Here is a 115,343-nt window from a genome sequence, read left to right on the forward strand (position 1 = left end):
GGAGCTGTCCTGTAAGTCATCGGAGCCAGAGCACGATGGCGGCGATGGTCAGTTCGGCCTGGTAGTAGGCGGCGCGTTTGGCATAGCGGGTGGCTAGGTCACGGAACTGCTTGAGCCGGTTGAAGCACCGTTCGACCACGTTGCGCTGCTTGTAGACCTCAGCATCGAACGTGGGTGGTCGCCCGCCGCGGGAGCCCTTGGCCGCGCGGCGGGTGATCTGATCGTCCCGCTCGGGACTGACGAAGGCGATCCTGCGGTCTCGCATCGCCTGGCGGGTCGAAGGATGCGAATAGGCTTTGTCCGCGATCACCGTCTCCGGCCGGCAGCGTGGCCGGCCCGGTCCGATCCGGGCGACGCTGATGCCATCCAGCAACGGCAGCAACTGCGGGTTGTCACCGGCCTGGCCTGGGGTGAGCAGGAACCGCATCGGCAGGCCACGCCCCTCGACGGCGAGGTGGATCTTCGTGCTCAGCCCGCCTCGGGACCGGCCGAGCCCTTCCCCGTCGAGTGCGAGGGCTTCGATTCCGTCGCTGCATCCCCCTTTTTCCGGGCACCAGCGGCATGCTGGTGGGCCCGGACCACGCTCGAGTCCACCGAGATGATCCATTCGAGGTCGCCGACGGCGTCGTCTTTGACGATCACGCGGTCAAGGATCTTGTTCCAGGTGCCGTCCTTGGTCCACAACCGCAGCCGCTCATGCGCGGTCTTCCACGGGCCATAGCGTTCGGGCAGGTCACGCCACGGAGCACCGGTGCGCAGCTTCCACAGGATCGCATTGATCACCTGACGGTGATCCCGCCATCGCCGCCCGCCGCCCTGCTGCGGCGGCAGCAACGGCTCGATCACTGCCCATGCCTTGTCCGTCAACTCACCGCGACCAACCACCGAACACGACTACCAGAAGACCAGCTCAACCACTTACAGGACACGCCCGCAGCGGCATCTCGTGGACGATCTCCTTCACCGAGATCCCGCTCGTCATCGGTTTCTTCATCGCGCCGTTCGAAGTCGTGCTGGCGGCGCACCTGATCGCCGGCATCGGCACGCTGCTCGCGCGCAAGGTCGCCGGCCGCGTGCTCTACAACGCGGGCGCGTTCCTGCTCGAAATCACCGGCGCCTTCGCGGTCGCCGGGCTGGTCAAGCACGCCGTCGGGACCGGGGACGGGATCCCGTGGGTCGCGGCGCTGGCCGGCACGCTGACCGCGCCGCTGGTGAGCACCCTGCTCGCGCTGGCCGCGGTCCGGGTGCTGCGGCGCCGCATGCGGGTGAGCACCGCCGTCCGGCTCACCGGGCGGATCCTCGTCGTCGGCTTCGTCAACGCCTCCGTCGGCCTCTCCGGCTACCTCGTCATCTCCACCACGCCGCAGGCGTGGCCGCTGGTGCTCGCCGTCTTCCTCGGCCTCACCGCGCTGTACTGGGCGTACTCCGACCTGCTGCGCGAACAGCGGGACATGGAGGCGCTCTCGGACGTCAGCCTGATGGTGGCCCGCTCGGGCCAGCAGGCCGCGGCGCGCCCGGCCAGCCGCGCCGACGAGCTCGTCGGCGGCGTCGACGTCCGCGAGTGGGCGACGATCGCCGAGCGCATCAAGGACCAGCTCGCCGCCGGCCGCGTCGTGCTGAGACTGCGGTTGGAGCCCAAGGACACCATGCGGGTCGTCGTCGCGGGCGACGAGCTGCCGGTGGCCGACCCGGCCGGCGACGACCCGTTGCTGCGGCTGCCCGGCGCGCACGTCCGGCACTTCCGGATCACCGAGGCCAACCCCGACGTCCGCGCGGCGCTGCTGGACCGCGGCGCGCAGGAGGCGCTCGTCGTCCCGCTGCGCAGCGCGAACCGGCTGCTCGGCGTCGTCGAGGCGCACGACCGGCTGTCCCGCTGGCGCGGCTTCGGCAAGTACGACGTCCAGCTGCTCGGCACGATGGCCAGCCACCTCGCGACGTCGCTGGACAACCGGCGCCTGCTGGCGACGCTGCGCCACGACGCCTACCACGACCCGCTCACCGGGCACCTCAACCGGCCGGGCTTCCGGCAGGTGGCGAAGGAACCGCTGCGGGACTTCGCCAACGCCGTGGTCCTGCGGATCGACCTCGACGTGTTCTCGACCGTCAGCGACGCGCTCGGCTACGCCTGGGCCGACCGGATGGTCGTCGCGGCCGGCCGTCGCATCCGCGACGCGCTCGGCCCCGACGTCCCGCTCGCCCGGCTCGAAGGCGCGTCCTTCGCGGCGCTGCTCGTCGGCTGCCCGCCGGAGGACGCCCACCACGCGGCGGAACGGCTGCGCGAAGAGCTGTCGGCGCCGTACCCGGTCGACCGGCTCTCGGTCGAGGCGAACGCGATGATCGGCTACGCGACGACGTCCGCGGAGGAACCCGGCGACGTCGTCGACATCGAAGGATTGCTGCAGCGCGCCGACGTCGCCGTCCGCGCGACGAAGGGTGGCGAAGAGGTCCGCGGCTACGTGCCGAGCATGGGCCAGATCTTCCTGCGGCGCTTCCAGATGGTCACGCAGTTCCGGCAGTCCCTCGAGGACGGCCAGGTCAGCGTGCACTACCAGCCGAAGATCACCCTGCCGAACCGGCAGGTGCAGGGCGTCGAGGCGCTGGTCCGCTGGGTGCACCCGGAGTTCGGCAGGCTCGGCCCGGACGAGTTCGTCCCGGCCATCGAGGCGGCCGGCCTGATCGGCGTCCTGACGGGCTTCGTGCTCGGCGAGGCGCTCAAGCGCTGCCGCAAGTGGCTCGACGAGGGCCTGCGGATCTCGGTCGCGGTCAACCTGTCGGTGCGCAACCTGGCCGACGAGGACTTCCCGAACAAGGTGGCTCGCGAGCTGGAGCACTACGGCATCCCGCCCGAGCTGCTGACGTTCGAGCTGACCGAGTCCGGCGTGATGTCCGACCCGCAGAAGGCGCTGCCGATCCTGCGCGAGCTGCACTCGCTGGGCATCACCCTCGCCGTGGACGACTTCGGGACCGGGTACTCGTCGCTGGCGTACCTGCGGCAGCTGCCGGTCGACCAGGTCAAGATCGACAAGAGCTTCGTCCTCGGCATGGGCACCGACCTCGGCGACCTCGCCGTCGTCCGGTCGATCGTCGAGCTGGGGCACTCGCTCGGGCTGACGGTGGTGGCCGAGGGCGTCGAGGAGGACGTGGCGCGCGATCAGCTCGAGGCGATGGGCTGTGACGTCGCCCAGGGCTACCTGATCTCGCGGCCGCTGCCGGAGGACCGCCTGGAGGCGTGGCTGCAGGCTCGGACGGCTCGCTCGCCCGGACGCCACTCCGAGACCGTGTTGACCCTTCTGACCTGAGGTTTTGTGCTAAGGGGACCCCGGTTGCACGGGCGGGTGAAGCCCCTTGCTAATCTTTCCAAGTCCTCGCGAGAGGCCAGGCCCCTTTAGCTCAGTCGGCAGAGCGTCTCCATGGTAAGGAGAAGGTCTACGGTTCGATTCCGTAAAGGGGCTCCGCGAGTGGGCGAGCTATGCTTGCAGGAAGCGCAAGCCTAGCTCGCTTCGCGGTGTCCTTTGGGGGCCGAGCCCCCAAACCCCCGCCGGGGGCGTGCCCCCGGACCCCCGGGGTTGGGCATGCTTGGCATGTTAGGGCGGTGTAGCTCAGTTGGCAGAGCAAGCGGCTCATAATCGCTGTGTCGCCGGTTCAAGTCCGGCCACCGCTACGCGGTAACGACGGGGCTGGCCCCCGGGACCTGAGAGAGAAGGAAACGCTGTGGCTGCCACCGACGTGCGACCCAAGATCACGCTGGCGTGCGAAGAGTGCAAGCACCGCAACTACATCACCAAGAAGAACCGGCGCAACAACCCGGATCGCCTGGAGATGAAGAAGTTCTGCCCGAACTGCGGCACGCACCGGACGCACAAGGAAACCCGCTGACGACGTAGCGCGTTCACCAGCTTCGAGAAGCCGCCCTGGATCACCAGGGCGGCTTCTTGCTGTTGGTAGCCTCGTCGCCGTGCCCTTGGACCAGTCGTTCACCGGGCGGAGCTATCCGCCGCAGACCAGCTACGAAGTGAGCCGGGAGAAGATCCGGGAGTTCGCCGACGCGATCGGTGACGCGAACCCGGTCTACCGCGACCCGGAGGCGGCCCGCGAAGCCGGTCACCCCGACGTGATCGCCCCGCCGACCTTCCTCACGATCATCAACCTCGCCTCGATCAACGCGATCGTCACCGACCCCGAGCTCGGCCTCGACTACTCGCGGATGGTGCACGGCGACCAGGGCTTCACCTACACGCGCCCGGTGTTCGCCGGCGACGTGCTCGAGGTGACCACCCACATCGACGCCATCATGGCCCGCGCCGGCAACGACTTCATCAGCCTCCGCGCGGACATCACCGACGCCGCCGGCCAGAAGGTCTGCACCACCCGCGCGCAGCTGGTGGTCCGAGGGGAGAACGCGTGACTACCGCTTTCGGGGGCCCGGGTGGCGGAGCCCCGCACGTCACAGCCGGCGACGAGCTGCCCGCCCTCGAGGTCCGGATCACCCGCGAGCAGCTGGTGCGCTACGCCGGGGCGGCGCTGGACTTCAACCCGATCCACTGGAACGAGCAGTTCGCGAAGGACGTCGGCCTGCCGGACGTGATCGCGCACGGGATGCTGACGATGGCGGTGGCGGGCCGCGTGGTCACCGACTGGCTCGGCGACCCGGCCCGGCTGGTCGACTTCAGCGCCCGGTTCACCCGCCCGGTCGTCGTGCCGAACACGGCCGAGGGCGCGCTGGTGGAGATCACCGGGAAGGTCGCCGACGTCAAGGACGACGGCATCGCGCGGATCGACCTCGTGGTGAAGTTCGACGGCAAGACCGTGCTCGGGAAGCCGCAGGCCCTGGTCCGCCTCTGAGACCCCAGCCGCGGCAAACCGGCTACGGCAGCTTCAGGACCGCCAGCACCGCGTCGGCCATGCCCCGCTCTCCCCGGGCGTTCGGGTGGAGCGGGGCGGCCGGCGAGGACGGCAGCAGACCCTCGATCCAGCGCTTGTCCGACGCCGAGCACACGTCGTGGCCCTTGCCCGGCGTGGCCGTGTCCGCGTAGCCCGCGCGGTGCGCGTCCGCCTGGTCCTCCAGCATCTTGTTCAGCTTGCCCAGCGCGCCGCGGAAGTACTCGATGTCCCCGGCGCCGAACGGCAGTGACGGCCAGCAGCCGGCGCCCTCGGGCAGCACCGTGGGGTAGCCGACCACCACCACCTTCGCCTTCGGGGCCTGCTGGTGGATGCGGTCGAGGATCGCGGCGATCTTCGGGGCCGTCGCGTCGACGCGCTCGGCCAGCTGGTCGCGGCCGCCCGCCGTCAGGCGGTCCCGGCACGGCGAGGCGTTCTGGTCGGTCGTCGTGCAGCCCGAGGCGTACGAGAAGAAGCCGACGTCGTTGCCGCCGATGCCCACCGTCACCAGCGTCGTCTCCGCCGTCACCGCGTCCAGCTGCGGCGGGTTCGTGCCGTTGCCGGTCTTCTGCGACCCGGTCAGGTGCGCGGTCGTCGCGCCGCTGCAGCTGACGTCGGCGAACTGGGCCGGCTTGAGCTTCGCCGAGACCAGGTGCGGGTAGTTGTCGTCCGAGCGGTCGCAGCCGGCCGGGGTGCCCGCCTGGCGCCCGGTCCGCGGCGACGACGTGTACGAGTCGCCGAGTGCGACGTAGCGGCCGCTGCCGCCGCCGGTGTCCACGCCCTCCGGCGGCGCCGACGACGAGCCGTGCTGCCACTTGTAGTACCCGAAGGCCAGCAGCCCGACCACGAGCACGAGCACCAGGCAGCCGCCGCCACCGCTCTTCTTCGCCACTTCTTCGTTTCTACCGAACCCGCCGCGCCGCCGGCCTAGTCAATCCGGGTGATCCGCTGCGCGAGCAGGTCGTTGACCAGTCCCGCGCCCGTCTCCGGGTCGTCCACGCTGACCAGCACGGTCCGGCCGCTCTCCAGCTCGAGGGCCAGTGCCGGGCCGCCGCGGACCTTGTACGCCGTCGTGCCGGTGACGGGGTTGAAGCGCAGGCCGAGCCCACCGTCGCCGAACGTCGACAGCTCGCGTGTGGTCGCTTCGCGGATGTCCGTCAGCGCCAGGTGCCGCCAGGGGACGCCCAGGAGGCCGAAGCGGATCGTCACGCCCCGGGCGTCCGCGGTCGCCGACAGCCGGTACGTCAGCGTCGCGACCGCCACGCCGACCAGCGCGAGCCAGACGGCCGTCGCCCACGGGAGCCCGGCGGGCACGAGCGCGATCACCACGGGGACGACGGCCAGCGCCCAGAGCATCGCCGGGTTCGCCGCCCGGCCGGCCCAGAAGGCGCGCTCCCCGGCCCGGAGGCCGACGCTCGGCCGGTGCGCGGCCCCTTCGCGAGCGGGGGGCGCCGGCAGGCCACCGACGAGCGCCGCCGCGACGCCGATGGCGGCCGCGCCCAGCATGAAGAGCACGACGACGAGGCCGCTGCGGGCCGCGTGCCAGTCCGGGACGTCGAGGTTCGCCACCAGCACCGACAGCAGGACGGCGGCCGGCAGGGCGGCGAACCCGGCGCCGACGCCGACGGTCGCGCGCGGCAGCGGCCGCCCGCGGCGCAGCACCGCGACCGCCGTGGTGGCCAGGAGCAGCACGGCGGCCACGCCGAGCCCGAGGCACACGCCGGTGAACACCCCGAGCGGGGTGGCGCTGTCCGGCGTGCTGTTCCAGTGCGTCGCGACGGGGTCGGGCAGCCGGTGCGCCCACGCGTTTTCGAGGACGCCCGCGACGGCGAGCGCGGCACCCGGCAGCACGGCCGTGGCGAACAGGGCGCGGATCAGCTTGGTCATGAGTACTTCTCCTTCAACACCCCGGTGAGCTCGTCGAGGCCGACGCCCGCGCGCTTCGCCTCGCGAACGAGGTCCTCGGCCAGCTCGGCCAGCCGCGCGCGGGTCGGCGCGCCGCCGATGACGACGGCACCCCGGCGTCGCCGCAGGTCGATGAGGCCTTCGTCGCGAAGCAGCGCATACGCCCGCAGCACGGTGTGGACGTTGATCTCGAGGGCCGCGGCCAGTTCCCGGGCCGGTGGCAGCTGCTGCCCGGGCGCCGGGTGACCGTCGGCCAGTGACCGGCGGAGCGAGGCGGCCACCTGCTCGAAGAGCGGGACGGTGGAGCTCGGATCGATGTGGACGAGCATAGTTCTAACTATAATAGAACAATGAACGCCTGCGCGAGACGTGCGTCACATCCGGCGCGGGTCAGTCCGCGTTCGTGATCAGTTCGCCGGCGAGGTCCAGGGCGTGGTCGACGTTCTTCGCGACGTAGTGCAGGTCGACGAGCACTTCGGAAATGCCCAGCTCGCGAGCCACGTCGAGGCAGGGCAGGACGTCGGCGGCCGTCTCGACGGCGGTGCCGGGCCGCGGGTTGATCCGCAGGACGCGGCGCAGGGCGGCCGGATCCCGGCCCGCCTTCGCGGCGGCTTCGAGCGCGACCGACCAGAGGCCGGTGAGGTACTGCTCCGGCATCCAGCCGGCGAGCCAGCCGTCCGCGCGGCGCCCCACCCTGGCCAGCGCCGGCGGCGAGAACCCGCCGAGCAGCACCGGCGGGCGCGGGGTCTGCGTCGGGCGCAGGCCGACCGTCGACGGCGCGATCCGCCACTGCGGGCCTTCGTGCTCCGCCGGATCGCCGGTCCAGAGCGCTTCGAGGGCGTCGAGCAGGTCTTCGAGCTGCCGGCCGCGGCCTTCCCACGGCACCCCGGCGGCGAAGTACTCCTCGCGCAGCCAGCCGAGCCCGAAACCGGCGTCCAGCCGTCCCGAGCTGGCCAGGTCGAGCGAGGTCAGCGCCCGGGCGAGCAGCACCGGCGGGTAGACCGGGCCGGTCAGCGCGCTCATCCCCAGCCGGGCCGTGCGGGTCACCGCGGCCGCGGCCGCCAGCGTCGTGAACGGGTCGGCGAAGGTCTCGAACTCCGTGGGGTACGGGTGTTCCGGCGTCCCGCCGCCCGGGTACAGGTCCGACGGCGCCAGCGGCGTCAGGATCCGGTCGCCCACCCAGAGTGAGCTGAAGCCGAGGTCCTCCGCGGCCGTCGCGAACCGCGGCACGGCCGCGGGGTCGGCGAGGGCGCCGTACTGGGGGAGCGCGAGCCCGAGCCGCATCGGAGCCCCCGCCGGACGGGGGGTGGTCGTCATGGCGGACATCCTGGCATGATCAGGAGGCCGGCGGGGAGTTTTCCGCAGGCCGGCCGGGGTGCGGTGGTCGATCGGGGGGCGCGGTTGCGGGCTCTCGCGAGGCTTGCCGTAGACTTCGGGACTTGGAACGCACTACGGTCATCCCCGCCTGGATGGTGGGGACGATGGAATGCGTCCTCCGGGGCTCCGAGCGATCGGGGCTCCACAGGGGTGTAGCTCAATTGGCAGAGCAGCGGTCTCCAAAACCGCAGGTTGCAGGTTCAAGTCCTGTCACCCCTGCGTAACGGAACTGGTGGAGCGGAGGAGTGGTCGTGAGCGACAGCGACGCCAGCGGCGGCGAGCAGGAGCAGGACGGCGCCGGGCAGAAGCCCGAGAGCCCGTCCCGTCCCGTCACAGCCGCTGCCCGGCGTGAGCGCCGTGCGACCGCTCGTCCGGCGGGGAAGTCCGCGGCACGTGCGGACGACAAGACCCGCCCGGCCGGGAAGTCGGGGGAGAAGACCGCCCCCGACGCGAAGGGCGCTCCGACTCCGAAGCGCGACCAGAAGCCGAAGAAGGCTTCCGTGTTCGCGCGGCTGGTGCGCTTCATCCGCGAGGTCTGGGCGGAACTGCGCAAGGTCATCTGGCCCAACCGCAAGCAGATGGTCACCTACACCATCGTCGTGCTGGTCTTCGTGGTGTTCATGGTGGGCCTGGTGAGCGTGCTCGACCTGGCATTCAAGTGGGGCATCGGCAAGATCTTCGGCTGACGCGCCCCCGGCGCGCGCCGATGGGGCCCAGGTCCCGGCCTTGGCCCGCAATGATCAACTGAGAGGACGGAACGTGACCTCCGACAACGGCACAGCAGCCGGTCACGACCTGACCGAGCTTTCCGACGAGCAGGTGCACGCGGCACTCGGTGACGAGGAGTCCGCGCACCTCGAGCCCGTCGACGTGTCGGACTCCGAGGTCGACGACGCTTCCGACGACGCCTCCGGTGACGAGGACGCGGTTTCCGACGGCGAGGGTGACGGCGACGTCGCCGCGGCCGACGAAGCCGAGCCCGCCGCGGACGACGAGGACCCGGTCGCCAAGCTGCGTTCCGAGCTTCTCGCCGCGCCCGGCGAGTGGTACGTCGTGCACTCGTACGCCGGGTACGAGAACAAGGTGAAGACCAACCTCGAGACCCGGACCCAGACCCTGGACGTCGAGGACTACATCTTCCAGATCGAGGTTCCGACCGAAGAGGTCACCGAGATCAAGAACGGCCAGCGCAAGCAGGTGCAGCGCAAGGTGCTGCCCGGCTACATCCTGGTCCGGATGGACCTGAACGACGCCTCGTGGAGCGCGGTGCGCAACACGCCGGGTGTCACCGGGTTCGTCGGCGCCACCTCGCGGCCGTCGCCGCTGACCGTGGACGAGGTGCTGAAGTTCCTCGCCCCGCAGGTCGAGAAGGAAGCCCCGGCCAAGGCCAGCAAGGGCGAGACCACCTCGGCCTCGTCGCAGCTCGGCGGCCCGACGGTCGAGGTCGACTTCGAGGTCGGCGAGTCGGTCACGGTCATGGACGGCCCGTTCGCGACGCTGCCGGCGACGATCTCCGAGGTCAACGTCGACGGGCAGAAGCTGAAGGTCCTGGTGTCGATCTTCGGCCGGGAGACCCCGGTCGAGCTGTCGTTCAACCAGGTCTCCAAGATCTGACGGCCGGCCTCCTCGGCCGCAGTCCCCGCGTCCACGGCAGGTACGCGGGGAACGTAGTACAGGACAGGAAAAGAAATGCCACCCAAGAAGAAGAAGCTTGCGGCGATCATCAAGCTGCAGATCAAGGCGGGTGCGGCCAACCCCGCGCCGCCGGTCGGCCCCGCGCTGGGTCAGCACGGCGTCAACATCATGGAGTTCTGCAAGGCCTACAACGCCGCGACCGAGTCGCAGCGCGGGGACGTCGTCCCGGTCGAGATCTCCGTGTACGAGGACCGGTCGTTCGACTTCAAGCTGAAGACGCCGCCGGCCGCGAAGCTGCTGCTGAAGGCCGCGGGCGTGGAGAAGGGCTCCGGCGAGCCGCACAAGACCAAGGTCGCCAAGGTCACCTGGGACCAGGTCCGCGAGATCGCCAAGACCAAGGAGACCGACCTCAACGCGCACGACATCGACCAGGCCGCGAAGATCATCGCCGGCACTGCTCGTTCGATGGGCATCACGGTCGTCGACGCCTGATTTCCTGAAGTACCCGTGGGAGAGCCAGGGCTGGCTCGTCACCACACTGATCCGTTGAATTGAGGAACAGCAGACATGCCCAAGCACAGCAAGGCTTACCGCCAGGCTGCGGAGCTCATCGACAAGGCGCGCCTGTACGCGCCGCTCGAGGCCGCGAAGCTGGCGAAGGAGACCTCCAAGACCAAGATGGACGCGACCGTCGAGGTCGCGATGCGTCTCGGTGTGGACCCCCGCAAGGCCGACCAGATGGTCCGCGGCACCGTGAACCTGCCGCACGGCACCGGTAAGACCGCCCGCGTCATCGTCTTCGCCGTCGGCGACAAGGCCGCCGAGGCCGAAGCCGCCGGCGCGGACGCGGTCGGTACCGACGAACTGATCGAGCGCATCCAGGGTGGCTGGCTCGACTTCGACGCCGCGATCGCGACGCCGGACCAGATGGCCAAGGTGGGCCGCATCGCCCGCATCCTCGGCCCGCGTGGCCTGATGCCGAACCCGAAGACCGGCACGGTGACCCCCGCGGTCGCGAAGGCCGTGCAGGACATCAAGGGCGGTAAGATCAACTTCCGCGTCGACAAGCAGGCCAACCTGCACCTGGTGATCGGCAAAGCTTCCTTCGACACGGAGAAGCTGGTCGAGAACTACGCCGCCGCGCTGGACGAGATCCTCCGCGCCAAGCCGTCGTCGGCGAAGGGCCGCTACCTCAAGAAGGTCACCTTCACCACCACGATGGGCCCGGGCATCCCGGTCGACCCGCTGCGGACCCGCAACCTCCTCTCCGAGGAAGCTGCGGTCTGAGTCTGAGATCACCAGAAAGGGCGTCCCCGCTTACTGCGGGGGCGCCCTTTCTTCGTGTCTCATGGATGTCATGCCGACTTTCGCGTCGTTCGACGGGCTCCGGTTGCACTACACGGTGTGGGAGGGCGACGGCGCCCACCGCCCGGTGCTGCTGCAGCACGGTTTCGCCGCGGACACGAACGCGAACTGGATTTCCACCGGCGTGGTGGCGGCCCTGCGGTCGGCGGGCTTCACGGTGATCTCGCTGGACGCGCGTGGCCACGGCCGCTCGGAGAAGCCGCACGACGAATCCCGCTACGCCGCGGACAGCATGGCGCAGGACGTCTCGGCACTGCTCGACGAGCTGGCCCTCGACGAGGTCTCGATGGTCGGCTACTCGATGGGCGCGATCATCGCCCTGACGGTGACGGCGGCGGACAAGCGCATCCGCTGCCTCGCCACCGGAGGCGTGGGCTCGGGCATCGTCGACTTCGGCGGCGTGGACCTGCGCGTGGTGAAGCCGGCCGACATCGCCTCGGCACTGCTGGCGGAGGATCCGGCGTTGGTCCCGCGCTCGGGAGTGCCGTTCCGGTTGCTGGCCGACGCGGTGGGCGGCGATCGCCAGGCACTGGCGGCGGTGGCGCTGGCTTCGCGGGAGGGTCACTTGGACCTGTCGGCGATCGGCGTCCCGACGCTGGTGCTGGCGGGCGAACAGGACCAGCTGGCGGCCGAGCCGGAGCGCCTCGCGGCGGCCATCGCGGGGGCGCGGTTGGTGCGCATCCCGGGCGACCACATGACGGCGGTGATGTCACCGGCGTTCGCGGAGGCCCTGGTGTCGTTCCTGTCGGCGCCGCACCCGCGCTAACGGCTGGTCGGCGTCACCGTCGGGGCGCCGCTGCACTTCGCCGGCCCGATCGCGTGGCCGGTGATCAGCCACTGCCCCTTCTCGACCTTCGACACCGTGAACACCCCGAGCGCCGGGCCGCCCGTGACGGGGAACGTGCACGAATCGATCGTCACCGTGTCTCCGGGCAGGGGCGCCGAGACGCTGGACGGCAGGGATTCGGCGTAGTCGTTCTTGTTCGTCACCTTCGTGGCGAGGAACTCGACGGCCTTCTTGCAGTCGGTCTGGGCGGCGTTCTGGCGGAACGTCTGGGCGACGTCCTGCGCGAACTGGGTCTGGACGTCGCGCTGGCCCTCGTTCTGGAACCGGCCGCAGGCGTCGTCGACCCGGCCCTGGGCGACGTTGTGGTAGACCATCCGCACCGCCTCGTACGGGTTCGTCGAGAACACGTGGTTCGTGTGGTACTTCCCGCCGCCCTCCTGGGCGAGCTGGGCGGAGGTCTTGCCGGCGTCGTTGGGGAAGAAGTGGTTGTAGAGCCACGTGCCCGCGATGGCGAGGAGGATGAAGGCCAGCACCCAGGCGAGGACTTTCTTGCCGAGCCAGGTCACCCACTTCGGCGCTCGGCGGCGCTCGACCGGAACCAGCTGGTAGCCCGGCGGGATCATCGGCGGGTGGCCGCCCGGCTGGGAGGCGGGCTGGGACGGCGGCGCCTGGACGACACCCGCGTCCGGCACGGGGGCCGGCTGGTGGCCCTGCTGGGCCTGGGTGAAGCGCAGGTAGTCCTGGAACTGCTGGAACTGGCGGAACTGCTCGACCTCCGCGGGATCCACCGGCGGCTGCCCGGACGGCTGGGGGAGCGGCGGAGTGCCCTGGACGGGGACGGGAGCGTTGCCGGGCTGCGGGAGCGCGGGGGAACCGTGAGTGGGTGCGGCAGCGTTGCCCGGCTGGGGAAGCCCTGAAGAGCCATGGCCAGAGCCGGGCCGGCCGTTGCCCGCCGCGGGCGGGCGGGGGCCCGCCGGTTCGATCTCCGAGCCCGGCTTTCCGTCATCGCGCTGCTCCGCCACGTCACCATGATGCCCTCCGGGACGCCGTGAGGAACCCCCAGGCGCCCTAAACGCAGGTCAGGAAGGGCCCCCGAGAAATCCTCGACAGCGGGCGGGGTATAGTTGACGACGGTTCTACCGAAGACCGCTGGTTTTCCCCGTTCCCACGGGGAACGAAGGTCCCGCATCACGCCGGGCGGCCCGCGCAGGAGGAACGAGGCCGGGCACTCCTTGTGCCCTACAACGCCCCGCGCCTGTCTGCGCGAGGGCGTTTTGTCGTTTCGCGGAGCCCCTCGAAAAGCCAGTGGAAACACTAGCCAAGAGAGGAGGCGACCATGGCGAAGCCCGACAAGGTGGCGGCCGTCGCCGAGATCGCGGAGAGCTTCCGCACCAGCTCGGCCACCGTCGTTACCCAGTACACCGGCCTCTCCGTGTCCCAGCTGTCCCAGCTGCGCCGCGCTCTCGGCACCAGTGCCAAGTACCGGGTCGCGAAGAACACCCTGGTCAAGCGGGCGGCCGAGGACGCCGGCATCCAGGGTCTCGAGGACCTGTTCGTCGGCGCGACCGCCATCGCCTTCGTCGAGGGTGAAGCTGTCGACGCCGCCAAGGCGCTTCGCGACTTCGCGAAGGACAACAACGCGCTTGTGATCAAGGGCGGCTACATGGACGGCCGCGCGCTGTCCGTGGACGAGATCAACCGGATCGCCGATCTCGACAGCCGTGAGGTCCTGCTCGCCAAGGCGGCGGGCGCGTTCAAGGCGAAGCTGTCCCAGGCCGCCGCGCTGTTCCAGGCGCCGGCGTCCCAGGTCGCCCGCCTGGCTGCGGCGCTGGAGGAAAAGCAGCGCGAAGCCGCCGGTACCGAAGCAGCCGAAGCACCCGCCGAGAGCTGAACCACCCCCCACCCCGAACGTCTCGTTCGTTTTTCTGAGAGGAAGCCATCATGGCGAAGCTGAGCACCGCCGAGCTGATCGACGCCTTCAAGGAGCTGACCCTCCTCGAGCTGTCCGAGTTCGTGAAGGAGTTCGAAGAGGTCTTCGACGTGACCGCCGCCGCGCCGGTCGCCGTCGCCGCTGCCGCCCCGGGTGCCGCCCCGGCCGCCGCCGCCGAGGAGCAGGACGAGTTCGACGTCGTCCTCGAGGGCGCCGGCGACAAGAAGATCCAGGTCATCAAGGTCGTCCGCGAGGTCGTCTCGGGCCTGGGCCTGAAGGAGGCCAAGGAGCTGGTCGAGGCCGCTCCCAAGGCCCTCCTGGAGAAGGTCGACAAGGAGGCCGCCGAGGCCGCCAAGGAGAAGCTCGAGGCCGCGGGCGCCAAGATCACCATCAAGTGATCCCGGGCGCGCAAGCGCCTACGCACCACCTCGCGAACGGGCGGGCATCCACTTCGGATGCCCGCCCGTTCCGTTTCCACGACTTCCTGAGCTGCGGGCCTGCCGCAGCCCCTAGGAGCGGTGTCCGGATCTCCCCGGGGTCCCTAAATCGTGGCTTCGGGGCCGCGCGGACCTGCGCCGTTGCCCCGTTTGGGCTACCGTGCTGCCAGTTGGCGATCACGGCGGGATGACGATGGACCCAGGTCTGGCCAGAAAAGAAAACTGGTGAGTAACCTGTTCGCACTCAGCTCGTTGCACCTGGTTGACGCGGGTTCGTGGGCGCCACAGGCCCGCACCCGCCGCCGGCGTGGGTGGCAGGGTGTGGCAGCGGGCGCAATGACGCGGAACAGCTCCTGGAGGTGCGATGGGTGCCGAGGTGGTCATCGAAGGTCTGACGAAGTCCTTCGGTAAGCAGGCCATCTGGCGGGACGTCACGTTGACGCTCCCCCCGGGCGAAGTGTCGGCCATGCTCGGCCCGTCGGGGACCGGCAAGTCGGTCTTCCTGAAGTCGATGATCGGGCTGCTGAAGCCCGACCGCGGCCGCTGCGTGATCAACGGTGTCGACATCGTCACCTGCTCCGAGCACAAGCTCTACGAGATCCGGAAGCTCTTCGGCGTCCTCTTCCAGGACGGCGCGCTGTTCGGCTCGATGAACCTCTACGACAACGTCGCCTTCCCGCTGCGCGAGCACACGAAGAAGTCCGAGACGGAAATCCGCCGGATCGTGCTCGAAAAGCTCGACATGACCGGCCTGAACGGCGCCGACAAGAAGCTGCCGGGCGAGATCTCCGGCGGGATGCGCAAGCGCGCCGGCCTGGCCCGCGCCCTGGTGCTGGACCCCGAGATCATCCTGGTCGACGAGCCGGACTCCGGCCTCGACCCGGTCCGCACCACCTACATCTCGCAGCTGTTCCTCGACGTCAACGCGCAGATCGACGCGACGTTCCTGATCGTCACCCACAACATCAACCTGGCCCGCACGGTCCCGGACAACCTCGGCATGCTCTTCCGCAAGGAACTGGTCATGTTCGGCCCGCGCGAGGTGCTGCTGACCAGCGAAGAGCCGGTCGTCAAGCAGTTCCTCAACGGCAAGATGCAGGGCCCGATCGGGATGTCCGAGGAGAAGGACAGCGCCCAGATGGCCGCCGAGCAGGCGATGTTCGAGGCCGGTCACCACGCGGGCGGCGTCGAGGACATCTCCGGGGTGCCGCCGCAGATGCAGCCGACGCCGGGCGTGCCCACCCGGATGGGGGCCGTCCGCCGCAAGGACCGCGTCATGGAGATCATGCACCGGCTGCCGCCGGCCGCGCAGGAGAGCATCATCGAGTCGCTGAGCCCGGAGGAGCAGCGCCACTACGGTGTGCGCCCGCACCGCGGACAGCCGCAGCAGGTCGGGGCGCGCCCGCAGGGTGACGGCGTCCCGAGCCAGCACCACGGGCAGCTGCCCGCCGACCAGGTGGCCCGCATCCCGGGCGGCGGCCAGCCGCCGAGAACCGGCACGCACCGCATGCCACCGAACAACGGGCCAGGTGGCTGGTGAGCTCTCCCGCAACACAGGCGAAGATCCCCGGGATCGGCATGCTCCGCGAGACCGGGAACCTGTTCGCTCTCGGCCTGGACATCGTCCGCGGCCTGTTCCAGAGGCCCTTCCAGCTGCGGGAGTTCATCCAGCAGTCCTGGTTCATCGCGAGCGTGACCATCCTGCCGACGGCCCTGGTGGCCATCCCCTTCGGCGCGGTCATCTCGCTGCAGTTCGGCTCGCTCGCCCGCCAGCTGGGCGCGCAGTCCTACACCGGCGCGGGCTCCGTGCTCGCCACCGTGCAGCAGGCCAGTCCGCTGGTCACCGCGCTGCTGGTGGCGGGCGCGGGCGGCTCCGCCGTCTGCGCCGACATCGGCGCCCGGACCATCCGCGAAGAGATCGCCGCGATGGAGGTGCTCGGCGTCTCCGCGGTCCAGCGGCTGATCGTGCCGCGCACCCTGGCCATGATGCTCGTCGCGCTGCTGCTCAACGGCATGGTCAGCGTCATCGGCGTGCTGGGCGGCTACTTCTTCAACGTCGTGCTGCAGGGCGGGACGCCGGGTGCGTACCTGGCGAGCTTCTCCGCCCTCGCGCAGCTTCCCGACCTCTGGGTCGGCGAGCTCAAGGCGCTGATCTTCGGGTTCATCGCCGCCGTCGTCGCGTCCTACCGGGGTCTCAACCCCTCCGGCGGCCCGAAGGGCGTCGGGGACGCGGTGAACCAGTCGGTGGTCATCACGTTCCTGCTGCTGTTCGTCGTGAACTTCGTGATCACCCTGATCTACCTGCAGATCGTGCCCGGAAAGCTGGACTAGCGCCATGACGTTCCTTACACGTGCCAAGGGCGTCGCGAACCGTCCTCTCCAGACGCTGGACACCCTCGGTGACCAGATGTCGTTCTACGGCCGGGCGCTGCTGTGGACGCCGCGGACCATTCGCCGCTACACCAAAGAGGTCCTCCGGCTGCTGGCCGAGGTGAGCTTCGGCTCCGGCTCGCTGGCCGTCATCGGCGGCACGGTCGGCGTGATGGTCGGCCTGACCCTGTTCACCGGTGTCCTCGTCGGTCTCCAGGGCTACTCGGCGCTGAACTCGATCGGGACGTCGGCCTTCACCGGCTTCCTGACGGCGTTCTTCAACACCCGCGAGATCGCGCCGCTGGTTGCCGGGCTCGCCCTCAGTGCCACGGTCGGCGCCGGGTTCACCGCCCAGCTGGGTGCGATGCGGATCTCCGAGGAGATCGACGCCCTGGAAGTCATGGGTGTCCCGAGCCTGCCGTACCTGGTCACGACCCGGATCATCGCCGGGTTCGTCGCGGTCATCCCGCTCTACATCATCGGCCTGCTGAGCTCGTACCTCGCGTCGAGACTGGTCGTCATCTACATCTACGGCCAGTCGGCGGGTACCTACGACCACTACTTCGACCTCTTCCTGCCACCGCAGGACGTGCTCTATTCGTTCATCAAGGTGCTGCTGTTCAGCGTCCTGATCATCCTGTCGCACTGCTACTTCGGGTACCGGGCCACCGGCGGCCCGGCCGGTGTCGGCGTCGCGGTCGGCAAGGCCGTGCGGCTGTCCATCGTCACGGTGTCGATCATGAACTTCTTCATCGGGTTCGCCATCTGGGGAACCGACGTCACGGTAAGGATCGCGGGATGAGGACGCTCCGACGCAGGCTGCTCGGCCTGCTGCTCATCGCCGTGATGGTCGGCGGGGTGGCGCTGTCCATCGCGCTCTACGACAAGGCGTTCACGCCGGTCGTCACGGTCAAGCTCCAGGCCGACAAGATCGGCAACCAGCTGATCAAGCAGTCCGACGTCAAGGTGCGCGGGCTGATCGTCGGGTCCGTCCAGGACATCGTCGCCACCGACAAGGGCGCCGAGCTGACCCTGGCGCTCCAGCCGGAGTCCGCGAAGCTCATCCCGGAGAACGTCTCGGCGCGGTTCCTGCCCAAGACGCTCTTCGGCGAGCGGTTCGTCTCGCTGGAGATCCCGAAGGACCCGTCGGCGAAGACGCTTTCCAACGGGGACGTCATCCCGCAGGACCGCACGTCGAACGCGGTCGAGCTGGAGCAGGCGTTCTCCCACCTGATGCCGGTGCTGCAGGCGGTCCAGCCGCAGAAGCTTTCGGCGACGCTCACCGCGATCTCGACGGCGCTGCAGGGCCGCGGCGACCAGCTCGGCGACACGCTCTCGCAGCTGGGCACCTACATCGGCGAGCTGAACCCGCACGAGCCGGAACTGCAGCACAACCTGAAGGCGCTCGCGGAGTTCTCCGACCACCTGAAGGACGCGGCCCCGGACCTGGTGCAGAGCCTCGACAACCTGAGCACGACGACCCGGACCGTGGTCGACGAGCGGCAGAACCTGTCGAACCTCTACGGCAGCCTGACCCAGGCTTCGGTGGACCTGCAGACGTTCCTGCAGAACAACAAGGACAACATCATCTCCCTCGTCGACACCGCCCGGCCGACGGCCGAGCTGCTGGCGAAGTACGCGCCGGAGTACCCCTGCGTGATCTCCCAGATGGCGAAGAACGTGCCGCTGATCGACCAGGCGCTGGGCAAGGGCACCAACCAGCCCGGCCTGCACGCCACCATCGAGATCATCGTGCCGCGCGCGCCCTACCAGGCGGGCAAGGAAGAGCCGCGGTTCGACGACAAGCGCGGCCCGCGCTGCTACGACATCAAGGACATCCCGAAGCCGTTCCCGTCCGAGCCGCCGGACGGCGCGTTCAAGGACGGCACGCTGCACCAGGCCGCGCCGAAGAGCGCCGGTGAAGGCCTCAACCCGGCCAAGTTCAAGGCCGACGCGGCCGGCAACGGCGGCAGCGGCGGCGATCTGGCGTACTCGACGGCGGAACAGGGCTTCCTCGCCGACCTGCTCGGCCCGCAGCTGGGCATGACCGCCGCCGACGTCCCGGGCTGGAGCTCGCTGCTCGTCGGCCCGCTGTACCGGGGCGCGGAGGTGACGGTCAAGTGAGGGGCCTGCTCGCGCCGCTGATCAAGCTCGGCATCTTCGTGGTCGTCACCGTGCTGTTCACGACGATCCTCGGGATCAGCATCGCCAACATCAACACCACCAGCACCAACGGCTACAAGGCGCGCTTCACCGACGCGACGCTGCTGCTGCCCAACGACGACGTCCGCATCGCCGGCGTCCGGGTCGGGCAGGTCAAGGACGTGCACATCGTCGACAAGCGCCAAGCCGAGGTCGAGTTCGAAGTGGACGCCGGGCGGACGTTGCCGGCCGGGGTGACCGCGCAGATCAAGTTCCGCAACCTGGTCGGCCAGCGGTACGTCTCCCTCGGCGAGGGCGACGACAGCTCCGGCAAGACCCTGCCGCCCGGCGGCACCATCCCGCTGGAGCGGACCACGCCGGCGCTGGACCTGACCGAGCTGTTCAACGGCTTCAAGCCGCTGTTCACCGCGCTCAACCCCGAGGACGTCAACAAGCTGTCCTACGAGGTCATCCAGGTCCTGCAGGGCGAGGGCGGCACCGTGGAGAGCCTGCTGTCGCACACGGCGTCGCTGGCCACCACGATCGCCGACAAGGACCAGGTGATCGGCGAGGTCATCGACAACCTCAACTCGGTGCTCGACACGGTCAACGCGCACACCCCGCAGCTCAACGACCTGATCGTCAAGCTGCAGCAGTTGGTGTCCGGCCTGGCCGCCGACCGCAAGCCGATCGGCGACGCGATCGAGAGCCTGGGCAACCTGGCCCAGACGACGTCCGGGCTGCTGGGCGAGGTCCGCGAGCCGCTGAAGAACGACATCGACGCGCTCGGCGACCTCACCAGCGCGCTGAACAAGAACGAGCCGGAGCTGGAGCACTTCATCCAGTTCCTGCCGACCAAGGTGAGCACGCTGACCCGCACCGCGGACTACGGCTCCTGGTTCAACTTCTACGCCTGTGAGTTCTCCGGGAGCGTGAGCTTGCCGCCGCTGATCAACGACGTCGCCCTGCCCCTGATTCCGGCGAACCGGGCGAGGTGCCAGGGATGAAGTCCTTCCAGAGCCGCAACCCCGTGCCGATCGCGCTGGTCGGGATCGTCGTGCTGGCGCTCGGTTTCACCGCCGCGCTCAACTCCGACGACCTGCCGGTGATCGGGGGCGGCACCACCTACAGCGCCGAGTTCAGCGAGGCCTCCGGGCTGCAGAAGGACAACGACGTCCGGATCGCCGGCGTCAAGGTCGGCAAGGTCAGCGACATCGAGCTCGACGGCGCCTCGGTGAAGGTGTCGTTCAAGGTCAAGGACGCGTGGCTGGGCGACCGGACCAGCGCCGCGATCAAGATCAAGACGCTGCTCGGGCAGAAGTACCTGTCGCTGGACCCGCAGGGCGAGAACGCGCTGAACCCGGGCACCGGCATCCCGCGGGACCGCACGATGGCGCCGTACGACGTGCTCGACGCCTTCCGCGGGCTGTCCCAGACGGTCGACAACATCGACACGAAGCAGCTGGCGCAGAGCTTCGACACGATCTCGCAGACCTTCGCCAACACCCCGGAGGACGTGCGGGGCGCGCTGTCCGGGCTGTCGAAGCTGTCGGACACGATCGCCTCGCGCGACCAGCAGCTGTCGAACCTGCTCGCCAACACCCGCGAGGTGTCGCAGACGCTGGTCGACCGCGACGCCGAGGTGCAGAAGCTGCTCGACGACGGCAACGACCTGCTCGCCGAGCTGGCCAAGCGCGAGGACGCGATCACCGCGCTGCTCAACGGCTCCCGCGAGCTCGCCACCCAGCTGCAGGGCCTGATCGACGACAACGACAAGCAGCTCGACCCGGTGCTGACCCAGCTCGACCAGCTGACGTCGATGCTGCAGCGCAACCAGGACTCCCTGGCCGAGGGGCTCCAGAAGTTCGCGCCCTTCATCCGCGTCTTCACCAACACCATCGGCAACGGGCGCTGGTTCGACAACTACATCTGCGGCCTGGTGCTGCCGTCGTTCGGCCCGATCAACGAAGAGGGGTGCTACACGAAATGAGTGACACCCGCTTCGGGATGGCCCTGACCAGGGGCTTCACCATCGCGATCGTGCTCGCGCTCGTCGTCGCCGGCGGGATCTGGTGGACCCTCAAGGACGCCGGCCGCAACCACCTGACCGCGTACTTCGCCGGCGCTGTCGGCCTGTACGAGGGCAACAGCGTGCGGATGCTCGGCGTCGACATGGGCACGGTCACCAAGATCCAGCCCATGGGCAACCAGGTGAAGGTCGAGTTCGAGTACGACCGCTCGGTCGCCGTCCCGGCCGACGCGAAGGCGCTCATCGTGGCGCCGTCGCTGGTGTCGGACCGGTACGTCCAGCTCGCCCCGGCCTACACCGGCGGCCCGCGGATCTCCGACGGCGCGGTCATCGGCCTCGACCGCACCGAAGTGCCGCTGGAGGTCGACCAGCTGGCGGCCAGCCTGGCCCGGGTCAGCGAGACCCTCGGCCCGAACGGCGCCAACAAGTCCGGCTCGCTGTCGAACCTGCTGAACACCGCGGCGGCCAACGTCGACGGCAACGGCCAGGCCCTGCACGACACGATCACCAAGCTCGGCCAGGCGGCCGGAACGCTGTCCGGCAACAAGGACGACCTGTTCTCCACCATCGAGAACCTCGGCAAGTTCTCGCAGACGCTGGCCGACTCCGACCAGCAGGTCCGCACGTTCGAAAGCCGGCTCGCCGACGTCAGCGGCTACCTGGCGTCCGAAAAGGACAACCTGGCCGCGACCGTGCGGCAGCTGGGCACGACGCTCACCGCGGTGCAGGCGTTCATCGACGCCAACCACGACCGGCTCAAGTCCAATGTGGACAAGCTGGCCGGCATCACGAAGGTGCTCGTCGACCAGCGCAGCTCGCTGGCCGAGATCCTCGACGTCGCCCCGGTCGGCCTGAGCAACCTGGTCAACACCTACAACGGCGCGGCGGGCACGCTCGACGCCCGGCCGAACCTCAACGAGCTGACCCAGCCGCCGCTGGTGATGATCTGCCGGCTGCTCAAGCAGGTCGGCACCAAGGGCATCCCGGACGTGCTCGGCGACGCCTGCGAGCGCATCGCCGGCGTGGTCGACAAGGTGATCCCGCTGCCGTCCGTGGCGCAGACCGTGCAGGCCCTGCAGTCCGGCCAGCTGCCGCCGCTGCCCCTGCCCATCGCCGGGCAGCTCTACGGAGGTGGCCAGTGAAGAAGCTCGTGACCGCGGGCGTGCTCGCGACAGCGTCCGCGCTGACGCTGTCCGGCTGTGCCTTCAAGGGCATCTACGACCTGCCGCTGCCCGGGGGCGCCGACCTCGGCGACCACCCGTACACGGTGAACGTCGAGTTCCGGGACGTGCTCGACCTGACCCCGCAGGCCGGGGTGAAGGTCGACGAGGTGCCGATCGGCCGGGTCGAGAACGTCGGGCTGACCAAGGACGGCTGGCACGCGCTGGTGACGCTGAAGGTCAACGGCGACGTCAAGCTGCCGGCCAACGCGATCGCCAACGTCAAGCAGTCCAGCCTGCTCGGGGAGAAGTACGTCGAGCTGGCCTCGCCCGGCGACGACCAGGCCCACGGGAAGCTCGCCGACAACGCGACCATCCCGCTGGCCCGCACGAACCGCAGCGTCGAGGTCGAAGAGCTGCTCGGCGCGCTGTCCCTGCTGCTCAACGGCGGCGGTGTCGACCAGCTCAACACCATCACCAAGGAGCTCAACAACGCCACGTCCGGCCGCGAGCCCGACATCAAGGCCCTGCTGGACAACGCGAACCAGCTGGTCACGAACCTCGACAAGCAGTCGAAGAACATCACCCGGGCCATCGACGGGCTGAACCGGCTCTCCTCGACCCTCAACGACCAGAAGGACAAGCTGGTCGGCGCGGTCGACAACCTCGGGCCCGGGCTCGGCGTGCTGGAGCAGCAGCGCGGCCAGCTGGTCACCATGCTGCAGGCCCTGGACAACCTCTCCGGCGTCGCCACCGACACGGTGAACAAGTCGCAGAAGGACCTCGTCGCCGACCTCAAGGCGCTGACGCCGACGCTGCGGAAGCTCGGCGAGGCCGGCAACGACCTGCCGAAGGCCCTGGAGCTCCTGCTGACGTTCCCGTTCAGCGACCAGGCGATCAACGGCGTCAAGGGCGACTACTTCAACCTGTACGCGAAGGTGGACCTGAACCTGAAGACGATCGTCGACAACCTGGGCAACAGCCGGCAGAACGCCCTCGCCGGGCAGCTGCCGCTGGCCGGCCTGACCGGCGGGGTCCAGGGCACGCCGGCCAACCAGCCGCCGCCGCTGCCGATCCCCGGGGCCGCCACCCAGGGGCCGTCGAAGCCGGGCCTGGGCAACCTCTTCGGGCTCCTGTCGGGAGGTGCGGGCTGATGCTGCTCCGCCGGACGAAAATCCAGCTGGTCGCCTTCGTGGTGATCTCCGTCGTCGCGATCGTCTACGCGCTGGTCCGGTTCGCCGGGCTCGGCACCGTGTTCGGCAACGACGGCTACACGGTGAAGCTGCAGCTCAACGAGTCGGGCGGCATCTTCACGAACGCCGAAGTCACCTACCGCGGCTACAACATCGGCCGGGTCGGCGAGATGCGGCTGACCCCGACCGGGCTCGAAGCCGACCTGAACATCGACCCGTCGGCCCCGAAGGTGCCCGCGGACCTCGACGCCGTCGTCGCCAACCGGTCGGCGGTCGGCGAGCAGTACGTCGACCTGCGGCCCAAGGCCGACCAGGGCCCGTACCTGGCGGCCGGCTCGGTCATCCCGGCGACCAAGACGACCACCCCGGTCAGCACCGACCGGCTGATCGGCGACCTCGACTCGCTCGCCGCGTCGGTCCCGGTCGACTCGCTGCGCACCGTCGTCGACGAGTCCTACGACGCCTTCCGCGGCACCGGCGGCGACCTGCAGAAGCTGCTGGACACCGCGCGCAGCTTCACCACGACCGCGCAGCAGTACCTGCCCCAGACGATCCAGCTGCTGGACGCCGGCGGCCAGGTGCTGGACACGCAGAACGCCGAAGCGGCGAACTTCGCCTCGTTCAGCAAGAGCCTCAACGAGCTCACCGGCACGCTGAAGAACTCCGACGGTGATCTGCGCAAGCTCATCGGCATCACCCCGCAGGTGGCGACGCAGATCAGCCAGGTGCTGGCCGAGTCCGGCCCCGGCCTCGGCGCGTTGACCGCGAACCTGCTCACCACGGCCAACCTGACCGTGACCCGCCTCGACGGGATCGAGCAGGGCCTGGTCACCTACCCGGCGCTGGCCGGCGCGGTCAGCAGCGTGGCGCCGGGTGACGGCACCGCGCACCTCGGCCTGGTGCTCAACCTGTTCAACCCGCCGGCCTGCACGAAGGGGTACATCCCGTACTCGCAGTTCCGCACCGGGAACGACCTTTCCGCGCGGCCGGCGAAGGAAGACGCGTACTGTGCCGAACCGAAGGGCAGCCCGATCAACGTCCGCGGGGCGCAGAACGCGCCGTACGGCGGGGTGCCGGTCGCGCCGTCGGACAGCGACGTCGCGGCCAACGCGAACCGGCCGGCCGAAGAGCTGGCCGAGGAGCGGAACACCCGGGGCGTCCCGGGCATCGTCGGCAGCCCCGGCGTCAGCCTGAACAGCCTGGGCTCGCTGCTCGGCCTGTCCTGACGTGGATTTGATGACCGTTACCTACTCTGGAGTGTCATGAGCACGGACCAGCCGGCCGCCACGGCAGTGGAGGAGGAATCCTCCCCGACGCCGTCGAAGGACCCCTCGCGGATCCTGGTGCTCGGCGCCGGGGCGCTGGCGCTGGCCGCCCTGATCGCCGCGGCGATCTTCGGCATCCAGTGGTGGGTGGCCGCGAACGACGACAACGCCGGTCTGGCGGCGTCGCGCGAGGCCGTGGTCAAGGCGGGCACCAACGCGCTGAAGGCCTACACCGAGGTCGACTACACCGACCTCGACGGCTTCTTCGCCCGGCAGAAGGCCGTGTCGGACGAAAAGATGGCGCAGCAGATCGACCAGTCGGCACCGACGTTCCGCAAGGCGCTCTCCGACGCCAAGACGAAGGTCACCACCGACGTCCAGGACATCGCCGTCGAGGAGCTGGACGACCACGAAGGCAAGGCCAGCTTCCTCGCCGCCATCGCCACCACCGTCACCCAGGGGGACAAGAGCAGCGCGAAACCGCTGCGCCTCGAAGTCTCGATGACCCGGGTGGGCGATGAATGGAAGCTGTCCGGCATCGACAGCGTCCCGCTCGTCGCGGCCGGCCAGTAGCGTCACCCAGAAGGAGCCCCGTAGTGCCCCCCTCCCGCCGCCAGCCGCCTCGCAGCACTCCGACGCCGTCGCGGCGTCCCCGCGTGGCCGGGCTGCGCAAGCCTTCGACGGACGAGTCCGCCGCCGAGCGGACCGGTGAGCTGCCCGCGAAGCCGCGCCCGCGTCCTCGTCCGGCGCCGCGCCCGGAGCCCCGGCCGGCCGCCGAGCCGGTCGAGTCCACCAGCGGGCAGCTCGACACCTCCCCGGCCGAGGACACGCAGGTCTTCGCGGCGGTCGAAACCGAGGAGCCCCAGGTCGACGCGCTCACCGGCGAGCCGTCGGCGGAGGAGGAAGCTGCCCCGCGGCCGGCGCCCCGGCGGAAGCAGCGGGACGCCGGCATCGCGAAGCCGACGGAGGAATCCGAGGTTCCGGTCACCGCGGACGAGCCGGCGAAGCCCGCGGGCTCGAAGGTGCCGAGGCCGTACCTGGTGGCGGGGGCGCTGGTGCTGGTCGCGCTGATCCTGGGCGGCCTGGCGTTCTGGTTCAAGGCCGAGGAGGTCAAGGTCTCCTCGGCGACGAGCAACACGGCCCTGCTGGACGTCGCGAAGACCGCGCAGGTCAAGGACGCGGTGTCGAAGGCGGCGGAGGCGCTGTTCTCCTACGACTTCAACAACATCAAGAAGACCGAGGACGCGGCGAACGACCTGCTCGCCAACGACGACGTCAAGAACAAGTACAACTCGCTGATGGGCGAGGTGAAACGGCTGGCGCCGCAGCAGAAGATGATCGTCACGTGCAAGGTGACGCGCGCGGCGGTGATCATGCTCAACGACGACCTGGCCAAGGTGATGGTCTTCGTCGACCAGACCTCGACCCGCACGGACACGAAGAAGACGACGGCGGGCACGGCCCAGCTCCACCTGAACGCCCAGCTGCAGGGCGACAAGTGGAAGATCACCGACATGGACACCTACAACGCGCCGAAGGTCCCGGCCGCGGCGCCGGCCCCCTCGTCGGCACCGGCTTCCCCGTCGCCGACGAAGTAGCGCTCTTCGAACTACCCACGTTGGTTATGGCTCCCACCGGGGAGTGTGGGCGAGTCTCGGTACGTGAAGACGTTGCGGCAGCTCGAGGTGGCCCTGATCGGTGCGGGGCTCATCGCCCGGCTGCACCTGGAAGCGTGGCTCGGCGCCGGTGCCGCCGTGCGGGTGTACTCCGACGACGGCCGGAGCGCCGAGCTGGCCCGCGAGTTCGGCGCGAAGTCCGCCGGATCGCTGGAAGAGGCGCTCGACGGCGCTGACGCCGTCGACATCTGCACACCGACCGCGAGCCACCACCGGATCGCGATGACCGCCATCGCCGCCGGCGCGGGCGTCGTGTGCGAGAAGCCCCTGGCCGCCAGTGCCGAAGAGGCCGAAGAGATCGTCGCGGCCGCCGAAACGGCGGGCGTGCGGCTCTACGCCGCCCACGACGTGCGGTTCGCCGCGCCGTACGCCCGGCTCCACGAGCTGGTCGACGGCGGGAAGCTGGGCGAGGGCGCGATCGGCCGGTTCTCCTTCTCCGCCTACCACCCGCGGCCGTGGACCGGGACCGCCTCGGCGCGCTCGGGCGGCATCCTCACCGACCAGCTGCTGCACGGGGCCGACCTCGCCCACTGGGTCTTCGGGGACGTCGTCCGCGTGCACGCCGTCTACCAGGGCGACATCGCCACCCCGGCGCCCGAGGGGGCCGTCGCCACCGGGACCGCCGTGCTCACCCACGCCAGTGGCGCGATCAGCCAGGTCGTGAGCCGGTGGACGGCGACGCCGCGGCCGCCCGTGCGAGTGGCCTTCCACGTGTCGGGGACCGGGGGGACGGTGAGCTACGACTCCGAGTGGCCCCAAGAGGTCCGGGTCGTCGACGGCGTGGCCGAGAACTTCGCCTACGGCGGGCCTTCGGTGTTCGCCACCGAAATGCGGGAGTTCGCCACGGCGTTCGCGGGCGGGCCGGAGCCGCGCATCGGGGCGAAGGACGCGCTGGCCGCCGTCCGGATCATCCACGCCGCCGCCGAGTCCGCGTGGACCGGGCGGGCCGTCGAACTCCCGGTGAGGGGTGCCGCGTGAAGGTCGCCGTTCTGTCGTCCACGCCCGAGGTCCACGCCGGAGCGCTGCGGGGCCTGCCGGGCGTCGAAGTCGTCGCCGCGGAACGCTGGGACGCGGTCGAGCCGGTCCGGCGGGCGGCCGAGGCGGGGGCGCGCGTGCTGTGCGAATACCCGTCCGCGGCCAAGGAGACCGACCTGAAAGCCATGGTCGACGCCGGCGGGGACCGGCTCACCTTCGCTTCGCCGGCCTGCCACGGCAAGGCGTTCGCCGTGATACGCCAGGGAATCGCCGACGGCGGCATCGGCGAGCTGACGACCGTCCTCGGCTCGCTGACCACGAGCGCGGACGGGGTGCTGGGCGCCGCCGCGCCGTACCTGCTCGACCTGGCGGACGCGGTCCTCGGCGGCGAGCCCGCGCAGCAGGTGTACGCACAGGCCAACACCGTCCTCAGTGGACGGATCGGGGAAAGCGGGGCGGTGCTCACCGTCCGGTACCGCGGCGGGAAAGTGGCCTCGTTCGACTGTCGCCGCCGTCCGTCGGGGACGGGCCTGCCGGTCGTCACCTTCATCGGGGACCAGGCGAGCGTGCAGTACGACGCGGGTCCGCGGCTGCTCGACGGTGATCGGCCGGAGCTCGGTGGCGAAGACCTGAATGCGTTGATGCTCAAGGACTTCCTGGCTGACGGCGCCGGGCCCGGGCCGGACGGCCGGGCCGCCCTGCGGACGTTCCGGATCGTCCAGGCGGCCTACGAATCCGCGCACACCGGGCAGCCCGTCGACCTGCCGATCGACTGAGCTCCGCAGCGATGGGGCTTCCTCCTGCACTGCAGGAGGAAGCCCCTTTTCGCTGCGCGGAGTGGCCGCGCGAAAGGCTCTACCAGAGTGAGGGATGTCGCCTTCCGGTGGCTCGCCTAGCCTGAATCGAGAATGAAAAGACTGTTCTGTGCTGGGAAATCCCCGAAATAGGTGGAGGCCGCGATGAGTGTCACGCAGGTGAAAATCGCGTTGAGCGGTGGACCGGCCGAACTGGCGCTGACGAACCGCAGCATCGACGCTGCCGCACTGGAGAACACGCTCAAGATCCGCCACGGGGCCGGTTACGAGCATTTCGTGCACGGCGGCGAGTTCCAGGCCGCCGACGGCGGCGAAATCGCGGTCTTCCGGTGGTCGCACCGCACGAAGATCGCGGAATAGCCCACCGGATCTCGAAAGGAAAGGTTTCCATGACCGACGCGATATCCTTCGAGGTTCCGTGGGCGCGGACCGACAAGTTCGATCCGCCCGCGATATTCGACTCTCTGCGCGAAGAACGTCCGCTCGCGAAGATGGTTTACCCGGATGGGCACGTCGGCTGGATCGTTTCCAGCTACGACCTGGTCCGCGAAGTCCTCAGTGACCCGCGGTTCAGCCACAGCTGCGAAATCGGCCACTTCCCGGTCACCCACCAGGGCCAGGTCATCCCGACCCACCCGCTCATCCCCGGCATGTTCATCCACATGGACCCGCCCGAGCACACGCGGTACCGCAAGCTGCTGACGGGCGAGTTCACCGTCCGCCGCACCAGCAGGCTGATCCCGCGCGTCGAGGCCGTGGCCGCCGAGCAGATCGAGGTCATGCGGGCCAAGGGGGCCCCCGCGGACATCGTCGCGGACTTCGCCAAGCCGCTCGTGCTGCGGATGCTGGGGGAGCTCGTCGGCCTGCCCTACGAGGAACGCGACCGGTACGTGCCCGCGGTGACCCTCCTGCACGACGCCGAAGCCGACCCGGCCGAGGCCGCGGCCGCCTACGAGGTGGCCGGGAAGTTCTTCGACGAGGTCATCGAGCGGCGGCGGCAGCAGCCCCGGGACGACCTCATCAGCTCGCTGGTCACCGAGGACCTGACCCAGGAGGAGCTGCGCAACATCGTCACCCTCCTGCTGTTCGCCGGGTACGAGACCACCGAGGGCGCGCTCGCCACCGGCGTCTTCGCGCTGCTGCACCACACCGGCCAGCTGGCGAAGCTGCGGGCCGAGCCGGAAAAGCTCGACGCCGCGATCGAGGAGCTGCTGCGCTACCTGACCGTCAACCAGTACCACACCTACCGCACCGCGCTGGAGGACGTGAAGCTGGACGGCGAGCTGATCAAGAAGGGCGACACCGTCACGGTGTCGCTGCCCGCGGCCAACCGCGACCCGGCCAAGTTCGGCTGTCCCGCGGAACTGGACATCGAGCGGGACACCGCCGGCCACGTCGCCTTCGGCTTCGGCATCCACCAGTGCCTGGGCCAGAACCTGGCGCGCATCGAGCTCCGCGCCGGCTTCACCGCACTCCTGCGGGCGTTCCCCGAGCTGCGGCCGGCCGTCCCGGCCGACGAGGTGCCGCTGCGGCTGAAGGGTTCCGTCTTCTCGGTGAAGGAGCTCCCCGTCTCCTGGTGAGCGGTCTTCCCCACGAAACAGCCGAAAGGATCTGCGGCACAGTGCGCACCGATCTCGTCAAGCCACTTCCCGTCGCACTCCTGGAGAACGCGACCCGATTCGCCGGCAAGCCGGCGTTCGCCGACGACCACCGGTCGGTCACCTACGGCGAGCTCGAGGCGCGGACGCGCCGGCTGGCCGGGCACCTGGCCGCCCTCGGCGTCCGGCACGGCGACCGGGTGGCGATCTGCCTCGGCAACCGGGTGTCCACAGTGGAGAGTTACTTCGCGGTCCTGCGGGCCGGCGCGGTCGCCGTGCCGCTCAACCCCGGGGCGGCGACGGCCGAGCTGGAGTTCCCGCTGACCGACAGCGGCGCCACGGTCGTCGTCACCGACCCGGTGCAGGCGGCCCGGCTGCCGCTCGCGCCGCCCGTCGAGCTGCTGGTGACCGGCGGCGACGTCCCGGCGGGCGCCCACCCGTACGACGAACTCGCCGGCACGGAACCGGCCGGGCCCGCCGCGGACGACCTCGAGCTGGACGAACCGGCCTGGATGTTCTACACGTCGGGGACGACGGGCCTGCCCAAGGGCGTGGTGTCGACCCAGCGCAACTGCCTCTGGTCCGTCGCCTCCTGCTACGTGCCGATCCCGGGACTGAGCCACGAAGACCGGGTGCTCTGGCCGCTCCCGCTGTTCCACAGCCTTTCGCACATCGCCTGCGTGCTGTCGGCGACCGTGGTCGGCGCGAGCGTCCGGCTCGTGGACGGCGGGTCCGCCGACGACGTCATGCGGCTGCTGGTGGCCGAGGACTCGACGTTCCTGGCCGGCGTCCCGACCACCTACCACCACCTGGTGCGGGCCGCCCGGCAGCGCGGGTTCTCCGCCCCGGCCCTGCGCATCGGCCTGGCCGGGGGCGCGGTCCTCGGCGCCGGGCTGCGCAGTGAGTTCGAGGAGACCTTCGGCGTCCCGTTGATCGACGCCTACGGCAGCACCGAGACCTGCGGGGCCATCGCCATGAACCCGCCGGACGGCGCGCGGGTCGACGGGTCGTGCGGCCGGCCCGTGCCCGGCGTCGGCGTGCGGGTCGTCGACCCCGAGACCGGGCTGGAGCGGCCCGCGGGCCAGGAGGGTGAGGTCTGGGTCAGCGGGCCGAACGTCATGCTCGGCTACCACAACAGCCCGGAGGCGACCGCCGAAGCGATGCGCGACGGCTGGTTCCGCACCGGTGACCTGGCCCGCCGCGACGACGACGGCTACCTCACCATCTGCGGCCGGATCAAGGAACTCATCATCCGGGGCGGCGCGAACATCCACCCCGGCGAGGTCGAAGCGGTGCTGCGCACGGCCGGCGGCGTCGCCGACGCGGCGGTCGGCGGCGTCCCGCACGACACGCTCGGCGAGGTCCCGGTCGCCTACGTCATCCCCGGGCCGTCCGGGTTCGACGCGGGCGCGCTGATCGAGAAGTGCCGCGAGCAGCTGTCGGCTTACAAGGTGCCGGAGCGGATCCTCGAGGTCGCCCACATCCCGCGGACCGCGTCCGGCAAGATCCGGCGCGGCCTGCTGGCCGACGAGCCCGCGCGGCTGCGGTACGCCGCGACCGAGCACGAGGAGCAGTCCCGGCAGGCCGACGAGACCGTCGCCGCCGGGCTGCGGGCCCGGCTGTCCGGGTTGGCCGAAGGCGCCCAGTGCGATCTGCTGGAAGACCTCGTCCGGACGTTGGCCGCCGACGTGCTGGGGCAACCGGTCCCGGCCGGGCGCGCGTTCCGCGATCTCGGGTTCACCTCGCTGGCCGTCGTCGAACTGCGCAACCGGCTGACCGAGCACACCGGCCGGTGGCTGCCCGCCAGCGTCGTCTTCGACCACCCCACGCCGGTGGCGCTGGCCGGCCACGTCCGGGCGGAGCTGCTCGGGATCGCCCAGGACCTCGCCGAGCCGGTCGCGGCCGACCCGGACGAGCCGATCGCGATCGTCGGGATGGCGTGCCGGCTGCCCGGGGGCGTGGCTTCCCCCGAAGACCTGTGGCGGCTGGTGTCCACGGGCGCCGACGCCGTCTCGGCGTTCCCCGAAGACCGCGGGTGGGACCTCGACGGCCTGATCGACCCGGACCGGGAACGCGCCGGGACGTCGTACGTCGGCCAGGGCGGTTTCCTGCACGACGCCGGACAGTTCGACGCGGGGTTCTTCGGGATCTCGCCGCGCGAGGCCGTCGCCATGGACCCGCAGCAGCGGCTGCTGCTGGAGACGTCGTGGGAGGCCCTCGAGCACGCCGGGATCGACCCGATCGGCCTGAAGGGCACCGACACCGGGGTGTTCTCCGGCCTGATGGGCCAGGGCTACGGGACCGGTGCGGTGGCACCGGAACTCGAAGGCTTCGTCACCACCGGGGTCGCCGCGAGCGTGGCCTCGGGCCGGGTGTCGTACGTGCTCGGCCTGGAAGGCCCGGCCGTCACCGTGGACACGGCCTGTTCGTCGTCGCTGGTCGCGATGCACCAGGCCGCGCAGGCCCTGCGGCAGGGCGAGTGCTCGATGGCGCTGGCCGGCGGTGTCACGGTGATGGCGACGCCGGGCTCGTTCGTCGAGTTTTCCCGCCAGCGCGCGTTGGCGCCCGACGGGCGGTGTAAGGCCTTCGCGGCCGCGGCCGACGGGACCGGGTGGTCCGAGGGCGTGGGTGTCGTCGTGCTGGAGCGGTTGTCGGTGGCCCGGGAGCGCGGGCACCGGGTCCTGGCGGTGCTGCGGGGCAGCGCGGTCAACTCCGACGGCGCCTCCAACGGGCTCACCGCCCCGAACGGCCTGTCGCAGCAACGGGTCATCCGCCGCGCGCTGGCCGCGGCCGGGCTGGCACCGTCCGATGTGGACGTCGTCGAGGCGCACGGGACCGGGACGACCCTGGGTGACCCCATCGAGGCGCAGGCGCTCCTGGCGACCTACGGCCAGGAGCGGGAGACGCCGTTGTGGCTCGGCTCGCTGAAGTCGAACATCGGCCACGCGCAGGCGGCCGCGGGCGTCGCGGGCGTGATCAAGATGGTGCAGGCCCTGCGGCACGAGGTTTTGCCTCCGACACTGCATGTCGACAAGCCGACTGCCGAGGTGGACTGGTCCGCCGGGGCGGTCGAACTGCTGACGGAAGCCCGGGAGTGGCCGCGCCACGGCCGTCCGCGCCGGGCCGGGGTGTCGTCGTTCGGCGTCAGCGGGACCAACGCGCACCTGATCCTGGAGGAAGCCCCCGCCGAAGAGCCGGTGTCCGCGCCGGAAGCCGCCGTGGTGCCGCTGGTGCTGTCGGCACGCAGCGGGGAATCGCTGTCCGGGCAGGCCGAGCGGCTGGCGTCCTTCCTGGACGGGGACGTCTCGCTGACCGAGGTGGCCGCGGCGCTGGTGTCGCGTCGGGCGGTGCTGGACGAACGCGCGGTCGTCGTGGCCGGTTCGCGGGCGGAAGCCGTGGCCGGGCTGCGGGCGCTCGACGCGGCCGGTTCCGGGACGCCGGGCAAGGTCGTGTGGGTGTTCCCGGGGCAGGGGACGCAGTGGCCGGGCATGGGCCGGGAGCTGCTGGACGAGTCCCCCGTGTTCGCCGCGCGGATCGCCGAGTGCGCGACGGCGCTGGAGCCGTGGATCGACTGGTCGCTCGTCGAGGTCCTGCGGGGCGAGGGCGACCTGGACCGCGTCGACGTGCTGCAGCCCGCCTGCTTCGCCGTGATGGTGGGGCTGGCTGCCGTCTGGGCGTCCGTCGGGGTCCGGCCGGACGCCGTCGTCGGGCACTCGCAGGGTGAGATCGCGGCCGCGTGCGTGTCGGGGGCGTTGACCCTCGAGGACGCGGCGAAGGTGGTGGCCCTGCGCAGCCAGGCCATCGCGGCGGAGCTCGCCGGCCACGGCGGGATGGCGTCGGTCGCCATGGGCGAGGACGACGTCGTCTCGCGACTGGCGGACGGCGTCGAGGTGGCGGCCGTCAACGGGCCGTCGTCGGTGGTGATCGCCGGAGACGCCCAGGCTCTCGACGAGACCCTCGAAACCCTGTCCGCGGCGGAAATCCGCGTGCGGCGCGTGGCCGTGGACTACGCCTCGCACACCCGGCACGTCGAAGACATCCGCGACACCCTCGCCGAGACCCTGGCCGGAATCACCGCGCAGGCGCCGGCCGTGCCGTTCTACTCCACCGTCACGAACGAGTGGGTGCGTGACGCCGGTGTCCTGGACGGCGGGTACTGGTACCGCAACCTGCGCAACCAGGTCCGGTTCGGGGCAGCCGCGACGACCCTCCTCGAGCAAGGGCACACCGTGTTCGTCGAGGTCAGCGCGCACCCGGTGCTGGTCCAGCCGCTGAGCGAGCTCACCGGGAACGCGGTCGGGACCCTGCGGCGTGACGACGGTGGCCCGCGGCGGCTCCTGACCTCGATGGGCGAGCTGTTCGTCCGCGGCGTCGACGTGGACTGGACGGCGACGGTGCCCGCCGCCGGCTGGGTCGACCTGCCGACCTACGCCTTCGACCACCGGCACTACTGGCTCGAACCGGCCGAACCGGCGGCGGACGGCGACCCGCTCCTGGGCACGATCGTCAGCACCCCCGGCTCGGACCGGCTCACCGCCGTGGCCCGCTGGACACGCCGGACGCACCCCTGGGCGGCGGACGGCCTGGTGCCGAACGCGGCCTTGGTCGAGGCGGCCATCCGGCTCGGCGACCTGACCGGCACCCCTTTCCTCGCCGAACTGACCGTCGACACCCCCGTGCCGTTGCCGCGGCGGGGTGGCCGGGACGTCCAGCTGATCGCCGGCGAACCCGGCGAGCGGGGGCGGCGTCCGATCGAGGTCTTTTCCCGCGAGGCGGACGGACCGTGGACGCGGCACGCCCACGGCACACTCGCTCCCGCCGCCGCCGCGGTGCCTGAACCGGCGGCGGCGGGAGACGCCACCGACGTCACGGTCGACGGCCTGCGGGACGCGGATCGGTACGGCATCCACCCCGCGCTGCTGGATGCCGCCGTCCGCACGGTCGTCGGCGACGGCCTGCTCCCGTCGGTCTGGACCGGCGTGTCCCTCCTGGCCTCCGGGGCCACGGCCGTGACCGTGACGCCGACGGCGACCGGCCTGCGGCTCACCGACCCGGCCGGGCAGCCCGTCCTGACCGTCGAAGCGGTGCGCGGCACGCCGTTCGCCCCGGAAACGGGGACGACCGACGCGCTCTACCGCGTCGACTGGACCGAGATCCCGCTGTCCGCCGAAGCCGTGGACTTCTCGACGTACGAAGCCACGTCGGTCGAGGAGACGCTGGCCGCGCTCCAGGCGTGGCTGGCGGATCCCGCGGACACCCGGCTGGCCGTGCTCACCGGGGACTGCGCCGAACCCGGCGCGGCGGCGATCTGGGGCCTGGTGCGCTCGGCGCAGTCGGAGCACCCGGACCGGATCGTGCTGGCCGACCTCGACGACCCCGCCGTGCTGCCCGCCGTGGTGGCCACCGGCGAACCGCAGGTCAGGGTGCGCGACGGCGTCGCGTCGGTGCCGAGGCTGGCCCGGATTCCCGCCACGCCGGACGCGCGGCCGCTGCACCCCGGCGGAACCGTGCTGATCACCGGCGGCACCGGCACGCTCGGCGCGCTGACCGCGCGGCACCTCGTCACCGCCCACGGCGTCCGGCACCTGGTGCTGGTCAGCCGCCGCGGTGCGGCTCCCGGACTCCACGACGAGCTGACCGCGCTCGGCGCGTCCGTCACCATCGCCGCCTGCGACGTGGCGGACCGGGCGCAGCTCGAAGCCGTCGTGGCGGCGATCCCGGCCGAGCACCCGCTCACCGCCGTGGTGCACACCGCCGGCGTCCTGGACGACGGCGTCGTCACCGAGCTGACCCCGGACCGGCTCGACACCGTCCGGCGGCCGAAGGCCGACGCCGCCCGGCACCTGGACGAGCTCACCCGGGACGCCGACCTGGCCGCGTTCGTGCTGTTCTCCTCGGCGGCCGGCGTGCTGGGCAACCCCGGCCAGGCCGGGTATGCGGCCGCCAACGCCGAGCTGGACGCGCTGGCGCACGAGCGGAACCGCGAAGGCCTGCCCGCGGTGTCCATCGCCTGGGGCTACTGGGCGGCCGTCAGCGGCATGACCGAGCACCTGGGTGCCGCCGACCTGCGGCGCAACCAGCGGATCGGCATGGCCGGCATCGAGGCGGACGAGGGCATGGCGCTGCTGGACGCCGCCATCGGCACCGGCGGCCCGCTGGTCGCGGCCAAGTTCGACGTCGCCGCCCTGCGGGCCACGGCGAAGGCCGGCGGCCCGGTGCCGCCGCCGCTGCGCGGCCTGGCCCCGCTGCCCCGCCGGACGGCGGCCAAGACCGCGTCGCTGACCGAGCGCCTCGCCGGGCTGGCCGAAGCCGAGCAGACCGAAGCCCTGCTGGACCTGGTCCGGCGGCACGCCGCCGAGGTGCTCGGCCACTCCGGTGCCGGATCCGTCCACTCGGGACGGACGTTCAAGGACGCCGGCTTCGACTCGCTGACCGCGGTGGAACTGCGGAACCGCCTCGCCGCCGCGACCGGGCTCACCCTGTCCCCGGCGATGATCTTCGACTACCCGAAGCCCCCGGCGCTCGCGGATCACCTGCGCGGCAGGCTCTTCGGCGAGAACGCGTCGCGGCCAGCGGAGATCGGGACGGCCGCCGCCGTCGACGAGCCGATCGCCATCGTCGCGATGGCGTGCCGGTTCCCCGGCGGCGTGCACAGCCCGGAGGACCTGTGGCGGCTGGTCGCCGACGGCGTCGACGCGGTCACCGAGTTCCCCGCCGACCGCGGCTGGGACACCGACCGGCTCTACCACGAAGACCCCGACCACGAGGGCACCACGTACGTGCGGCACGGCGCCTTCCTCGACGACGCCGCCGGGTTCGACGCCGCCTTCTTCGGCATCTCGCCCAACGAGGCGCTCGCCATGGACCCGCAGCAGCGGCTGCTGCTGGAGACGTCCTGGGAGCTGTTCGAGCGGGCCGCGATCGACCCGACCACCCTGGCCGGGCAGGACATCGGCGTCTTCGCCGGCGTCAACAGCCACGACTACAGCATGCGGACGCACGGGGCCGCCGGCGTCGAGGGCTTCCGGCTCACCGGCGCCTCGGCGAGCGTGCTCTCCGGGCGCGTCGCCTACCACTTCGGCGTCGAAGGCCCGGCCGTCACGGTCGACACGGCCTGCTCCTCGTCGCTGGTGGCGCTGCACATGGCGGTGCAGGCCCTGCAACGCGGCGAGTGCGCCATGGCCCTGGCCGGCGGTGTGATGGTGATGGGCACGGTCGAGACCTTCGTCGAGTTCTCCCGGCAGCGCGGGCTGGCCCCCGACGGCCGGTGCAAGGCGTTCGCCGACGGCGCGGACGGCACCGGCTGGTCCGAGGGGGTCGGGCTGCTCCTGGTGGAGCGGCTGTCCGAGGCCCGGCGCCGGGGGCACCAGGTGCTGGCCGTGGTCCGCGGATCGGCGGTCAACTCCGACGGCGCGTCGAACGGCCTGACCGCCCCGAACGGCCCGGCCCAGCAGCGCGTGATCCGCAAGGCGCTCGCCGCCGCCGGGCTGTCCCCCTCGGACGTCGACGCGGTCGAGGCGCACGGCACCGGCACGACCCTGGGCGACCCGATCGAGGCCGAGGCCCTGATCGCCACCTACGGTCAGGATCGCGAGCAGCCGCTGTGGCTCGGCTCGGTGAAGTCGAACCTCGGGCACACCCAGGCCGCGGCGGGGGTCGCGGGCGTGATCAAGATGGTCATGGCCATGCGCCACGGCGTGCTGCCCCGGACGCTGCACGTCGACCGGCCGTCGTCCCACGTGGACTGGTCGGCGGGTGCGGTGGAACTGCTCACCGAGGCCCGCGACTGGACGAGCGACGGCCACCCGCGCCGGGCCGGCGTCTCTTCGTTCGGCATCGGCGGTACCAACGCGCACGTCGTCCTCGAAGAAGTCCCCGCGCCGGTCGCCACGCCGCGGCCGGAACCGGCCGGATTCCTGGTGCCCGTGCTCCTTTCCGCGCGTTCGGCCGCCGGGCTGCGCGGGCAGGCCGCGCGGCTCGCCGGCTTCCTCGGCGCCGAGGTGCGCGTCCCCGACGTCGCGCACGCGCTGGCCACCACCCGCGCCCAGCTCGACCACCGGGCCGTCGTCCTGGCTTCCGACCGGGACCGGCTCCGCGCGGACCTCGCCGCCTTCGGTCCCGGTGTCGTGACCGGGACGCCGGTCGACGGCAAGCTGGCCGTCCTCTTCACCGGACAGGGCAGCCAGTGGGCCGGCATGGGCCGCGAACTCGCCGGGACGTTCCCGGTGTTCCGGAACGCTTTCGAGGCCGCGTGCCACGCCGTGGACGCGCACCTGGGCGGGCGCCCGGTGCGCGAGGTCGTGTTCGACGACCGCACCCGGCTCGACCAGACGATGTACACCCAGGGCGCGCTGTTCGCCGTGGAGACCGCGTTGTTCCGGCTCTTCGCGTCCTGGGGCGTCCGGCCGGACCTCCTCGCCGGCCACTCCATCGGCGAGCTCGCCGCCGCGCACGTCTCCGGCGTGCTGGACCTGGCCGAGGCGGGCGAACTGGTCGCCGCGCGCGGCCGGCTCATGCAGGCCCTGCCCGCGGGCGGCGCGATGGTCGCCGTCCAGGCGGCCGAGGACGAGGTCGCGCCGCTGCTCGACGGCACGGTGTGCGTCGCCGCGGTCAACGGCCCGGACTCGGTGGTGCTCTCGGGCGCCGAAGACGCCGTGCTCGCCGTCGCGGCCGGACTGGCGGCCCGCGGCCGCAAGACGAAGCGGCTGCCGGTCAGCCACGCCTTCCACTCGCCGCTCATGGAACCGATGCTCGGCGACTTCCGCGCGGTCGCGGAACGGCTGACGTACCGGGCCGGAACGCTGCCGGTCGTCTCGACCCTGACCGGGAAACTCGCGGCGCTCGACACCCCGGGCTACTGGGTCCGTCAGGTGCGCGACGCCGTGCGCTTCGGCGACGCCGTCACCGAGCTGAACGCCCAGGGCGCGACGACGTACCTGGAGCTCGGCCCGGGCGGGGCGCTCGCCGCCATGGCCCTCGGCACGCTCGGCGGGCCGGAGCAGAGCTGCGTCGCCACCCTGCGCAAGAACGGCGCCGAGGTCCCCGGCGTCCTGACCGCGCTCGCGGAACTGCACGTCCGCGGGGTGACCGTGGACTGGACGGCTCTCCTCGACCGGCCGGGCACGGCGGTCGGGACCGTCCTGCCCACCTACGCCTTCCAGCACGAGCGGTACTGGGTCGGCACCGACGAGACGCCGTCACCCGCGAGCCCGGTCGCGGCGCGCCCGGCCGAGCCGGTGCACGACGTGCCGGCCCTGGTCCGGGAGAGCGTCGCGGTGGTGCTCGGGCACCGGGACACGGCCGCGCCGGATCTCGACCGGTCCTTCAAGGACCTCGGCTTCGACTCCCTCGGCGCGATCAAGCTGCGCAACCGCCTGCGCGACTTCACCGGCGTGGACCTGCCCAGCACGCTGATCTTCGACTACCCGAACGCGGCCGTCCTCGCGGATCACCTGCGGGCCGAACTCCGGGGGGAGCGCCCGGCGGTCGCCGCCCCGGTGGTGCGGGACGTCTCCGACGAGCCCATCGCCATCGTCGGCATGAGCACCCGGCTGCCCGGCGGCGCGGACAGCCCCGAAGAGCTGTGGAACCTGGTGGCCGAGGGGCGGGACGCGATTTCCGGCTTCCCCGTCGACCGCGGCTGGGACCTCGACGGCCTCTACCACCCGGACCCCGCCCACCCGGGCACGAGCTACACGCGCACCGGCGGCTTCCTGCACGACGCGGCCCAGTTCGACGCCGGGCTCTTCGGCATCTCGCCGCGCGAGGCCCTCGCGATGGACCCGCAGCAGCGGCTGCTGCTGGAGACGTCGTGGGAAGCCCTCGAACGCGCGGGCGTCGACCCGCTGTCGGCGCGCGGCAGCGACGTCGGCGTCTTCACCGGGATCGTCCACCACGACTACGTGACGCGGCTGCGCGAAGTGCCCGAGGACGTCCAGGGCTACACGATGACCGGGACCGCTTCGAGCGTGGCGTCGGGCCGGGTGGCCTACGTGTTCGGGTTCGAGGGTCCGGCGGTCACGGTGGACACGGCGTGCTCGTCGTCGCTGGTGGCCATCCACCTGGCGGCGCAGGCCCTGCGGCAGGGCGAGTGCTCGATGGCACTGGCCGGCGGCGCGACCGTGATGGCCAGCCCGGACGCCTTCCTGGAGTTCTCCCGCCAGCGCGGCCTGTCCGCCGACGGCCGGTGCAAGGCCTACGCGGAAGGCGCGGACGGCACCGGGTGGGCCGAGGGCGTCGGCGTGGTCGTGCTGGAACGGCTTTCGGTGGCGCGGGAACGCGGGCACCGGATCCTGGCGGTGCTGCGGGGCAGCGCGGTGAACCAGGACGGCGCGTCGAACGGCCTGACCGCCCCGAACGGCCCTTCGCAGCAGCGGGTGATCCGCGGCGCGCTCGCCACGGCCGGGCTGGCACCGTCCGATGTGGACGTCGTCGAGGGGCACGGCACCGGCACGGCGCTGGGTGACCCGATCGAGGTGCAGGCGCTGCTGGCCACCTACGGGCAGGAGCGGGAACAGCCGCTGTGGCTCGGCTCCCTGAAGTCGAACATCGGGCACACGCAGGCGGCGGCCGGTGTGGTGGGCGTGATCAAGATGGTCATGGCCATGCGCCACGGCGTCATGCCGGCCACGCTGCACGCCGGCGAGCGGACGAGCCAGGTGGACTGGTCCGCCGGGGCGATCGAGGTGCTGACCGAGGCCCGGGAGTGGCCGCGGAACGGCCGTCCGCGCCGGGCGGGCGTGTCCTCCTTCGGGGCCAGCGGCACCAACGCGCACCTGATCATCGAAGAAGGCCCCGCCGAAGAACCCGCGCGCGAAGAGGCGGCCTCCGTGGTGCCGCTGGTGGTGTCCGCGCGCAGCACCGGTTCCCTGGCGGGACAGGCCGGCCGGCTGGCCGCGGTCCTCGAGAACGAGTCGTTGGCGGGGGTGGCCGGGGCACTGGTGTCGAGCCGCGCGACGCTGAACGAGCGTGCGGTCGTCGTCGCGGGCTCGGCCGAGGAGGCCCAGGCCGGGTTGCGGGCGCTGGCCCGCGGCGAGAACGCGCCCGGTGTCGTGACCGGGACCGCGGGCAAGCCGGGCAAGGTCGTCTGGGTCTTCCCCGGCCAGGGCTCGCAGTGGCTCGGCATGGGCCGGGAACTCCTGGACTCCTCGCCGGTGTTCACCCAGCGGATCGAGGACTGCGCGGCCGCGCTGGAGCCGTGGACGGACTGGTCGCTGCTCGACGTCCTGCGCGGCGACGCCGACCTCCTGGACCGCGTCGACGTGGTGCAGCCGGCGAGCTTCGCGATGCTGGTCGGTCTCGCCGCGGTGTGGACCTCCCTGGGGGTCGTCCCGGACGCCGTGTTGGGGCACTCCCAGGGCGAGATCGCCGCCGCCTGCGTGTCCGGGGCGTTGTCGCTGGACGACGCGGCGAAGGTGGTCGCGCTGCGCAGCCAGGCCATCGCCGCGGAACTGGCCGGCCGCGGCGGGATGGCGTCGGTCGCCCTGAGCGAGGAAGACGCGGTCGCGCGGCTGACGCCGTGGGCGGACCGCGTGGAAGTCGCGGCCGTCAACAGCCCGTCCTCGGTCGTCATCGCGGGAGACGCACAGGCCCTCGACGAAGCTCTGGGCGCCCTCGACGGCGTCCGGGTGCGGCGGGTCGCGGTGGACTACGCCTCGCACACCCGGCACGTCGAGGCCATCGAGGAAGTCCTGGACAAGTCCCTGGCCGGGATCACCGCCCGGGCGCCGGAAATCCCGTTCTACTCCACCGTCCTCGGCGCGTGGATCGAGCGGGACGTCGTCGACGGCGGCTACTGGTACCGGAACCTGCGGCAGCAGGTGCGGTTCGGCCCGGCGGTGGCGGACCTGGCCGGGCTGGGGCACACGGTGTTCGTCGAGATCAGCGCCCACCCGGTGCTGGTCCAGCCCCTCAGCGAGATCAGCGGCGACGCCGTGGTGACCGGGTCGCTGCGCCGGGACGACGGCGGGCTCCGCCGCCTGCTTGCTTCGGCGGCCGAGCTGTACGTCCGCGGCGTGGCCGTGGACTGGGCCGCGACGCTGCCCGCGGCCGGCTGGGTCGACCTGCCGACGTACGCCTTCGACCGACGGCACTTCTGGCTGCACGAGGCCGAGCCGGCCGAGGCCGCCGAAGGCGCGGACGGCGAGTTCTGGACCGCGGTCGAACAGTCCGATGTGGACAGCCTGGCCGAGCTGCTCGACCTGGTGCCGGAGCAGCGCGGGGCGCTCAGCACCGTCGTGCCCGTGCTGGCCGGGTGGCGGGACAAGCGCCGGGAGCGCTCGACGGCGGAGAAACTGCGCTACCAGGTCACCTGGCAGCCCCTCGAACGCGAAGCCACCGGCGTCCCGGGCGGGCGCTGGCTGGCCGTCGTCCCGGCAGGCACCGGCGACGCGCTCCTGAAGGAGCTCACCGGTCAGGGTCTCGACCTCGTCCGGCTGGAGATCGAGGAACCCGCCCGGGACCGGCTCGCCGAGCGGCTGCGGGGTGTCCTGGCGGGCAGCGACCTCACCGGCGTGCTGTCCCTGCTCGCCCTCGACGGCGGGCCCGCGGACGCGACCGAGGTCACCGCTTCGACGCTCGCGCTGGTCCAGGCCCTGGGCGACACCAACACGGCCGCGCCGCTGTGGTGCCTCACCTCCGGCGCGGTGAACATCGGCATCCAGGACGCCGTCACCGCACCGGCCCAGGCGGCCGTGTGGGGACTCGGCCGCGCCGTCGCGCTGGAGCGCCTCGACCGGTGGGGCGGCCTGGTCGACCTGCCCGCCGCGACCGACGCGCGCACGGCCCAGGCCCTGCTCGGCGTCCTGACCGGCGCCGCCGGGGAAGACCAGCTCGCGGTCCGGCGGTCGGGCGTCTACCGCAGGCGGCTGGTGCGCAAGCCGGTGCCGGAGGCCGCGACGGGCAAGTGGGAACCCCGCGGCACGGTCCTGGTGACCGGCGGAGCCGAAGGGCTCGGCCGCCACGCCTCGGTCTGGCTCGCGCGGTCCGGTGCCGAACGGCTCATCGTCACCGGCACCGACGGCGTCGCCGAACTGCGGGCCGAGCTCGCCGAGCTGGGCACGGCGGTGGAGTCCTGCGCCGGCACCGACCGGGACGCGATCACGCGGCTGGTGGCGGACGCTGAAGTCACCGCCGTCGTGCACGCCGCCGACATCGCGCAGACCAGCTCCGTCGACGACACCGGCGTCGCCGACCTCGACGAGGTGTTCACCGCCAAGGTGACCACCGCGGTGTGGCTGGACCAGCTGTTCGAGGACACCCCGCTCGACGCCTTCGTCGTGTTCTCCTCGATCGCGGGCGTCTGGGGCGGCGGCGGGCAGGGCCCGGCCGGTGCGGCGAACGCCGTCCTCGACGCCCTGGTCGAGTGGCGCCGGGCCCGCGGCCTGAAGGCGACGTCGATCGCCTGGGGCGCGCTGGACCAGATCGGCATCGGCATGGACGAGGCCGCCCTCGCCCAGCTGCGCCGCCGCGGTGTGATCCCGATGGCGCCGCAGCTGGCCGTCACCGCGATGGTGCAGGCCGTCGCCGGCAACGAGAAGGCCGTGGCGGTGGCCGACATGGACTGGGGCGCCTTCGTCCCCGCGTTCACCTCGGTCCGCCCCAGCCCGCTGTTCGCCGACCTGCCCGAGGCGAAGGCGATCCTCGAGGCGGCCCGAGACGACGGCGAAGACGGCGACACGGCGTCGTCGCTCGCGGACTCCCTGCGCGCGGTCCCGGACGCCGAGCAGAACCGCGTCCTGCTGAAGCTGGTCCGCGGCCACGCCTCGACGGTCCTCGGCCACAGCGGCGCCGAGGGCATCGGCCCGCGGCAGGCGTTCCAGGAGGTCGGCTTCGACTCCCTGGCCGCGGTCAACCTCCGCAACAGCCTGCACGCGGCCACCGGGCTGCGCCTGCCCGCGACGCTGATCTTCGACTACCCGACCCCGGAGGCGCTGGTCGGCTACCTGCGCGTCGAACTGCTCCGGGAGGCCGACGACGGCCTGGACGGGCGGGAGGACGACCTCCGGCAGGTCCTCGCGTCCGTGCCGTTCGCCCGGTTCAAGGAAGCCGGTGTGCTGGACGCCCTGCTCGGCCTGGCCGACGCGGAAGCCGGCCCGGAGCCGGAGGTCCCCGCACCGGCGACGGACGACGCGGAACTGATCGACGCACTGGACATCTCCGGTCTCGTGCAACGAGCCCTCGGACAGACGAGCTGACCGCCGATGGCGAACCAATCGTGGAGGAAGAACATGTCCGCGCCGAACGAGCAGATCGTTGACGCACTGCGCGCCTCGCTGAAGGAGAACGTCCGCCTCCAGCAGGAGAACGCCGCGCTCACCGCGGCCGCCGCGGAGCCCATCGCGATCGTCTCCATGGCCTGCCGCTACGCCGGCGGGATCCGCGGCCCGGAGGACTTCTGGCGAGTCGTGTCCGAAGGCGCCGACGTCTACACCGGGTTCCCCACCGACCGCGGCTGGGACCTCGAGGGCCTCTACCACCCGGACCCCGACAACCCGGGGACGACGTACGTGCGGGAAGGCGCCTTCCTCCACGACGCGGCCCAGTTCGATGCGGGCTTCTTCGGCATCTCGCCGCGTGAGGCGCTGGCCATGGACCCGCAGCAGCGGCAGCTGCTGGAGGTGTCCTGGGAGACCCTCGAGCGGGCCGGCATCGACCCGCATTCGGTGCGCGGCAGCGACATCGGCGTCTACGCCGGGATCGTGCACCAGGACTACGCCCCCGACCTCAGCGGGTTCGAGGACTTCATGAGCCTGGAGCGGGCGCTGGGCACCGCGGGCGGTGTCGCCTCGGGCCGGGTCGCCTACACGCTCGGCCTCGAAGGTCCCGCCGTCACCGTCGACACGATGTGCTCGTCGTCGCTCGTGGCCATTCACCTCGCGTCGCAGGCGCTTCGCCGCGGTGAGTGCTCGATGGCGCTGGCCGGCGGCTCGACCGTGATGGCGACGCCGGGCGGGTTCGTCGGCTTCGCCCGGCAGCGGGCGCTGGCCTTCGACGGGCGCTGCAAGTCCTACGCGGCGGCGGCCGACGGCTCCGGCTGGGCCGAGGGCGTCGGCGTGGTGCTGCTGGAGCGGCTGTCGGTGGCGCGTGAGCGCGGGCACCAGGTGCTCGCCGTCATCCGCGGCAGCGCGGTCAACTCCGACGGCGCGTCCAACGGCCTGACCGCTCCCAACGGCCCCGCCCAGCAGCGGGTCATCCGCAAGGCCCTCGCCGGCGCCGGGCTGTCACCGTCCGATGTGGACACCGTGGAAGGGCACGGTACCGGCACCGTCCTCGGCGACCCGATCGAGGTGCAGGCGCTGCTGGCCACCTACGGCCAGGGCCGCGACCCGCGGCAGCCGCTGCTGCTCGGCTCGGTGAAGTCGATCGTCGGGCACACGCAGGGCGCGTCCGGCGTGGCCGGCGTGATCAAGATGGTGCAGTCGCTGCGGCACGGGAAGCTCCCGGCCACGCTGCACGTGGACGCGCCGACCCCGCAGGTGGACTGGACGGCGGGCGCGGTCGAGCTGCTGACCGAGCCGCGGGAGTGGCCGCGCGGCGACCGGCCGCGCCGGGGCGGCATCTCGTCGTTCGGCGCCAGCGGCACCAACGCGCACATGATCCTGGAAGAGGCGCCCGAGGAAGAGCCGGTCGCCCAGGCGGCGCCCGCGGGCGTGGTGCCGCTCGTCGTGTCGGCGGCGACTGCCGCGTCGCTGGCCGCGCAGGCCGGGCGGCTGGCGGAGGTCGGTGACGTCTCGCTGGCGGACCTCGCCGGGACGCTGGTGTCCGGGCGCGCGACGCTCAGCGAGCGCGCTGTCGTCGTGGCCGGTTCCCCCGAAGAGGCCGTGACCGGGCTGCGGGCCTTGGCGCACGGGGAGAGTGCTCCCGGCGTGCTGTCCGGACGCGGCTCGGGTGCGCCGGGCAAGGTCGTCTGGGTGTTCCCCGGCCAGGGGACGCAGTGGGCGGGCATGGGCCGGGAGCTCCTGGACTCCTCCGCGGTCTTCGCCGCGCGGATCGCCGAGTGCGAGACCGCGCTCGGACGGTGGGTCGACTGGTCGCTGACCGACGTCCTGCGCGGCGACGCCGACCTGCTGGACCGGGTCGACGTCGTGCAGCCGGCGAGCTTCGCCGTGATGGTCGGGCTCGCGGCGGTGTGGGCTTCGCTCGGCGTCGAGCCCGAGGCCGTGGTGGGCCACTCGCAGGGCGAGATCGCGGCCGCGTGCGTGTCCGGCGCGCTGTCGCTGGACGACGCCGCGAAGGTGGTGGCCCTGCGCAGCCAGGCCATCGCGGCCTCGCTGGCCGGCCGGGGCGGCATGGCCTCGGTCGCGTTGAGCGAAGAAGACGCGGCCGCGCGCATCGAGGCGTGGGCGGGCCGCGTGGAAGTGGCGGCCGTCAACGGGCCGGCGTCCGTGGTCATCGCCGGAGACGCCGAGGCCCTGGACGAAGCCCTCGACGCGCTCGACGACCAGGGCGTCCGGATCCGGCGGGTGGCGGTGGACTACGCGTCCCACACCCGGCACGTCGAAGCCGCCCGCGACGCCTTGGCCGAGATGCTCGGCGGCATTCGTGCGCAGGCCCCGGAAGTGCCGTTCTACTCGACCGTCACCGGCGGCTGGGTTGACGACGCCGGCGTCCTCGACGGCGGGTACTGGTACCGCAACCTGCGTCGTCAGGTCCGGTTCGGCCCGGCCGTGGCCGAGCTGATCGAGCAGGGGCACCGGGTGTTCGTCGAGGTCAGCGCGCACCCCGTGCTGGTCCAGCCGATCAACGAGCTCGTCGACGGCACCGAAGCCGTCGTCACCGGGACGCTGCGGCGCGAGGACGGCGGGCTCCGGCGCCTGCTGGCCTCGGCGGCCGAGCTCTTCGTGCGCGGCGTGACCGTGGACTGGTCCGGCGTCCTGCCGCCGCACCGGCGCGTCGAGCTGCCGACGTACGCCTTCGACCACCAGCACTACTGGCTGCGGATGGGCGGGACGGCGACCGACGCCGTGTCGCTGGGCCTGGCCGGCGCCGACCACCCGCTGCTGGGCGCGGTCGTGCCGCTGCCGCAGTCCGACGGCCTGGTCTTCACCTCGCGGCTGTCCCTGAAGACGCACCCGTGGCTGGCCGGGCACGCGATCGGCGGAGTCGTCCTGATCCCCGGCACCGTCTACGTCGACCTCGCGCTGCGCGCCGGCGACGAGCTCGGCTTCGGCGTGCTGGAAGAGCTCGTCATCGAGGCACCGCTGGTGCTCGGCGAGCGCGGCGGGGTCCGCGTGCAGGTCGCGGTGAGCGGGCCGACCGAAACCGGCTCGCGCGCGGTCGACGTCTTCTCCACGCGGGAAGACGACGACGAATGGACCCGGCACGCCACCGGGCTGCTCGGGGCGTCGGCGTCCCGGGAAGCCCACCGGAACTTCGACTTCGCCGCCTGGCCGCCGGCCGGGGCGCAGCCGATCGACGTCGAAAACTTCTACGCCGACCTCACCGAGCGCGGGTACGCCTACAGCGGCGCGTTCCAGGGCATGCGGGCGGTGTGGCGGCGGGGGAACGAGGTCTTCGCCGAGGTCGCGCTGCCCGACGACCACCGCGAGGACGCCGGCAAGTTCGGCCTCCACCCCGCGCTGCTCGACGCCGCCCTGCACACGAACGCCTTCGCCAACCCCGACGACGAGCGCAGCGTGCTGCCGTTCGCGTGGAACGGCCTGGTCCTGCACGCCGTCGGGGCGTCGGCGCTGCGGGTGCGGGTCGCGCCGGGCGGGCCGGACGCGCTGACGTTCCAGGCCGCCGACGAGGCCGGTGGCCTGGTCGTCACCATGGATTCGCTGGTGTCCCGCGAAGTCTCGGCCGCGCGGCTGGAGACGGCGGCGGGCGAAGAGCGCGACTCGCTGTTCCAGGTCGACTGGGTCGAGGTCCCCGCGACCGACAGCGCGGCCGCGGACCACGTCGAGGTGCTCGAAGCCTTCGGCGAGGAAGCGCCCCTGGAGCTGACCAGCCGGGTGCTGGAAGCCGTGCAGAGGTTCCTCGCCGACGCGGCGGAGGAGGCCCGGCTGGTCGTGGTGACCCGCGGTGCCGTGCGTGCGGTGACCGACCCGGCGGGGGCCGCCGTGTGGGGCCTGGTGCGGGCCACGCAGGCGGAGAACCCGGGCCGGATCATCCTGGTCGACACCGACGGTGACCTGCCGCTGGGTGCTCTGCTCGGCAGTGGTGAGCCGCAGATCGCCGTGCGCGGTGGGGCTTTCTCCGTCCCGCGGCTGTCCCGTGCCACCGGCGAAGCGCCCGACGCGGTGTTCAGTCCGGAAGGGACGGTCCTGCTGACCGGCGGCACCGGCTCGCTGGGTGGCCTGGTCGCCAAGCACCTGGTCTCCCGGCACGGCGTCCGGCGGCTGGTGCTCGCCGGCCGGCGGGGCGTGGCCGCGGAAGAGCTGCTCGCGGAGCTGACCGAGCAGGGCGCGAGCGTGGCCGTGGTGGCCTGCGACGTCTCCGACCGCGACCAGGTCGCCGCGCTGCTGGCCGAGCACCGCCCGACCGGGATCGTGCACCTGGCCGGCCTGCTCGACGACGGCGTCATCGGGGCACTGACCCGGGAGCGGCTGGCCGGGGTGTTCGCACCCAAGGTCGACGCGGTCCGCCACCTCGACGAGCTGACCCGGGACCTCGACCTCGACGCCTTCGTCGTGTTCTCGTCCGCGGCCGCGCTCATGGGCTCAGCCGGTCAGGGCAACTACGCCGCGGCCAACGCGTTCCTCGACGGCCTGATGGCCGTGCGCCGCGCGGCGGGCCTTCCCGGCGTGTCCCTGGCGTGGGGGCTGTGGGAGCAGGCCGACGGCCTGACCGCCCACCTCAGCGCGACCGACCAGGCCCGGATGAGCCGCGGCGGCGTGCTGGCCATGACGCCCGCCGAGGCCCTCGACATCTTCGACATCGGCCTGCACGCCGAGCAGGCGCTGCTCGTGCCGATCAAGCTCGACCTGAAGACCCTGCGCAGCGGCGGGGAGGTTCCGCACCTGCTGCGCGGCCTGGTGCGTGCGAGCCGCCGGGTGGCCCGCACGGCCGCCGCGAGCGGCGGCGGGGGCCTGGTCCACAAGCTCGCCGGCCGGCCCGCCGAGGAGCAGGAAGCGGTCCTGCTCGGCATCGTCCAGGCCGAGGCGGCCGCGGTGCTCGGCTTCAACGCCCCCGAGCTGGCGCAGGGCACCCGCGGGTTCAGCGACCTCGGCTTCGACTCGCTGACCGCGGTCGAGCTGCGGAACCGGCTGAGCGCGGCCACCGGGGTCAAGCTGCCCGCCACGCTCGTCTTCGACTACCCGACGCCGGTGGCGCTCGCCCGGCACCTGCGCGAGGAGCTGGGCGAGACGGTGGCGGGCGCGCCCGCCACCCCGGTGCCGACCGCCGCCGCGGACGCGGGCGAGCCGATCGCCATCGTCGGCATGGCCTGCCGCCTGCCGGGCGGGGTGATGAGCCCCGACGACCTGTGGCGGATGGTCGCCGAAGGCCGCGACGGCATGTCGGCTTTCCCCGAGGACCGCGGCTGGGACCTGGACGGCCTGTTCGACTCCGACCCGGAGCGCCCGGGCACCGCCTACATCCGCCAGGGCGGCTTCCTGCACGAGGCCGCGCTGTTCGACCCGGGCTTCTTCGGCATCTCGCCGCGCGAAGCCCTGGCCATGGACCCGCAGCAGCGGTTGCTGCTCGAAGCGTCCTGGGAGGCCCTCGAACGCGCGGGCATCGACCCGGCGAAGGCGCGGGGTGACGCCGTCGGTGTCTTCTCCGGCGTTTCCATCCACGACTACCTCGAGTCACTGAGCAACATGCCCGCGGAACTCGAAGGCTTCGTCACCACGGCCACGGCGGGCAGCGTGGCCTCGGGCCGCGTGTCCTACACCTTCGGGTTCGAGGGGCCGGCCGTCACGGTCGACACGGCCTGCTCGTCGTCCCTGGTGGCGATCCACCTCGCCGCGCAGGCGCTGCGGCAGGGCGAGTGCACGATGGCGCTGGCCGGCGGCGTCGCCGTGATGGGCTCGCCGATCGGGGTGATCGGCATGTCGCGGCAGCGCGGCATGGCCGAGGACGGCCGGGTCAAGGCGTTCGCGGACGGCGCGGACGGCACGGTCCTGTCCGAGGGCGTCGGCATCGTCGTCCTCGAACGGCTTTCGGTGGCCCGCGAACGCGGGCACCGGGTCCTCGCCGTGCTCCGCGGCAGCGCGGTCAACCAGGACGGCGCGTCCAACGGCCTGACCGCCCCGAACGGCCCCTCGCAGCAGCGGGTGATCCGCGCGGCGCTCGCCGGCGCCGGCCTGCGACCGTCCGAAGTGGACGTCGTCGAGGCCCACGGCACCGGCACCGCGCTGGGTGACCCCATCGAGGCGCAGGCCCTGCTGGCCACGTACGGCAAGAACCGTGAGACGCCGCTGTGGCTCGGCTCTCTGAAGTCGAACATCGGCCACACGCAGGCCGCCGCCGGGGTCGCGGCCGTCATCAAGATGGTCCAGGCCCTGCGGCACGACGCCCTGCCGCCGACCCTCCACGTGCGGGAACCCACCAAGCAGGTGGACTGGTCCGCGGGCGCGGTCGAGCTGCTGACCGAGGGCCGCGAGTGGGCCCGCAACGGCCACCCGCGCCGCGCCGGCGTGTCGTCGTTCGGCATCAGCGGCACCAACGCGCACCTCATCCTCGAGGAGGCGCCCGCCGAGGAGACCTCCGAGGCCGACGTTCCCGACGGCGTGGTGCCCGTGGTGGTCTCCGCGCGCAGCACCGGATCACTGGCCGGTCAGGCCGGGCGGCTGGCGGCGTTCCTCGACGGGGACGTCTCGCTGACCCGCGTGGCGGGTGCCCTGCTGTCGACCCGCGCGACGCTGGCCGACCGGGCCGTCGTCGTGGCCGGCTCGGCCGAGGAGGCCCGGGCGGGGCTGACCGCACTGGCCCGCGGCGAGAGCGCGGCCGGGCTGGTGACCGGGACCGCGGGCATGCCCGGCAAGACCGTCTGGGTGTTCCCCGGCCAGGGAACGCAGTGGGCGGGCATGGGCCGGGAACTCCTCGAAGCGTCCCCGGTGTTCGCCGAGCGGATCGCCGAATGCGCGACGGCGCTGGAGCCGTGGGTCGACTGGTCCCTGCCGGACGTCCTGCGCGGTGAGACCGGCCTGCTGGACCGGGTCGACGTGCTGCAGCCCGCGAGTTTCGCCGTGATGGTCGGGCTCGCGGCCGTGTGGGCGTCGGTGGGCGTCGTGCCCGACGCCGTCCTGGGCCACTCCCAGGGCGAGATCGCCGCGGCCTGCGTCGCCGGTGCACTGTCCCTCGAGGACGCGGCCAAGGTCGTCGCGCTGCGCAGCCAGGCCATCGCGGCCCGGCTGTCCGGCCGCGGGGGGATGGCGTCGGTCCAGCTGAGCCACGACGAGGTGGCCGCTCGGCTCGCGCCGTGGGACGGCCGGGTCGAGGTCGCCGCCGTCAACGGTCCTGCGTCGGTGGTGATCGCCGGTGACGCCGAAGCGCTCACCGAGGCCGTCGAAGCCCTCGGCGGACGGCGGGTGGCGGTGGACTACGCGTCCCACACCCGGCACGTCGAAGACATCGAGGACACCCTCGCCGAAACCCTGGCCGGGATCCCCGCGCAGGCACCGGTGGTGCCGTTCTACTCCACTGTGGACGGTGCATGGATCACCGAAGCCGGGGTCGTCGACGGCGGGTACTGGTACCGGAACCTCCGCAACCAGGTCGGCTTCGGCCCGGCCGTTGCCGCGCTGCTCGACCAGGGCCACGGGGTGTTCGTCGAGGTCAGCGCGCACCCGGTGCTGGTCCAGCCGCTCAGTGAACTCGGCGAAGACGCCGTGGTCACCGGGACCCTGCGGCGCGACGACGGCGGCCTGCGGCGGCTGCTGACCTCCATGGCCGAGCTGTTCGTCCGGGGTGTCCCGGTCGACTGGGCCACAATGGTGCCGCCCGCCCGCGTCGACCTGCCGACGTACGCCTTCGACCACCAGCACTTCTGGCTCAGCCCGTCCGCCGCGGCCGACGCGCCCGCGCTCGGCCTGGCCGGGGCCGATCACCCGTTGCTGGGGGCGGTCCTGCCGCTGCCGCGGTCCGGCGGCCTGGTCTTCACCTCGCGCCTGTCGGTGCGGACGCACCCGTGGCTGGCCGACGGCGTCCCGACCGCGGCGCTGGTCGAGCTGGCCGTGCGGGCCGGTGACGAGGCCGGGTGTCCCGTCCTCACCGACCTGACGGTCGAGAAGCCGCTGGTCCTGCCCGAGAGCGGGGGCCTGCGGGTGCAGGTCGTCGTGAGCGGTGAGCGCGCGGTCGACGTGTACTCGCAGCGCGAAGGCGACGAAGACTGGACCCGGAACGCCACCGGGCACCTGTCGGCCACCGCGCCGGCGCACGAGCCGTTCGACTTCACCGCCTGGCCTCCGCCCGGTGCCGAGCAGGCCGACGGCGGCTGGCGGCGTGGCGAAGAGATCTTCGCCGAGGTCGCGCTGCCCGAGGACCAGGACGCCGGGAAGTTCGGCATCCACCCGGTGCTGCTGGACGCGGCCCTGCGTCCGGTGCTGGCGGACGACGAGCAGCCGGCGGAGTGGCACGGCCTGGTCCTGCACGCCGCGGGGGCCTCGGCGCTGCGGGTGCGGCTGGCGCCCGGTGGCGGCCTCCAGGCGGCGGACGAGACCGGCGGCCTGGTCCTCACCGCGGACTCGGTGGCAGGCCGGGAACTCTCGGCCGGGAAGACCCGCGCCGGATCGCTGTACCGGGTCGACTGGACCGAAGTGTCCATTGCGGACAGCGTGGCACCGTCGGAGCGGGTCGAGGTGCTCGAAGCCTCCGGCGAGGAGCCGCTGGACCTGACCGCGCGGGTGCTGGAAGCCGTCCAGGCGTTCCTCGCCGACGCGGCGGACGACGCCCGGCTGGTCGTGGTGACCCGCGGCGCCGTCCGCGAGGTGACCGACCCGGCCGGGGCCGCGGTGTGGGGCCTGGTCCGGGCCGCGCAGGCGGAGAACCCCGACCGGATCGTGCTCCTCGACACCGACGGTGAGATCCCGCTCGGCGCGATCCTGGCCGCCGACGAGCCGCAGGTCGCGGTGCGCGGCGGGAAGTACTTCGTGCCCCGCATCGCCCGCGCCGACCAGCGCGGGGAGGCCGTCTTCCGCCCGGACGGGACGGTGCTCATCTCCGGTGCCGGCGCGCTCGGTGGCCTGGTGGCCCGGCGCCTGGTCGAACGCCACGGCGTCCGGAAGCTGGTGCTGGCTTCCCGGCGCGGCCCGGACGCCGAGGGCGTGGCGGACCTGGTCGCCGAGCTGGCCGCGGACGTGTCCGTCGTCGCCTGCGACGTCTCCGACCGCGCTCAGGTGGCCGCGCTGCTCGACGAGCACCGGCCGACCGCCGTCGTGCACACCGCCGGTGTCCTCGATGCGGGTGTCATCGAGACGCTGGACCGGGACCGGCTGGCCACGGTGTTCGCACCCAAGGTCGACGCGGTCCGCCACCTCGACGAACTCACCCGCGACCGGGACCTGGACGCGTTCGTCGTCTACTCCTCGGTTTCGGCCGTGTTCATGGGCGCGGGCAGCGGCAGCTACGCCGCGGCCAACGCCTTCCTGGACGGCCTGATGGCCAATCGCCGGGCGGCCGGCCTGCCGGGCCTGTCACTCGCGTGGGGTCTCTGGGACCAGAGCACCGGCATGGCGGCCGGCACCGACGAGGCCACCCGCGCCCGGATGAGCCGCCGCGGCGGCCTGCAGATCATGACGCAGGCCGAAGGCATGGACCTGTTCGACGCCGCTCTCGGCTCGGCAGAGCCACTGCTCGTGCCCGCCAAGCTGGACCTGCGCGGGGTGCGCGCCGACGCCGCCGCGGACGGGGCCGTGCCGCACCTGCTGCGCGGCCTGGTCCGCGCGGGCCGTCAGCAGGCCCGTACCGCATCCACTGTGGACGGCGGGCTGGCCGGGCTCGCCCCGGCCGACCAGCTCACCCTGCTCCTGGACCTGGTCCGGGCGCAGGTGGCGGCCGTGCTCGGGCACGCCGACGCGAGTGCGGTCCGGGTGGACACCGCGTTCAAGGACGCCGGCTTCGACTCGCTGACCGCGGTCGAGCTGCGCAACCGGATGCGGACCGCCACCGGGCTGAAGCTGCCCGCCACGCTGGTCTTCGACTACCCGAACCCCCAGGCGTTGGCGAAGTTCCTGCGCGAGGAGCTCGGCGGTGCGGCGGAGACGCCGGTGGCCGCGGTGGCCGCGAAGGCCGACCTCGGCGAGCCGATCGCCATCGTCGGCATGGCCTGCCGCCTGCCGGGCGGCGTCGCCGGGCCCGAGGACCTCTGGCGGCTGGTCGCCGAGGGCCGGGACGCCGTCTCGAGCTTCCCGGCCGACCGCGGCTGGGACACCGACGGCCTGTACGACCCGGACCCGGCGACCCCGGGCAAGACCTACACGCGGCACGGCGGGTTCCTCCACGAGGCCGGCCTCTTCGACGCGGGCTTCTTCGGGATCTCGCCGCGCGAGGCCGTCGCCATGGACCCGCAGCAGCGGCTCCTGCTGGAGACCTCGTGGGAGGCCATGGAAGACGCCGGAGTCGACCCGCTCTCGCTCAAGGGCGACGACGTCGGCGTGTTCACCGGCATGTTCGGCCAGGGTTACGTCGCGCCGGGGGACAGCGTCGTCACCCCGGAGCTGGAGGGCTTCGCGGGCACGGGCGGCTCGTCGAGCGTGGCGTCCGGCCGCGTGTCGTACGTGTTCGGCTTCGAAGGCCCGGCGGTGACGATCGACTCGGCGTGCTCGTCTTCGCTGGTCGCGATGCACCTCGCCGCGCAGTCGCTGCGGCAGGGCGAGTGCTCGATGGCACTGGCCGGAGGTGCGACCGTGATGGCGAACCCCGGCGCGTTCGTGGAGTTCTCCCGGCAGCGCGGCCTCGCCGTCGACGGGCGCTGCAAGGCGTTCGCCGCCGCGGCCGACGGCACCGGCTGGGCCGAGGGCGTCGGCGTGGTCGTGCTCGAACGGCTTTCGGTGGCCCGCGAACGCGGGCACCGGATCCTGGCCGTGCTGCGCGGCAGCGCGGTGAACCAGGACGGCGCTTCGAACGGCCTGACCGCGCCGAACGGGCCTTCGCAGCAGCGGGTGATCCGCCGGGCCCTGGTGAGCGCCGGACTGGCACCGTCCGATGTGGACGTCGTCGAGGCGCACGGCACCGGGACCACGCTGGGTGACCCGATCGAGGCGCAGGCCCTGCTGGCCACGTACGGCAAGAACCGTGAGACGCCGCTGTGGCTCGGGTCGCTGAAGTCGAACATCGGCCACGCGCAGGCCGCCGCGGGCGTCGCGGGCGTGATCAAGATGGTGCAGGCCCTCCGCCACGAAGTCCTGCCTCCGACGCTGCACGTCGACGAGCCGACGCCCGAGGTGGACTGGTCCGCCGGCGCCGTCGAACTGCTGACCGAAGCTCGCGAGTGGCCGCGCAACGGCCGTCCGCGCCGGGCCGGGGTGTCCGCGTTCGGCGTCAGCGGCACGAACGCGCACCTGATCCTGGAAGAGGCGCCCGCCGAAGAGCCGGTGCCCACGCCCGAGGTGCCCGTGGTGCCGGTCGTGGTTTCCGCCCGCAGCAAGGCCTCCCTGGCCGGTCAGGCGGGCCGGCTCGCCGAGTTCGTCCGGGGTGACGCGCCGCTGGCCGGCGTGGCCCGGGCGCTGGTGACCGACCGGGCCGCGCTGAGCGAGCGCGCGGTCGTCGTCGCGGGCTCCCGCGAAGAAGCCGTGACGGGCCTGGAAGTGCTGGCCCGCAGAGAAGACACGGCCACGGTGGTCACCGGCCGGGCCGGGGCGCCGGGCAAGGTCGTCTGGGTCTTCCCCGGTCAGGGCTCGCAGTGGGTGGGCATGGGCCGGGAGCTGCTCGAAGAGTCTCCGGTGTTCGCCGAGCGGGTCGCCGAGTGCGCGGCCGCGCTGGCACCGTGGATCGACTGGTCGCTGCTCGACGTCCTGCGCGGCGAGTCCGATCTGCTGGACCGCGTCGACGTCGTGCAGCCCGCGAGCTTCGCGGTGATGGTCGGCCTCGCCGCGGTGTGGCAGTCCGCGGGCTTGCGGCCGGACGCCGTGGTCGGGCATTCGCAGGGCGAGATCGCGGCGGCGTGTGTGTCGGGTGCGTTGTCGCTGCCGGACGCGGCGAAGGTGGTCGCGTTGCGCAGCCAGGCGATCGCCACCCGGCTGGCCGGCCGCGGCGGCATGGCCTCGGTCGCGCTGAGCGAAGAAGACGCGACCGCGTGGCTGGCGCCGTGGGCCGACCGGGTCCAGGTGGCCGCGGTCAACAGCCCTACCTCCGTGGTGATCGCCGGAGAAGCCCGGGCCCTCGACGAGGTCGTCGAAGCGTTGTCCGGGCAGGAAGTCCGCGTCCGACGGGTGGCCGTGGACTACGGGTCCCACACGAACCAGGTCGAAGCCATCCAGGACCTCCTCGCCGGGACACTGGCCGGCATCGAGGCGCAGGCCCCGGCGGTGCCGTTCTACTCCACTGTGGACGGCGGCTGGATCACCGGCGCCGGCGTCGTCGACGGCGGCTACTGGTACCGGAACCTGCGCAACCAGGTCGGCTTCGGCCCGGCGGCCGCGGAGCTCGTCCGCCAGGGCCACGGCGTGTTCGTCGAGGTCAGCGCGCACCCGGTGCTGGTCCAGCCGCTCGGTGAAATCAGCGACGACGCGGTGGTGACCGGTTCCCTGCGCCGCGAGGACGGCGGGCTCCGCCGCCTGCTGACGTCGATGGCCGAGCTGTTCGTGCGGGGTGTCGAGCTCGACTGGACCGCGGTCCTGCCCCGCGCGGGCCGGGTCGACCTGCCGAAGTACGCCTTCGACCACCGGCACTACTGGCTCCGGCCCGCCGAGTCCGCGACCGACGCGGCCTCCCTGGGTCAGGCCGCGGCCGACCACCCGCTGCTGGGCGCGGTCGTCGAGCTCCCGCAGTCCGACGGCCTGGTCTTCACCTCGCGGCTGTCGGTGCGGACGCACCCGTGGCTCGCCGACCACGCGGTCGGCGGCGTGGTGCTCCTCCCCGGTTCCGGGCTGGCCGAGCTGGCCGTGCGGGCCGGCGACGAAGCCGGCTGCACCGCCCTCGACGAGCTCGTCATCGAGGCGCCGCTCGTCGTGCCCGCCCAGGGTGCGGTCCGGGTCCAGGTCGCGCTGAGCGGCCCGGACGAGACCGGCTCGCGCACGGTGGACATCTACTCCCGGCGCGACGGCGGCGCGAGGACGTGGACGCGGCACGCGACCGGCGTGCTGTCGTCGGCGGCCGGCCAGGACCCGGAATTCGACTTCCACGCCTGGCCGCCCGCCGACGCCGAGCGCATCGACGTCGAGACCTTCTACACCGACCTCGCCGAGCGCGGTTACGGCTACGGGCCGGCGTTCCAGGGGCTGCGGGCGGTCTGGCGGCGTGACGGCGACGTCTTCGCCGAGGTCGCCCTGCCCGAGGACCTGCGCAAGGACGCGGGCCGGTTCGGCGTCCACCCGGCGCTGCTCGACGCGGCCCTGCAGGCCGCCACGGCCGTCGGCGGGGACGAGCCCGGCCGTCCGGTGCTGGCCTTCGCCTGGAACGGCCTGGTCCTGCACGCCGCGGGGGCCTCGGCCCTGCGGGTCCGGCTCGCGCCGAGCGGCCCGGACACGCTGTCGGTCGCCGCCGCCGACGAAACCGGCGGCCTGGTCCTGACGATGGAGTCGCTGGTGTCCCGGCCGGTTTCGGCCGAGCAGCTCGGGGCCGCGGCCGACGCGGGCCACGACGCGATGTTCCGCGTCGACTGGACCGAACTGCCCGCCGTACCGCGTGCGGAGACGCCGTCGTGGACGCCGGTGGACACCGCCGACGACGTCGTGGCCCTGGCGGAGAAGACGGACGCGCCGCCGGTGGTGGTCTGGGAGGCCGCCGGTGCGGACACCTTGGCCGGTACCTCCCGCGCCCTGGAAGTTGTGCAGGCGTGGCTGGCCGCGCCCGCGTTCGAGGAGTCCCGGCTGGTGGTGACGACCCGGGGGGCGGTGCCCGCCGGCGGCGACCACACGCTGACCGACCCGGCCGCGGCCGCGGTGTGGGGCCTGGTCCGGTCCGCCCAAGCCGAGCACCCGGACCGGATCGTCCTGCTGGACACCGACGGCGAAGTCCCGCTGGGCGCGGTGCTGGCCTCGGGTGAGCCGCAGCTCGCTCTGCGCGGGACGACCTTCCTCGTGCCCCGGCTCGCCCGCGCCACCCGGCTCACGGACACCCCCGCCGCGTTCGATCCGGACGGGACGGTCCTGGTCTCCGGCGCCGGATCGCTGGGCGCGCTGGTGGCCCGGCACCTGGTGACCCGGCACGGCGTGCGCCGGGTCGTCCTGGCGAGCCGGCGGGGCCGGGACGCCGAGGGCGCCGAGGACCTGATCACCGAGCTCACCGGCGAGGGCGCGGACGTGTCCTTCGTGGCCTGTGACGTCTCCGACCGCGCTCAGGTGGCCGCCTTGCTCGCGGACCTGCCCGAGCTGACCGGGGTGGTGCACACCGCCGGCGTCTTCGAGGACGGCGTCATCGAAGCACTCACGCCCGATCAGCTGGCCAACGTGTACGCGGCCAAGGTCACGGCCGCCACGCACCTCGACGAGCTGACCCGCGACCGGGACCTCGGCGCGTTCGTCGTGTTCTCCTCCGTCGCGGGCGTACTGGGCGGTGGTGGCCAGGGCCCGTACGCGGCGGCGAACGCCTTCCTGGACGCGGCGATGGCCCACCGGCGGGCGGCGGGCCTGCCGGGCCTGTCCCTGGCCTGGGGCCTCTGGGAACGCAGCAGCGGCATGGCCGCCCACCTCAGCGAGGTCGACCACGCGCGGGCGAGCCGCAACGGCGTCCTGGAACTGACCGGGGCCGAAGGCCTGGCGCTGTTCGACCTCGCACTGCGGATGGACGAGTCCCTGCTCGTGCCGATCAAGCTCGACCTCGCGGCGATGTGGGCCGGCGCGGTTCCGGTGCTGTTCCGCGGCCTCGTCCGGCCGAGCCGGACGCAGGCGCGCTCGGCGTCCACTGTGGACCTCGGACTGGCCGGGCTCGCCCCGGCCGAGCGGGAGGCGCAGCTCGTCGACCTGGTGCGCGGGCAGGTCGCGGTCGTGCTCGGCTACGACGGACCGGAGGCGGTCCGCCCGGACACCGCGTTCAAGGACACCGGGTTCGATTCGCTGACCTCGGTGGAATTGCGCAACCGGCTGCGCGAGGCGACCGGGCTGAAGCTGCCCGCCACGCTGGTCTTCGACTACCCGAACCCGCTGGCCGTCGCCCGTTACCTCAGCGCACGGATGGCGCCGGGGAGCAACGGCAACGGGAACGGGCACGGCGACCGGCTGCGGCACGCGCTCGCGTCCGCCGCGACCGAGGAACCGTCGATCGCCGAACTGGGTGTCGACGACCTCGTGCAACTGGCTTTCGGCGACGAGTGATGGGGAGCAAGTGGTGAGTGCGTCGTATGAAAAGGTCGTCGAGGCGCTGCGGAAGTCCCTCGAAGAGGTCGGCACGCTGAAGAAGCGGGTCAACGCCGCCGGCGAGCCGATCGCGATCGTCGGCATGGCGTGCCGGCTGCCCGGCGGCGTGACCGGGCCCGACGAACTGTGGCGGCTGGTGGCCGAGGGCCGCGACGCCGTGTCGGGGTTCCCCGAGGACCGCGGCTGGGACCTGGAGAACCTGTTCGACCCGGACCCGGACCACCTGGGGACGTCGTACACCGACCGGGGCGGCTTCCTGGCCGACGCGGCCCTGTTCGACCCGGGCTTCTTCGGGATCTCGCCGCGCGAGGCACTGGCCATGGACCCGCAGCAGCGGTTGCTGCTGGAGGCGTCCTGGGAAGCCCTCGAAGGCGTCGGTCTCGACCCGACCTCGTTGCAGGGCACCGACGTCGGCGTCTTCACCGGCGCGGGCGGGTCGGGCTACGGCGGTGGCCTGGCCGGGCCGGAGATGCAGAGCTTCGCGGGCACCGGGCTGGCGTCGAGCGTGGCGTCGGGCCGGGTGTCCTACGTCTTCGGGTTCGAGGGCCCGGCGGTCACGATCGACACGGCGTGCTCGTCGTCGCTGGTCGCGATGCACCTCGCCGCGCAGGCCCTGCGCCAGGGCGACTGCTCGATGGCACTGGCCGGCGGCGCGATGGTGATGTCGGGCCCCGACTCCTTCGTCGTCTTCTCCCGGCAGCGGGGGCTGGCCACCGACGGGCGGTGCAAGGCGTTCGCCTCGGGCGCCGACGGCATGGTGCTGGCCGAGGGCATCAGCGTGATCGTGCTGGAACGGCTTTCGGTGGCGCGGGAACGCGGGCACCGGGTGCTGGCCGTGCTGCGGGGCAGCGCGGTGAACCAGGATGGTGCGTCGAACGGCCTCACCGCCCCGAACGGCCCTTCGCAGCAGCGAGTGATCCGCGCCGCGCTGGCCAACGCCGGGCTGGCACCGTCCGATGTGGACCTCGTCGAGGCCCACGGGACCGGGACGAGCCTGGGCGACCCCATCGAGGCGCAGGCGCTGCTGGCCACCTACGGGCAGGAGCGGGAACAGCCGCTGTGGCTGGGCTCGCTGAAGTCGAACATCGGCCACACGCAGGCGGCCGCGGGTGTCGCGAGCGTGATCAAGGTCGTCCAGGCGCTGCGGCACGGCGTCATGCCGCCGACCCTGCACGTCGACGAGCCCACCGCGCAGGTCGACTGGTCCGAAGGCGCGGTCGAACTGCTGACGGAGGGCCGGGACTGGCCGCGCGGGGAGCGGCCGCGCCGGGCCGGGGTGTCGTCGTTCGGCGTGAGCGGCACGAACGCGCACCTGATCATCGAGGAAGCCCCCGAGGAGCCCGCCGCCGGGGCGCCGGCTTCGGCGGACGTCGTCCCGCTGGTGGTTTCCGCGCGCAGCACCGGTTCGCTGGCCGGTCAAGCCGGACGGCTGAGCGGGGTGAGCGTGCCGCCGGCCCAGCTCGCCGGTGCGCTGGTGTCCGGACGCGCGGTGCTCGAGGAGCGTGCCGTCGTCGTGGCCGGTTCGGCCGAGGAAGCCCGGGCCGGGCTGCGGGCGCTCGCCCGTGGCGCGGCCGCGCCCGGCGTGGTGGCCGGGACCGCGGGTAAGCCGGGCAAGGTCGTCTGGGTGTTCCCGGGGCAGGGCACGCAGTGGGCCGGCATGGGCCGGGAACTCCTCGACACGTCCCCGGTGTTCGCCGAGCGGACCAAGGAGTGCGCGGCCGCGCTGGACCAGTGGACCGGCTGGTCGCTGCTCGACGTCCTCCGCGGCGAGGGCGACCTGGGCCGGGTCGACGTCCTGCAGCCCGCGTGCTTCGCGGTGATGGTCGGGCTGGCCGCGGTGTGGGAGTCCGTGGGCGTGCGCCCGGACGCCGTCGTCGGCCACTCGCAGGGCGAGATCGCCGCGGCCTGCGTCTCCGGGGCGCTCACCCTCGACGACGCCGCGAAGGTGGTCGCCCTGCGCAGCCAGGCGATCGCGGCGCGGCTGTCGGGGCGTGGCGGGATGGCCTCGGTCGCGCTGCGCGAGAACGAGGCGAACGCGCGGCTCGCGCTGTGGGACGGCCGGATCGAGGTGGCCGCGGTCAACGGCCCCGCCTCGGTCGTCGTCGCGGGCGATGCCCAGGCCCTCGACGAGGCGCTGGAGGTGCTGGCCGGGGACGGCGTCCGCGTCCGCCAGGTCGCGGTGGACTACGCCTCGCACACCCGGCACGTCGAAGACCTCCGTGACACCCTCGCCGAGACCCTCGCCGGGGTCACCGCGCAGGCACCGGCGATCCCGTTCTTCTCGACCGTCACCGGTACCTGGATCACCGAAGCCGGCGTCCTGGACGGCGGCTACTGGTACCGGAACCTGCGCAACCAGGTCCGGTTCGGCCCGGCCGTGGAGACGCTGCTCGGGTCGGGCCACGGCGTGTTCGTCGAGGTCAGCGCCCACCCGGTGCTGGTCCAGCCGATCAGCGAGCTCGCCGACGCGGTCGTCACCGGGACCCTCCGGCGGGACGACGGCGGCCGGCGGCGGCTGCTGACGTCGATGGCGGAACTGTTCGTCCGCGGTGTCGACGTCGACTGGGCCGCGCTGGTGCCGCCGGCCCGCGCCGAGCTGCCGACGTACGCCTTCGACCACCAGCACTTCTGGCTCCGGCCGGCCGAGCGGCTGAACGCCGTCTCGCTGGGCCTGGCCGAGGCCGGGCACCCGCTGCTCGGCGCGGTCGTGCCGCTGCCGCAGTCGGACGGCCTGGTGTTCACCTCGCGGCTGTCGCTGCGGACCCACCCGTGGCTGGCCGACCACACCATCGGCGGAGTGGTGCTGTTCCCCGGCACCGGCCTGGTCGAGCTGGCCGTGCGGGCCGGCGACGAAGCCGGGTGCCCGGTGCTGGACGAACTCGTGACGGAGGCGCCGCTCGTCGTGCCCGCCCAGGGCGGGGTGAGCGTCCAGGTCACGGTGAGCGGACCCGACCAGAGCGGCTCCCGCACGGTGGACGTCCACTCCCGGCGCGACGACGGGTGGACGCGCCACGCGACCGGCACGGTCTCGGCGACGCCGGGCCGGGGACCGGGCTTCGACTTCACCGCGTGGCCGCCGCCCGGCGGGCAGCGCGTCGAGCTCGGCGGCTTCTACGCCGACCTCGCCGATCGCGGGTACGCGTACGGACCCCTGTTCCAGGGCGTGCGGGCGGTGTGGCAGCGCGGCGACGAGGTGTTCGCCGAGGTCGCCCTGCCCGGCGACCGGCGGGAGGACGCCGCCCGGTTCGGCCTGCACCCCGCGTTGCTCGACGCGGCCCTGCAGACCGCGACGATCGCCGCGGCGGCCAGCGGACAGCCCGGGAAGTCCGTGATGCCGTTCTCGTGGAACCGGCTGGCCCTGCACGCCGCGGGCGCCGCGGGGCTGCGGGTCCGGGTCGCGCCCGGCGGACCGGACGCCCTGACCGTCGAGGCCGCCGACGAGACCGGGTCCCCGGTCCTGACCATGGACTCGCTGATCCTGCGCGAGGTCGCCCTCGACCAGCTCGGCACTCCGCGCACCAGCTCGCTGTACCGGGTGGACTGGACCGAACTGCCCACTGTGGACAGTGCGGTGCCGCCGGGCCCGGCCGAGGTGCTGGAAGCCTCCGGCGAGGCTCCGCTGGACCTGACCAGCCGGGTCCTGGCCGCCGTGCAGACGTTCCTCGCCGAGGCGGAGGAGGACGCCCGGCTGGTCGTGGTGACCCGCGGCGCCGTCCGCGAGGTGACCGACCCGGCCGGGGCCGCGGTGTGGGGCCTGGTCCGGGCCGCCCAGTCGGAGAACCCCGACCGGATCGTGCTGCTCGACACCGACGGCGACGTGCCACTGGACGCCGTGCTGGCGACCGGCGAGCCCCAGCTCGCCCTGCGCGGCTCGACGTTCTCGGTGCCCCGGCTCGCCCGGGTCACCGAAGCGGCCGAAGTGCCCCTGACGTTCCGTCCGGACGGGACGGTCCTCGTCTCCGGCGGCGGGACGCTGGGCGCGCTGGCCGCCCGCGCCCTGGTCACCCGGCACGGCGTCCGGCGACTGGTCCTGGCCGGCCGGCGCGGGCGGGCCGCCGACGGCGTCGAAGACCTCGTCACCGAGCTGACCGAGCAGGGCGCGTCGGTGTCCGTGGTGGCCTGTGACTTCGCCGACCGGGACCAGGTGGCGGCGCTGCTCGAGGAACACCCGGTGACCGCGGTCGTGCACACGGCGGGCGTGTTCGACGCCGGTGTCACCGGGGCACTGACCCGGGAGCGGCTGGCCAAGGTCTTCGCCCCCAAGGTCGATGCGGTGCAGCACCTCGACGAGCTGACCGGCGACCTCGACGCGTTCATCGCCTACTCGTCGGCCTCCGCCATCTTCATGGGCGCGGGCAGCGGCGGGTACGCGGCGGCGAACGCCTTCCTCGACGGCATGATGGCCGCCCGCCGCGCGGCCGGCCGTCCCGGGCTTTCGCTGGCCTGGGGCCCGTGGGAGCAGCTCACCGGCATGGCGGGCACCATCGACGACCTCACCCTGTCCCGGATGAGCCGTCGTGAGGGTCGCGGCGGCGTCCGGGCGCTCGGGTCCGCCGCAGGCATCGAACTCTTCGACGCCGCACTCGCGGCCGGCGAGGCGCTGCTGGTGCCGATCGAGCTCGACCTGCGCGAGGTGCGGGCCGACGCGGCCGCCGGCGGCACGGTCCCGCACCTGCTGCGCGGCCTGGTCCGCGCGGGACGGCAGGCCGCGCGCACGGCGTCCGGCGAGAACGGCGGCCTGGCCGCCAAGCTGACCGGGCTCACCGTGGCCGAACAGGAAGCGCTGCTGCTCGACCTCGTTCGCGGCCAGGTCGCGGTCGTGCTCGGGCACGCCGACAGCTCCGGCGTCCGCGCCGACGCGGCGTTCAAGGACGCCGGGTTCGACTCGCTGACGTCGGTGGAGCTGCGCAACCGGCTGCGCGAGGCGACCGGCCTCAAACTGCCCGCGACGCTCGTCTTCGACCACCCGAACCCCCTGGCACTGGCCCGGCACCTGCGGACGGAACTCGCCGTCGAGGAAGCGTCCCCGGCGGACGCGGTGCTGGCCGGCCTCGCCGGGCTGGAGACGGCCATCGCGGCCGCCGCCGACGAACCCGGCGGTGACCGGATCACCGCGCGGCTGCGGGAACTGCTCAAGGCCGCCGAGGCGGCCGAAGCCCGGCCGGGCAGCTCCGGCGATCTCGACACGGCCAGCGACGAGGAACTGTTCGCCCTCGTCGACGGGCTCGACTGAAACCGCCGTGAAATCCGGGCCCCCGAAAAGCGAGCACACGTGAGACACCTGGGAGTTGAGTTCAGTGGCTGACGAGGGACAACTCCGCGACTACCTCAAGCGGGCCATCGCCGACGCCCGCGACGCCCGCACGCGGCTGCGCGAGACCGAGGAACAGGCGCGGGAGCCGATCGCCATCGTCGCCATGGCGTGCCGGTACCCGGGCGGGGTCGCCTCGCCCGAGGACCTGTGGCGGCTGGTGGCCGACGGCACCGACGCCGTCTCCGCGTTCCCCGGCGACCGCGGCTGGGACGTCGACGGGCTCGTCGACCCGGACCCCGACCGCCCGGGAACGACGTACACCGACCAGGGCGGCTTCCTCCACGACGCCGGCCTCTTCGACGCCGGGTTCTTCGGGATCTCGCCGCGCGAGGCCGTCGCCATGGACCCGCAGCAGCGGCTGCTGCTGGAGACGTCCTGGGAGGCCGTCGAGCGGACCGGCACCGACCCGCGGTCGCTGAAGGGCAGCGACGTCGGCGTGTTCACCGGCGTCGCGAGCATGGGCTACGGCGCCGGCGGCGGCGTGGTCGCCCCGGAGCTGGAGGGTTTCGTCGGCACCGGGGCGGCGCCCTGCATCGCGTCCGGCCGGGTGTCCTACGTCCTCGGCCTCGAGGGCCCGGCGGTCACCGTCGACACCGGGTGTTCGTCCTCGCTGGTGGCGATGCACCTGGCCGCGCAGTCGCTGCGGCGGGGCGAGTGCTCGATGGCCCTGGCCGGCGGCGCGATGGTGATGGCCCAGCCCGGTTCCTTCGTGTCCTTCTCCCGGCAGCGCGGGCTCGCACTGGACGGGCGCTGCAAGGCGTTCGCCGACAGCGCCGACGGAATGGGGCTGGCCGAGGGCGTCGGTGTCATCGCGCTGGAGCGGCTGTCGGTCGCCCGCGAGCGCGGGCACCGGGTGCTGGCCGTGCTGCGCGGCATCGCGGTGAACTCCGACGGCGCTTCGAACGGCCTGACCGCGCCCAACGGCCCGTCCCAGCAGCGGGTGATCCGGGCCGCGCTGGCGGAGGCCGGACTGGCACCGTCCGATGTGGACGCCGTCGAAGGCCACGGCACCGGCACGACGCTCGGCGACCCGATCGAGGCGCAGGCGTTGCTGGCCACCTACGGCAAGGACCGCGACCCGGAGAAGCCGCTGTGGCTGGGCTCGATCAAGTCCAACATCGGGCACACGCAGGCGGCCGCGGGCGTGGCCGGCGTGATCAAGATGGTGCAGGCACTGCGCCACGGCGTGCTGCCCCCGACCCTGCACATCGACCGGCCGTCCACGGAGATCGACTGGTCCGCCGGCGCGGTCTCGCTGCTGACGGAAGCGCGGGAGTGGCCGGGCGAAGGCCGGCCGCGCCGGGCCGGGGTGTCCTCGTTCGGCATCAGCGGCACCAACGCGCACCTCATCCTGGAGCAAGCCCCCGAGGAGGAGCCGCCGCCCGCCGGAACGTCCTCCGCCGGTGCCGTGCCCTTGGTGGTGTCCGCGCGGGGTGCCCTGGCGGGCCAGGCCGAGCGGCTGGCCGCGTTCCTCGGCGAGTCGGACGTGCCCCTCGCCGACGTCGCCGGGGCCCTGGTGTCCGGCCGTTCGCTGTTCGGGGACCGGGCCGTCGTGGTCGCGGGCAGCCGCGAGGAAGCCACGGCCGGGCTGGCCGCGGTGGCCCGCGGGGAAAGCACGCCCGACGTCGTGACCGGAACGGTGGCGGCCACCGGTGCGCCCGGCAAGGTCGTGTGGGTGTTCCCCGGCCAGGGTTCGCAGTGGGCCGGCATGGGCCGGCAGCTCCTCGACGAGTCCCCGGTGTTCGCCGAGCGGATCGGCGAGTGCGCGGCCGCGCTGGAGCCGTGGATCGACTGGTCGCTGCTCGACGTCCTTCGTGGCGAGGGCGACCTGGATCGGGTCGACGTGGTGCAGCCCGCGAGCTTCGCGGTGATGGTCGGTCTCGCCGCGGTGTGGCAATCGGTGGGGGTCCGGCCGGACGCCGTCGTGGGGCACTCGCAGGGCGAGATCGCGGCCGCTTGCGTGTCGGGTGCGCTGTCGTTGCCGGACGCGGCGAAGGTCGTGGCCCTGCGCAGCCAGGCGATCGCCGCGAAGCTGGCCGGCCGCGGCGGGATGGCGTCGGTCGCGTTGAGCGAGGAAGCCGCGCTCGCCCAGCTGACGCCGTGGGCGGACCGGGCCGAGGTGGCCGCGGTCAACAGCCCGTCGTCGGTGGTCATCGCCGGTGACGCCGAAGCCCTCGACCAAGCTCTCGAAGCGCTGACCGGACAGGAAATCCGGGTCCGGCGGGTCGCGGTGGACTACGCCTCGCACACCCGGCACGTCGAAGACATCCAGGAACCCCTGGCCGAGGCACTGGCCGGGATCGAGGCCCAGGCGCCGTCGCTGCCGTTCTTCTCCACCCTGACCGGGGACTGGATCCGCGACGCCGGGGTCTTCGACGGCGGCTACTGGTACCGCAACCTCCGCAACCAGGTCGGCTTCGGCCCGGCGGTGGCGAAGCTGATCGATCAGGGCCACCGGGGCTTCGTCGAGGTCAGCGCCCACCCGGTGCTCGTACAGGCGATCAGCGAACTGGCCGGCGACCCGGTCGTCACCGGTTCGCTGCGACGCGACGACGGCGGCTTGCGACGGCTGCTGACGTCGATGGCCGAGCTGTTCGTCCACGGCGTCGACGTGGACTGGGCGACGCTGGTGCCGCCCGCCCGGGTGGACCTGCCGACCTACGCCTTCGACCACCGGCACTACTGGCTGCGGTACGTCGAGACCGCGACCGATGCCGCGGGCCCGGTGGTGCGGCTGCCGCGGACCGGCGGCCTGGTCTTCACCTCGCGGTGGTCGCTGAAGTCGCAGCCGTGGCTGGCCGAGCACCTCCTGGACGACGTCGTGGTCGTCCCCGGCGCGGCACTGGCCGAGCTGGCGATCCGGGCCGGCGACGAGGCCGGGACCCCGGTGGTGGACGAACTCGTCATCGAAACCCCGGTGGTGGTGCCGGACCGCGGCGCGATCCGGGTGCAGGTCATGGTGGGCGGGCCGGACGAAACCGGCGTCCGTCCGCTGGAGGTGTACTCCCAGCCCGACGACGCCGACGACGAGTGGACCCGGCACGCCACCGGCACGTTGTCGGCGACGTCGCCGCCGGGCGCGCGACCGCTCGGCGACGAGCCCTTCACCGAGGTCTCCCTGCCCGAGGACGTGGACGCCGGCGCGTTCGCCATCCACCCGGCGCTCCTGGACGCGGCTCTGTCCGGCGAAGACGGCCTGACGCAGCCCATGGAGTGGCGCGGCCTGACGCTGCACGCCACGGGGGCGTCGACGCTGCGGGTCCGGCTGGTGTCCGGCGGCCCCCTGGAGGCGGTGGACGGCGCCGGCAACCTGGTCGTCACGGCCAAGGAAGTGGTGCTGCGGCCGGTGTCGATCGGACAGCGGGGCACCACCACCAAGGACTCGCTGTTCCAGGTGAACTGGATCGAAGTCCCCGCGGGTCAGCAGGCCGACGGCACCGCCGACGTGCTGGAGGTCCCCGGCGGCGACTCGCCGCTCACGGCGACCTCCCGGGTGCTGAAGAAGCTCCAGACCCGGCTGACCGAGCCCGAGGCCGAACGCCTGGTCGTCGTCACGCGCGGCGCGGTGCCCGCCGGGGACACCCCGGTGACCGACCCGGCCGCGGCCGCGGTCTGGGGCCTCGTCCGCTCGGCCCAAGCGGAAAACCCGGACCGGATCGTCCTGGTCGACACCGACGGTGAAGTGCCGCTCGGTGCGGTGCTGGCGAGTGGCGAGCCGCAGGTCGCCGTGCGCGGCGCAGCCCTGTACGTCCCGCGCCTGGCCCGCGCCGAGGCGGCCCCGCTGTCCGGTCTGCGAGGGACGGTCCTCGTCTCCGGCGCCGGGGTGCTCGGGGAGATCGTCGCGCGGCACCTGGTCACCCACCACGGCGTGCGGAACCTGGTGCTGGCCAGCCGGCGCGGCTTGGACGCCGAGGGCGCGAAGGACCTCGTCACCGACCTCACCGGCGAGGGTGCCGACGTGTCCGTCGTCGCCTGCGACCTGGCCGACCGCGACCAGGTCGCCGCCCTGCTCGACGAACACCGCCCGGCGAACGTGATCCACACGGCGGGCGTGCTGGACGACGGCGTCATCGGGACGCTCACCCCGGAGCGGCTGGCCAAGGTGTTCGCCCCCAAGGTCGACGCCGTCCGCCACCTCGACGAGCTGACCCGCGGCCGGGACCTCGGCGCGTTCGTCGTGTTCTCGTCCGGCTCCGGCGTCTTCGGCTCACCCGGGCAGGGCAACTACGCCGCGGCGAACGCGTTCCTGGACGCGGCGATGGCGAGCCGCCGGGCGGCCGGCCTGCCCGGCCTGTCACTGGCGTGGGGCCTGTGGGAGCGGGCCACCGGCCTGACCGCGCACCTCGGCGGCACCGACCAGGCCCGGATGAGCCGGGGCGGGGTGCGGCCGATCACGGCCGAGGAGGGCATGGCCCTGTTCGACGCCGCGCTGGGCGCCCGGCCCGCGCTGCTCGTGCCGGTCAAGCTCGACCTGCGGGAGGTCCGGGCCGGCGGGGCCGTGCCGCCCCTGCTGCGCGGGCTGGTCCGCCCCGGACGGCGGCAGGCGCACGGCGCGTCCAAAGTGGACGACACGCTCAAGCACCGGCTGGCCGGGCTGGCCGCCCCCGAGCAGGAGGCGCTGCTGACCGACCTGGTCCGCACCGAGGTCGCGGCGGTGCTCGGCCACGCCGGGCCGGACGCGGTCCGCGCCGACACCGCGTTCAAGGACGCCGGGTTCGACTCGCTCACCTCGGTGGACCTGCGCAACCGGCTGCGGGGGAGCACCGGGCTGAAGCTGCCCGCCACGCTCGCCTTCGACTACCCGACCCCGCTCGTCCTCGCCCGGTACCTGCGCGCCGAGCTCGGGACCGGCGACGACGCGCTCTCGGTGGTGCACGCCCGGCTCGAAGACGTCGAGGCGCTGCTCGGCGGGCTGCGCCTCGACGAATCCACGAAGACCGGTCTCACCCTCCGGCTGCAGGGCCTGGTGGCCCGGTGCAACGGGGTGCCCGGCCGGCCGGACGACGCCGCGCTGGCGGACCGGCTCGAATCCGCGTCCGCCGACGAAGTCCTCGACTTCATCGACGAGGAGCTGGGTCTCACCTGACACGTGTCCGAGACCGACGCTCCAGCAACCCTTGTGAGGACCCAGGAATGGCCACGGACGAGAAACTCCTCAAGTACCTCAAGCGCGTCACGGCGGAGCTGCACAGCCTGCGCAAGCAGGGCGCCCGGCACGCCGACGAGCCGCTCGCCGTCGTCGGCATGGCCTGCCGGTTCCCCGGCGGCGTGTCCTCGCCGGAAGACCTGTGGCGGCTCGTGGCGGACGGCGTCGACGCCCTTTCCGGTTTCCCCGACGACCGGGGCTGGGAGCTGGACGGCCTGTTCGACCCGGACCCCGACCACCCGGGCACTTCGTACACCAGCCAGGGCGGCTTCCTGCGCGGGGCCGGGCTGTTCGACGCGGGCCTGTTCGGCATCTCGCCGCGGGAGGCCCTCGTCATGGACCCGCAGCAGCGGGTGCTGCTGGAGACGTCGTGGGAGGCCCTCGAAGATGCCGCCATCGACCCGCTTTCGCTGAAGGGCAGCGACGTCGGCGTGTTCTCCGGCGTGTTCACCCAGGGCTACGGCGCCGGGGCGATCACCCCGGACCTGGAAGCCTTCGCGGGCATCGGCGCGGCCTCGAGCGTGGCGTCGGGCCGGGTGTCCTACACCTTCGGGCTCGAAGGCCCGGCGGTCACCATCGACACGGCGTGCTCGTCGTCGCTGGTGGCCATCCACCTCGCCGCACAGGCGCTGCGCGCGGGCGAGTGCTCGATGGCGCTCGCCGGCGGCGCCACGGTGATGCCGACGCCCGGCACCTTCGTCGCCTTCTCCCGGCAGCGGGTGCTGGCCGCCGACGGCCGGTCCAAGGCCTTTTCCTCGACCGCCGACGGCACCGGCTGGGCCGAGGGCGCCGGCGTGCTCGTCCTCGAACGGCTTTCGATGGCGCGGGAACGCGGGCACCGGATCCTGGCGGTCATCCGCGGCAGCGCGGTCAACCAGGACGGCGCGTCCAACGGCCTGACGGCACCGAACGGCCCTTCGCAGCAACGTGTGATCCGCAAAGCGCTGGCCGGGGCCGGGCTGCTCGCGTCCGATGTGGACCTGGTCGAGGCGCACGGGACGGGCACCGCGCTGGGCGACCCGATCGAAGCGCAGGCGTTGCTCGCGACCTACGGCCAGGGCCGCGAGCGGCCGTTGTGGCTGGGCTCGATCAAGTCCAACTTCGGGCACACGCAGGCGGCCGCCGGGGTCGCGGGCGTGATCAAGGTGGTCCAGGCCCTGCGGCACGAGGCCATGCCGCCGACCCTGCACGTGGCCGAGCCGACACCGGAGGTCGACTGGTCGGCCGGCGCGGTCGAGCTGCTCACCGAGCCGCGCCCGTGGCCGCGCGAAGACCGTCCCCGCCGGGCCGGGGTGTCCGCGTTCGGCATCAGCGGCACCAACGCGCACCTGATCCTGGAGGAAGCCCCGGACCCGGGTCTGCAGCCCGTCGTGGGTGGAGAAGCGGGTTCCCCCGCACCACCGTCCGTGGTGCCGCTGGTCGTCTCGGCGGGCAGCCCCGCATCCCTGGCGGCGCAGGCCGGGCGGCTCGCGGAGGTCCTGGAGTCCGGCACGTCCCGGGCCGGGCTGGCGAGTGCGCTGCTGTCGAGCCGAGCGCTGCTGGGGGACCGCGCGGTCGTCGTCGCGGGCTCGGACGAGGAAGCCGTGGCCGGGCTGCGGGCGCTGGCCCGCGGGGAACGCGCGCCCGGCGTGGTGACCGGTTCGGCCAAGCCGGGCAAGGTCGGCTACGTCTTCCCGGGCCAGGGTTCGCAGCGGCTCGGGATGGGCCGCGAGCTGTACGAGCGCTACCCCGTGTTCGCGACCGCGTTCGACGAAGCCTGCGAGCAGCTGGACACGTGCCTGGCCGGCCGCGCCGGCCACCGCGTGCGGGACGTCGTGCTCGGCGAGGTGCCCGCCGAGACCGGGCTGCTGGACCAGACGGTCTTCACCCAGGCCGGGCTGTTCGCGGTGGAGAGCGCGCTGTTCCGGCTCGCGGAGTCCTGGGGTGTCCGGCCGGACGTCGTCATCGGTCACTCCATCGGCGAGATCACCGCCGCGTACGCGGCCGGGGTGTTCTCGCTGCCGGACGCGGCGCGGATCGTCGCGGCGCGCGGCCGGCTGATGCAGGCCCTGGAACCGGGCGGCGCGATGGTCGCCGTGGGCGCCTCCGAAGCCGAGGTCGCCGAGCTGCTCGGCGAGGGCGTCGAGCTCGCCGCCGTCAACGGCCCCGCCGCCGTGGTCCTCTCCGGTGACGAAGACGCCGTCCTCGCGGCCGCCGCCCGGATGCGCGAGCGCGGGCACAAGACCAAGCAGCTCAAGGTGTCGCACGCGTTCCACTCCGCGCGGATGGAACCGATGCTGGCGGAGTTCGCCGCCGAGCTGGCCGGGGTGACCTGGCGGGAACCGGAGATCCCGGTGGTCTCCAACGTGACCGGACGGTTCGCCGGGCCGGGCGAGCTCACCGAGCCGCGGTACTGGGCCGAGCACGTGCGACGGCCGGTGCGGTTCGCCGCGGGTGTCACGGCCGCGGCGGAGTCCGGCGGCACCCTGTTCGTCGAGCTGGGACCGGGCGCGGCGCTCACCGCCCTCGTCGAGGAGACGGCCGGCGTCTCGTGCGTCGCCGCGCTGCGGGACGACCGGCCGGAGGCGGCGGCGCTGCACACCGCGTTCGCCGAGCTGTTCGTCCGCGGGGTGGCCGTCGACTGGGCCGCCACCGTGGCGCCCGTGACCGGCTGGGTCGACCTGCCGAAGTACGCCTTCGACCAGCAGCACTACTGGCTCCAGCCGGCCGCGCAGGCCACCGACGCGGCTTCGCTCGGGCAGGTCGCGGCCGACCACCCGCTGCTGGGCGCGGTCGTGCGGCTGCCCCAGTCGGACGGCCTGGTCTTCACCTCGCGGCTGTCGCTGAAGTCGCACCCCTGGCTGGCCGACCACGTCATCGGCGGAGTGGTGCTCGTCGCGGGCACCGGGCTCGTCGAGCTGGCCGTCCGGGCCGGGGACGAGGCCGGCTGCCCGGTCCTCGAAGAACTCGTCATCGAAGCCCCGCTGCCCGTGCCCGGCCACGGCGGGGTCCGGATCCAGGTCGTCGTGGGCGCGCCGGGGGAGACCGGATCGCGCTCGGTCGAGGTGTACTCCCTGCGCGAGGACGCCGGCGCGGAGGTCTGGACCCGGCACGCGACCGGGTTCCTGGCCGCGTCCGCGGCGGGCCCCCAGCCGTTCGACTTCACCGCCTGGCCGCCGCCCGGCGTGCAGCGCGTGGAGGTCGGTGACTTCTACGACGAACTCGTCGAGCGCGGGTACGCCTACGGGCCGTCCTTCCGGGGTCTGCGGGCGGTGTGGCGGCGCGGTGACGAGATCTTCGCCGAAGTCGCGCTGGCCGAAGACGACCGCGCGGACGCGGCCCGGTTCGGCATCCACCCCGGGCTCTTGGACGCCGCCCTGCACGCCGGGATGCTCGGTGCGGCCACGACGGAGGAACCCGGACGTCCGGTGCTGCCGTTCGCCTGGAACGGCCTGGTGCTGCACGCGGCGGGCGCGTCCGCGCTGCGGGTCCGGCTCGCCCCGAGTGGCCCGGACGCCCTGTCGGTCGAGGCCGCGGACGAGGCCGGCGGTCTCGTCGTGACGGCGGATTCGCTGGTCTCCCGGCCGGTGTCCACCGGGCAGCTGGACGCGGCGGCCCACCATGACGCGCTGTTCCGCCTGGAATGGACCGAAATCCCACCGGCCGGGGACGCGTCCACGGACGACGTCGAGCTGCTCGAAGCGTCTGGCGACGAGCCCCTGGAACTGACCGGCCGGGTGCTGGAGGCCGTGCAGACGTGGCTTTCCGACGCGGCCGACGACGCCCGGCTGGTCGTGGTGACCCGCGGTGCGGTGCCCGCCGGTGACGGCGTCGTGCGCGACCCCGCCGGGGCCGCGGTGTGGGGACTGCTCCGGGCCGCGCAGGCGGAGCACCCGGACCGGATCGTCCTGCTGGACACCGACGGCGACGTTCCGCTGGGTCCGGTGCTGGCGTCCGGCGAGCCGCAGGTCGCCGTCCGCGGCACCACGCTGACGGCGCCCCGGCTCGCCCGCGCGGAAGCCGCGGCGGCCCCGGCCGTGTCCGGCCCGGGCCCGGTCCTGATCTCCGGCGCCGGCTCGCTCGGCGTGCTCACCGCCCGGCACCTGGTCGCCCGGCACGGCGTCCGGCGGCTGGTGCTCGCGAGCCGGCGCGGCCCGGCCGCCGACGGCATGGCCGAGCTGACCGCCGACCTCACCGCCCAGGGCGCCGAGGTCTCCGTGGTCGCGTGCGACCTCGCCGACCGGAACCAGGTCGAGGCCCTCCTGGCCGAACACCGGCCGGCCGCCGTCGTGCACACCGCCGGCGTCCTCGACGACGGTGTCTTCGCATCGCTGACGCGGGAGCGGCTGGCCAAGGTGTTCGCGCCGAAGGTCGACGCCGTCCGCCACCTCGACGAGCTGACCCGCGACCGGGACCTCGGTGCCTTCGTCGTGTTCTCGTCCGCGTCCGGGGTCTTCGGCTCCGCCGGGCAGGGCAACTACGCCGCCGCCAACGCCTACCTGGACGCCGTGGTCGCGAACCGCCGGGCCGCGGGCCTGCCGGGCACGGCGCTGGCCTGGGGCCTGTGGGAGCAGACCGACGGCATGACCGCGCACCTCGGCGGCGCCGACCAGGCGCGGGCCAGCCGCGGCGGTGTCCTGGCCATCTCGCCCGCGGAGGGCATGGACCTGTTCGACGCCGCGGTCGGCACGCCGGACGCCCTGGTCGTGCCGGTCAAGCTCGACCTGCGCAAAACCCGGGCCGGCGGGCCGGTGCCGCACCTGCTGCGCGGCCTGGTCCGCCCGGGCAGGCAGCAGGCGCGTCCGGCGTCCACCGTGGACGCCGGGCTGGCCGGACGGCTCGCCGGGCTCGCGCCGGCCGAGCAGGAGGCGCTGCTGCTCGACGTCGTCCGCACGCAGGTCGCGCTGGTGCTCGGGCACGCCGGGCCGGAGGCCGTCCGCGCGGACACCGCGTTCAAGGACACCGGGTTCGATTCGCTGACCTCGGTGGAACTGCGCAACCGGCTGCGCGAGGCGAGCGGGCTGAAGCTGCCCGCCACGCTGGTCTTCGACTACCCGACGCCGGTCGCACTGGCCCGCTACCTGCGTGACGAACTCGGAGACACGGCCGCTACGGCTCCGGTGCCGGCCGCGGCCGCCGCGGACCTCGGCGAGCCGATCGCCATCGTCGGCATGGCGTGCCGGCTGCCGGGCGGCGTCACCGATCCCGACGGCCTGTGGCGCCTGGTGCGCGAGGGCCTCGAAGGGCTGTCCCCCTTCCCCGAAGACCGGGGGTGGGACCTGGAAAACCTGTTCGACGACGACCCCGGCTCGTCCGGCACGACCTACACCAGCCAGGGCGGTTTCCTCGACGGTGCGGGCCTGTTCGACGCGGGCTTCTTCGGGATCTCGCCGCGGGAGGCGCTGGCCATGGACCCGCAGCAGCGGTTGCTGCTGGAAGCGTCCTGGGAAGCCCTCGAAGGGGCCGGTGTCGACCCGGGCGCGCTGAAGGGCGCCGACGTGGGCGTGTTCGCCGGCGTGTCCAACCAGGGCTACGGGATGGGCGCGGATCCGTCCGCACTGGAGGGCTACGCGAGCACGGCGGGCGCTTCGAGCGTCGTGTCGGGGCGCGTGTCCTACGTGTTCGGGTTCGAGGGTCCGGCGGTCACGATCGACACGGCGTGCTCGTCGTCGCTGGTCGCGATGCACCTGGCGGCGCAGGCCCTGCGGCAGGGCGAGTGTTCGATGGCCCTGGCCGGCGGCGTCACGGTGATGGGGACGCCCGGCACCTTCGTGGAGTTCGCCAAGCAGCGCGGCCTGGCCGGTGACGGCCGGTGCAAGGCCTACGCGGAAGGCGCGGACGGCACCGGCTGGGCCGAGGGCGTCGGGGTCGTCGTGCTGGAACGGCTGTCCGTGGCCCGCGAGCGCGGCCACCGGATCCTGGCCGTGCTGCGTGGCAGCGCGGTCAACTCCGACGGCGCGTCCAACGGCCTGACCGCCCCGAACGGCCCTTCCCAGCAGCGGGTGATCCGCCGAGCTCTGTCCGGCGCCGGGCTCCGGCCGTCCGATGTGGACGTCGTGGAGGGGCACGGCACCGGGACGGCGCTGGGCGACCCGATCGAGGCGCAGGCCCTGCTGGCCACCTACGGCACGGACCGGGACCCGGAGACGCCGTTGTGGCTGGGTTCGGTGAAGTCGAACTTCGGGCACACGCAGTCGGCCGCCGGCGTGGCCGGGGTGATCAAGATGGTGCAGGCGCTGCGCCACGGCGTCATGCCGCCCACCCTGCACGTCGAGGAGCCCACCAGCCAGGTCGACTGGTCCGCCGGGGCCGTCTCGCTGCTGACGGAGGCGCGGGAGTGGCCGCGCACCGGCCGTCCCCGCCGGGCCGGCGTGTCCTCCTTCGGGATCAGCGGCACGAACGCCCACCTGATCATCGAAGAAGCACCGGCCGAGCCCGAGCCGGTCGCCGCACCGCAAGACGGCGGGGTGGTGCCGCTGGTCGTCTCGGCCCGCAGCGCCGGGTCCCTGGCCGGACAGGCCGGGCGGCTGGCCGCGTTCCTCGGCGACTCCGATGCGCCCCTCTCCGCCGTCGCCGGGGCGCTGCTGACCGGCCGCGCCGTCTTCGGCGAACGCGCGGTCCTGGTGGCGGACTCGGCCGCGGAAGCCACGGCCGGGCTGACGGCGCTGGCCCGCGGCGAGGACGCGCCGGGCCTGGTCACCGGCCGGGTGCCCGCCTCCGGCCTGCCGGGCAAGCTCGTCTGGGTGTTCCCCGGCCAGGGGACGCAGTGGGCGGGCATGGGCCGCGAACTGCTGGACTCCTCGCCGGTCTTCGCCGAGCGGATCGACGAATGCGCGGCCGCGCTGGCGCCGTGGATCGACTGGTCGCTGCACGACGTCCTGCGCGGCGAAGGCCCCGGCCTGCTGTACCGGGTGGACGTGCTCCAGCCCGCCAGCTTCGCCATGATGGTCGGCCTGGCCGCGGTGTGGTCCTCCGCCGGCGTGGTCCCCGACGCGGTGCTCGGTCACTCCCAGGGCGAGATCGCCGCCGCCTGCGTGTCCGGGGCGTTGTCGCTCGAAGACGCGGCGAAGGTGGTCGCGCTGCGCAGCCAGGCCATCGCCGCGAAGCTCTCCGGCCGCGGCGGCATGGCTTCGGTCGCCCTGAGCGAAGAAGACGCCGTCACGCGCCTGGCGCCGTGGGCGGACCGCGTGGCAGTCGCGGCCGTCAACAGCCCCACGTCCGTGGTGGTCGCCGGGGACGCCGAGGCCCTCGCCGAAGCCCTCGAAACCCTGTCCGGCCAAGGCGTCCGCGTCCGGCAGGTCGCGGTGGACTACGCCTCGCACACCCGGCACGTCGAAGACATCGAGGACACCCTCGCCGAAGCGCTGGCCGGGATCGACGCCCGGGCCCCGCTCGTGCCGTTCCTCTCCACCCTCACCGGCGAATGGGTCCGGGACGCCGGTGTCGTGGACGGCGGGTACTGGTACCGGAACCTGCGCGGCCAGGTGCGGTTCGGCCCGGCCGTGGAGACGCTGCTCGGGTCGGGCCACGGTGTGTTCGTCGAAGTCAGTGCCCACCCCGTGCTGGTCCAGCCGATCACCGAGCTCACCGACGACGTCGTCACCGGGACCCTGCGGCGGGACGACGGCGGCCGGCGGCGGCTGCTGACGTCGATGGCCGAGCTGTTCGTCCGCGGTGTCGACGTCGACTGGGCCGCGCTGGTGCCGCCCGCCCGGGTCGACCTGCCGACGTACGCGTTCGACCACGAGCACTACTGGCTGCGCGCGGCCGGACCCGCTTCCGACGCCGTCTCGCTGGGCCTGGCCGGGGCCGGCCACCCGCTGCTCGGCGCGGTGGTGGAGCTGCCGCAGTCCGACGGCCTGGCCTTCACCTCGCGGCTGTCCCTGCGGACGCACCCCTGGCTGGCCGACCACGCGGTCCGGGACGTCGTGATCGTCCCCGGCACCGGGCTGGTCGAGCTGGCCGTGCGGGCCGGCGACGAAGCCGGCTGCCCGGTGCTCGACGAGCTGGTGATCGAGGCGCCGCTCGTGGTGCCCCGCCGCGGCGGGGTCCGCGTGCAGGTCGCCCTCGGCGGCCCCGGTGGGGACGGCTCGCGCACGGTGGACGTCTACTCCCGGCGCGAAGACGCGGACTCGTGGGTCCGGCACGCCACCGGCGTGGTGGTCCCGGGCGACCGGCCGCGGACGACCGCCGGCTTCGACTTCGCCGCCTGGCCGCCGCCCGGCGCGGAAGCCGTGGACATCGGCGGTGCCTACGACGTGCTCGCGGACGTCGGCTACGGGTACGGGCCGGGGTTCCGGGCCGTGCGCGCGGTGTGGCGGCGCGGCAGCGGGGAGAACGCCGAGACCTTCGCCGAAATCGCGCTCCCCGAAGACCACCGCGCGGACGCCGGTGCGTTCGGCATCCACCCCGCGCTGCTGGACGCGGCCCTGCACTCGACGATGGTCAGCGCCGCCGCGGACACCGCGTCCTACGGCGACGAGGTGCGGCTGCCGTTCGCCTGGAACGGGCTGCGGCTGCACGCGGCCGGTGCCTCGGCGCTGCGGGTCCGCGTCGCCAAGCCCGAGCGGGACAGCCTGTCGCTGGAGGCCGTGGACGAGACCGGCGGCCTGGTCGTCACGCTGGATTCCCTGGTCGGCCGTCCGGTGACCGACGACCAGCTGGCCACGGCGGCGGGCACTGGCTCGCTGTTCCGGGTGGACTGGACACCGGTGTCCTCAGTGGACACTGCGCGGCCGTCGCCGTCCTGGGTCCCGGTGGCCACCGCGGAAGACGTGGCGACGCTGGCCGACGACGTGCTGACCGGGGTGACCGAGGCCCCGGCGGTGGCCGTCATGGAAGCGGTCGCCGGCGAAGATCCGGTGCTGGCGCTGACCGTCCGGGTGCTGGACGTGGTCCAGTGCTGGCTGGCCGGTGGCGGCCTGGAGGCGACGAAGCTCGCGATCGTGACCCGCGGCGCGGTGCCCGCCGGCGACGGCGTGGTGACCGACCCCGCCGCGGCGGCGGTGTGGGGCCTGGTCCGGGCCGCCCAGGCGGAGAACCCGGACCGGATCGTCCTGCTGGACGCCGACGCCGAGGTGCCGCCGGTGCTGGGCTCGGTGCTGGAAACCGGGGAGCCCCAGGTCGCGGTGCGCGGGACGGCGCTGTCCATCCCGCGGCTCGCCCGCGCGGCCCGGCCGGACTCGCCCGCCGGGTTCACCACCCGCGGGCCGGTCCTGGTCACCGGCGGGACCGGCTCGCTCGGCGGCCTGGCCGCCCGGCACCTGGTCGAGCGGCACGGTGTGCGGCAGCTGGTGCTGGCCAGCCGCCGCGGCCTGGACGCCGAGGGCGCGAAGGACCTGGTCACCGACCTCACCGCACTGGGGGCCGACGTCGCGGTCGCCGTCTGCGACGTCTCCGACCGGGACCAGGTGGCGGCGCTGCTGGCCGAGCACCGGCCGGCCGCCGTGGTGCACACGGCCGGTATCGCCGACGCCGGGGTGATCGGGACGGTGACGCCGGCCCGGTTGGCGGAGGTCTTCGCGCCCAAGGTCGACGCGGTCCGCCACCTCGACGAGCTGACCCGGGACCGGGACCTCGACGCGTTCGTCGTCTATTCCTCGGTTTCGGCGGTGTTCATGGGCGCGGGCAGCGGCAGCTACGCCGCGGCCAACGCGTACCTGGACGGGCTGATGGCGAACCGCCGGGCGGCCGGCCTGCCGGGCCTGTCGCTGGCGTGGGGGCTGTGGGACCAGACCACCGGCGGCATGGCGGCCGGCACCGACGAGGCCGGCCGGGCCCGGATGACCCGGCGCGGCGGCCTGGTCGCCATGAACCCCGCCGACGGCATGGCGCTCTTCGACGCCGCCATCGGCTCGGGCGAGGCGGTGCTGGTCCCCGCCCAGCTCGACCTGCGGGGCCTGCGCGCCGAGGCGGCGGGCGGCGCCGACGTGCCGCACCTGCTGCGCGGCCTGGTCCGCGCGGGACGCCAGCAGGCCCGCGGGACGTCCACTGTGGACGAGGACTGGGCCGCCCGGCTGGCCGGGCTCGAGCCGGCCGAGCGGGCGGAGGTCCTCCTGGACCTGGTGCGCGCCCAGGTGGCCAGGGTGCTGGGGTACCGCGCCACCCAGCAGGTCGACGCGGACCAGGGGCTGTTCGAGATCGGGTTCGATTCGCTCACCGCGATCGAGCTCCGCAACCGGCTCCGCGCCCGCACCGACCGCAAGATCGCGCCCAGCGTCGTCTTCGACCACCCGACGCCGGCGCTGCTCGCCGCGCACCTCAACGAGCTGCTCTGAAAGAAGGTTGGTGAACGTGTTCGACGTGGAGACCTACCTCCAGCGGATCGGCTGCGGCGGGGAAACCGGCGTGGACCTCGAAACGCTGGCGAAGCTGCAGAAGAGCCACCTGACGGCGATCCCGTACAGCAGTCTCGCCTACGACCTCCGGGACGCCGTGAACGTCGTCGACCTCGACGAGGACGACGTCTTCGCGACCAGCGTCGCCGAAGGGAAGGGCGGCGCCTGCTACCACCTCAACCGGCTGTTCCACCGGCTGCTGACCGAACTGGGCTACGACGTCACGCCGTTGGCGGGCAGCACCGCCGAAGGCCGGGAGACCTTCGGGACCGAGGTCGAGCACATGTTCAACCTCGTCACCCTGGACGGGGACGGCTGGCTCGTGGACGTCGGCTACCCCGGCCCCACCTACGTCGAGCCGCTCCCGGTGTCGCCGGGGGTGCGGACCCAGTACGGCAGCCAGTTCCGGCTGGTGCAGCAGGACGCCGGGTACGCGCTGCAACGCCGGGGCGCGGTCACCCGCTGGAGCGTCGTCTACACCTTCACGACGCAACCGCGCGAGTGGAGCGACTGGAAGGAACTGGAGGACAACTTCCGGGCCCTCGTGGGGGACACCACCCGCACCGACACCCGGGAAACCCTGTGCGGCCGCGCGTTCGGCAACGGCCAGGTCTTCCTGCGGCAGCGCCGGTACCTGACGGTCGAGGACGGCCGCGAGCAGGTGCGCACCATCACCGACGACGACGAGCACCGGACGCTGGTGGCCCGCGTGCTGTCCGGCGACCTCGGCTGACCACGGAAGGCACGACGATGACGGAAAAAGAGGGCCTGCTGGCGAAGCTCGCCGGCCTCTGCAAATCCGCCTACCAGCAGCACTACATCCCGTACCTCAACTTCTTCTACGGCGGCGAGTACCTGCACCACGGCAGCGAGCCGGTGGCCAAGCTCGCCGACCTGCCGTACGTGACCGTGCCGGAGCCGCGGCGGGAGGCGCCGTGAGGACGACGATCCCGGTGCGCCTCGAAGAGCGGTCCTACGACGTGCTCGTCGGCCCCGGGGTGCGGACGGCGCTGCCCGAGGTCGTCGACCGGCTCGGCGCCCGCCGGGCGGTCGTCGTCTCGGCCCGCCCCGCGGACTGGGTGCCCGGAACCGGTGTCGAGACGCTGCTGCTGCCGGCGCGCGACGGCGAGCCGGCCAAAAGACTGTCCACTGTGGAACATCTGTGCGGTGAGTTCGCGCGGTTCGGGCTCACCCGGTCCGACGTCGTCGTCTCCTGCGGGGGCGGCACGACCACGGACGTCACCGGGCTCGCGGCCGCGCTCTACCACCGGGGCGTCGCCGTGGTCCACCTGCCCACGTCGCTGCTCGCCCAGGTGGACGCCAGCGTCGGCGGGAAGACCGCGGTGAACCTGCCGGCGGGCAAGAACCTCGTCGGCGCGTACTGGCAGCCCAGCGCGGTACTGTGCGACACCGACTACCTGACCACCCTGCCGCGGCGGGAGCTGCGGAACGGCCTCGGCGAGATCGCCCGCTGCCACTTCATCGGCGCGCCGGACCTGCGGGGACGCACGCTGCCGGAGCAGATCGCCGCCAGCGTCACCCTCAAGGCGGACATCGTCGCGAAGGACGAGCGGGACACCGGACCGCGGCACCTGCTCAACTACGGCCACACCCTCGGGCACGCGCTGGAGATCGCCACGGATTTCGCCCTGCGTCACGGCGAAGCGGTCGCCATCGGCACGGTGTTCGCGGGCCGGCTGGCCGGCGCGCTCGGCCGCATCGACCAGTCCGGAGTGGACGAACACCTCGCGGTCGTCCGCCACTACGGCCTGCCGGCCGCGCTGCCCGAGGGGGTCGACCCGGCCGTGCTGGTCCGCCAGATGCACCGCGACAAGAAGGCGATCACCGGGCTCGCCTTCGTCCTGGCCGGGCCCCGGGGCGCGGAGCTGGTGAGCGACGTGCCGCCGCGGGTCGTCACCGACGTCCTCGCCGGGATGCCCCGCGACAGCCTGGAAAACCTGCTGGGGGCGACATGACCGGGCGGTGGGCGCTTTCCCGGGGAGGTGCCCCCTCGGTGCTGGCCGGACGGCTGAGCGCGGCGCTGGCCCGGCCGGCCGCGCAGCAGCCGTGCTGGCCGGACGCCGACCGGGCGGAGGCGGTGGTCGGGCTGCTGCACGAAGCCGAGCCGATCGTGGCGCCGGAGGAGACCGCGCGGCTGAGCGCGCGGCTCGCGTCGGTGGCCCGCGGTGAAGCGTTCCTGCTGCAGGGCGGGGACTGCGCCGAGACGTTCGCCGGGAACACCGAACCGCACCTGCGGGCCAACCTGGGCCTGCTGGAGCGGATGGGCGAAGTGCTGGCGGAGGCAGCCGGCCTGCCGGTGGTCAAGATCGCGCGGATGGCCGGGCAGTTCGCCAAGCCGCGGTCCAGCACCGTCGACGCCCTCGGCCTGCCGGTGTACCGCGGCGACATCGTGAACTCCCCGGAGTGCACGGTCGCGGCCCGCACACCCGACCCGCACCGGATGCTGCTGGCCTACGCCCACGCCGCCGGCGCGATGGACCTCGTCCGCAAGCTGTGCGCCGAAGGCATCGAAGAACCCCTGGTGGCGCTGGCCGGGGCCGGCCACCCGGCACGGGGAGAACGGCGTTTCGGCGACGGCGGGCGGCCCGCGCGGCCGACGGAGATCTACGTCAGCCACGAGATGCTCCTGCTCGACTACGAGCGGGCCGTCCTGTGGGCGGATCCCGGCGGCCCGGAACCCCGGCTGTCCAGCGGGCTGGCGCACTTCCTGTGGATCGGGGAACGCACCCGGCAGCCCGACGGCGCCCACATCGCGTTCGCCGAGCTGCTGTCCAACCCGATCGGCCTCAAGCTGGGGCCGAGCTGCACCCCGGAGGAGGTAGCCGAGTACGTCCGGCGGCTCGACCCGCACCGCACGCCGGGCCGGCTGACGCTGGTCAGCCGGATGGGGCACGCCCAGGTCCGCGAGCTCCTCCCGCCGATCGTCGAGAAGGTCACCGCGTCCGGGCACGAGGTGATCTGGCAGTGCGACCCGATGCACGGCAACACCCGGACCTCGGGCAACGGCTACAAGACCCGGCACTTCGGCCACGTCGTCGCCGAGCTCGCCGGCTTCTTCGAGGTGCACCGGCGGCTCGGCACCCACGCCGGCGGCATCCACGTCGAGGTGACCGGCGACGACGTGACGGAGTGCCTCGGCGGGGCCGCGGGCCTCACCGAAGCCGACCTGCCCGGCCGCTACCTGACCGCCTGCGACCCGCGGCTCAACGCCGGCCAGTCGGTCGAGCTCGCGTTCGCCGTCGCCAAGATGCTGCGCTAGCCGCGGCGGGAGGCCGAGATGACCATCAGCGGCACCACCCGTCTGTACGTCGTGCTGGGCGATCCGGTCGCCCAGGTCCAGTCGCCCGGGCTGCTGAACCCGCTCTTCGCGGAGCTGGCCGTCGATGCGGTGCTCGTCCCGGTGCACGCGCCGGTGCCGCACCTCGAGCGGATCGTCGCCGGGCTGAAGTGCGTCGCCAACCTCGACGGCATCTTCGTCACCGTGCCGCACAAGGTGGCGGTGGCCGGGCTGGCCGACCGGTGCGGCCCGATGGTGGAGATCGCCGGCAGTGCCAACGCACTCCGGCGGGAGGCCGACGGCCGGTGGTACGCCGAGAACTTCGACGGCACCGGCTTCGTGGCCGGGCTGGTCGAGGCCGGCCACGACCCGAAGGCCCGGCAGGTGACCCTCGTCGGGGCCGGCGGCGCGGGCAGCGCGATCGCGGCCGCGCTGCTGGCGGCGGGCGCCGGCCGGCTCGCCGTGTGCGACCCGGACACCGCGAAACTGGCCGCGTTGCGGGCCCGCCTGGACGTGCACTGGCCGGGCCGGACCGCGGTGGCGGCCGAGCCGGACACCGCGGGCGCCGAGATCGTCGTGAACGCGACGCCGCTGGGGCTGCGTCCGGACGACCCGCTGCCGTTCCGGCCGGCCGAGCTGGCCCCGCGCACCGTGGTCGCCGACATCATCATGAAACCCCGCGAAACCCGGCTCCTCCGCGAAGCGGCGGCCCTCGGTCACCGCGTCCACCACGGAATCCACATGCTCGACGGGCAATTGGGCTCCTACCGCGCTTTCTTCGGCCTGGCCTGATATCCCCACTACCAAGCCGGGGGATGTAGGCAGGTCGGGTGCCGATCTAGCCTTTTTTCACATTCGAACCCCAGCGGAGATTCGGAGAACCATGAACGCGCGAAAGGCACCGGAATTCCCCGCGTGGCCGCAGTACGACGACGCCGAGCGGGACGGCCTGCTCCGCGCGCTCGAACAGGGTCAGTGGTGGCGCATGGGCGGGGACGAGGTCAGCTCCTTCGAGCGCGAGTTCGCCGCCCACCACGGCGCCGCGCACGCGCTGGCGATCACGAACGGCACGCACGCGCTGGAACTCGCCCTGCAGGTCATGGGCGTCGGCCCGGGCACCGAGGTCATCGTGCCCGCCTTCACCTTCATCTCCTCGTCCCAGGCCGCCCAGCGGCTCGGCGCGGTCACCGTCCCGGTCGACGTCGACGCGGCCACCTACAACCTCGACCCGGAGGCGGTCGTGGCCGCCGTCACCCCGCGCACCAAGGTGATCATGCCGGTGCACATGGCCGGGCTGATGGCCGACATGGACGCGCTGGCCAAGATCTCCGCCGACACCGGCGTCCCGCTGCTGCAGGACGCCGCGCACGCGCACGGCGCACGCTGGCAGGGCAAGCGCGTCGGCGAGCTCGACAGCATCGCCACGTTCAGCTTCCAGAACGGCAAGCTGATGACGGCGGGCGAAGGCGGCGCGGTCGTCTTCCCCGAAGGCGAAAGCGAAAAGTACGAGACGGCGTTCCTCCGGCACAGCTGCGGCCGTCCCCGCGACGACCGCCGGTACCTGCACAAGATCGCCGGCTCCAACATGCGGCTCAACGAGTTCTCCGCGTCCGTGCTGCGCGCGCAGCTGGCCCGCCTCGACGAGCAGATCGCCGTGCGCGACGAGCGCTGGGCGCTGCTGTCGGAGCTGCTCGGCGCGATCGACGGGGTCGTACCGCAGGGCGGCGACGTGCGCGCCGACCGCAACTCCCACTACATGGCCATGTTCCGCGTCCCCGGGCTCACCGAGGAGCGGCGCAACGCCCTGGTCGACCGGCTCGTGGAAGCCGGCCTGCCCGCGTTCGCGGCCTTCCGCGCGATCTACCGCACCGAGGCCTTCTGGGAGCTCGGCGCGCCCGACGAGACGGTGGAGGCGATCGCGCGGCGCTGCCCGAACAGCGACGCGATCAGCAGCGACTGCGTCTGGCTGCACCACCGGGTCCTGCTGGCCGGCGAGCCGGAAATGCACGCGACCGCCGAAATCGTCGCCGACGCCGTGGCGCGGGCATGACCGTCCGGGCCGCGGTGGTCGGGCTCGGCTGGGCCGGCCGGGAACTGTGGCTGCCCCTGCTGCGCGAGCACGCGGACTTCGAGGTGGTCGCCGCCGTGGACGCCGACCCGGCGTCGCGGCAGGCGTTCACGAAGGCGACCGGCATCCCCACGCACGCCGCGGTGTCCGCGCTGACCTCGCGCGAGGTCGACCTCGCCGTCGTCGCGGTGCCGAACTACCTGCACACCGAGGTGGCGGGCGCGCTGCTCGCCACCGGCATCTCCGTCTTCCTCGAGAAGCCGGTGTGCCTGACCTCGGCCGAGATCGACGTCCTCGCGGCGGCCGAACGCAGCGGCGGGATGCTGCTGGCCGGCAGCGCCGCCCGCTACCGCGGCGACGTCGGGGCGCTGCGGCGGCTCCTGCCGGAGCTGGGCGACATCCGGCACGTCGCGATGGGCTGGATCCGCGCCCGGGGCGTGCCGCGCGCCGGCGGCTGGTTCACCCAGCGGGAGAAAGCCGGCGGGGGCGCGCTGTACGACCTCGGCTGGCACCTGCTCGACACGCTCGCGTTCCTGCTCGGCCCGGCCGCGTTCACGCAGGTCATCGGCGTGACGTCGGACGACTTCGTCAACGCCGGCGCCTGGCGCGCGGCGTGGCGGCAGGACCGGCTCGGCGCCGACCCCGCCGATGTCGAGGACACCGCGCGCGGCTTCCTGGTCCGCGAGGACGGCGTCTCGGTGTCGCTGCGGGCGAGCTGGGCGTCGCACCAGGCGCGGGACGTCTCGGTGCTCCACGTCGAGGGCAGCGCCGGCACCGCGGACCTGCGGTGCACCTTCGGCTTCAGCCCGAACCGGGAGCCCGAGCCGGTGCTGACGGTGACCCGGGAGGGCGTCACGACGCGGGTGCCCGTGCCGCTCGAACGCATCGGCGTCGAATACACGCGCCAGGTGGGTGACCTCGCCGCGATGCTGGCCGATCCGGCCCAGCGCGGCCGGGCCGTCGCCGAAGCACGGCCGATCGTCTCGATGATCGAGAACTTCTACGCCTCCGCGGGCACGGCGCGGGGCGCTGTCCCGGCGTACCAGTAGAGAGGGTGCTCCATGACATTCCCGATCGTCGAGCGGCCGGGCACCGGGGCCGATCCCTCGGTGCCGGTCCGGCACGCGGTCATCTTCGACCTCGACGGGGTCGTCGTCGACAGCTTCGCGGTGATGAGCGAGGCCTTCGCCATCGCCTACGCCGAAGTGGTCGGTGACGGGCCCGCGCCCTTCGAGGAATATCGGCGCCACCTCGGCCGCTATTTCCCGGATATCATGAGGATCATGGACCTGCCGCTGGAGATGGAGGAACCCTTCGTCCGCGAGAGCTACCGCCTCGCCGGCGAGGTCCAGGTCTTCGGCGGGGTCACCGAGCTGCTGCTGACGCTGCGGGCCCGCGGCCTGCGGCTGGCCATCGCGACCGGCAAGAGCGGGCCGCGGGCCCGGTCCCTGCTCGACGACCTCGGCCTGCTGCCGTTCTTCGAGCACGTCATCGGCTCGGACGAGGTCGCCCGGCCCAAGCCGGCCCCCGACATCGTGGAGCGCGCGCTGAGCCTGCTGGACGTCCCGCCCGGGCAGGCCATCATGATCGGTGACGCGCCCACCGACATCGCCAGCGCTCAGGGTGCCGGCGTCGCCTCGGCGGCGGCGCTGTGGGCGCCTCCGGACGACATCGGCGAGCTGCTCGCCGCGGGTCCCGACGTGGTGCTGCGGCAGCCGGCCGACCTGCTCGCGCTCTGCCCGTCGGTGCCCGGCCGCTGACGGCGTGTACCACCTCGGCATCGACGTCGGCGGCACGAAGGTCGCTTTTCGCGTCGAACAGGCCTCGGCGTTCGTGGAGGAGACCGCGTTCAGCTGGGGAGCCCGGCACAGCGCGGAGGACGACCTCGCCCGGCTGGCCACCCACGTCGCCGAGCTGCGGCAACGGCTCGACGCACCGCTGGAGGCGGTCGGCGTCGCGATGCCGGGCACGGTCGGCCCGGACGGCCGCATCGCGACCTGGCCCAGCCGCCCGGAGTGGACCGGCGTCGACCTCAAGAAGACGTTGCGCACGCTGTTCCCCGAGGCGGCGATCGCCTGGGCGGACGACGGCGACCTCGGCGCGCTGGCGGAGGCGCGGGCCTCGGGCTGCGACAACCTGCTGTACATCGGAGTGGGCACCGGCATCGGCGGCGGCCTGGTCCTGGGCGGAGTACCGTGCCCGGGCCTCGGCCGCGGTTCGTTCGAGATCGGCCACGTGATCGTCGAGATGGGCGGGGTCCGCTGCGTGTGCGGCCGCCGAGGGTGCCTGCAGGCCCTAGCCTCGGGCCCGGCCACGCTGCGCAGGGCGGGCCTGCTGCGCGGCGCGGACGTGACGTTCTACGTGCTGCAGCGGGCGTTGCGCGAGGGCGAGCCGTGGGCGTTCGACGCGCTCGAAGGAACAACCCGCGCCTTGGCGGCCGCGGTGACCAGCGTCCAGGAGCTCGTCCACCCCGACCGCGTGCTGATCGGCGGCGGTTTCGCGGCGGGGATCCCCGAGATCGTGCCGTCGGTTTCCGGGTACCTCGCCGATTTCGCCCGCCAGGGGCAGGCACCGCTGCTGGTGGAGCCGGCCGCACTGGGCGGGTTGTCGTCCCTGCGTGGCGCGGTGGCGCTCGCCGGGCTGGTGGCGTCGGGGGAGATGCCGTGAGCGCTCGGCCGGTTCGCGGTGGACGCCGTGGACGTGGGCCGCAGCACTGCTCACCTGCGGGATCCCGTGCGCGTCTCGCGTGCGTAGGTTCGGCGCCATGGGCACTCTCGTTTCCTTCCACGCACACCCCAACGACGACACCACCACCTGCGGCGGCGTCCTGCGCAAGGCCCACGAGGACGGCCACCGCGTCGTGCTCGTGCTCGCCACCCGCGGTGAACTCGGCTACAACCCGGACGGGCTGCTGGCCGAAGGCGAGACGCTCGGTGACCGCCGGGCCGTCGAAGCCCGCGCCGCCGCCGATGTGCTCGGGGTGGACCGGCTCGAGTTCCTCGGGTACACCGACTCCGGGATGGCCGCCGCCGGGGAGGGCGGCACCTTTCAGACCGCGGACGTCGAGGAAGCCGCGCGGAAGCTCGCCGGGATCCTCCGCGAGGAGAACGCCGATGTGCTGACCGTCTACGACGAGAAGGGCACCTACGGCGACCCCGACCACATCCAGGTGCACCGCGTCGGCACGCGAGCGGCGGAACTCGCGGGCACGCCGAAGGTCTTCCAGTCCACGATCAACCGCGAGCACATCAAGGCCAACCAGCGCGTGCTCGCCGAGCGGGCCGGGGTCGAGCTGCCCGCGGGCCCGGACTTCGGCACCCCGGAAGCCGAGCTCACCTGCCGCGTCGACGTCTCCGCCTACACCGAGTACAAGCGCAAGGCGCTGCTCGCCCACGCCAGCCAGATCACCCCGCAGTCCACGCTGTTCACGGACCTGCCGGAGGACACGTTCCGGACCATGTTCGGCACCGAGTGGTTCATCCGCACCGGCCAGGGGCCGGGGATCACCGAAACCGACCTCATGGCCTGAACGCCGCTCTGCCCCCACCGGGCCGCACCGCACGGGCACCCGCCCGCGCCGTGCGGCCCGTCGCGTTTCCTCCGCCGGGCACCCTTGCGCGCCGTTCGCCGCTCCTTATATGGTGTATAAGAACTTGTCGGAAGCAATTCGCTACCAGGGGAGCCCTCTTGCGCGAAATGCAGGCCACGGTGGCGGTGACCGATACCCGGAATCCACGGCGCTGGCTGATACTGGCCGTCATTTCCCTGGCGCAGCTGGTCGTCCTGGTCGACAACACCGTGCTGAACCTGGCCATCCCCAAGCTCACCGAAGACCTCGGCGCCACCACCGCCGACATCCAATGGATGATCAACGCCTACGCCCTCGTCCAATCCGGCCTGCTGCTCACGGCCGGCGGTTTCAGCGATCGGTACGGCCGGAAACGGTCGTTGCTCGCCGGGCTTCTGCTGTTCGGGATCGGTTCGCTGGCCGCCGCGTTCAGCGTGTCCTCCGGGCAGCTGATCGCGGCCCGGGCCGGGATGGGCGTCGGCGGGGCGCTGCTGACGACCACCACGCTGGCCGTCGTCATGCAGGTCTTCGACGAAAAAGAACTGCCGAAGGCGATCGGCCTGTGGAGCGCCGTCAGCTCCTTCGGGTACGCCAGCGGCCCGCTGGTCGGCGGTGCGCTGCTCGCCCGCTTCTGGTGGGGCTCGATCTTCCTCGTCAACATCCCGGTCGCGCTGCTCGGCTGCGTCGCCGTGGCGAAACTCGTGCCGGAATCCCGGGACCCGCACGGCACCCGGCCCGACCTGGTCGGCGCGGCGCTCTCCACGGCCGGCATGGCCGGGGTCGTCTACGCGATCATCTCCGGCCCGGAGCACGGCTGGGTCTCGGGCACCGTCCTGGTGGCGGCCGGGCTCGGCGTGGCCGCGCTGGCCGCGTTCGTCCGGTGGGAACTGCGCGTGCCGAACCCCATGCTGGACATGGGTTTCTTCCGCAACCGCCGGTTCAACGGCGCGATCTCCGGCGGCCTGCTGGTCGCCTTCGGGATGGGCGGCTCGGTCTTCCTGCTGACGCAGCAGCTGCAGCTCGTGCTCGGCTACGGCCCGCTGGAAGCCGGGCTGAAGACGGCTCCGCTGGCGCTGGTGGTCGTCGCGCTGAACGTCGTGGGGCTGGGCGCGAAGCTGCTCGAGAAGCTGGGCATCGCGCTGACCATCGTCGTCGGGATGACGCTCAACGCCGCCGGCCTCGCCATGGTGGCCGTGCTGGGCACCCCCGATCGCGGGTACGGCGGGATGCTGGCCGGTCTGCTCGTCATGGGCGGCGGCATCGCCTTCGCCATGCCCGCCATGGCCAACGCCATCATGACCTCGATCCCGGCGGAAAAGGCCGGGGCGGGAGCCGCGGTGCAGGGCACCGTGAACCAGTTCGGCAGCGGGCTCGGCGTCGCCATCCTCGGCGCCGTGCTCAACTCGCGGTTCGCCGCGCTGCTGCCGATCGGTCTCGGGGCCGGCGCCGCCGGTTCGCTGCACGAAGCCCTGCTCGAAGCGCGGACGCCGGAACTGCGGGCGCGGGTGCGTGACGCCTTCGCCGGCGGGGTGCGGGCGAGCGAGCTGATCGGCGCGCTGGCCGTCGTCCTCGGCGGCCTGCTCGCCGGCCTGCTGCTGCGCCGGGCGGCCCGGTCGGAGGCGCACCAGGCCGCCTGAGGAGCGGCCCCACGATCAGGCAGGGTGCGTGGCGCCACGCACCCTGCCCCCTTTACCGTTGAACCGCGTGAAGGGAGGGCCACCATGGGCAAACGGGCGTCGCAGCCGCGCGAGAGCGTGTGGCTTTCCCCGCGGCCGGCCCGCCGGCACCGGGCGGGCGAATCCGAGCTCGACCGCGAGAAGATCGTCGCCACCGCGGTCCGCGTGCTCGACGCCGAGGGCGACGCGAAGTTCTCCATGCGCCTGCTGGCCGAGGAACTGAACGTCACGCCGATGTCGGTGTACTGGTACGTCGCGAACAAGGACGACCTCCTGGAGCTCGCCCTGGACGCGGTGGCGGGCGAGATCGAGCTCCCGCCGATCGGCGACGGCAACGACTGGCGCGACGACCTGCGTGCCCTCGCCCGCGCGTGGCGCCGCACGATGGTGGCCCACCCGTGGGCGATCCGCTGCTACGGCGAATACCTGAACATCGGCCCGAGCAGCCTGAGGTTCACCGAGTGCGCCCAGGCGGTGATGGCCCGCTCACCGCTGCCGCTGAAGGACCGCTCGGCGGCGCTGAACGTGGTCTTCCAGTACGTCTACGGCTTCACGGCCACGGAAAGCCGCTGGCTGGAGCACCTCGCCGAAACCGGCCGCACGGCGGAGGAGTTCGCCGCCGAGGTGACGGGCAGCATGGCGGCGATGTCCTCGACGCTCGAAGAAGGCGGCCTGCTGGAGCGCGACGGCGACCAGTCGATGGAGCAGCTGCGGGACCGGGACTTCGACCGCGGCCTCGACTGGCTGTTCACCGGCATGGTCGCCGGCGCGTGACCCGGCCGGAAGGTCGGACGAAAAGCTCCGGCCGGCCGGGAAAACCGGCCGGCCGAAGCGGAACACGACGCGCTACCAGGTGACGGGCAGCTCGGCCAGTCCCTGGAACGCGTCCCCCGGCTTGACCCGGACTTCGTCGGCCGGGACAGCCAGGCGCAGTCCCGGCAGCCGGTCGATCAGCCGCCGGAAAGCGATTTCCATGATGGCGCGCGCGTGGTTCATCCCCGCGCACTGGTGCGTCCCGAACCCGTAGGTCAGGTGGTCGCGGAACGCCGGGCGGTGCCAGTCGAGCGTGTCGCCGTCGTCGTAGGCTTCCTCGTCCCGGTTGATGAGCGAGAACAGGAAGAACACGCCGTCGCCCTTGCGGATGGTGGTGTCCGCGTCGACCTCGATGTCGTCCGCGGCCACCCGCTGCAGGCCGTCGGGGACGACCACGAACCGGGTCAGCTCGTCCACCGCGGCGGGCATCAGCGACGGGTCCGCCCGCAGCTCGGCCAGCTTCTCCGGGTGCTGCAGGAGCGTGAAGGCACCCAGCCCGATCGAGCTCGACGTCGTGTCGTGCCCGGTCACCAGCACGATGAGGAACATCTGCAGGATTTCCTCGTGGTCGATGTCGCTCGACGGGTCGCGCTCGGCCAGCAGGTCCTGGAGGAAGCCCTCTTCACCGGGGTTCTGCTGGGCCTTGTCGATGAGCTTGGTCAGGTAGGCCATCAGCTCGTCGTAGGCCCCACCGGCGTCCGGACCGAAGAGGATCTGGTGGGCCTTCTTCTCGAAGTAGTCCTGGTCCTCGTGCGGAATGCCCAGCAGGTCGCACAACGCCATCAGCGGCACCGGCGAAGCGAACTTCTTGAGCAGGTCCGCGGGAGCGCCTTCGGCGATCATCTCGTCGATCCGCCGGTCGACGATCGCCTGGATCTTCGGCCGCAGGGAGTCGATCCGCTTGACCGTGAAGCCCGCCTGCACCAGCTTCCGCCGCGCCCGGTGGGCCGGGCCGTCGACGCCCACCAGCGCGGTGAGCAGCTTGATGACCTTCTGCTGCACGTCGGTGAACTCGACGGCCGCGGCCGCGCTGACCATCGGCCACGCGGGGTTGGTCCGGTCGCTGGAGATGCGCGGGTCGAGCAGGAGCTTCCGGGCCAGCTCGTGCCCGGTGACGGCCCAGGCCTTGCGGCCGTCGTACAGGGTGACCTCGGCGATCGGGCGCCGGTCGGCGAGCGGCTCGTAGCCCGGGGCCGGCCGGTACGGGCAGGTGCGGTCCTGCGGGAAGGCGACGGTCTCGGTCAAGGGGAATCTCCTCCGACGAAGGGACGTCAGGACGCCGGGGCGACGAGCCGCACCGGGAGGTCCTTGGTCCGGGTGAAGCCGGGCCGCAGGATCCACGGGATCTCCTCGCGCGGCACCGCGAGCGTCATGTCCGGGAACCGCGTGTACAGCCCGCGCAGCGCCACCTCCGCCTCCAGGTAGGCGACGTGCTGGCCGAGGCAGCGGTGGATGCCCTTGCCGAAGCCGAGGTGGCTCTCGCTGCCGACGGCGAGCCGGTCGATCTTCAGCTTCTCCGGCTCGGGGAACTTCCGCGGGTCGCTGTTGGCGGCCATGATCAGCGGCACGACCGGCATGCCGCGCGGGATCACCGTGCCGCCGACCTCGATGTCCTCGGTGGCGAACCGCGGCTGCCCGAACTGGATGGGGCCCAGGCGCTGCAGCTCGCGCACGGCCTGCGGCCACAGCGTCGGGTCCGCCTTCAGCCGGGCGAGCTGGTCCGGGTGCTCGTGCAGGGCCAGCACCGAGTTGCCGATCAGGTAGGTCGTGGTCTGGTGCCCGGCGGTGACCAGGCTGAACAGGATGCCGACCAGTTCGTCGTCGGTGGCGATGCCGGGGTTCTTCGCCTGCGCCTCGACGAGCGCGGTGACCATGTCGTCCTTCGGCTCGGCACGCCGCCGCTCGATCATGCCGCGGGCCGCGATGAGCGTCTTGCGCACCTCCTCCGGGAGCCGCTTGCCGTCGAGCGTCGCCATCGCGTCGCTCCACGCGCGCCACTGCGGGCGGTCTTCGGGGTCGACGCCGACCAGCTCGCAGATCACCGTGACCGGAAGCGGGTAGCAGTAGGCCTCGACGAGGTCGATCGGCGTGCCGTCGCCGCCCTCGGCCTCGAGCTTGTCGAGCAGCTCGGAGGTGAGCTCCTCGACGCGGGGGCGGAACTTGCCGACCCGGTGCGCGGTGAGCGCGTAGGAGACGAGCTTGCGCAGCCGGGCGTGCTCCTCGCCGTCGGAGGCGTTGATGAGGTTCTTCAGCCAGGGGATGAGCTCCTCCGGCATGTCCAGGTGCCGGAAGACGCCGTTGCGGATGTCCTCGGCGGGGGAGTCGGCCAGCGGGTTGCACTGGAACCGCTGGTCCATCAGGACCTGGCGGACGTCCTCGTAGCGGGCGGCCAGGTACATCGGCGGCCCGCCCATGAAGCCGCCGATCTGCAGCGTCGGTGCCTCGCGGACCGCCGCGTGCGCTCCCCACGGGTCGGCGACCACTTCCGGTGAGAACAGGTCGACCGGTCCGGCCGAAGTCTCGGCAGTGGTGGTCATGGGCCCTTCCTTTCGTGTTGGATCCGGCAACGCGAAGTCCTATTTGGACACACGCGCGGTCAGTGCGTGGCGACGAACTCCTTGAGCGTGCCGATCACGTACTCGATCATCTCCGTGGTGATCCCCGGGTAGACGCCGATCCAGAACGTCCGCTCGGTGACGATGTCGCTGTTGGTCAGCGGGCCGGCGATGCGCTGCGGCTTGCCGATGTAGGCCGGGTGCCGGGTGAGGTTGCCGGCGAACAGCCGCCGGGTGCGGATGTTGCGCGCCTCGAGGTAGTCGACGACCTCCGGGACGGCGAAGCCCGCGTCCGGTTCCACCGTGATGATGAACCCGAACCAGCTCGGGTCGCTGCCCGGTGTCGCCTCCGGCAGGATCAGCCCGGGCAGGCCGTCGAGGCCTTCGCGCAGCTGGCGCCAGTTGCGCTTGCGGGCCTCGATGAAGTCCGGCAGCTTGGCCAGCTGGCTCAGCCCGAGCGCGGCGTGGATGTCGGTGCTCTTGAGGTTGTAGCCGACCTCGGAGAAGACGTACTTGTGGTCGTAGGCCTCCGGCAGCGTGCCGAGGTGCAGGTCGAACCGCTTCAGGCAGCGGTCGTCCTCACCGGGCTCGCACCAGCAGTCGCGGCCCCAGTCGCGGAACGACTTCGCCAGCTTGGCCAGCTTGATGTCCGACGACAGCAGCATGCCGCCCTCGCCCATGGTCAGGTGGTGGGCGGGGTAGAACGACACCGTGGAGAACCGGCCGAACGTGCCGGTGAGCTGCCCGTTGTACGTCGAGCCGACGGCGTCGCAGTTGTCCTCGATGAGGTGGAGGTCGTGGCGCTTCGCGATTTCGGCGACTTCGGCGACGGGGAAGGGATTTCCCAGCGTGTGCGCGATCATGATGGCCCGCGTGCGCGGGGAGATCGCCGCTTCGACGCGGTCGGCCGTCGTGTTGTACGTGCCGAGCTCGATGTCGACGAACACCGGGATCATGCCGTTCTGCAGGATCGGGTTCACCGTGGTCGGGAAGCCGGCGGCGACCGTGACGACCTCGTCGCCCGGCTTGAGCCGCTCGTCGCCGAGCGTCGGCGACGTCAGCGTGCTCAGCGCCAGCAGGTTCGCCGACGAGCCGGAGTTCGTCAGCACCGCCTTGCGCCGCTTGAGCTTCCGGGCGAAGGCCGACTCGAACTTCGTCGCGATCGTGCCGGAGGCGATGCGCAGGTCGAGCGCGGCGGCCACCAGCGCTTCGCGGTCGGCGGCGTCCAGCACCGCACCGGACGACAGGATCGGCGTCCGCCCCGGGATGAACGGCGCCGGCCCGGGGGACTGGGCGTCGTGGTAGTCGCGAACCTGCGCCAGCAGGTCCGATCGGGCTGAGTCGACCATGTCGGATCGATCCCCTGCTCCTCGAGTGCGGATGGCGGACCTAACGCTTGTGTCACGCTAGAAGTGCGGGAGGAAGGGGACATCCCTCAACGTGGTAGGCCGCCGCGGGCAGCCGGCGGAGACTACCCGCGTTGGTGATGGCCAGGGGCGGCGTCGTGGGCAAGCTGGAGCCGACCAAGAGCCACCCCTGGGAGGACGATCTCGTGAAGGTTCTTATTCTCGCCGGGGTCGCCCCGTCGACGGTGTTCAGCCACGTCCCGCTCGCGAACGCCCTGCGCAACGCCGGGCACCAGGTGATGACCACGGCGTCGGTCGACGAGATGGCCGACACGATCGCCGGCGTCGGGCTGTCCGCGGTGCGGACCACCGCGCCGGGCGTCACCCCGCGGCAGGTCATCGCCGAGAGCGGCCTGACGCACGTGCCGGAGGTCCCCGAGGAACGCGAGATCATGGCGGGCCGCTGGTACGCGCACATGGAGTACGTGACCCTCGACGCGCTGCTGGCGTTCAGCGAGGACTGGCGCCCGGACGTCATCATCAGCGGTGTCACCTCCTACGCCGGCCCGCTGCTGGCCGCCCACCTCGGTGTGCCGTACGTGCGCCACGCCTGGGACATCCACAGCCCGCGGCTGATGGACCAGGGCGCCGAAGACCAGCTGCGCGACCAGCTGAAGGAGCTCGGCCTCGACGGCCTGCCCGAGCCCGCGATGCGGATCGAGATCGCGCCGCCGCGCCTGCTGCCCGAAGACCTCGAAGGCGCCCAGATGATGCGGTGGATCCCGGGCAACTCGCAGTCGGTGCTGGAACCGTGGATGTACAAGAAGGGCGCGGGCACCCGGATCGGCGTCACCATCGGCACCGGCGTCGCGAACTACAACCAGTACGACTTCCTGCAGGGCGTCGTCGAGCAGATCGCCACGCTGGACGCCGAAGTCGTCGTCGCCGTGACCGAGGACGCCGCGCCGAAACTGCGCGAGCGGCTGGGGAACGTGCGCGCGGGCTGGATCCCGCTGGACGTCGTCGCGCCCACCTGTGACGTCCTGGTGCACCAGACCGGCGGCAGCACCATGATGACCGGCCTGAGCTTCGGCGTGCCCCAGGTGCTGCTGCCCGACCCCAACCTGCACCGCGCCAACGCCATGGCGCGCCGGCTCGCCGAGACCGGGGCCGCGGTCGTGCTGTCGCCGGAGGAGGCCACGAGCGAGGTCATCGCGAAGACCTGCCGCGAGCTGGTCGCCGATCCGGGCTACGCGGCAGCCGCGGCGGGACTGGCGAAGGAGATCGCCGCCCTGCCGTCGCCCAACGAGGTCGCGCTGCGGATCGAGCGGCTCGTCCCGGAAGTGTCCTGATCGGACATGGGCAGCGTCAGCACCCGCAGCATGACCGTGCGGCCCCTCGGCATCGACGGCGCCCACCTCGTCTCGTCCAGGTCCTTCGGCGACGAGCGCGGTGACTTCTTCGAGGTCTACCGCGAAGACGTGCTGACCGAGGCGCTCGGCTACCGGCCCCGGTTCCTGCAGGCCAACGTCTCCACGTCGGGCCGCAACGTCGTCCGCGGCGTGCACGGGGCGGCGACCCCGCCCGGGCTCGCGAAGTTCGTGACCTGCCTGCGGGGTTCGCTGCTCGACTTCGTCGTCGACGTGCGGACGGGCTCGCCGACGTTCGGTGAGTGGGACATGATCGTCCTCAACGCCCACGGCGGCACCGCGGTGTACGTGGAGGAGGGCCTCGGCCACGCGTTCGTGGCCCTGGAGGACGACACGTGCGTCCAGTACCTGCTGTCCGACCTCTACCGGCCGGCGGAGGTGCTCACCGTGCAGCCCCTGGACCCCGAGATCGGCCTGCCCCTGAACCTGCCCGGGGAGCCGATCCTGTCCGAGCGTGACGCGGCCGCGCCGACGTTGCGCGAAGCCGGCGACCTGGGCCTGCTGCCGCGGTACGAGGAGTGCCTCGCCCTGCGGGCCACCCGCGTGCGGCTGACCGAGGCGGCCGCCGCTTCCTGAACCGACGACCGGAGGAAGGCCCGTGACCGGGCGGGTTCCAGGGGTCGTTCCAACACGTGTGATCAACTGGCTTCGGTCAGGAGTTCGGCCAAGCGCTCGGCTGGGGTGTCCCAGCCGAGCGTTTTGCGTGGCCGGCGGTGGAGTTGCGCGGCGACGGCGGTGAGCACCAGCGCCCGCAATTGCGGGTTCGCCACGAGTTTGCCGGTCTTGGGGCGGGGCGGCGGGATTCGGCGCGGTCCTGGGCGGCGTGCGGCCGGTAGTCACCTGAGCCGGGATGGGCGTTGCGGCGCACTTCCCGGCTCGTGGTCGACACGTCGCGGCCCAGTTCGGCGGCGATGGACCGCAGCGAGCGGCCCTCGCGCCGCAGATCCGCGATCACGATCCGTTCCTCCGCCGAGAGAACCGGTCCGAAACCGGCACCGGCCGGGCGGGAGGCCGTCGATCAGCCTCCCGCCCGGCCTTGGCCTGGCTCGGTCGTCCGTTCCGCCCCTGAGGCGACCGGTCCTCACGGATCCCGAAGATCGCGACCCCTGGACAAGTCAGGTGTTGCAACACCACTAGAACCCAAGCGGTCCCGGGCCTTCCTTCACGCGATCTGTTCGAGCGAGGTGCGCAGTGTTTCGCCGAGGAAGTCCAGGTCGCCGTCCGTCGCGTTCAGGGGCGGGGCCACCAGCAGGCCCTCGCCCGTGCGGTCCGGGCGGAAACCGACGTACGGGTACAGCAGCAGGCCGCGGCTCCGCGTGATCCGCATGACGTCGCCGACGGTCCCGGGCGCCAGCTCGATCCCGTAGAAGTAGCCGAGCCCGCGCACGTCCTTCACCACCGACTGGCCGCGGACCGCGTCGGCCACCAGCCGTCCGACGGCCGCGCCGCGCACCTCGTCGCGGTCGAGGGCGCCGAGGTCCTCCAGCACCGACAGCACCGCCAGCCCGGCCCGGCCCTGCAACGGCGTCGCCGACATCGTGCCCATCAGCGGCAGCCACTTGCCGCTCGCCAGGATGTCCTCGGCCAGGTTCGGTGAGATCATCGTGGCGGCCAGCGGGACGTACCCCGCGCCCAGGCCCTTCGACAGCGTGACGATGTCGGCCGCCGAGCCCGGGGTGTGGTGGGAGGCCAGCGGGAGCCCGCAGCGGCCCAGCCCGGTCAGGACCTCGTCGTGGATGACCAGGACGCCGAACTCGTCGCAGACCTCGCGCAGCGCCCGCAGGTATCCCGCCGGCGGTACATAACCGCCGCCGGTCGTGCCGTTGACCGGCTCCATCAGGACCGCGGCGACCGTCTCCGGACCGGCCGCGACGATCGCGTCGCGCACCGCCCGCACGCACTCGGCGCGGCAGGCGGGGAACGGGCAGCCGAGGTGCTGGTCGGGGTAGGGCGGGTTGAACGCGGGGGCGAGGCCGAAGCTGTCGTCCGCGTGCGGCCGCCGGGACCGGTGGCCCGACAGGGCGAGCACGAACGCGCTGTTGCCGTGGTAGCCGAGCGACGAGGTCAGGATCTTGTGCCGGCCCTCTTCGCCGCGGGCGCGCTGGACCAGCCGGGCCAGCGCGATGGCGGATTCCGTCGCGTGCGTGCCGGTCGGGGTGAACATGACCCGGTCGTCCGGCCGGTGCACCGCCCGCGCGGTGGCCGCGGCCAGCTGCTCCATCAGGTCCGGCGCGAACGTGCCCGGGCTGGCGTAGGTGCAGATCCCGACCTGGTCCCGCAGCGCCTCGACCACCGTGGGGTGGGCGTGGCCGATGTTCACGTTGACGATCCCGCTCGCGCCGTCGAGGTAGCGCGTGCCGTCGGCGGCGTACACCCACGAACCGGCGGCGTGGCTGTAGGGGATCGGGGGGATCTGCAGCCGGGCCGCCAGCAGCTGGGACGGCGCTTTCTGCGCGGTCATCGTCACGATCTGTTCCTCCTGGCCTCAGCCCACCGGCTCGGTGGCGTGGTCGACGTAGAGCCTCGCTTTGGTGCGGATGTCGTCGACGAGCACGGCCTGCCGGGCCACGTCGTCGTTGTCGGGCAGCCGTCCCGAGCGGACGGCGGCCGCGAAGGCGGTGAGCGTGTTCGCCACCTGATCGTCGGGCGGCAGCGGGATCTCGTCGACGCCCGAACGCCGTTCCAGGCGCACCACCGGGATGTGGTCGGCGGGTGGCGTGAACGCGTGGTCGAGGACGATCCGCCCCGCACTGCCCCAAAGCTCGTAACCGGACCGGTACCCGTGGTCGATCCCGAAGGTCGCGGACGCGCCGACGCCGTCGCCGGTGCACAGCAGCGCCTGCCCGGCGGAGTCGACGGGGTGACCGTGGCGCCGGGTGAGCACCGCCGACACGACGTCGACTTCGCCGCCCAGGAACGACATCGCCGCGCGCACCGGGTACACACCGGTGTCCAGCAGCGCGCCGCCGCCGAGTTCGGCGCGGTGGCGGATGTCTTCGGGCGGGCGGGCCGGCACGGCGAACGCGGCGTGGAACGCGCGCAGCTCGCCGATGGCGCCGTCTTCGAGGAGGTCCCGCACCGCCATGTGCTGGCTGTGGTGGAGGAACATGACGTTCTCCATCAGCACGAGCCCGGCCGACCGCGCCGCCGCGATCAGCCCGCGGGTCCGCGACACGCTGGTGGTCAAGGGTTTCTCGGCGAGCACGTGTTTGCCGGCGGCCAGCGCGTGCTCGATCCAGCCGGCGTGCGCGGCGTTCGGCAGCGGGATGTAGACGGCTTCGACGTCGTCGAGGTCCAGCAGCGCCGCATAGCCTTCGACCGCGCGGCAGCCGTAGCCGCGCGCGATTTCCGCGGCCTTGCCGGCGTTCCGGCTGGCGATCGCCGCGATTTCCGTCCGGGGCAGGGCGGCCATGGCGGGGAGCATCTTCCGGAGGGCGATGCTCGCGCATCCCATGATCCCGATGCGCAGTGGGGCCACAGGATCTCCTTCGCGGACGCACGGTTTCTCCGTCCCGCCACGTTAGGACGATCGCGTCCGGCCGGGCATCCCCCGTCCTGATAGCGAGGCGGCCGCCCTATCAGGTCGGGGGATGCCCGCCACGCCGAGCCCGGCTTAGGCTCGCCCCAGCCGAGGAAGGGAGTGACGTGGTCCACAGCGCGATACACGAAGACACGGCGCGGGACGGCCGCTCCGACGCCGTGGCCGACGACGCGGTCATGTCCATGGCGGACTTCCATTCTTGGTTCAACGCGCGGGCCCGCGTAAACAGCTTCCAGGTCGACCGGATCCCGTTCGCGGACCTGTCCGGCTGGGACTTCGAGCCCGACACCGGCAACCTGGTGCACGCCAGCGGCCGGTTCTTCTCGGTCGAGGGCCTGCGCGTCCGAACCGACCGGCCCTGGGTGGGCGAGTGGGCCCAGCCGATCATCGTGCAGCCGGAGATCGGCGTGCTCGGCATCCTCGTCAAGCGGTTCGACGGTGTCCCGCACTGCCTGATGCAGGCGAAGATGGAGCCGGGCAACATCAACGGCCTCCAGATCTCGCCGACCGTGCAGGCCACCCGCAGCAACTACATGAAGGTGCACGGCGGCGCGGCCACGAAGTACCTGGAGTACTTCCGGCCCGGTTCCCGCGGCCGCGTGCTGTTCGACGGGCTGCAGTCCGAGCAGGGTTCGTGGTTCCTGCACAAGCGCAACCGCAACATCGTCGTCGAGACCGACGACGACGTCGCGCTGGACGAAGACTTCTGCTGGCTGACGCTCGACCAGATCCGGCGCCTGCTGCGGCTGGACCACATGGTGAACATGGACTCCCGGACCGTCCTCGCGTGCGTCCCGCCCGCCTTGGCGCGGCCGGACGACCGGACCGACGGCGACGGCTCGTTCGTCGAGGCGGTCCACCGTTCGCTGTCCGGCCGCGGCCGGTCCGTGCACGACCCGGGCCACATCCTCAGCTGGCTCACCGAGGTGCGCGCCCGCCAGGAGCTGGTGCAGCGCCGCGTGCCGCTCAAGGAGATCGCCGAGGACGGCTGGCGGCTCGGCCACGACGTCATCGACCACCGGGACGGCAAGTACTTCGACGTCGTCGCGGTGGCCGTGGAAGCCAGCAACCGCGAGGTCACCGCGTGGACCCAGCCGCTGGTGGCGCCCCGGCAGTCCGGCCTGCTCGCGTTGCTGGTCAAGCGGATCGGCGGCACGCTGCACGCGCTGGTGCAGGCCCGCAGCGACGCGGGCACGCTCAACATCGCCGAGCTGACCGCGACCGTGCACTGCCAGCCCGGCAACTACGCCGACGCGCCGGCGGAGTACCGCCCGCCGTACCTCGACTACGCACTGGCCGCGCCGACCGGCCGCGTGCGGCTCGACGTCGTGCATTCCGAGGAAGGCGGCCGGTTCTACCACGCGCAGAACCGCTACCTGGTGATCGAGGTCGAGGACGGCTTCGCCCCCGACCCCGACGACCGCTTCCTCTGGACGACGCTGAGCCAGCTGATGTCCCTGCTGTCCCACAGCAACTACCTGACGGTGGAACTGCGCAGCCTGATGGCCGGCATGCGCAGCTTCTGAGTGCGGTACGAGAAAGGCCGGTCCCGCGGGACCGGCCTTTTCCGTCGCGCCCGGATCAGCCGGTCGGCACCGCGGCGCGCAGCCGGTCGCGCAGGGCGCCGGCCAGGGCGTCGAGCCCGCCCGGGCCGGCGGTGCCGAAGACGTGGTAATCCGGGCGCACCAGCACCGAAGCCGCGCCGAAGCGCGCCAGGAACGGGCGGTAGACGTCGTCGACGTCCAGCTCGCTGTCCAGCCGGACGACGTGGGTGCCGAGCTCGGCGAGGAAACCCGGGTCCGGCGACTCGGTGGTCAGCAGCACGAAACCCCGGCCGACGACGTCGTCGAAGGGCCCGGTGGCGTCACCCACCCGCACCCGGCCCTGCGGCACGACCACGCCCGCGCCCGGGCTTTCGTGCCGCAGCCCGCCGGTGAGCGGTTTCGCCGGCTCCGGACGGCCCGCCGGCTTGCCGCGCCGGTTGGCCAGCACGGTGGCGTCCCGCTCGGCGGCGGCCGCCGGGTCCGTCACGCAGATCACCCGGCCCAGCTGGACCGACGCCAGGATGGCCTCGCGAGCCTGCTCGCGGCGCTCGTCCCCGTAACTGTCCAAAAGAGACTCGGAAGCCAGGCCGCGGAGCGTGAGGTCCAGCTTCCACGCCAGGTTCGTGACGTCGCGGACGCCGGAGCACATGCCCTGCCCGGCGAAGGGCGGCATGAGGTGCGCGGCGTCGCCGGCGAGCAGGACGTGCCCCACCCGCCACCGGTCGGCCCACCGGGCCTGGAAGATGTAGGTGGTGCTGCGCGGCAAAGTGGCGGTCTCGGGAGTGACGCCGAAGGGTGCCATCAACCGCCACGCCGTCTTGTCCTTGTTGAGCTCGGCCGCGCTTTCGCCCGGCAGGCGCATGAACTCCCAGCGACGGCGGCCGGGGCCGCTGCCGACCAGTGTCGTGGGCCGGGCCGGGTCGCAGATCTGCACGTTGGTCGGGACGAACTCGCGCGGCTCGTTCAGCTGGACGTCGCAGAGCAGCCACTCGTACGAGAAGCCGAGGTCGGTCACCGGCACGTCGAGGTGCTCGCGCACGAAGCTGTTGGCGCCGTCGCAGCCCACGACCCACTTCGCCGAGAGCGTCCGCGGAACGTCGTCGGAGTCGGTGGCGGTCACCTGGACGTGCTCGCTGTCGGCGATGGCCACGACCTCGTGCCCGCGCAGCACGGTGATCCCCGGCAGTTCCTCCACCCGGGCCGCGATGAGCTCTTCGAGCGCGGGCTGGTGCATGGTGCTGGCGTCCGGCCAGCCGTACGGTCCTTCGGTGGTGAAGGCGATGTCCAGCAGCGTCTGCCCGTCGGCGGTCTGCCACTGGTAGCCGTTGGCGGGCGCGGTGATCCGCCCGAGGTCCGGGCCGATCCCGGTGGCGGCCAGCAGCCGGGCGGTCTCGCCGTCGAAGCTCGTCGCCCGCGGCAGCTTGTACGGCCGGGGCCGGCGCTCGAGCACAGTCACCCGCCAGCCGCGTTGGGCCAGCAGCACCGACAGGGTGGCGCCGATCGGGCCGTTGCCGACGATGACGACGTCCGTGTCCGTCACGGGAACCTCACAGGTCACGAGTCAGGCGGGCCAGCCGTTCGCGCAGGGACTCGACGCGCTGCGGCACCGACGGATCGCCCTCGGGCCAGCCCAGGTCGAGGCCGATCCGGCCGCCGAAGCCGCTCAGCACGTAGCCGCCGAGCGCGATGGTCTCCCGCATCCGGGACGCCGAGTGCAGGTTGGTCAGCCGCAGGCCGTCCGGGGTGCGCAGCGGCGGGGCGACACCCCAGTTCATGATGCTGACCACGGCGAGCGCGAGCTTCGGGTCCCACGGCTTCGCCGCGGCGGGCCTGCTGAACATGTCCAGGATGCTGCGCTGCACCGAGCCGTCGGCCAGCCCGGCCCGCAGCTGCTCGCCGACGGCCCGGCCGATCGCGACGGCGTCGTGCGCGATCCCGTCCGTCACCGTGAAGCCGACGCCGCCGAGCACGTTCGTGCCCTCGGTCGCGCCGACCGGGGGAGTCAGGCGGTCGCGCAGGTTCACCGAGTACCGGTAGACGAGGTCGGTCAGCGGCAGGTCGCGCAGTTCGGCCTCGGCGAGCAGGACCGCACCCGACACCAGGCCGTTGATCGTCACCTTCTCGCGGTGCCCGAGGTTCGCCAGCGCCGTCGTCTCGGCCTCGCTCAGCCGGAGCTGGACCACGGGGCGGACGACGGGATCCGGCCGGTCGGCCGGTGCCGGTGCCGGTGGCGCCGTCGCCGGGCCGCTCCCGTGGATGCCGCGCTCGGCCAGCAGGTCTTCCAGCGACCGCGGGTACGGGTGCCGGCCCAGGTCGAGCGGCACGCCCTCGACGACGTCGGTGTAGCCGGCCCACAGCGCCGAGAGGAGCGCCATGGCGTGGTGGGCGTCGGCGACGCTGTGCTGGATCGCCAGGCAGACGGCGGCTTCGTCGCCGTCGCGGACGACGTTGAGCGCGCTCAGCGACCGGCTCTGGTCGAGGTCCAGCCCGGCCAGGGGCCGGGACGGGTCGCCGTCGGCGAACCGGATCTCCGGCGTCGCGTCGGACTCGGTGAGCACGGCGCCTTCGTCGGTGAACTCCACCCGGGCCGAGAGCTGGGGGTAGGCCCGGCAGACCGCTTCGAACGCCGTGGTCAGCGCGTCCGGGTCGAGCCGGCCCTCGGCACGCACGGTGTACCCGATGTAGGCCTCTTTGGCGGCGTGGATGCTCTCGCTGGGCGCCAGCGCCCGCCGGACCGCGGCTCGCGTCACGAGTTGCCTCCCGTGGCCAGCGCGACGCCGGCCAGCTTGCCGGTGATCGTCGCGATCATCGGGGCGGCCTGGTCGACCAGGAAGAAGTGCCCGCCCGGCAGCACCCGCAGGTCGGTGGGCCCGGTGGTGTGGTCGGTCCAGGCACGGGCCTCCTCGATCGACACCCGCGGATCGCGGTCGCCGGTGAACACCGTGACCGGGCAGTCCAGCCGCCGTCCGGGTTCGTGCCGGTAGGTCCCGACCGCGCGGTAGTCGGCGCGGATCGCGGGCAGGATCATGGCCAGCAGCTCGGGGTCGGCGAGCATGGCCGCGTCGGAGCCGCCCAGCTTCCGCAGTTCGGCGACGAGCCGCTCGTCCGACACCCCGCGCACGTCGTCGTCGCGGTAGCGCGAGGGCGCCCGCCGCCCGGACGCGAACAGGTGCACCGGCGCGGGCCGCCCGCCTTCGGTCATCCGCAACGCCAGTTCGTAGCCGATGATCGCGCCCATGCTGTGCCCGAACAGCGCCAGCGGCCGGTCGTCGAGCGGGCGCAGCACTTCCCGCAGCCGGTTCGCCAGCCCGCCGATGCTGTCGACGGGGGGCTCGTGCCGCCGGTCCTGGCGGCCCGGGTACTGGACCGCCAGCACCTCCACCGCGGGGGCGAGGGCCTTGGCGAGCGGGAAGAAGAAACTGGCCGAGCCGCCGGCGTGGGGCAGGCACACGAGCCGGGCTCGCGCGTCCGGTGCCCGCTCAAAACGGCGTAGCCACTTTTCGGCGTCTGGTCGGTGCACGGCGGGGGCTGCCTTTCGGAGCTAAGCGAGCTTGAGGGGGAGCGTCTTGGTCCGGGTGAACGCCGGCCGCAGGATCCACGGGATCTCCTCGCGCGGCACGGCCAGTGCCAGGTCCGGGAACCGGGTGAACAGCCCGTGCAGCGCGACCTCGGCCTCCTGGTAGGCGAGGTGCTGGCCCAGGCAGCGGTGGATGCCCTTGCCGAAGGACAGGTGCATCTCGTTGGCGACGGACAGCCGGTCGACGATCAGCTTGTCCGGCTCGGCGAACTTGCGCGGGTCGGTGTTGGCGGCCAGCAGCAGCGGCGCGACCGGCGTCCCCCGCGGGATCGTGACCCCGCCCAGCTCGACGTCCTCCGACGGGAAACGCGCCTGCGTGAACTGGAGCGGTCCCAGGCGCTGCAGCTCGCGCACGGCCTGGGCCCACAGCGCCGGCTCGGCCTTCAGCCGGGCCAGCTGGTCGGGGTGCTCCAGCAGGAAGAGCACCGAGTTCCCGATCAGGTACGTCGTCGTCTGGTGCCCGGCCGTGACGAGGCTGAACAGGATCCCGACGATCTCGTCGTCGGACACCCGGGCCGGGTCCTCGGCCTGGGCCTGCACGAGCGCGGTGACCAGGTCGTCCTTCGGCTCGACGCGCCGTCGCGCCATCAGCTCGCGCGAGAGGGCGATGCACGTGCGCAGGGCGGGCGGGATGCTGGGGCCGTCCATTGTCGCCATCGCGTTGCCCCAGGCGTGCCAGGCCGCACGGTCGGCTTCGTCGATGCCGACCAGCTCGCAGATGACCGTGACCGGCAGCGGGAAGCAGAACTCCTCGACGATGTCGACCGGCGACCCGTCCTTGCCCTGCTCCGCCATCTTGTCGAGCAGGTCCTCGGTGATCTTCTCGACGCGCGGGCGCAGCGCGTTGACGCGGCGCGCGGTCAGCGCGTACGAGACCAGCTTGCGCAGCCGCGTGTGGTCCTCGCCGTCGGCGGTGTTGAGCTTGTTGGCCATCCACGGGATGAGGTCTTCGGGGAAGTTCATCGCCTTGAAGACGCCGTCGCGGATGTCGGCCAGCGGCGAGTCCGCCGGCGGGTTGGTGAGGAACCGCGGGTCGGTGAGGACGGTGAGCACGTCCTCGTAGCGGGTGGCCAGCCACATGTCCGGCCCGCCCATCATGGTGCCGATGTTCAGCGTCCCGGTGTGCGGCAACGGCTCCTCGCGCAACCGCGCGTACCAGCCGAACGGGTCGGCGACCACTTCCGGTGAGAACAGGTCGACCGGCTCGGCCGAAGGCCTGGCGGTGGCGGTCATGGCCATCCCTTCCGTTCGCGTGGAGCGTGCCCGGTTCGGACGGTAGGGAAGGGCCGCCCGGCCGGGCATCCCCCAACCTGGCAGTGCTCACCTTCGGGTCCGATGTAGACGGTCGAAGCGCTATCAGAACGAGGGATGCCCGGTCGGGCGCGCCTGACTTAGTCTCCGGAAGACCTTGCAGGCCAGGCGTTGATCGTCACGCGGTCACGCGAAACGATGCTTAGGGGTACTGGTGACGAAGCCGACTCCGAACGAGATTGGTAAGGGCTACGACGCTTTCGCGGACCTGCTCGACCAGCTCTGGGGCGAAAATCTGCACCACGGCTACTGGGACGACCCGTCCGTGACGCTCGAAGAGGCCACCACCCGGCTGACCGACCGGCTGACCGGGATGCTGCCGCTGCACGCGGGCGACCGGCTGCTCGACATCGGCTGCGGCAACGGTGAGCCGGCGATCCGGATGGCGACCGCGAACGACGTCATGGTCACCGGCATCTCGATCAGCGAGAAGCAGGTGGAACGCGCGAACGACCGCGCGTACAAGGCCGACGTCGACGACCGGGTCGTCTTCGAGTACGCCGACGCGATGGAGCTGCCGTACGAGGACGGCTCGTTCGACGTGGTCTGGGCGCTGGAGTCCCTGCACCACATGCCGGACCGCTGGCACGTGATCCGCCAGGCGGCCCGCGTGCTGCGCCCGGGCGGGCGGCTGGCCCTCGGCGACTTCCTGCTCGTGCCGAGCCCCGCCGGACTGGAAGCCGACGCCGAGCGCGTCCGCGAAGTCGGCAAGGGCGTGGTGGCGGTCGTCTCGCTCGACGAGTACCAGGCCCACCTGCGCGAAGCCGGCCTCGAGCCCGAATCCGCCGAAGACGTCAGCCAGTACACCCGGCCGTCGTGGGCCAAGGCGGCGGAGCGGTTCGAGGAACTGCGGGAACAGGCCCTGCAGCACATCGAGGCCGCGCAGTTCGAGGTCACCCTCGGCCGGTTCCGCGCGTTCAGCGAGGAACCGTCGCTCGGGTACGTCCTGCTGACCGCGCGCAAGCCCGAGTGAGGAAGCCCGAAACCATGCAGATGACCGAAGAGAACCTCCGCGGCCTGTTCGGCCGGATGACGGGGGACGAAAAGCACGGCTGGGCCGCGGCATCGACGCTGCACGCGATCTGGGTGCTCTACGAACGCGTGCTCAACGTGTCGCCGTCGAACATCGACGACCCCGGCCGTGACCGGTTCTACCTTTCCAAGGGCCACGGCCCGATGGCCTACTACGCGGTGCTCGCCGCGAAGGGGTTCATGGCGCCGGAGACGCTGGACACCTGGCGGGAGTGGGGTTCGCCGCTCGGCATGCACCCGGACCGCACCCTGGCGCCCGGCGTTGAGATCAGCAGCGGCTCGCTCGGCCACGGGCTCCCGCTCGGCGTCGGCACCGCGCTCGGGCTGCGCGCCCAAGGCCGCGACGCCCGCGTGTTCGTCCTGATGGGCGACGGCGAGTTCGACGAAGGCAGCAACCACGAGACGATGGCGATCGCCGGACGGCTCGGGCTCGACCGCCTCACCGCGATCGTCATCGACAACAAGACGGCGAGCCTCGGCTGGCCGGGCGGCATCGCCGGGCGCTTCGAGCTGGAGGGCTGGGCCGCGACCACGGTCGACGGCCGCGACCACGACGCGCTGGAGAAGGCACTGACCGGGGAAACCGACGGGCGGCCGCGGGCCGTCGTCGCGGAGATCCTCCCGATCGAGGAAGGGGCCGGCGCATGACCGCCCAGGTGACCCGGAAGCAGATGCGGACCGTCTTCGCCGAGACGGTGATCGAGTCGCTGGCCGCGGACCCGCGGGTGGTCATGCTGACCGCCGACATCTCGTCGTGGTTCTTCTGGGAGGTGAAGAAGGACTTCCCGGACCGCGTGCACAACTTCGGCATCCGCGAGCAGGCGATGATCGACATCGCCGGCGGTTTCGCGCTGGCCGGCCAGCGGCCGGTGGTGCACACGTACGCGCCGTTCCTGATCGAGCGGCCGTTCGAGCAGCTCAAGATCGGCCTCGGCCACCAGGACGTCGGCGCGGTGCTGGTCAGCGTGGGCGCCTCCTACGACGACCCGTCGTGGGGCCGCACCCACCAGGCACCGGGCGACGTCGCCCTGCTGGACACGCTCCCGGGCTGGACGGTGTACGTCCCGGGCCACGAGGACGAGGTCGGCCCGCTGCTGAGCAAGGCGATCGCCGGCGACAACCGGGTGTACGTCCGGCTGTCCGAGCGCGCCAACAGCGAAGCGGTGCCGGTGTCGGACGGGTTCACGGTGCTGCGCCGCGGCGGCGCGGGCGTGGTGGTCGCGGTGGGGCCGGTGCTGGACCAGGTACTGGCCGCCACGGCGACGGCGGACGTGACGGTGCTGTACGCCTCGGCGATCCGCCCGTTCGACCACGCGGGCCTGCGCGCGGCGGTGACCGCGGCGGCCCCGAACGTCGTGCTGGTCGAGCCGTACCTGCGCGGCACGTCGGCGTTCGAGGTGACCGAAGCGCTGGGCGACGTCCCCCACCGCCTGCGCTCGTTCGGCACTTGGCGCGACCGCGAGGCCCGCGTCTACGGAACGGCCGAGGAACACGACCGCCTGTTCGGCGTGGACGCCGAGTCCCTGGCGGACTCGATCGCCCGCTTCGTCGCCTGACGACGCCCCCACCACCGGCTCCCCGCCGCACCGCATACCCCCAGGCAGTGCGGCGGGGAGCCGGTTTCCGTCGTGTCGCCCCTCCAATCACGCGTGTCGCCCTCCCAATCACGCGTGATGCCCCTCCAATCACGCGTGTCGCCCCTCTGGACACGGGTGATGCCCCTCCGGACACGCCAAGGCCCGGACCGCCGTCGACGGTCCGGGCCTTGGCCTTGTCTTCAGAGGCTTAGGGGGCGTCCCACTCGACCGGCAGCGAGTGCACGCCGTACGTCAGCATGTCGTTGCGCAGCGGGACCTCCTCGGGCGGCACGGCCAGCCGCAGGTTGGGCAGCCGGCGCAGCAGCTCGGCGTAGCCCGCCTGCATCTCCATCCGGGCCAGCTGCTGGCCGAGGCACTGGTGGACGCCGTGGCCGAAGGCCAGGTGCGGGCCGCGGGGGCGGGTCAGGTCGAGGTCCGGGTTCGGCCACTGCCGGGCGTCGCGGTTGGTCGCCACCACCGAGACCACCACTGTCGAGCCGGCCGGGATGTGCTGGCCGCCGAACTCCAGGTCCTCCTTGGCGAACCGGAAGATGCCCGGGTTCACCACGGACAGGTAGCGCAGCAGCTCCTCGACGGCGTCGGTGACGCGGGACGGGTCGTCCCGCAGCGTGGCGAGCTGGTCCGGGCGCTGCAGCAGCACGAAGATGCCCAGCCCCAGCATGCTCGCCGTGGTGTCGTAGCCGGCGATGAGCAGCAGGTTGGCGATGTTGATCAGCTCGTCGTCGGTGAGCGCGGGGTCGGCGCCGGCGTGGTGGATCAGGCCGGAGATGAGGTCGCCGGCCGGGTGCTCGCGCTTGTCGGTCACCAGCGCCTGCATGAACGCGCGCAGGGCGTCGGCGTTCTTCACCGCCTCCGCGACCGGCGCGTTCATCTGCAGCAGGGCCGCCGCGCGCTGCTGGAACCCCGCCCGGTCCTCGTACCGGACGCCGAGCAGCTCGCAGATCATCAGCGACGGCGCGGGGAACGCGAATTCGGTCATCAGGTCGGCGGTGGTCCCGCCGGCCAGCATGGCGTCCACCCGGCCGGCGACGATCTCGTCGATCCGGGCGCCGAGTTCGCGGATGCGGCGGACGGTGAACTGCCCGGTGAGCAGTTTCCGGTACCGGGTGTGCTCGGGCGGGTCCATGTTGATGAACGACCCGGCCCGCGCCTTGTCGTCCCGCAGGCGTTCCCGGAATTCGGGCGACAGTTCTTTGAACCGCGGGTGGTACTGGAACCGGTCGGAGGAAAAACGCGGGTCCGACAACACCGCGCGCGCTTCCTCGTACCCGGACACGAGCCAGAACGGATCGCCTGCGGCCAGTGTCGCCCGGGCGACGGGGCCTTGTTCGGCGACGGCCACCAAAGCGGGCGGCACGTGGAACGGGTCTTCGCGCCGGACGAACTCCGGGGGGAGCGGGGAGCGCAGCGATTCGTTGCTGGGCGTCTTTTCGGTCACGTTGGTCGTCACTGCGGAGGAACTCCATTCCCGGATCGCCGGACAAGCCTCGGCCGGAGCCTAAGTTCCCGGCGGCCGGGTGGGCATCCCCCGACCTGATAGGTCACCGGCCGCAACTATCAACGTGGGGGTTGGGCCCCCGCGGCCCGCGCCGACAGCATGAGGGGGTCCGGCCCCCTGCTGAGCGAGGTGTGTCCCGTTGCCCGAGGTCCTTCTGCTGAACGGTCCCAACCTGGGTGTGCTGGGCCGGCGCGAGCCGGAGATCTACGGCACCGACACGCTGGCCGACATCGAGAAAATGGTCGCCGAGGAGGTGCGTCCTCGTGGGTGGGACGTCGTGTCGGTCCAGCGTGACGGCGAAGGCGAGCTGGTCGGCGCGATCCACGAGCACCGCGGCCGCACGGTCGGCGCGATCGTGAACCCGGGTGCGCTGATGATCGCCGGCTGGAGCCTGCGCGACGCGCTGGCCAGCTACGAACCGCCGTGGATCGAGGTCCACCTGAGCAACGTGTGGGCGCGCGAACAGTTCCGGCACGAGTCGGTCATCGCCCCGCTGGCGAGCGGCGTGGTGGTCGGCCTCGGCGCCTTCGGTTACCGCCTGGCCGCGCGGGCGCTCCTGCACTTGTCCGCCGATTCGCCGAACGCGCTGAGCTGATCGCGCCAGCGCGCGCCGTGGCGCCGGAGCCGGACCGGCTCCGGCGTTTTCGTGTTCCCCCCGCGGTGACCAGGCCCGCGGCAATGGTTCAGTCCACCGTTACCGTGAACATCGGCCGACCGAACGGTTTGTTGACTACTAACCGTTCGGCCCGCTAGGCCATCGGGTTGATGAAGGCTGTGAACTGAGCGTGAATTCCGTTGCGCGACAAGGAATACCGAGGTCGACACGCTTTCGGGAGCAGTGTGATCGGGGTCACATGGGCGATGACGAAGGGTCGTGCCGAAGCTACTGTGGGCCAAGCAAGCTGTTAATTTCTGACGTAGCAACCTGGGGAGGTTGGGGTGGCGCGCCCCCATGCGCTTTCTGGGGTGCCGCCACACGCTGACTGAACATTCCGCGCCCGCCCGAAAACTTTTTCGACGCGGTGCGCTTCAAAGTGGGGGGGACGGCCCTTATGGGGCGCGCCGTTCACGCTCGGTGCCGGAGAACAATTCCGTTCGAGCGCGGCGCGCCGCCATCGATTCCGCTTCGTCTATGCCTGGGGGATAGCCGATCGATGTTGGACGTACCCAACTTGCAAATGCCACAGAATCCGTTCTTCGGATTCGGTGATGATTTGATGCAGCGGTCCTGCGACACCGCTGGTTTCCTCCGCCGCTCCGCTTCGTCGTGGTTCAACGGCCGGCTCGACGCCGGGTTGCACTGCGCCAAGGAAGCGGCGACGGGCAACCGCCGGGAATCCGACGAACTGAGCCAGCTGGCTCAGTTCTGGTACGTCGGGTTGCTGATCAAGGCCCGTGACCTCGACGCGGGCCGCCGGGTGCTCGAGTCGGCGGAGGCGGCCGCGGACCGGGGCGGGGCAGCCTCCGACCGCATGACCGCCGTCGCGCACAACGTCCGGGGCAGCCTGTTGTTCGCCATGGGCAGCGTCGACGACGCGATGGACGAGATCAGCACGGGCCTGCGCATCGCCGAGCGGTGTGGCGACCGGTCGCTGCGGCCGCCCAGTTACGTGGTGCTCGCGCTGGGCGCGCTCCGGCGCGCGGACATGCGGGCGTGCCGCCACTTCGTCGACAAGCTGTCGGACGAAGCCCTGCTCGGGTACTTCGGGCAGGCGCCGGGAGCGTGGGTGGCCGCGCAGGCGGTGGAGGCCCGCAGCGGCGTGGAGAGCGCGGCGAGCCTCATCGCCGGCATCGTCACGAACCCGGTGGTGCTGAGACAGCTGCTGGTGTCCGAACCGGCGGCAGCGTCCTGGCTGGTCCGCGCGTGCGCCAAGCTGGACGCGCCCGACCTGGCGAAGGCCGCGGTGGAAGAGTCGGCGGCCCTGGTCGCCGAGCAGCCGGAGTTCAGTGTCATCCGCGGATCGGCCCTGCACGCGGCGGGCCTGCTGGAGCAGGACGCGGCCAAGCTCCACGAAGCGGCCGACATCCACCCCGACCGGTGGTGCGCGGCCTCGGCACGCGAGGACCTGGCGAGCCTGCTGGCCGTCCGCTGCTCCGAGCGTGACCGGACGATCCGGATCCTCGAGTCGGTCTTGGACACGTACGCGGCGGTGAGCGCCACCCGCGACTCGGCCCGGGTGGTGAACAAGCTCCGCGAGTACGGCGTCCGCCGCGGCACGACCCGGACGGTCGAGTGCGAAGGAACCGTGCCACACGGGCTGACGAACACGGAGTTCGCGGTGGCGGAGCTGGTGAGCCAGGGCCACACGAACAACGAGGTGGGCAGACAGCTGTTCATCTCCCGGCACACGGTGGCGTTCCACCTGAAGAAGGTGTTCCAGAAGATGAACCTCACCTCGAGGGTCGAGCTGGCGGCGGCGTGGAAGGTGTTCTCGTAGGGCGGTGAAGGCGGACTGGTGATCGCCGGGCGGTGGGGTGCCGTGCCGATCGGTGACCGGGACGCCGGGAGTGAGTAGTAAGAGGTGTGTTCGCGCCGCAGTGGAGGGCGGCGCGGCCCTGAGAGGTCCGGCGGACGCGGCCGGCTGCCCCGGGTGCCGGGGGCGGTGGGTGCGCCACGGCCGGCAGATCGAGTCGCCGGGGGAGGAGGCCCGTCCACCCGCGGCGACGGCGGCCCGCTGGGCTGCCTCGGTTGGCGTGGCTGCCGGTGCGCCTGGCCGCCTCGGCTGGCGTGGCCGCTGAGGAGTCCCGGCCGCGGGTGTGCCCCGGCGCCCGGTGAGCCCTGGCCGCCGGTGAGCCCTGGCCGCCGGTGAGCCCCGGCCCCCGGTGAGCCCCGGCCCCCGGTGGCCCTCGCCGGCGCGCCTCGAGCCGGCCCGCCCCCGTGCCCGGACCACCGCCCCGCGACCACCACCCCACGATCACCCGGCCCCGTGCCGCCACCGCCCTGGAAGCGCTCTCCGCCGCCCCCGCGGCGACCCCGCCGCAGCGCCCGGACCCCGAAAAATCCCCACCGACACGCCCGGGCTCCCTCCGGCCTCGCGGGCCGCGCCATGACCCACATCACGCCGTAAAACCCCAGGTAGGACCCCCAAGGTGGCGTTACCGGCCGGTAGCTGGAATGATATTCGGCCGCTCACGCTCCGCTGAACCTCTTCCACGCTGCGCCAACCGGCGGGACCCCCGTGTGGCATCTTGACTGGAAGCGCCGGTGGGGTCACGCTTACTCCCGACGGCGAAACCGGGGCCCTTGCGGGAGGGACCACCGGCTCGCCCGGAGGCATACCTGAAGACGTTGCGAAGCAGGCTGGGCCCCATCGGGAGCGCCCCCTGGACAAGCCGCGACGTTCGGGCTAGACTGTCTCTTTGCGCTGCCCTCTTTCAGGCTGCCCGGAGCCGGTAGTTAGGATAGTGGGCACACGGCACCCTTGACAGTCGCTGATAGCTGTTGCTATGGCGGCCGTCACCGCTCATTGTCCCCGGAAGGACGCATCTTGGCAGTCTCTCCCGCGAACCAGGCCACTGCTGCGACCACCTCGGCTGAATCTCGCTCGGAGGCCACGGGAATCCCCGGCGCGCCCAAGCGGGTTTCCTTCGCAAAGATTCGCGAACCCCTGAACACCCCCAACCTGCTCGACGTCCAGATCCAGTCGTTCCAGTGGTTCACCGGGGACGAAGCGTGGTTCCAGCGCCGTGTCGAGGAAGGTGAAGAGAACCCGGTCGGCGGCCTCGAAGAGGTCCTCAACGAGATCTCGCCGATCGAAGACTTCTCCGGTTCGATGTCCCTGTCCTTCTCCGCCCCGCGCTTCGACGAGGTCAAGGCCTCGATCGAGGAGTGCAAGGACAAGGACATGACGTACGCGGCCCCGCTGTTCGTCACGGCGGAGTTCGTCAACAACAACACGGGCGAGATCAAGAGCCAGACGGTCTTCCTCGGCGACTTCCCGGTGATGACCGACAAGGGCACCTTCGTCATCAACGGCACCGAGCGTGTCGTGGTGTCCCAGCTGGTCCGCTCGCCGGGTGTCTACTACTCGAAGGACATCGACAAGACCTCCGACAAGGACGTCTTCAGCGTCCGGGTCATCCCGAGCCGGGGTGCCTGGCTGGAGTTCGACGTCGACAAGCGCGACACCGTCGGCGTCCGCATCGACCGCAAGCGCCGCCAGCCCGTCACCGTGCTGCTGAAGGCGCTCGGCTGGACCACCGAGGCGATCCGCGAGCGCTTCTCCTTCTCGGAGACGCTGCTCGCCACCCTCGAGAAGGACCACACCGCCGGCACCGACGAGGCGCTGCTCGACATCTACCGCAAGCTCCGCCCGGGCGAACCGCCCACGAAGGAGAGCGCGCAGACCCTGCTGGAGAACCTGTTCTTCAAGGCGAAGCGCTACGACCTGGCCAAGGTCGGCCGGTACAAGGTCAACAAGAAGCTGGGCTTGTCGACGCCGATCGACAACGGGACGCTGACCGAAGAGGACATCGTCACGATCATCGAGTACCTGGTCCGGCTGCACGCCGGCGAGGACAAGATGACCGCCGCGAACGGGACCGAGATCCCGGTCGAGACCGACGACATCGACCACTTCGGCAACCGCCGCATCCGCACGGTCGGCGAGCTGATCCAGAACCAGATCCGGGTCGGCCTGTCGCGCACCGAGCGCGTCGTCCGCGAGCGCATGACCACGCAGGACGTCGAGGCGATCACCCCGCAGACCCTGATCAACATCCGCCCGATCGGCGCGGCGATCAAGGAGTTCTTCGGCACCTCGCAGCTGTCGCAGT

68 protein-coding genes, 3 tRNA genes and 1 pseudogene (1 of these 72 running past the window's edge) are annotated in these 115,343 nt (G+C 72.6%); 55 read left to right on the forward strand and 17 right to left on the reverse strand.

Annotated elements, in window-relative coordinates; all coding sequences use genetic code 11:
- Window positions 1-16 precede the first annotated feature (16 nt).
- Window positions 17-885 (reverse strand): IS5 family transposase gene (locus DV20_RS44070; protein WP_235190703.1). Its coding sequence is split into 2 segments (ribosomal slippage): window positions 17-511 and window positions 514-885, totalling 867 coding nucleotides; the frame shifts between segments, so codons are not numbered across the junction.
- A 47-nt stretch (window positions 886-932) separates the two neighbouring features.
- Between DV20_RS44070 and DV20_RS18060 the strand changes: the two are divergent.
- The 6 genes and pseudogenes from DV20_RS18060 to DV20_RS18085 form a co-directional block, all read left to right on the forward strand.
- Window positions 933-3,299: pseudogene (locus DV20_RS18060) on the forward strand (putative bifunctional diguanylate cyclase/phosphodiesterase); the annotation flags it as partial.
- Window positions 3,300-3,379: 80 nt separating this feature from the next.
- A tRNA-Thr gene (locus DV20_RS18065) sits at window positions 3,380-3,452 on the forward strand.
- 136 nt (window positions 3,453-3,588) lie between these two features.
- A tRNA-Met gene (locus DV20_RS18070) sits at window positions 3,589-3,661 on the forward strand.
- Window positions 3,662-3,711: 50 nt separating this feature from the next.
- Window positions 3,712-3,876, forward strand: coding sequence for a 50S ribosomal protein L33 (rpmG, locus tag DV20_RS18075; RefSeq protein ID WP_005152047.1), 165 nt, complete (start codon window positions 3,712-3,714; stop codon window positions 3,874-3,876).
- A gap of 79 nt (window positions 3,877-3,955) precedes the next feature.
- Complete coding sequence (locus DV20_RS18080; protein WP_043781749.1) at window positions 3,956-4,405, forward strand: MaoC family dehydratase N-terminal domain-containing protein; 450 nt, start codon at window positions 3,956-3,958, stop codon at window positions 4,403-4,405.
- Window positions 4,402-4,842, forward strand: coding sequence for a MaoC family dehydratase (locus DV20_RS18085; protein ID WP_043781751.1), 441 nt, complete (start codon window positions 4,402-4,404; stop codon window positions 4,840-4,842). The genes DV20_RS18080 and DV20_RS18085 overlap by 4 nt, the downstream gene beginning before the upstream one ends.
- A gap of 22 nt (window positions 4,843-4,864) precedes the next feature.
- On the opposite strand, the gene DV20_RS18090 is transcribed toward DV20_RS18085, so the two are convergent.
- The 4 genes from DV20_RS18090 to DV20_RS18105 all read right to left on the reverse strand — a co-directional run bounded on the left by DV20_RS18090 (window position 4,865) and on the right by DV20_RS18105 (window position 8,100).
- Window positions 4,865-5,770: an SGNH/GDSL hydrolase family protein gene (locus DV20_RS18090; protein WP_043781752.1), complete on the reverse strand. Its 906-nt coding sequence runs from the start codon at window positions 5,768-5,770 to the stop codon at window positions 4,865-4,867.
- A gap of 35 nt (window positions 5,771-5,805) precedes the next feature.
- A complete protein-coding gene (locus DV20_RS18095) occupies window positions 5,806-6,765 on the reverse strand; it encodes a hypothetical protein (protein ID WP_043781754.1) in 960 nt (319 codons plus the stop codon).
- A complete protein-coding gene (locus tag DV20_RS18100) occupies window positions 6,762-7,112 on the reverse strand; it encodes a GntR family transcriptional regulator (protein WP_043781756.1) in 351 nt (116 codons plus the stop codon). Before DV20_RS18100 ends, DV20_RS18095 begins: the two co-directional genes overlap by 4 nt.
- 61 nt (window positions 7,113-7,173) lie before the next feature.
- Window positions 7,174-8,100: a TIGR03619 family F420-dependent LLM class oxidoreductase gene (locus DV20_RS18105; protein ID WP_043781987.1), complete on the reverse strand. Its 927-nt coding sequence runs from the start codon at window positions 8,098-8,100 to the stop codon at window positions 7,174-7,176.
- A 206-nt stretch (window positions 8,101-8,306) separates the two neighbouring features.
- Here DV20_RS18105 and DV20_RS18110 point away from each other — a divergent pair.
- The 6 genes from DV20_RS18110 (at window position 8,307) to DV20_RS18135 (ending at window position 11,926) form a co-directional block, all read left to right on the forward strand.
- A tRNA-Trp gene (locus tag DV20_RS18110) sits at window positions 8,307-8,379 on the forward strand.
- Window positions 8,380-8,405: 26 nt separating this feature from the next.
- Window positions 8,406-8,846 carry a preprotein translocase subunit SecE gene (gene secE / locus DV20_RS18115; protein ID WP_043781758.1) on the forward strand — a complete coding sequence of 147 codons (441 nt, stop codon included), beginning with the start codon at window positions 8,406-8,408 and terminating at the stop codon, window positions 8,844-8,846.
- 73 nt (window positions 8,847-8,919) lie between these two features.
- Window positions 8,920-9,774, forward strand: a complete 855-nt coding sequence (gene nusG, locus DV20_RS18120; RefSeq protein WP_043781760.1) for a transcription termination/antitermination protein NusG — start codon at window positions 8,920-8,922, stop codon at window positions 9,772-9,774.
- A 75-nt stretch (window positions 9,775-9,849) separates the two neighbouring features.
- Window positions 9,850-10,287: a 50S ribosomal protein L11 gene (gene rplK, locus DV20_RS18125; RefSeq protein WP_043781763.1), complete on the forward strand. Its 438-nt coding sequence runs from the start codon at window positions 9,850-9,852 to the stop codon at window positions 10,285-10,287.
- A gap of 75 nt (window positions 10,288-10,362) precedes the next feature.
- Window positions 10,363-11,082, forward strand: a complete 720-nt coding sequence (rplA, locus tag DV20_RS18130) for a 50S ribosomal protein L1 (RefSeq protein WP_043781765.1) — start codon at window positions 10,363-10,365, stop codon at window positions 11,080-11,082.
- Window positions 11,083-11,152: 70 nt separating this feature from the next.
- Window positions 11,153-11,926 carry an alpha/beta fold hydrolase gene (locus DV20_RS18135; protein ID WP_043781767.1) on the forward strand — a complete coding sequence of 258 codons (774 nt, stop codon included), beginning with the start codon at window positions 11,153-11,155 and terminating at the stop codon, window positions 11,924-11,926.
- Here the strand turns inward: DV20_RS18135 and DV20_RS18140 are convergent.
- Complete coding sequence (locus DV20_RS18140; protein WP_235190869.1) at window positions 11,923-12,735, reverse strand: hypothetical protein; 813 nt, start codon at window positions 12,733-12,735, stop codon at window positions 11,923-11,925. The two genes, DV20_RS18135 and DV20_RS18140, sit on opposite strands and share 4 nt — an antisense overlap.
- Window positions 12,736-13,283: 548 nt before the next feature.
- Between DV20_RS18140 and rplJ the strand changes: the two genes are divergently transcribed.
- The 34 genes from rplJ to DV20_RS18310 all read left to right on the forward strand — a co-directional run bounded on the left by rplJ (window position 13,284) and on the right by DV20_RS18310 (window position 91,096).
- Complete coding sequence (gene rplJ / locus DV20_RS18145) at window positions 13,284-13,838, forward strand: 50S ribosomal protein L10 (protein ID WP_043781773.1); 555 nt, start codon at window positions 13,284-13,286, stop codon at window positions 13,836-13,838.
- A 50-nt stretch (window positions 13,839-13,888) separates the two neighbouring features.
- A complete protein-coding gene (gene rplL, locus DV20_RS18150) occupies window positions 13,889-14,275 on the forward strand; it encodes a 50S ribosomal protein L7/L12 (protein ID WP_043781774.1) in 387 nt (128 codons plus the stop codon).
- A 403-nt stretch (window positions 14,276-14,678) separates the two neighbouring features.
- A complete protein-coding gene (locus DV20_RS18155) occupies window positions 14,679-15,854 on the forward strand; it encodes an ABC transporter ATP-binding protein (RefSeq protein ID WP_043781776.1) in 1,176 nt (391 codons plus the stop codon).
- Between the two features lie 38 nt (window positions 15,855-15,892).
- The gene (locus DV20_RS18160) at window positions 15,893-16,645 is read left to right on the forward strand and encodes an MlaE family ABC transporter permease (RefSeq protein WP_013222532.1); all 753 of its coding nucleotides are present in this window, start codon (window positions 15,893-15,895) and stop codon (window positions 16,643-16,645) included.
- Between the two features lie 4 nt (window positions 16,646-16,649).
- Complete coding sequence (locus DV20_RS18165; RefSeq protein WP_043781780.1) at window positions 16,650-17,486, forward strand: MlaE family ABC transporter permease; 837 nt, start codon at window positions 16,650-16,652, stop codon at window positions 17,484-17,486.
- Window positions 17,483-18,808 (forward strand): MCE family protein, encoded by a 1,326-nt coding sequence (locus DV20_RS18170; protein ID WP_043781783.1) that lies wholly within the window; start codon window positions 17,483-17,485, stop codon window positions 18,806-18,808. Before DV20_RS18165 ends, DV20_RS18170 begins: the two co-directional genes overlap by 4 nt.
- On the forward strand, window positions 18,805-19,833 hold the full coding sequence (locus tag DV20_RS18175) for an MCE family protein (protein WP_043781784.1): 1,029 nt from the start codon (window positions 18,805-18,807) through the stop codon (window positions 19,831-19,833). The genes DV20_RS18170 and DV20_RS18175 overlap by 4 nt, the downstream gene beginning before the upstream one ends.
- The gene (locus DV20_RS18180) at window positions 19,830-20,816 is read left to right on the forward strand and encodes an MCE family protein (RefSeq protein ID WP_043781786.1); all 987 of its coding nucleotides are present in this window, start codon (window positions 19,830-19,832) and stop codon (window positions 20,814-20,816) included. The genes DV20_RS18175 and DV20_RS18180 overlap by 4 nt, the downstream gene beginning before the upstream one ends.
- Window positions 20,813-21,997, forward strand: coding sequence for an MCE family protein (locus DV20_RS18185; RefSeq protein WP_043781788.1), 1,185 nt, complete (start codon window positions 20,813-20,815; stop codon window positions 21,995-21,997). The genes DV20_RS18180 and DV20_RS18185 overlap by 4 nt, the downstream gene beginning before the upstream one ends.
- Window positions 21,994-23,169 (forward strand): MCE family protein, encoded by a 1,176-nt coding sequence (locus DV20_RS18190; RefSeq protein ID WP_043781790.1) that lies wholly within the window; start codon window positions 21,994-21,996, stop codon window positions 23,167-23,169. The genes DV20_RS18185 and DV20_RS18190 overlap by 4 nt, the downstream gene beginning before the upstream one ends.
- Window positions 23,169-24,434: an MCE family protein gene (locus tag DV20_RS18195; protein WP_043781793.1), complete on the forward strand. Its 1,266-nt coding sequence runs from the start codon at window positions 23,169-23,171 to the stop codon at window positions 24,432-24,434. Before DV20_RS18190 ends, DV20_RS18195 begins: the two co-directional genes overlap by 1 nt.
- 36 nt (window positions 24,435-24,470) lie before the next feature.
- On the forward strand, window positions 24,471-25,046 hold the full coding sequence (locus tag DV20_RS18200) for a hypothetical protein (RefSeq protein WP_043781794.1): 576 nt from the start codon (window positions 24,471-24,473) through the stop codon (window positions 25,044-25,046).
- An 83-nt stretch (window positions 25,047-25,129) separates the two neighbouring features.
- Entirely contained in the window at window positions 25,130-26,071 is a 942-nt protein-coding gene (locus DV20_RS18205) for a hypothetical protein (RefSeq protein ID WP_043781796.1), read from the forward strand.
- A 63-nt stretch (window positions 26,072-26,134) separates the two neighbouring features.
- Complete coding sequence (locus tag DV20_RS18210) at window positions 26,135-27,127, forward strand: Gfo/Idh/MocA family protein (protein ID WP_235190870.1); 993 nt, start codon at window positions 26,135-26,137, stop codon at window positions 27,125-27,127.
- Window positions 27,124-27,900, forward strand: a complete 777-nt coding sequence (locus DV20_RS18215) for a Gfo/Idh/MocA family protein (protein WP_043781797.1) — start codon at window positions 27,124-27,126, stop codon at window positions 27,898-27,900. Before DV20_RS18210 ends, DV20_RS18215 begins: the two co-directional genes overlap by 4 nt.
- 183 nt (window positions 27,901-28,083) lie before the next feature.
- Window positions 28,084-28,299 carry a DUF5988 family protein gene (locus DV20_RS18220; protein ID WP_043781799.1) on the forward strand — a complete coding sequence of 72 codons (216 nt, stop codon included), beginning with the start codon at window positions 28,084-28,086 and terminating at the stop codon, window positions 28,297-28,299.
- A gap of 29 nt (window positions 28,300-28,328) precedes the next feature.
- Window positions 28,329-29,519: a cytochrome P450 gene (locus DV20_RS18225; protein ID WP_043781801.1), complete on the forward strand. Its 1,191-nt coding sequence runs from the start codon at window positions 28,329-28,331 to the stop codon at window positions 29,517-29,519.
- A 41-nt stretch (window positions 29,520-29,560) separates the two neighbouring features.
- Entirely contained in the window at window positions 29,561-43,732 is a 14,172-nt protein-coding gene (locus tag DV20_RS18230; protein WP_043781803.1) for a type I polyketide synthase, read from the forward strand.
- Between the two features lie 33 nt (window positions 43,733-43,765).
- The gene (locus tag DV20_RS18235) at window positions 43,766-58,894 is read left to right on the forward strand and encodes a type I polyketide synthase (RefSeq protein WP_043781805.1); all 15,129 of its coding nucleotides are present in this window, start codon (window positions 43,766-43,768) and stop codon (window positions 58,892-58,894) included.
- A gap of 10 nt (window positions 58,895-58,904) precedes the next feature.
- Complete coding sequence (locus DV20_RS18240; protein ID WP_043781807.1) at window positions 58,905-64,169, forward strand: type I polyketide synthase; 5,265 nt, start codon at window positions 58,905-58,907, stop codon at window positions 64,167-64,169.
- A gap of 64 nt (window positions 64,170-64,233) precedes the next feature.
- Window positions 64,234-69,336, forward strand: coding sequence for a type I polyketide synthase (locus tag DV20_RS18245; RefSeq protein WP_043781809.1), 5,103 nt, complete (start codon window positions 64,234-64,236; stop codon window positions 69,334-69,336).
- 47 nt (window positions 69,337-69,383) lie between these two features.
- Window positions 69,384-79,652: a type I polyketide synthase gene (locus DV20_RS18250; protein ID WP_043781812.1), complete on the forward strand. Its 10,269-nt coding sequence runs from the start codon at window positions 69,384-69,386 to the stop codon at window positions 79,650-79,652.
- Window positions 79,653-79,662: 10 nt separating this feature from the next.
- Complete coding sequence (locus DV20_RS18255) at window positions 79,663-80,445, forward strand: arylamine N-acetyltransferase (protein ID WP_043781814.1); 783 nt, start codon at window positions 79,663-79,665, stop codon at window positions 80,443-80,445.
- A 17-nt stretch (window positions 80,446-80,462) separates the two neighbouring features.
- Window positions 80,463-80,651: a hypothetical protein gene (locus DV20_RS18260; RefSeq protein ID WP_043781815.1), complete on the forward strand. Its 189-nt coding sequence runs from the start codon at window positions 80,463-80,465 to the stop codon at window positions 80,649-80,651.
- Entirely contained in the window at window positions 80,648-81,688 is a 1,041-nt protein-coding gene (locus DV20_RS18265; RefSeq protein WP_043781818.1) for a 3-dehydroquinate synthase family protein, read from the forward strand. The genes DV20_RS18260 and DV20_RS18265 overlap by 4 nt, the downstream gene beginning before the upstream one ends.
- On the forward strand, window positions 81,685-82,992 hold the full coding sequence (locus DV20_RS18270; RefSeq protein ID WP_051736040.1) for a 3-deoxy-7-phosphoheptulonate synthase class II: 1,308 nt from the start codon (window positions 81,685-81,687) through the stop codon (window positions 82,990-82,992). Before DV20_RS18265 ends, DV20_RS18270 begins: the two co-directional genes overlap by 4 nt.
- 18 nt (window positions 82,993-83,010) lie before the next feature.
- Complete coding sequence (locus DV20_RS18275; RefSeq protein WP_043781820.1) at window positions 83,011-83,802, forward strand: shikimate dehydrogenase family protein; 792 nt, start codon at window positions 83,011-83,013, stop codon at window positions 83,800-83,802.
- Between the two features lie 91 nt (window positions 83,803-83,893).
- Window positions 83,894-85,060: a 3-amino-5-hydroxybenzoate synthase gene (gene rifK, locus DV20_RS18280; protein ID WP_043781823.1), complete on the forward strand. Its 1,167-nt coding sequence runs from the start codon at window positions 83,894-83,896 to the stop codon at window positions 85,058-85,060.
- Window positions 85,057-86,127 (forward strand): Gfo/Idh/MocA family protein, encoded by a 1,071-nt coding sequence (locus DV20_RS18285; protein WP_043781825.1) that lies wholly within the window; start codon window positions 85,057-85,059, stop codon window positions 86,125-86,127. The genes rifK and DV20_RS18285 overlap by 4 nt, the downstream gene beginning before the upstream one ends.
- Window positions 86,128-86,139: 12 nt before the next feature.
- Window positions 86,140-86,838, forward strand: coding sequence for an HAD-IA family hydrolase (locus tag DV20_RS18290; RefSeq protein WP_043781828.1), 699 nt, complete (start codon window positions 86,140-86,142; stop codon window positions 86,836-86,838).
- A gap of 4 nt (window positions 86,839-86,842) precedes the next feature.
- A complete protein-coding gene (rifN, locus tag DV20_RS18295) occupies window positions 86,843-87,745 on the forward strand; it encodes a kanosamine kinase (RefSeq protein ID WP_043781829.1) in 903 nt (300 codons plus the stop codon).
- 97 nt (window positions 87,746-87,842) lie between these two features.
- Window positions 87,843-88,607 (forward strand): PIG-L deacetylase family protein, encoded by a 765-nt coding sequence (locus tag DV20_RS18300; RefSeq protein WP_043781832.1) that lies wholly within the window; start codon window positions 87,843-87,845, stop codon window positions 88,605-88,607.
- A gap of 167 nt (window positions 88,608-88,774) precedes the next feature.
- Entirely contained in the window at window positions 88,775-90,283 is a 1,509-nt protein-coding gene (locus DV20_RS18305; RefSeq protein WP_043781834.1) for an MFS transporter, read from the forward strand.
- Between the two features lie 84 nt (window positions 90,284-90,367).
- Window positions 90,368-91,096, forward strand: coding sequence for a TetR/AcrR family transcriptional regulator (locus tag DV20_RS18310; protein WP_043781837.1), 729 nt, complete (start codon window positions 90,368-90,370; stop codon window positions 91,094-91,096).
- A gap of 72 nt (window positions 91,097-91,168) precedes the next feature.
- Here DV20_RS18310 and DV20_RS18315 read toward each other — a convergent pair whose 3' ends face one another.
- Genes DV20_RS18315 through rfbH form a run of 3 tightly spaced genes read right to left on the reverse strand, consistent with a single transcriptional unit; the run spans window position 91,169 to window position 95,039 of the window.
- Window positions 91,169-92,380 (reverse strand): cytochrome P450, encoded by a 1,212-nt coding sequence (locus tag DV20_RS18315; RefSeq protein WP_043781838.1) that lies wholly within the window; start codon window positions 92,378-92,380, stop codon window positions 91,169-91,171.
- Between the two features lie 26 nt (window positions 92,381-92,406).
- The gene (locus DV20_RS18320; RefSeq protein ID WP_043781841.1) at window positions 92,407-93,672 is read right to left on the reverse strand and encodes a cytochrome P450 family protein; all 1,266 of its coding nucleotides are present in this window, start codon (window positions 93,670-93,672) and stop codon (window positions 92,407-92,409) included.
- 59 nt (window positions 93,673-93,731) lie between these two features.
- Window positions 93,732-95,039: a lipopolysaccharide biosynthesis protein RfbH gene (gene rfbH, locus DV20_RS18325; protein ID WP_043781843.1), complete on the reverse strand. Its 1,308-nt coding sequence runs from the start codon at window positions 95,037-95,039 to the stop codon at window positions 93,732-93,734.
- Window positions 95,040-95,176: 137 nt separating this feature from the next.
- Between rfbH and DV20_RS18330 the strand changes: the two genes are divergently transcribed.
- Window positions 95,177-96,388: a glycosyltransferase gene (locus tag DV20_RS18330; RefSeq protein WP_235190876.1), complete on the forward strand. Its 1,212-nt coding sequence runs from the start codon at window positions 95,177-95,179 to the stop codon at window positions 96,386-96,388.
- A gap of 30 nt (window positions 96,389-96,418) precedes the next feature.
- Complete coding sequence (locus tag DV20_RS18335; RefSeq protein ID WP_043781992.1) at window positions 96,419-97,042, forward strand: dTDP-4-dehydrorhamnose 3,5-epimerase family protein; 624 nt, start codon at window positions 96,419-96,421, stop codon at window positions 97,040-97,042.
- A gap of 62 nt (window positions 97,043-97,104) precedes the next feature.
- Here DV20_RS18335 and DV20_RS47005 read toward each other — a convergent pair whose 3' ends face one another.
- The 3 genes from DV20_RS47005 to DV20_RS18350 form a co-directional block, all read right to left on the reverse strand.
- Window positions 97,105-97,236, reverse strand: a complete 132-nt coding sequence (locus tag DV20_RS47005; protein WP_268747430.1) for a hypothetical protein — start codon at window positions 97,234-97,236, stop codon at window positions 97,105-97,107.
- Between the two features lie 392 nt (window positions 97,237-97,628).
- Window positions 97,629-98,927: a class-III pyridoxal-phosphate-dependent aminotransferase gene (locus DV20_RS18345; protein ID WP_167344384.1), complete on the reverse strand. Its 1,299-nt coding sequence runs from the start codon at window positions 98,925-98,927 to the stop codon at window positions 97,629-97,631.
- 24 nt (window positions 98,928-98,951) lie between these two features.
- A complete protein-coding gene (locus DV20_RS18350) occupies window positions 98,952-99,944 on the reverse strand; it encodes a Gfo/Idh/MocA family protein (protein WP_043781846.1) in 993 nt (330 codons plus the stop codon).
- 167 nt (window positions 99,945-100,111) lie between these two features.
- Between DV20_RS18350 and DV20_RS18355 the strand changes: the two genes are divergently transcribed.
- On the forward strand, window positions 100,112-101,533 hold the full coding sequence (locus DV20_RS18355) for an NDP-hexose 2,3-dehydratase family protein (RefSeq protein WP_043781848.1): 1,422 nt from the start codon (window positions 100,112-100,114) through the stop codon (window positions 101,531-101,533).
- A gap of 55 nt (window positions 101,534-101,588) precedes the next feature.
- On the opposite strand, the gene mhpA is transcribed toward DV20_RS18355, so the two are convergent.
- Genes mhpA through DV20_RS18375 form a run of 4 tightly spaced genes read right to left on the reverse strand, consistent with a single transcriptional unit; the run spans window position 101,589 to window position 106,367 of the window.
- The gene (gene mhpA / locus DV20_RS18360; protein WP_043781851.1) at window positions 101,589-103,091 is read right to left on the reverse strand and encodes a bifunctional 3-(3-hydroxy-phenyl)propionate/3-hydroxycinnamic acid hydroxylase MhpA; all 1,503 of its coding nucleotides are present in this window, start codon (window positions 103,089-103,091) and stop codon (window positions 101,589-101,591) included.
- A gap of 7 nt (window positions 103,092-103,098) precedes the next feature.
- Complete coding sequence (locus DV20_RS18365; RefSeq protein WP_043781853.1) at window positions 103,099-104,301, reverse strand: phthiocerol/phthiodiolone dimycocerosyl transferase family protein; 1,203 nt, start codon at window positions 104,299-104,301, stop codon at window positions 103,099-103,101.
- Window positions 104,298-105,071, reverse strand: coding sequence for a thioesterase II family protein (locus DV20_RS18370; RefSeq protein WP_043781854.1), 774 nt, complete (start codon window positions 105,069-105,071; stop codon window positions 104,298-104,300). Before DV20_RS18370 ends, DV20_RS18365 begins: the two co-directional genes overlap by 4 nt.
- Before the next feature lie 21 nt (window positions 105,072-105,092).
- Entirely contained in the window at window positions 105,093-106,367 is a 1,275-nt protein-coding gene (locus DV20_RS18375; protein ID WP_084093545.1) for a cytochrome P450 family protein, read from the reverse strand.
- Between the two features lie 226 nt (window positions 106,368-106,593).
- On the opposite strand from DV20_RS18375, the gene DV20_RS18380 reads away from it, so the two are divergent.
- Genes DV20_RS18380 through DV20_RS18390 form a run of 3 tightly spaced genes read left to right on the forward strand, consistent with a single transcriptional unit; the run spans window position 106,594 to window position 109,027 of the window.
- Window positions 106,594-107,412 (forward strand): 27-O-demethylrifamycin SV methyltransferase, encoded by an 819-nt coding sequence (locus DV20_RS18380; RefSeq protein WP_043781859.1) that lies wholly within the window; start codon window positions 106,594-106,596, stop codon window positions 107,410-107,412.
- 14 nt (window positions 107,413-107,426) lie between these two features.
- Window positions 107,427-108,119 carry a thiamine pyrophosphate-dependent enzyme gene (locus DV20_RS18385; protein ID WP_043781862.1) on the forward strand — a complete coding sequence of 231 codons (693 nt, stop codon included), beginning with the start codon at window positions 107,427-107,429 and terminating at the stop codon, window positions 108,117-108,119.
- Complete coding sequence (locus tag DV20_RS18390; RefSeq protein WP_084093546.1) at window positions 108,116-109,027, forward strand: transketolase family protein; 912 nt, start codon at window positions 108,116-108,118, stop codon at window positions 109,025-109,027. Before DV20_RS18385 ends, DV20_RS18390 begins: the two co-directional genes overlap by 4 nt.
- A 229-nt stretch (window positions 109,028-109,256) precedes the next feature.
- On the opposite strand, the gene DV20_RS18395 is transcribed toward DV20_RS18390, so the two are convergent.
- Window positions 109,257-110,519, reverse strand: coding sequence for a cytochrome P450 (locus DV20_RS18395; protein WP_043781865.1), 1,263 nt, complete (start codon window positions 110,517-110,519; stop codon window positions 109,257-109,259).
- A 187-nt stretch (window positions 110,520-110,706) separates the two neighbouring features.
- Here DV20_RS18395 and DV20_RS18400 point away from each other — a divergent pair, with 187 nt between their 5' ends.
- The 3 genes from DV20_RS18400 to rpoB form a co-directional block, all read left to right on the forward strand.
- Entirely contained in the window at window positions 110,707-111,162 is a 456-nt protein-coding gene (locus DV20_RS18400; protein WP_043781867.1) for a type II 3-dehydroquinate dehydratase, read from the forward strand.
- Window positions 111,163-111,784: 622 nt separating this feature from the next.
- Complete coding sequence (locus DV20_RS18405) at window positions 111,785-113,005, forward strand: helix-turn-helix transcriptional regulator (protein ID WP_043781869.1); 1,221 nt, start codon at window positions 111,785-111,787, stop codon at window positions 113,003-113,005.
- A 1,050-nt stretch (window positions 113,006-114,055) separates the two neighbouring features.
- Window positions 114,056-115,343 carry the beginning of a DNA-directed RNA polymerase subunit beta gene (gene rpoB / locus DV20_RS18410; RefSeq protein ID WP_043781872.1) on the forward strand. It continues 2,216 nt past the right edge of the window, so the window shows 1,288 of its 3,504 coding nt (coding positions 1-1,288); it begins with the start codon at window positions 114,056-114,058; its stop codon lies off the right edge, out of view.

This window comes from Amycolatopsis rifamycinica, assembly GCF_000695625.1.
Lineage (GTDB): Bacteria > Actinomycetota > Actinomycetes > Mycobacteriales > Pseudonocardiaceae > Amycolatopsis > Amycolatopsis rifamycinica.

Bases quoted from the DNA above. Each gene is read 5' to 3' on its own strand.
- DV20_RS18095 (WP_043781754.1), bottom strand. From the start codon at position 6,765: ATGACCAAGCTGATCCGCGCCCTGTTCGCCACGGCCGTGCTGCCGGGT.
- DV20_RS18100 (WP_043781756.1), bottom strand. From the start codon at position 7,112: ATGCTCGTCCACATCGATCCGAGCTCCACCGTCCCGCTCTTCGAGCAG.
- DV20_RS18105 (WP_043781987.1), bottom strand. From the start codon at position 8,100: ATGACGACCACCCCCCGTCCGGCGGGGGCTCCGATGCGGCTCGGGCTC.
- rplK (WP_043781763.1), top strand. From the start codon at position 9,850: ATGCCACCCAAGAAGAAGAAGCTTGCGGCGATCATCAAGCTGCAGATC.
- rplA (WP_043781765.1), top strand. From the start codon at position 10,363: ATGCCCAAGCACAGCAAGGCTTACCGCCAGGCTGCGGAGCTCATCGAC.
- DV20_RS18135 (WP_043781767.1), top strand. From the start codon at position 11,153: ATGCCGACTTTCGCGTCGTTCGACGGGCTCCGGTTGCACTACACGGTG.
- rplJ (WP_043781773.1), top strand. From the start codon at position 13,284: ATGGCGAAGCCCGACAAGGTGGCGGCCGTCGCCGAGATCGCGGAGAGC.
- rplL (WP_043781774.1), top strand. From the start codon at position 13,889: ATGGCGAAGCTGAGCACCGCCGAGCTGATCGACGCCTTCAAGGAGCTG.
- DV20_RS18155 (WP_043781776.1), top strand. From the start codon at position 14,679: ATGGGTGCCGAGGTGGTCATCGAAGGTCTGACGAAGTCCTTCGGTAAG.
- DV20_RS18160 (WP_013222532.1), top strand. From the start codon at position 15,893: ATGCTCCGCGAGACCGGGAACCTGTTCGCTCTCGGCCTGGACATCGTC.
- DV20_RS18165 (WP_043781780.1), top strand. From the start codon at position 16,650: ATGACGTTCCTTACACGTGCCAAGGGCGTCGCGAACCGTCCTCTCCAG.
- DV20_RS18170 (WP_043781783.1), top strand. From the start codon at position 17,483: ATGAGGACGCTCCGACGCAGGCTGCTCGGCCTGCTGCTCATCGCCGTG.
- DV20_RS18180 (WP_043781786.1), top strand. From the start codon at position 19,830: ATGAAGTCCTTCCAGAGCCGCAACCCCGTGCCGATCGCGCTGGTCGGG.
- DV20_RS18185 (WP_043781788.1), top strand. From the start codon at position 20,813: ATGAGTGACACCCGCTTCGGGATGGCCCTGACCAGGGGCTTCACCATC.
- DV20_RS18195 (WP_043781793.1), top strand. From the start codon at position 23,169: ATGCTGCTCCGCCGGACGAAAATCCAGCTGGTCGCCTTCGTGGTGATC.
- DV20_RS18200 (WP_043781794.1), top strand. From the start codon at position 24,471: ATGAGCACGGACCAGCCGGCCGCCACGGCAGTGGAGGAGGAATCCTCC.
- DV20_RS18220 (WP_043781799.1), top strand. From the start codon at position 28,084: ATGAGTGTCACGCAGGTGAAAATCGCGTTGAGCGGTGGACCGGCCGAA.
- DV20_RS18225 (WP_043781801.1), top strand. From the start codon at position 28,329: ATGACCGACGCGATATCCTTCGAGGTTCCGTGGGCGCGGACCGACAAG.
- DV20_RS18235 (WP_043781805.1), top strand. From the start codon at position 43,766: ATGTCCGCGCCGAACGAGCAGATCGTTGACGCACTGCGCGCCTCGCTG.
- DV20_RS18250 (WP_043781812.1), top strand. From the start codon at position 69,384: ATGGCCACGGACGAGAAACTCCTCAAGTACCTCAAGCGCGTCACGGCG.
- DV20_RS18260 (WP_043781815.1), top strand. From the start codon at position 80,463: ATGACGGAAAAAGAGGGCCTGCTGGCGAAGCTCGCCGGCCTCTGCAAA.
- DV20_RS18270 (WP_051736040.1), top strand. From the start codon at position 81,685: ATGACCGGGCGGTGGGCGCTTTCCCGGGGAGGTGCCCCCTCGGTGCTG.
- DV20_RS18275 (WP_043781820.1), top strand. From the start codon at position 83,011: ATGACCATCAGCGGCACCACCCGTCTGTACGTCGTGCTGGGCGATCCG.
- rifK (WP_043781823.1), top strand. From the start codon at position 83,894: ATGAACGCGCGAAAGGCACCGGAATTCCCCGCGTGGCCGCAGTACGAC.
- DV20_RS18285 (WP_043781825.1), top strand. From the start codon at position 85,057: ATGACCGTCCGGGCCGCGGTGGTCGGGCTCGGCTGGGCCGGCCGGGAA.
- DV20_RS18290 (WP_043781828.1), top strand. From the start codon at position 86,140: ATGACATTCCCGATCGTCGAGCGGCCGGGCACCGGGGCCGATCCCTCG.
- DV20_RS18300 (WP_043781832.1), top strand. From the start codon at position 87,843: ATGGGCACTCTCGTTTCCTTCCACGCACACCCCAACGACGACACCACC.
- DV20_RS18305 (WP_043781834.1), top strand. From the start codon at position 88,775: ATGCAGGCCACGGTGGCGGTGACCGATACCCGGAATCCACGGCGCTGG.
- DV20_RS18310 (WP_043781837.1), top strand. From the start codon at position 90,368: ATGGGCAAACGGGCGTCGCAGCCGCGCGAGAGCGTGTGGCTTTCCCCG.
- DV20_RS18320 (WP_043781841.1), bottom strand. From the start codon at position 93,672: ATGACCACCACTGCCGAGACTTCGGCCGGACCGGTCGACCTGTTCTCA.
- rfbH (WP_043781843.1), bottom strand. From the start codon at position 95,039: ATGGTCGACTCAGCCCGATCGGACCTGCTGGCGCAGGTTCGCGACTAC.
- DV20_RS18330 (WP_235190876.1), top strand. From the start codon at position 95,177: ATGGCCAGGGGCGGCGTCGTGGGCAAGCTGGAGCCGACCAAGAGCCAC.
- DV20_RS18335 (WP_043781992.1), top strand. From the start codon at position 96,419: ATGACCGTGCGGCCCCTCGGCATCGACGGCGCCCACCTCGTCTCGTCC.
- DV20_RS18345 (WP_167344384.1), bottom strand. From the start codon at position 98,927: ATGACCGCGCAGAAAGCGCCGTCCCAGCTGCTGGCGGCCCGGCTGCAG.
- DV20_RS18375 (WP_084093545.1), bottom strand. From the start codon at position 106,367: ATGGCCATGACCGCCACCGCCAGGCCTTCGGCCGAGCCGGTCGACCTG.
- DV20_RS18385 (WP_043781862.1), top strand. From the start codon at position 107,427: ATGCAGATGACCGAAGAGAACCTCCGCGGCCTGTTCGGCCGGATGACG.
- DV20_RS18390 (WP_084093546.1), top strand. From the start codon at position 108,116: ATGACCGCCCAGGTGACCCGGAAGCAGATGCGGACCGTCTTCGCCGAG.
- DV20_RS18405 (WP_043781869.1), top strand. From the start codon at position 111,785: ATGCAGCGGTCCTGCGACACCGCTGGTTTCCTCCGCCGCTCCGCTTCG.